General features: G+C 70.7%; 109 protein-coding genes and 3 pseudogenes. 60 read left to right on the top strand and 52 right to left on the bottom strand.

Annotated elements, in window-relative coordinates; translation table 11 throughout:
• Window positions 1–39 precede the first annotated feature (39 nt).
• On the bottom strand, window positions 40–1482 hold the full coding sequence (gene gndA, locus ABZ154_RS12160; RefSeq protein ID WP_356831569.1) for an NADP-dependent phosphogluconate dehydrogenase: 1443 nt from the start codon (window positions 1480–1482) through the stop codon (window positions 40–42).
• A gap of 99 nt (window positions 1483–1581) precedes the next feature.
• Window positions 1582–2136 (bottom strand): DUF5709 domain-containing protein, encoded by a 555-nt coding sequence (locus ABZ154_RS12165; RefSeq protein ID WP_356831571.1) that lies wholly within the window; start codon window positions 2134–2136, stop codon window positions 1582–1584.
• Between the two features lie 285 nt (window positions 2137–2421).
• On the opposite strand from ABZ154_RS12165, the gene ABZ154_RS12170 reads away from it, so the two are divergent.
• The 3 genes from ABZ154_RS12170 (at window position 2422) to ABZ154_RS12180 (ending at window position 6024) form a co-directional block, all read left to right on the top strand.
• Window positions 2422–2562 carry a hypothetical protein gene (locus ABZ154_RS12170; protein ID WP_356831573.1) on the top strand — a complete coding sequence of 47 codons (141 nt, stop codon included), beginning with the start codon at window positions 2422–2424 and terminating at the stop codon, window positions 2560–2562.
• A gap of 321 nt (window positions 2563–2883) precedes the next feature.
• A complete protein-coding gene (locus ABZ154_RS12175; protein ID WP_356831575.1) occupies window positions 2884–4359 on the top strand; it encodes a UDP-N-acetylmuramoyl-L-alanyl-D-glutamate--2,6-diaminopimelate ligase in 1476 nt (491 codons plus the stop codon).
• 147 nt (window positions 4360–4506) lie between these two features.
• The gene (locus tag ABZ154_RS12180; RefSeq protein WP_356831577.1) at window positions 4507–6024 is read left to right on the top strand and encodes a carboxylesterase family protein; all 1518 of its coding nucleotides are present in this window, start codon (window positions 4507–4509) and stop codon (window positions 6022–6024) included.
• A gap of 6 nt (window positions 6025–6030) precedes the next feature.
• Here the strand turns inward: ABZ154_RS12180 and ABZ154_RS12185 are convergent, their stop codons facing one another.
• Window positions 6031–7062 (bottom strand): hypothetical protein, encoded by a 1032-nt coding sequence (locus tag ABZ154_RS12185; RefSeq protein ID WP_356831579.1) that lies wholly within the window; start codon window positions 7060–7062, stop codon window positions 6031–6033.
• Window positions 7063–7374: 312 nt separating this feature from the next.
• Between ABZ154_RS12185 and ABZ154_RS12190 the strand changes: the two genes are divergently transcribed.
• The 3 genes from ABZ154_RS12190 to ABZ154_RS12200 all read left to right on the top strand — a co-directional run bounded on the left by ABZ154_RS12190 (window position 7375) and on the right by ABZ154_RS12200 (window position 11259).
• Entirely contained in the window at window positions 7375–8520 is a 1146-nt protein-coding gene (locus tag ABZ154_RS12190; RefSeq protein WP_356831581.1) for a S1 family peptidase, read from the top strand.
• A gap of 402 nt (window positions 8521–8922) precedes the next feature.
• Window positions 8923–10038: a DUF1996 domain-containing protein gene (locus tag ABZ154_RS12195; protein ID WP_356831583.1), complete on the top strand. Its 1116-nt coding sequence runs from the start codon at window positions 8923–8925 to the stop codon at window positions 10036–10038.
• A gap of 237 nt (window positions 10039–10275) precedes the next feature.
• Window positions 10276–11259, top strand: a complete 984-nt coding sequence (locus ABZ154_RS12200; protein WP_356831585.1) for an alpha/beta hydrolase — start codon at window positions 10276–10278, stop codon at window positions 11257–11259.
• 96 nt (window positions 11260–11355) lie between these two features.
• On the opposite strand, the pseudogene ABZ154_RS12205 reads toward ABZ154_RS12200, so the two are convergent.
• From ABZ154_RS12205 to ABZ154_RS12220, 4 genes and pseudogenes are all read right to left on the bottom strand, one after another.
• Window positions 11356–11784: pseudogene (locus ABZ154_RS12205) on the bottom strand (family 1 glycosylhydrolase); the annotation flags it as partial.
• 20 nt (window positions 11785–11804) lie between these two features.
• Complete coding sequence (locus ABZ154_RS12210) at window positions 11805–12698, bottom strand: carbohydrate ABC transporter permease (protein ID WP_356831587.1); 894 nt, start codon at window positions 12696–12698, stop codon at window positions 11805–11807.
• On the bottom strand, window positions 12691–13701 hold the full coding sequence (locus tag ABZ154_RS12215; protein WP_356831589.1) for a sugar ABC transporter permease: 1011 nt from the start codon (window positions 13699–13701) through the stop codon (window positions 12691–12693). The genes ABZ154_RS12210 and ABZ154_RS12215 overlap by 8 nt, the downstream gene beginning before the upstream one ends.
• 11 nt (window positions 13702–13712) lie before the next feature.
• The gene (locus ABZ154_RS12220) at window positions 13713–15023 is read right to left on the bottom strand and encodes a sugar ABC transporter substrate-binding protein (protein WP_356831591.1); all 1311 of its coding nucleotides are present in this window, start codon (window positions 15021–15023) and stop codon (window positions 13713–13715) included.
• A gap of 140 nt (window positions 15024–15163) precedes the next feature.
• On the opposite strand from ABZ154_RS12220, the gene ABZ154_RS12225 reads away from it, so the two are divergent.
• Window positions 15164–16498, top strand: a complete 1335-nt coding sequence (locus ABZ154_RS12225; RefSeq protein WP_356831593.1) for an ROK family transcriptional regulator — start codon at window positions 15164–15166, stop codon at window positions 16496–16498.
• A gap of 105 nt (window positions 16499–16603) precedes the next feature.
• Here ABZ154_RS12225 and ABZ154_RS12230 read toward each other — a convergent pair whose 3' ends face one another.
• The 3 genes from ABZ154_RS12230 to ABZ154_RS12240 form a co-directional block, all read right to left on the bottom strand.
• On the bottom strand, window positions 16604–16978 hold the full coding sequence (locus ABZ154_RS12230) for a hypothetical protein (protein ID WP_356831595.1): 375 nt from the start codon (window positions 16976–16978) through the stop codon (window positions 16604–16606).
• A complete protein-coding gene (locus ABZ154_RS12235; protein WP_356831597.1) occupies window positions 16927–17460 on the bottom strand; it encodes a hypothetical protein in 534 nt (177 codons plus the stop codon). The genes ABZ154_RS12230 and ABZ154_RS12235 overlap by 52 nt, the downstream gene beginning before the upstream one ends.
• 176 nt (window positions 17461–17636) lie before the next feature.
• The gene (locus tag ABZ154_RS12240; protein ID WP_356831599.1) at window positions 17637–18704 is read right to left on the bottom strand and encodes a LacI family DNA-binding transcriptional regulator; all 1068 of its coding nucleotides are present in this window, start codon (window positions 18702–18704) and stop codon (window positions 17637–17639) included.
• A 228-nt stretch (window positions 18705–18932) separates the two neighbouring features.
• On the opposite strand from ABZ154_RS12240, the gene ABZ154_RS12245 reads away from it, so the two are divergent.
• The gene (locus ABZ154_RS12245) at window positions 18933–20309 is read left to right on the top strand and encodes a transglycosylase family protein (protein ID WP_356831601.1); all 1377 of its coding nucleotides are present in this window, start codon (window positions 18933–18935) and stop codon (window positions 20307–20309) included.
• On the opposite strand, the gene ABZ154_RS12250 is transcribed toward ABZ154_RS12245, so the two are convergent.
• Window positions 20279–21400 carry a DMT family transporter gene (locus tag ABZ154_RS12250; RefSeq protein ID WP_356831603.1) on the bottom strand — a complete coding sequence of 374 codons (1122 nt, stop codon included), beginning with the start codon at window positions 21398–21400 and terminating at the stop codon, window positions 20279–20281. The two genes, ABZ154_RS12245 and ABZ154_RS12250, sit on opposite strands and share 31 nt — an antisense overlap.
• Window positions 21401–21641: 241 nt before the next feature.
• Between ABZ154_RS12250 and ABZ154_RS12255 the strand changes: the two genes are divergently transcribed.
• Window positions 21642–22346, top strand: a complete 705-nt coding sequence (locus tag ABZ154_RS12255; RefSeq protein ID WP_356831605.1) for a (2Fe-2S)-binding protein — start codon at window positions 21642–21644, stop codon at window positions 22344–22346.
• 35 nt (window positions 22347–22381) lie between these two features.
• Here the strand turns inward: ABZ154_RS12255 and ABZ154_RS12260 are convergent, their stop codons facing one another.
• On the bottom strand, window positions 22382–22744 hold the full coding sequence (locus ABZ154_RS12260; RefSeq protein ID WP_356831607.1) for an STAS domain-containing protein: 363 nt from the start codon (window positions 22742–22744) through the stop codon (window positions 22382–22384).
• 221 nt (window positions 22745–22965) lie between these two features.
• Window positions 22966–23481, bottom strand: coding sequence for a MarR family transcriptional regulator (locus tag ABZ154_RS12265; protein ID WP_356831609.1), 516 nt, complete (start codon window positions 23479–23481; stop codon window positions 22966–22968).
• A gap of 86 nt (window positions 23482–23567) precedes the next feature.
• Between ABZ154_RS12265 and ABZ154_RS12270 the strand changes: the two genes are divergently transcribed.
• Window positions 23568–24743, top strand: a complete 1176-nt coding sequence (locus ABZ154_RS12270) for a PP2C family protein-serine/threonine phosphatase (protein WP_356831611.1) — start codon at window positions 23568–23570, stop codon at window positions 24741–24743.
• A gap of 90 nt (window positions 24744–24833) precedes the next feature.
• Here ABZ154_RS12270 and ABZ154_RS12275 read toward each other — a convergent pair whose 3' ends face one another.
• The 5 genes from ABZ154_RS12275 to ABZ154_RS12295 all read right to left on the bottom strand — a co-directional run bounded on the left by ABZ154_RS12275 (window position 24834) and on the right by ABZ154_RS12295 (window position 29831).
• Complete coding sequence (locus ABZ154_RS12275; RefSeq protein WP_356831613.1) at window positions 24834–25289, bottom strand: ATP-binding protein; 456 nt, start codon at window positions 25287–25289, stop codon at window positions 24834–24836.
• 96 nt (window positions 25290–25385) lie between these two features.
• Window positions 25386–25829 carry a response regulator gene (locus ABZ154_RS12280; RefSeq protein ID WP_356831615.1) on the bottom strand — a complete coding sequence of 148 codons (444 nt, stop codon included), beginning with the start codon at window positions 25827–25829 and terminating at the stop codon, window positions 25386–25388.
• Window positions 25826–27478, bottom strand: a complete 1653-nt coding sequence (locus ABZ154_RS12285; RefSeq protein ID WP_356831617.1) for an ATP-binding protein — start codon at window positions 27476–27478, stop codon at window positions 25826–25828. Before ABZ154_RS12285 ends, ABZ154_RS12280 begins: the two co-directional genes overlap by 4 nt.
• Window positions 27475–28707 carry a SpoIIE family protein phosphatase gene (locus ABZ154_RS12290; RefSeq protein ID WP_356831776.1) on the bottom strand — a complete coding sequence of 411 codons (1233 nt, stop codon included), beginning with the start codon at window positions 28705–28707 and terminating at the stop codon, window positions 27475–27477. The genes ABZ154_RS12285 and ABZ154_RS12290 overlap by 4 nt, the downstream gene beginning before the upstream one ends.
• A 227-nt stretch (window positions 28708–28934) precedes the next feature.
• On the bottom strand, window positions 28935–29831 hold the full coding sequence (locus tag ABZ154_RS12295) for an RNA polymerase sigma factor SigF (RefSeq protein WP_356831619.1): 897 nt from the start codon (window positions 29829–29831) through the stop codon (window positions 28935–28937).
• 227 nt (window positions 29832–30058) lie between these two features.
• Between ABZ154_RS12295 and ABZ154_RS12300 the strand changes: the two genes are divergently transcribed.
• Together ABZ154_RS12300 and ABZ154_RS12305 are read left to right on the top strand one after the other, a co-directional pair.
• Window positions 30059–31543 carry an SDR family NAD(P)-dependent oxidoreductase gene (locus tag ABZ154_RS12300; RefSeq protein WP_356831621.1) on the top strand — a complete coding sequence of 495 codons (1485 nt, stop codon included), beginning with the start codon at window positions 30059–30061 and terminating at the stop codon, window positions 31541–31543.
• Between the two features lie 382 nt (window positions 31544–31925).
• Entirely contained in the window at window positions 31926–32102 is a 177-nt protein-coding gene (locus ABZ154_RS12305) for a hypothetical protein (RefSeq protein WP_015612873.1), read from the top strand.
• Window positions 32103–32132: 30 nt separating this feature from the next.
• Here the strand turns inward: ABZ154_RS12305 and ABZ154_RS12310 are convergent, their stop codons facing one another.
• From ABZ154_RS12310 to ABZ154_RS12320, 3 genes are read right to left on the bottom strand one after another with little or no spacing between them, the layout of a single operon-like run.
• Entirely contained in the window at window positions 32133–33587 is a 1455-nt protein-coding gene (locus tag ABZ154_RS12310) for a lipase maturation factor family protein (RefSeq protein WP_356831623.1), read from the bottom strand.
• A 42-nt stretch (window positions 33588–33629) separates the two neighbouring features.
• Complete coding sequence (locus ABZ154_RS12315; protein ID WP_356831625.1) at window positions 33630–34142, bottom strand: DUF1990 domain-containing protein; 513 nt, start codon at window positions 34140–34142, stop codon at window positions 33630–33632.
• Complete coding sequence (locus tag ABZ154_RS12320) at window positions 34139–34990, bottom strand: YndJ family protein (RefSeq protein WP_356831627.1); 852 nt, start codon at window positions 34988–34990, stop codon at window positions 34139–34141. The genes ABZ154_RS12315 and ABZ154_RS12320 overlap by 4 nt, the downstream gene beginning before the upstream one ends.
• A 171-nt stretch (window positions 34991–35161) precedes the next feature.
• Between ABZ154_RS12320 and ABZ154_RS12325 the strand changes: the two genes are divergently transcribed.
• The 4 genes from ABZ154_RS12325 to ABZ154_RS12340 all read left to right on the top strand — a co-directional run bounded on the left by ABZ154_RS12325 (window position 35162) and on the right by ABZ154_RS12340 (window position 40877).
• Window positions 35162–36319 (top strand): DUF6777 domain-containing protein, encoded by a 1158-nt coding sequence (locus ABZ154_RS12325; protein ID WP_356831629.1) that lies wholly within the window; start codon window positions 35162–35164, stop codon window positions 36317–36319.
• A gap of 99 nt (window positions 36320–36418) precedes the next feature.
• Entirely contained in the window at window positions 36419–38485 is a 2067-nt protein-coding gene (locus ABZ154_RS12330) for a SpoIIE family protein phosphatase (protein ID WP_356831631.1), read from the top strand.
• Window positions 38486–38615: 130 nt separating this feature from the next.
• Complete coding sequence (locus ABZ154_RS12335; protein WP_356831633.1) at window positions 38616–39980, top strand: wax ester/triacylglycerol synthase family O-acyltransferase; 1365 nt, start codon at window positions 38616–38618, stop codon at window positions 39978–39980.
• 36 nt (window positions 39981–40016) lie between these two features.
• Complete coding sequence (locus ABZ154_RS12340; RefSeq protein WP_356831635.1) at window positions 40017–40877, top strand: DNA-formamidopyrimidine glycosylase family protein; 861 nt, start codon at window positions 40017–40019, stop codon at window positions 40875–40877.
• A 36-nt stretch (window positions 40878–40913) separates the two neighbouring features.
• On the opposite strand, the gene ABZ154_RS12345 is transcribed toward ABZ154_RS12340, so the two are convergent.
• Window positions 40914–41558: a zf-HC2 domain-containing protein gene (locus ABZ154_RS12345; RefSeq protein ID WP_356831637.1), complete on the bottom strand. Its 645-nt coding sequence runs from the start codon at window positions 41556–41558 to the stop codon at window positions 40914–40916.
• Window positions 41559–41629: 71 nt separating this feature from the next.
• Here ABZ154_RS12345 and ABZ154_RS12350 point away from each other — a divergent pair, with 71 nt between their 5' ends.
• From ABZ154_RS12350 to ABZ154_RS12365, 4 genes are all read left to right on the top strand, one after another.
• A complete protein-coding gene (locus ABZ154_RS12350) occupies window positions 41630–42382 on the top strand; it encodes a LytTR family DNA-binding domain-containing protein (RefSeq protein WP_356831639.1) in 753 nt (250 codons plus the stop codon).
• Window positions 42383–42515: 133 nt separating this feature from the next.
• Window positions 42516–42878 (top strand): hypothetical protein, encoded by a 363-nt coding sequence (locus tag ABZ154_RS12355; protein ID WP_356831641.1) that lies wholly within the window; start codon window positions 42516–42518, stop codon window positions 42876–42878.
• Complete coding sequence (locus tag ABZ154_RS12360) at window positions 42875–44377, top strand: cation acetate symporter (protein WP_356831643.1); 1503 nt, start codon at window positions 42875–42877, stop codon at window positions 44375–44377. The genes ABZ154_RS12355 and ABZ154_RS12360 overlap by 4 nt, the downstream gene beginning before the upstream one ends.
• Window positions 44374–45603, top strand: a complete 1230-nt coding sequence (locus tag ABZ154_RS12365) for a histidine kinase (protein WP_356831645.1) — start codon at window positions 44374–44376, stop codon at window positions 45601–45603. Before ABZ154_RS12360 ends, ABZ154_RS12365 begins: the two co-directional genes overlap by 4 nt.
• A 496-nt stretch (window positions 45604–46099) precedes the next feature.
• Here ABZ154_RS12365 and ABZ154_RS12370 read toward each other — a convergent pair whose 3' ends face one another.
• On the bottom strand, window positions 46100–46621 hold the full coding sequence (locus ABZ154_RS12370) for a hypothetical protein (RefSeq protein ID WP_356831647.1): 522 nt from the start codon (window positions 46619–46621) through the stop codon (window positions 46100–46102).
• Between the two features lie 111 nt (window positions 46622–46732).
• Between ABZ154_RS12370 and ABZ154_RS12375 the strand changes: the two genes are divergently transcribed.
• Window positions 46733–46930 carry a zf-HC2 domain-containing protein gene (locus tag ABZ154_RS12375; protein ID WP_356831649.1) on the top strand — a complete coding sequence of 66 codons (198 nt, stop codon included), beginning with the start codon at window positions 46733–46735 and terminating at the stop codon, window positions 46928–46930.
• Here the strand turns inward: ABZ154_RS12375 and ABZ154_RS12380 are convergent.
• Window positions 46864–47436: a sigma-70 family RNA polymerase sigma factor gene (locus ABZ154_RS12380; RefSeq protein WP_356831651.1), complete on the bottom strand. Its 573-nt coding sequence runs from the start codon at window positions 47434–47436 to the stop codon at window positions 46864–46866. The genes ABZ154_RS12375 and ABZ154_RS12380 overlap by 67 nt on opposite strands.
• Window positions 47437–47705: 269 nt before the next feature.
• Here ABZ154_RS12380 and ABZ154_RS12385 point away from each other — a divergent pair, with 269 nt between their 5' ends.
• On the top strand, window positions 47706–48905 hold the full coding sequence (locus tag ABZ154_RS12385) for a CapA family protein (RefSeq protein WP_356831653.1): 1200 nt from the start codon (window positions 47706–47708) through the stop codon (window positions 48903–48905).
• Window positions 48906–48924: 19 nt separating this feature from the next.
• Here the strand turns inward: ABZ154_RS12385 and ABZ154_RS12390 are convergent, their stop codons facing one another.
• Window positions 48925–49386, bottom strand: coding sequence for a universal stress protein (locus ABZ154_RS12390; RefSeq protein WP_356831655.1), 462 nt, complete (start codon window positions 49384–49386; stop codon window positions 48925–48927).
• Between the two features lie 141 nt (window positions 49387–49527).
• On the opposite strand from ABZ154_RS12390, the gene ABZ154_RS12395 reads away from it, so the two are divergent.
• Window positions 49528–50379 (top strand): polysaccharide deacetylase family protein, encoded by an 852-nt coding sequence (locus ABZ154_RS12395; RefSeq protein WP_356831657.1) that lies wholly within the window; start codon window positions 49528–49530, stop codon window positions 50377–50379.
• A gap of 71 nt (window positions 50380–50450) precedes the next feature.
• Here the strand turns inward: ABZ154_RS12395 and ABZ154_RS12400 are convergent, their stop codons facing one another.
• A complete protein-coding gene (locus ABZ154_RS12400) occupies window positions 50451–51113 on the bottom strand; it encodes a class F sortase (RefSeq protein WP_356831659.1) in 663 nt (220 codons plus the stop codon).
• 350 nt (window positions 51114–51463) lie between these two features.
• Between ABZ154_RS12400 and ABZ154_RS12405 the strand changes: the two genes are divergently transcribed.
• A complete protein-coding gene (locus ABZ154_RS12405; RefSeq protein WP_356831661.1) occupies window positions 51464–51946 on the top strand; it encodes a hypothetical protein in 483 nt (160 codons plus the stop codon).
• A 100-nt stretch (window positions 51947–52046) separates the two neighbouring features.
• Here ABZ154_RS12405 and ABZ154_RS12410 read toward each other — a convergent pair whose 3' ends face one another.
• From ABZ154_RS12410 to ABZ154_RS12420, 3 genes are all read right to left on the bottom strand, one after another.
• Entirely contained in the window at window positions 52047–52610 is a 564-nt protein-coding gene (locus ABZ154_RS12410; RefSeq protein ID WP_356831663.1) for a hypothetical protein, read from the bottom strand.
• Window positions 52611–52796: 186 nt separating this feature from the next.
• Window positions 52797–53561 carry a hypothetical protein gene (locus ABZ154_RS12415; RefSeq protein ID WP_356831665.1) on the bottom strand — a complete coding sequence of 255 codons (765 nt, stop codon included), beginning with the start codon at window positions 53559–53561 and terminating at the stop codon, window positions 52797–52799.
• 13 nt (window positions 53562–53574) lie between these two features.
• On the bottom strand, window positions 53575–53709 hold the full coding sequence (locus ABZ154_RS12420; RefSeq protein ID WP_356831667.1) for a hypothetical protein: 135 nt from the start codon (window positions 53707–53709) through the stop codon (window positions 53575–53577).
• A gap of 41 nt (window positions 53710–53750) precedes the next feature.
• Here ABZ154_RS12420 and ABZ154_RS12425 point away from each other — a divergent pair, with 41 nt between their 5' ends.
• The 4 genes from ABZ154_RS12425 (at window position 53751) to ABZ154_RS12440 (ending at window position 58614) form a co-directional block, all read left to right on the top strand.
• The gene (locus ABZ154_RS12425) at window positions 53751–54002 is read left to right on the top strand and encodes a hypothetical protein (protein ID WP_356831669.1); all 252 of its coding nucleotides are present in this window, start codon (window positions 53751–53753) and stop codon (window positions 54000–54002) included.
• Between the two features lie 425 nt (window positions 54003–54427).
• Window positions 54428–55387, top strand: coding sequence for an SCO0930 family lipoprotein (locus ABZ154_RS12430; RefSeq protein WP_356831671.1), 960 nt, complete (start codon window positions 54428–54430; stop codon window positions 55385–55387).
• Window positions 55388–55624: 237 nt separating this feature from the next.
• Window positions 55625–56443 (top strand): SAM-dependent methyltransferase, encoded by an 819-nt coding sequence (locus ABZ154_RS12435; RefSeq protein ID WP_356831673.1) that lies wholly within the window; start codon window positions 55625–55627, stop codon window positions 56441–56443.
• Entirely contained in the window at window positions 56440–58614 is a 2175-nt protein-coding gene (locus ABZ154_RS12440; RefSeq protein ID WP_356831675.1) for an EAL domain-containing protein, read from the top strand. Before ABZ154_RS12435 ends, ABZ154_RS12440 begins: the two co-directional genes overlap by 4 nt.
• A gap of 21 nt (window positions 58615–58635) precedes the next feature.
• Here the strand turns inward: ABZ154_RS12440 and ABZ154_RS12445 are convergent, their stop codons facing one another.
• The gene (locus ABZ154_RS12445) at window positions 58636–59532 is read right to left on the bottom strand and encodes a LysR substrate-binding domain-containing protein (protein ID WP_356831677.1); all 897 of its coding nucleotides are present in this window, start codon (window positions 59530–59532) and stop codon (window positions 58636–58638) included.
• Window positions 59533–59627: 95 nt separating this feature from the next.
• Between ABZ154_RS12445 and ABZ154_RS12450 the strand changes: the two genes are divergently transcribed.
• From ABZ154_RS12450 to ABZ154_RS12460, 3 genes are read left to right on the top strand one after another with little or no spacing between them, the layout of a single operon-like run.
• Entirely contained in the window at window positions 59628–60332 is a 705-nt protein-coding gene (locus tag ABZ154_RS12450) for a succinate dehydrogenase (RefSeq protein ID WP_356831679.1), read from the top strand.
• 1 nt (window position 60333) lies between these two features.
• The gene (locus tag ABZ154_RS12455) at window positions 60334–62283 is read left to right on the top strand and encodes a fumarate reductase/succinate dehydrogenase flavoprotein subunit (RefSeq protein WP_356831681.1); all 1950 of its coding nucleotides are present in this window, start codon (window positions 60334–60336) and stop codon (window positions 62281–62283) included.
• Window positions 62280–63026, top strand: coding sequence for a succinate dehydrogenase/fumarate reductase iron-sulfur subunit (locus tag ABZ154_RS12460; protein ID WP_128848928.1), 747 nt, complete (start codon window positions 62280–62282; stop codon window positions 63024–63026). Before ABZ154_RS12455 ends, ABZ154_RS12460 begins: the two co-directional genes overlap by 4 nt.
• A 46-nt stretch (window positions 63027–63072) precedes the next feature.
• Here the strand turns inward: ABZ154_RS12460 and uvrA are convergent, their stop codons facing one another.
• Together uvrA and ABZ154_RS12470 are read right to left on the bottom strand one after the other, a co-directional pair.
• A complete protein-coding gene (gene uvrA, locus ABZ154_RS12465; protein WP_356831683.1) occupies window positions 63073–65487 on the bottom strand; it encodes an excinuclease ABC subunit UvrA in 2415 nt (804 codons plus the stop codon).
• Window positions 65488–65569: 82 nt separating this feature from the next.
• On the bottom strand, window positions 65570–66580 hold the full coding sequence (locus ABZ154_RS12470; RefSeq protein ID WP_356831685.1) for an MsnO8 family LLM class oxidoreductase: 1011 nt from the start codon (window positions 66578–66580) through the stop codon (window positions 65570–65572).
• Window positions 66581–66684: 104 nt separating this feature from the next.
• Between ABZ154_RS12470 and ABZ154_RS12475 the strand changes: the two genes are divergently transcribed.
• Complete coding sequence (locus ABZ154_RS12475) at window positions 66685–67173, top strand: hypothetical protein (protein ID WP_356831687.1); 489 nt, start codon at window positions 66685–66687, stop codon at window positions 67171–67173.
• On the opposite strand, the gene ABZ154_RS12480 is transcribed toward ABZ154_RS12475, so the two are convergent.
• On the bottom strand, window positions 67174–67389 hold the full coding sequence (locus ABZ154_RS12480) for a dodecin (RefSeq protein ID WP_018513053.1): 216 nt from the start codon (window positions 67387–67389) through the stop codon (window positions 67174–67176).
• A gap of 202 nt (window positions 67390–67591) precedes the next feature.
• On the opposite strand from ABZ154_RS12480, the gene ABZ154_RS12485 reads away from it, so the two are divergent.
• The 3 genes from ABZ154_RS12485 to ABZ154_RS12495 all read left to right on the top strand — a co-directional run bounded on the left by ABZ154_RS12485 (window position 67592) and on the right by ABZ154_RS12495 (window position 70830).
• A complete protein-coding gene (locus tag ABZ154_RS12485) occupies window positions 67592–68845 on the top strand; it encodes an extracellular solute-binding protein (protein WP_356831689.1) in 1254 nt (417 codons plus the stop codon).
• Between the two features lie 183 nt (window positions 68846–69028).
• The gene (locus tag ABZ154_RS12490; RefSeq protein ID WP_356831691.1) at window positions 69029–69853 is read left to right on the top strand and encodes a GNAT family N-acyltransferase; all 825 of its coding nucleotides are present in this window, start codon (window positions 69029–69031) and stop codon (window positions 69851–69853) included.
• 20 nt (window positions 69854–69873) lie between these two features.
• Window positions 69874–70830, top strand: a complete 957-nt coding sequence (locus ABZ154_RS12495; RefSeq protein ID WP_356831693.1) for a lysophospholipid acyltransferase family protein — start codon at window positions 69874–69876, stop codon at window positions 70828–70830.
• Here ABZ154_RS12495 and egtD read toward each other — a convergent pair.
• From egtD to ABZ154_RS12520, 5 genes are all read right to left on the bottom strand, one after another.
• Window positions 70773–71735 (bottom strand): L-histidine N(alpha)-methyltransferase, encoded by a 963-nt coding sequence (gene egtD / locus ABZ154_RS12500; protein ID WP_356831695.1) that lies wholly within the window; start codon window positions 71733–71735, stop codon window positions 70773–70775. The genes ABZ154_RS12495 and egtD overlap by 58 nt on opposite strands.
• Window positions 71732–72487, bottom strand: coding sequence for an ergothioneine biosynthesis protein EgtC (gene egtC, locus ABZ154_RS12505; protein WP_356831697.1), 756 nt, complete (start codon window positions 72485–72487; stop codon window positions 71732–71734). The genes egtD and egtC overlap by 4 nt, the downstream gene beginning before the upstream one ends.
• Window positions 72487–73851, bottom strand: a complete 1365-nt coding sequence (gene egtB / locus ABZ154_RS12510; RefSeq protein ID WP_356831699.1) for an ergothioneine biosynthesis protein EgtB — start codon at window positions 73849–73851, stop codon at window positions 72487–72489. Before egtB ends, egtC begins: the two co-directional genes overlap by 1 nt.
• Complete coding sequence (gene egtA / locus ABZ154_RS12515) at window positions 73848–75197, bottom strand: ergothioneine biosynthesis glutamate--cysteine ligase EgtA (RefSeq protein ID WP_356831701.1); 1350 nt, start codon at window positions 75195–75197, stop codon at window positions 73848–73850. Before egtA ends, egtB begins: the two co-directional genes overlap by 4 nt.
• A 147-nt stretch (window positions 75198–75344) precedes the next feature.
• Window positions 75345–75785: a type II toxin-antitoxin system PemK/MazF family toxin gene (locus tag ABZ154_RS12520; protein ID WP_356831778.1), complete on the bottom strand. Its 441-nt coding sequence runs from the start codon at window positions 75783–75785 to the stop codon at window positions 75345–75347.
• A gap of 64 nt (window positions 75786–75849) precedes the next feature.
• Between ABZ154_RS12520 and ABZ154_RS12525 the strand changes: the two genes are divergently transcribed.
• Complete coding sequence (locus ABZ154_RS12525) at window positions 75850–76029, top strand: hypothetical protein (RefSeq protein WP_356831703.1); 180 nt, start codon at window positions 75850–75852, stop codon at window positions 76027–76029.
• A gap of 84 nt (window positions 76030–76113) precedes the next feature.
• Here the strand turns inward: ABZ154_RS12525 and ABZ154_RS12530 are convergent, their stop codons facing one another.
• On the bottom strand, window positions 76114–76419 hold the full coding sequence (locus ABZ154_RS12530; RefSeq protein ID WP_356831705.1) for a hypothetical protein: 306 nt from the start codon (window positions 76417–76419) through the stop codon (window positions 76114–76116).
• Window positions 76420–76455: 36 nt separating this feature from the next.
• Window positions 76456–77283 (bottom strand): hypothetical protein, encoded by an 828-nt coding sequence (locus ABZ154_RS12535; protein WP_356831707.1) that lies wholly within the window; start codon window positions 77281–77283, stop codon window positions 76456–76458.
• Window positions 77284–77646: 363 nt separating this feature from the next.
• Here ABZ154_RS12535 and ABZ154_RS12540 point away from each other — a divergent pair, with 363 nt between their 5' ends.
• Window positions 77647–78093 carry an SRPBCC family protein gene (locus ABZ154_RS12540; RefSeq protein WP_356831709.1) on the top strand — a complete coding sequence of 149 codons (447 nt, stop codon included), beginning with the start codon at window positions 77647–77649 and terminating at the stop codon, window positions 78091–78093.
• Between the two features lie 15 nt (window positions 78094–78108).
• Here the strand turns inward: ABZ154_RS12540 and ABZ154_RS12545 are convergent.
• A protein-coding gene (locus tag ABZ154_RS12545; protein WP_356831711.1) for an IS5 family transposase occupies window positions 78109–78917 on the bottom strand; the annotation gives its coding sequence in 2 pieces (ribosomal slippage) (window positions 78109–78597 and window positions 78600–78917; 807 coding nt in all).
• Window positions 78918–79457: 540 nt separating this feature from the next.
• On the opposite strand from ABZ154_RS12545, the gene ABZ154_RS12550 reads away from it, so the two are divergent.
• The 10 genes from ABZ154_RS12550 to ABZ154_RS12595 all read left to right on the top strand — a co-directional run bounded on the left by ABZ154_RS12550 (window position 79458) and on the right by ABZ154_RS12595 (window position 86794).
• On the top strand, window positions 79458–79736 hold the full coding sequence (locus ABZ154_RS12550) for a hypothetical protein (RefSeq protein WP_356831713.1): 279 nt from the start codon (window positions 79458–79460) through the stop codon (window positions 79734–79736).
• Window positions 79736–79963: a hypothetical protein gene (locus ABZ154_RS12555; RefSeq protein ID WP_356831715.1), complete on the top strand. Its 228-nt coding sequence runs from the start codon at window positions 79736–79738 to the stop codon at window positions 79961–79963. The genes ABZ154_RS12550 and ABZ154_RS12555 overlap by 1 nt, the downstream gene beginning before the upstream one ends.
• A complete protein-coding gene (locus ABZ154_RS12560) occupies window positions 79963–80427 on the top strand; it encodes a hypothetical protein (protein ID WP_356831717.1) in 465 nt (154 codons plus the stop codon). The genes ABZ154_RS12555 and ABZ154_RS12560 overlap by 1 nt, the downstream gene beginning before the upstream one ends.
• Before the next feature lie 63 nt (window positions 80428–80490).
• A complete protein-coding gene (locus tag ABZ154_RS12565) occupies window positions 80491–80904 on the top strand; it encodes a hypothetical protein (protein ID WP_356831719.1) in 414 nt (137 codons plus the stop codon).
• Between the two features lie 342 nt (window positions 80905–81246).
• On the top strand, window positions 81247–81459 hold the full coding sequence (locus ABZ154_RS12570; RefSeq protein ID WP_356831721.1) for a hypothetical protein: 213 nt from the start codon (window positions 81247–81249) through the stop codon (window positions 81457–81459).
• Between the two features lie 77 nt (window positions 81460–81536).
• On the top strand, window positions 81537–83669 hold the full coding sequence (locus tag ABZ154_RS12575) for an AAA family ATPase (RefSeq protein WP_356831723.1): 2133 nt from the start codon (window positions 81537–81539) through the stop codon (window positions 83667–83669).
• A gap of 226 nt (window positions 83670–83895) precedes the next feature.
• Window positions 83896–84222, top strand: a complete 327-nt coding sequence (locus ABZ154_RS12580) for a hypothetical protein (RefSeq protein ID WP_356831725.1) — start codon at window positions 83896–83898, stop codon at window positions 84220–84222.
• 46 nt (window positions 84223–84268) lie between these two features.
• Window positions 84269–84700, top strand: coding sequence for a hypothetical protein (locus tag ABZ154_RS12585; RefSeq protein WP_356831727.1), 432 nt, complete (start codon window positions 84269–84271; stop codon window positions 84698–84700).
• A gap of 405 nt (window positions 84701–85105) precedes the next feature.
• The gene (locus tag ABZ154_RS12590) at window positions 85106–85426 is read left to right on the top strand and encodes a hypothetical protein (protein ID WP_356831729.1); all 321 of its coding nucleotides are present in this window, start codon (window positions 85106–85108) and stop codon (window positions 85424–85426) included.
• Window positions 85427–85579: 153 nt separating this feature from the next.
• Window positions 85580–86794 (top strand): tyrosine-type recombinase/integrase, encoded by a 1215-nt coding sequence (locus tag ABZ154_RS12595; RefSeq protein WP_356831731.1) that lies wholly within the window; start codon window positions 85580–85582, stop codon window positions 86792–86794.
• A 105-nt stretch (window positions 86795–86899) separates the two neighbouring features.
• Here the strand turns inward: ABZ154_RS12595 and ABZ154_RS12600 are convergent, their stop codons facing one another.
• Complete coding sequence (locus ABZ154_RS12600; RefSeq protein ID WP_356831733.1) at window positions 86900–87226, bottom strand: hypothetical protein; 327 nt, start codon at window positions 87224–87226, stop codon at window positions 86900–86902.
• 162 nt (window positions 87227–87388) lie between these two features.
• Between ABZ154_RS12600 and ABZ154_RS12605 the strand changes: the two genes are divergently transcribed.
• A complete protein-coding gene (locus ABZ154_RS12605; RefSeq protein ID WP_356831735.1) occupies window positions 87389–87634 on the top strand; it encodes a GntR family transcriptional regulator in 246 nt (81 codons plus the stop codon).
• A gap of 102 nt (window positions 87635–87736) precedes the next feature.
• Here the strand turns inward: ABZ154_RS12605 and ABZ154_RS12610 are convergent.
• A pseudogene (locus tag ABZ154_RS12610) lies at window positions 87737–87934 on the bottom strand (type II toxin-antitoxin system PemK/MazF family toxin); the annotation flags it as partial.
• Window positions 87935–88153: 219 nt separating this feature from the next.
• Window positions 88154–88669, bottom strand: coding sequence for a hypothetical protein (locus tag ABZ154_RS12615; RefSeq protein ID WP_356831780.1), 516 nt, complete (start codon window positions 88667–88669; stop codon window positions 88154–88156).
• A gap of 193 nt (window positions 88670–88862) precedes the next feature.
• Between ABZ154_RS12615 and ABZ154_RS12620 the strand changes: the two genes are divergently transcribed.
• Window positions 88863–89885 (top strand): LacI family DNA-binding transcriptional regulator, encoded by a 1023-nt coding sequence (locus ABZ154_RS12620; protein ID WP_356831737.1) that lies wholly within the window; start codon window positions 88863–88865, stop codon window positions 89883–89885.
• Window positions 89886–89940: 55 nt separating this feature from the next.
• Complete coding sequence (locus tag ABZ154_RS12625; protein WP_356831739.1) at window positions 89941–90207, top strand: hypothetical protein; 267 nt, start codon at window positions 89941–89943, stop codon at window positions 90205–90207.
• 135 nt (window positions 90208–90342) lie between these two features.
• On the opposite strand, the gene trxA is transcribed toward ABZ154_RS12625, so the two are convergent.
• Window positions 90343–90741 (bottom strand): thioredoxin, encoded by a 399-nt coding sequence (gene trxA / locus ABZ154_RS12630; protein ID WP_128851453.1) that lies wholly within the window; start codon window positions 90739–90741, stop codon window positions 90343–90345.
• 117 nt (window positions 90742–90858) lie between these two features.
• Between trxA and ABZ154_RS12635 the strand changes: the two genes are divergently transcribed.
• The 7 genes from ABZ154_RS12635 (at window position 90859) to ABZ154_RS12665 (ending at window position 99494) form a co-directional block, all read left to right on the top strand.
• On the top strand, window positions 90859–92310 hold the full coding sequence (locus tag ABZ154_RS12635) for an NAD(P)/FAD-dependent oxidoreductase (protein ID WP_356831741.1): 1452 nt from the start codon (window positions 90859–90861) through the stop codon (window positions 92308–92310).
• A gap of 254 nt (window positions 92311–92564) precedes the next feature.
• A complete protein-coding gene (locus ABZ154_RS12640; protein ID WP_356831743.1) occupies window positions 92565–92792 on the top strand; it encodes a DUF2243 domain-containing protein in 228 nt (75 codons plus the stop codon).
• Window positions 92793–93373: 581 nt separating this feature from the next.
• A complete protein-coding gene (locus ABZ154_RS12645) occupies window positions 93374–94576 on the top strand; it encodes a ferritin-like domain-containing protein (RefSeq protein WP_356831745.1) in 1203 nt (400 codons plus the stop codon).
• 55 nt (window positions 94577–94631) lie between these two features.
• Window positions 94632–95222 carry a hemerythrin domain-containing protein gene (locus ABZ154_RS12650; RefSeq protein WP_356831747.1) on the top strand — a complete coding sequence of 197 codons (591 nt, stop codon included), beginning with the start codon at window positions 94632–94634 and terminating at the stop codon, window positions 95220–95222.
• Window positions 95223–95473: 251 nt separating this feature from the next.
• Window positions 95474–97132 (top strand): catalase, encoded by a 1659-nt coding sequence (locus ABZ154_RS12655; RefSeq protein ID WP_356831749.1) that lies wholly within the window; start codon window positions 95474–95476, stop codon window positions 97130–97132.
• A gap of 259 nt (window positions 97133–97391) precedes the next feature.
• Window positions 97392–97640, top strand: a complete 249-nt coding sequence (locus ABZ154_RS12660; RefSeq protein ID WP_356831751.1) for a hypothetical protein — start codon at window positions 97392–97394, stop codon at window positions 97638–97640.
• 537 nt (window positions 97641–98177) lie between these two features.
• Window positions 98178–99494: a YncE family protein gene (locus tag ABZ154_RS12665; RefSeq protein ID WP_356831753.1), complete on the top strand. Its 1317-nt coding sequence runs from the start codon at window positions 98178–98180 to the stop codon at window positions 99492–99494.
• Window positions 99495–99703: 209 nt separating this feature from the next.
• Here ABZ154_RS12665 and adhE read toward each other — a convergent pair whose 3' ends face one another.
• The 5 genes and pseudogenes from adhE to ABZ154_RS12690 all read right to left on the bottom strand — a co-directional run.
• Complete coding sequence (gene adhE, locus ABZ154_RS12670) at window positions 99704–102346, bottom strand: bifunctional acetaldehyde-CoA/alcohol dehydrogenase (protein ID WP_356831755.1); 2643 nt, start codon at window positions 102344–102346, stop codon at window positions 99704–99706.
• Window positions 102347–102565: 219 nt separating this feature from the next.
• Window positions 102566–103213: a CBS domain-containing protein gene (locus tag ABZ154_RS12675; protein WP_356831757.1), complete on the bottom strand. Its 648-nt coding sequence runs from the start codon at window positions 103211–103213 to the stop codon at window positions 102566–102568.
• 649 nt (window positions 103214–103862) lie between these two features.
• Window positions 103863–104597 carry a hypothetical protein gene (locus ABZ154_RS12680; protein WP_356831759.1) on the bottom strand — a complete coding sequence of 245 codons (735 nt, stop codon included), beginning with the start codon at window positions 104595–104597 and terminating at the stop codon, window positions 103863–103865.
• Between the two features lie 302 nt (window positions 104598–104899).
• The gene (locus ABZ154_RS12685; RefSeq protein WP_356831784.1) at window positions 104900–105085 is read right to left on the bottom strand and encodes a hypothetical protein; all 186 of its coding nucleotides are present in this window, start codon (window positions 105083–105085) and stop codon (window positions 104900–104902) included.
• Window position 105086: 1 nt separating this feature from the next.
• Window positions 105087–105315, bottom strand: a pseudogene (locus ABZ154_RS12690) (MFS transporter); the annotation flags it as partial.
• Window positions 105316–105672: 357 nt separating this feature from the next.
• Between ABZ154_RS12690 and ABZ154_RS12695 the strand changes: the two are divergent.
• Window positions 105673–106095, top strand: coding sequence for a pyridoxamine 5'-phosphate oxidase family protein (locus ABZ154_RS12695; RefSeq protein ID WP_356831761.1), 423 nt, complete (start codon window positions 105673–105675; stop codon window positions 106093–106095).
• A 48-nt stretch (window positions 106096–106143) separates the two neighbouring features.
• On the opposite strand, the gene ABZ154_RS12700 is transcribed toward ABZ154_RS12695, so the two are convergent.
• Together ABZ154_RS12700 and ABZ154_RS12705 are read right to left on the bottom strand one after the other, a co-directional pair.
• Entirely contained in the window at window positions 106144–107163 is a 1020-nt protein-coding gene (locus ABZ154_RS12700) for a hypothetical protein (protein WP_356831762.1), read from the bottom strand.
• A 176-nt stretch (window positions 107164–107339) separates the two neighbouring features.
• Window positions 107340–108545 carry a globin domain-containing protein gene (locus ABZ154_RS12705; protein WP_356831764.1) on the bottom strand — a complete coding sequence of 402 codons (1206 nt, stop codon included), beginning with the start codon at window positions 108543–108545 and terminating at the stop codon, window positions 107340–107342.
• Between the two features lie 1128 nt (window positions 108546–109673).
• Between ABZ154_RS12705 and pflB the strand changes: the two genes are divergently transcribed.
• Together pflB and pflA are read left to right on the top strand one after the other, a co-directional pair.
• Window positions 109674–111932, top strand: a complete 2259-nt coding sequence (gene pflB, locus ABZ154_RS12710) for a formate C-acetyltransferase (protein WP_356831766.1) — start codon at window positions 109674–109676, stop codon at window positions 111930–111932.
• Window positions 111929–112666, top strand: a complete 738-nt coding sequence (gene pflA / locus ABZ154_RS12715) for a pyruvate formate-lyase-activating protein (protein ID WP_356831768.1) — start codon at window positions 111929–111931, stop codon at window positions 112664–112666. Before pflB ends, pflA begins: the two co-directional genes overlap by 4 nt.
• The last annotated feature ends 17 nt before the right edge of the window (window positions 112667–112683 follow it).

A 112683-nucleotide genomic window follows, 5' to 3' on the forward strand; every position in this document is an offset into this window, starting at 1 on the left:
GCCCCCACCCGTGACGCCCCCACCCCCGGCGCGTACGCCTCAGCCCGCCTCGACCTCGGACCGGTCGCCGCCCCAGAGCGTGTGGAACGACCCCTCCCGGTCCGTACGCCGGTAGGTGTGCGCCCCGAAGAAGTCCCGCTGCCCCTGAGTGAGCGCCGCGGGCAGCCGGTCCGCGCGCATCCCGTCGTAGTAGGACAGCGCGGCGGCGAAACCGGGCGTCGGCACGCCCTGACGCGCCGCCTCCGCCACGACCGCGCGCCAGTCGTCCTGCGCGGCCCCCGTCTCCCGCCCGAACTCCTCGTCGGACAGCAGGCTCACCAGCTCGGGCCGGGAGTCGTAGGCGGCCCGGATACGGTCCAGGAACGCGGCCCGGATGATGCAGCCAGCCCGCCAGATCGCCGCCACGGAGCCGAGGTCGATGTCCCAGTCGTACGCCTCGCTGCCGGCCCGGATCTGGTGGAAGCCCTGCGTGTACGAGACGACCTTCGAGGCGTACAGGGCCTGCTCGACCCGGTCCGCGAACGCCGACGCTCCCGCCCCCTCCAGCGGCTTCGCCACCGGGCCCGGCAGCTCACGCGACGCCTCGCGCAGGTCCGCGTGGCCGGAGAGCGAGCGGGCGAAGACCGCCTCGGCGATCCCTGAGACGGGAACGCCCAGGTCGAGTGCGATCTGCACCGTCCAGCGCCCGGTGCCCTTCTGCTCCGCGCGGTCCTGGACGACGTCGACGAACGGCCTGCCGGTGGCCGCGTCCGTATGGGCGAGGACCTCGGCGGTGATCTCGATGAGGTACGAGTCCAGCCGCCCGGTGTTCCAGCTCCGGAAGGTGTCGGCGATCTGCGCGGGGGAGTACCCGGCGATCCGGCGCAGCAGCTCGTACGCCTCGGCGATCAGCTGCATGTCCGCGTACTCGATGCCGTTGTGCACCATCTTCACGAAGTGCCCGGCCCCGTCGGGGCCGATGTGCGCGGTGCACGGGGTGCCGTCCTTCGCCTTCGCGGCGATCTTCTCCAGCATCGGGCCCAGGGAGGTGTACGACTCGGAGGATCCGCCCGGCATGATGCTCGGGCCGTGCAGGGCGCCCTCCTCCCCGCCGGAGACGCCCGCCCCGACGAAGTGGATCCCCCGTTCCCGCAGCTCCTTCTCCCGGCGGCGGGTGTCCTCGAAGTGGGCGTTGCCGCCGTCGATGATGACGTCGCCGTCCTCCAGCAGAGGCGCGAACTCCTGGATCACCGCGTCCGTGGGGTCCCCGGCCTTCACCATGATCACCAGTCGCCTGGGGCGTTCCAGAGCCGAGACGAACTCCTCGGGGGTGTGAGCGGCGACGAACGTGCCCTCGTCGCCGAACTCCTCCACGAGGGCGTCGGTCCGGGAGGCCGTGCGGTTGTGCACGGCGACGGTGAAGCCGTTGCGGGCGAAGTTCCGGGCCAGGTTGCGGCCCATCACCGCGAGTCCGGTGACGCCGATCTGGGCGGTGCCGCTCATCTGTGTGCTCCTGCGATTCCGGGGGCGTCAGGTCAGGGGAGTACGGGACGGGGGACGGGGGCGTTCACGCGCTCAGTCCTTCGCTCGCCGACGGTCCGGTCAGGGCGAAGGCCGTTTCTCGCGGCCGGCGGGGGAGCCGTCGTCGGCAGTACCGTCGACGAGCGCGCCGTCGGGCAGCGACCCGTCCAGAAGACTCTCGTCGTCCCCGTCCTCGGGGATCACGTGCATCGCGGCTTCCTCGGCCGACGCCGCCGCGCCGTCGATGCCCACATCGCTGGCGGTGAGCGTGGCCGGGACACTGCCGTCCGCCTGCTGGGTCAGCCGCCCGGCACGGGCGACACCGACCTTCCCGTCCCAGGGCTCGCCGTCCCCGCCCGCCAGGTCTCCCACGCCGTCGCCGGTGAAACCGGGCGTCTCGGGGAGTTCCCTGGTCAGCCGGGCCTCGAGAGACTCACCCGTGAGGCTCTCGGCAGCCGTGGTGCCGAGGCCTTCGACCACCCAAGGGCGGTCCGGCGGTGAATAGCCCTCGTCAAGTGGATCGCCGGTGCCGGATGGGTCCAGCAGGGTGTCCTCGGAGCCGAGCTGTTCATCGGGATCGGCAGCCTCCTGCTCCTGAGGCTGGTAGACGTCGTCCCCCCAGTCGGTGTCGCTCATGGCGCATCCTTCCCTCGGGAGAACCACTGTCCCCTGTACGCAATTCCACTCCGGTACCGCTCCGGCCGCAAAGGGAAGATCGGATTCCGGCGGTCCGCCATGATGCGCCGGCCGGGTCCGTACGGAGGTCACGGCCCTGACGTACGGGGGCGGAAGCCGGAACACATGACCTCCGGCAGGAACCTCCGCGCAACCCCGTCCGGAACGGCTCCACGGAGGCCCTGACGTGCCCCCGCCTGCTCCGGGCGGGCCGGGGCACGCCGGGGCGGGCCGTACACTCGGCTCATGGGTCGTAGCGCCGAACTGGGGAAGTGCCCGCACCGGGCCTCCTCCGCGCTGCCCCCGGTCACGGCCCCCGCCGCCGCACCGGCACCCGCCGACGCGGCGCCCGGAACGGGCCGTACCGCGCTGCACGGCCACGGCTAGCGGTCTTCGGCGTCCGCGGGCCCGGGCCGGACGCCCCGGTCCGCCGCCCCTCCCACGAACGACTCAGGCCTCTCCTCGCCGGAGGGAGCCGCCGCTCCCGGCGCACGCCGGTCCTGTGCATCGGCCCGCCGGCTCCCCAGCACCACGGGCACCGGCTCTCCATCACCACGTACGAGTGATCGCATCAACCACGACTGATCACGTCACGCATCACGCATCACGCATCACGCATCACGCATCACGCGGCACACGGCGCACCGCCCGTGCCGCTGCCCGGCGACGGCCGCAGAGACGGGCCGAGCCGCACTCGAAGGGACCATCGTGAAGCTGAGCGACCTACTGGCCGGGCAGGACCACCATGTGCTGCAGGGAAGCCCCGAGCGCACCAGGATCACGGCCGGCACGACGTTCGACGCGGACCGGGTCACGCCCGGCGCCGTCTTCGTCGCGGTACCCGACCACGCGGCCGGGGGCCCGGACGCCGTCGCACCGGCCGTAGCCCGCGGCGCGGCAGCGGTCGTCGTCGACGCCCAAGCACCACCTCTCCCCGCGGCGGCGGGCGACGTATGCGCGATCCGGGTGCCGGACGCCCGCAAGGCCGCGGCCGTCATCGCCTCGCGCTACTTCGGCGAGCCGGGCCGCGCGATGGACCTGATCGCGATCACCGGGACCAACGGCAAGACCTCCGTCTCGTACATGGTCGAGTCGGTGCTGCGGCTCGCCGAGGGCGCCCGGGTCGGGGTGATCGGCACGGCGGGGAGCCGGATCGGCGACGAACCGATCCCGATGCCGCCCTCGGCGCTCTCCACCCCCGAGTCGCCCGACCTCCAGTACCTGCTGAGCCGCATGCGCGACAGCGCGGCCGGCAGCGTCGTCCTGGAGGCCACCTCGATGGGCCTGCTGACCCACCGTCTGGACCGGACCTTCATCGACGTGGGCGTCTTCACCAACCTGTCGCAGGACCACCTCGACGACCACGGCACCATGGAGCACTACCGGGACGCCAAACTCCGCCTCTTCCAGGGGTTGTGCCGGCGCGCGGTCATCAACGCGGACGACCCGGTCGGCGTCGGCATCCGGCAGCTGATGCCCGACGCGGTGACCACGTACGCCCTGGACGGCCCGGCGGACTACCGCGCCACCGACCTGGCCGTGGACGCCTCGGGAACCCGGTTCACCCTGCACCACGACGGCCGGAAGTACCCGGCGGCTATCCCGTCCCCGGGCAGGTTCTCGGTCTCCAACGCCCTGGCCACGGTGGCCGCCTGCCACCTGCTCGGCCACAGCCTGGCCGGACTCGTCGACGCGCTGGAACGCATGCCGCAGATCCCCGGCCGCTTCGAGCGCCTCCACACCCCCGAGGGCACCTCGGTGATCGTGGACTACGCCCACTCGCCGGACTCCCTCAACAAGGTGCTGACCACGATCCGCGGCTTCGCCAAGGCCCGGATCATCACCGTCTTCGGCTGCGGCGGCGACCGCGACACCACCAAGCGCGCCGAGATGGGCACCATCGCCGGCACCCACTCCGATCTGTGCGTCCTCACCTCGGACAATCCCCGGTACGAGGACCCCGAGGTGATCCTCGACGAGATCGCGCCCGGCATCGCGGCGACCGGAACGCCGTTCGAACGGTTCACGGACCGCCGTGCGGCCATCGCCTCCGCCCTCGCCTCGGCGGGGCCGGCCGACATCGTGCTCATCGCGGGCAAGGGCAGCGAGCCCCACCAGATCGTCGGTGACGAGCTGTTGCCCTTCAGCGACATGGCGACGGTGCGCGAACTGATCGGCCAGTAGGCAGTCCGCCGTCCCCGGGAGCCCACCTCGCCCACCTCGCTCACCCGCGAAAAGGTGTTGGCGCGATGGGCAGGCCGGCTGACATCCTGCCAACCGCACGGCCGAACGCCGGGCGGTCGGGCGGAGCAGGGCGGGGGAGCGGCAGCCGTGGACGTATTCACCGCGAAGGCGGGGCAGGTACGGGGGCGGCGCTCCGGGCGGGATCCGGGGATCGTCGCCGTACTCGGACTTCCTTACGCGGCACCGCCGTTCGGCGCGGACCGGTTCCGGGAGCCGCGTCCGGCGCAGGCCTGGGACGGCGTACGGGAGTGCACGGCGTTCGGTCCCGTGGCGCCCCAGTCCGCCGAACTGCCCGGCTCCCCGGCCTGGTCGCCTGGGGACGAGGACATCCTCACGCTGAACATCTGGGCGCCGGCGAACGGGGCCGGTAGCCTGCCCGTGCTCGTCTGGATCCACGGTGGCGCCTACGTCTTCGGCTCCTCCGCCCAGCCCGACTTCGACGGCACCTCCCTCGCCGCCCGGGGGCTCGTCGTCGTCACGCTCAACTACCGCCTGGGCTTCGAGGGGTTCGGCCACGTCCCCGCCGACGGCGAGGGGCCCGCCTGCCCCGACAACCGGGGGCTGCTCGACCAGATCGCCGCACTGGAGTGGGTACAAGGCAACATCGCCGCCTTCGGTGGCTCACCCGGGCGCGTCACCGTGGCCGGACAGTCTTCGGGGGCCACCTCCGTGGCCTGCCTGATGGCGACCGAACGGGCACGCGGGCTGTTCCACCGTGCCATCCTGCACAGCGCCGTCAACGCCTGCGCCACGGTCGAGGGGGCAGCCCGCACCACCGCCGAGGTCGCGGCGGCGGCCGGGGTGCCCGCCACCCGTGCGGGGCTGCTCGCCGCGTCACCGCAGACGCTGGTGAGCGCATCCGACCGGATCGTCGACCGGTACCGGCACGACCCCGGCTCCGGGCAGCGCCACTACGATCCGGCGATCTACGGGCCTGTCGCGGACGACGTTCTCCTGCCGTCCGACCCGCTGGAGTCGCTGGCCGCCGGGGCGGGTGCGGAGGTGGAGCTGCTGGTCTGCCACACGACGGAGGAGTACTGGCTCCTGGACGCGGTGGGCAGTAGCGCCAAGGTCACCACCGAACGGCAACTCGGCGCGTTCGCGAGGGACTTCGGCCTGCCACCGCAGCTCGTCGACGCCTACCGCGACCGTCTGCCGGACGCCGGTCCCGTCCTCGACGCCTATCTCGCCCTGTACGGAGACCTCCTCTTCGCCGAATACAGCAGCCGGCTCGCCGAGGCCCACGCCCGGGCCGGTGGGCGTACCTTCCTCTCCCGCTTCGACCGCAGATGCGGCGGAGACGGCGGGCGGGTCCGGGCCTGGCACTGCGCGGACATCCCCTTCGCCTTCGGGAACCTCCACGAGGAGAGCCTCCACTTCCTGACCGGCGGCCCGCCCGGCCCGGCCGACCACGAGTTGTCGCACCGCATGGCCGGCGCCTGGGCCGCGTTCGCCACCCACGGGGAGCCGGGCTGGGCCCCTCTGAGCGGCGGCGGAGAAGGTGGGGCGGTGCGGGTATGGTGCGCGGCCGGGGAGGAAGCCCGGGAGACCGGCACCTTCCGCGATCGGTGGCGTGCGGCCGGTCTGCCCCTGCTGGCCCCCTGACACGGCCTAGTACGGCGGCAGCCGCAGTGCCCCCGTACCTTCCCGCACGTCGTGCACCACGCGGATCTTCCCCACCGGGTTGCCGCGCTCGTCCGTGGTGACCAGGACCGCGTCGTCGCCGTTGACGCAGCGCCCACGCTCGCCCGGCTCGGGGCAGAAGAGCAGATAGCCGGTCTGCCGGTCGATCCGGCCCGGCTCCAGGCGCCACACCCACTGGTAGGTGCTCATGACCACGTTCGGGTAGGTGGCGCGCAGTTCCTCCCGTACGGCGTCCTGGACCGTCTTCCCGAACGCCTGGCTCTCCTTGGGCGGTCGGACCACGAGGGCGCTGCCCGCTGTGTCCACCTGCCCGTCCGCGATGTCGTAACTGGCCGAGTAGTAGGTGTGCTTGGTGAGCGAGGCGAGCAGGCCGCCGCGGGTCAGACGCATCAGGGTGGGCCAGGAGTCCTTGCCTGGAACGCGCTTGTCGGCGATGGCGGGGGAGACCACGTGCACGTACGAGGCCTTGCCCTTCGCGAGCGGGCTGTCGGCTCCGCTCGCCGTGACCCAGCGCTGGACGCAGCCCCCGATGTCGGCCAGCACCTGCCGCACGGTGGCGTTGGTCAGTTCGGCCACCACGTACGGTGGCGTGCCGGTGGGGCCGAGGGCGATGACCTCGTAGCCGCACGCGTCGAACGCGCCCCGCAGGGTGCGGAACGCGGCCGCGTCCGCCCGTCCGCGCGCCACCGCCTCCGTCAGCACGCCGGCGCACTCCTTGCCGTCGCAGCTGCCCTTGTCCGCATTGATGCGCAGCCGGACCACGGCGTCCCGGTCGTCGGCCACCGCGAAGGTGACCTCGGAGCCTCCCGTACCCGGGAAGAGCGTGCGCGCCCCGATCGCCTTGATCTGCCCGGGGAAGTGTTTGTCGGCCAGCTCCTCCGCCGCCCGGCGGTCCTCCTTGGTGGTGACCACCCCGCAGGCGCCGGCCAGGGCGACCAGCGACCCTGCCAGCACGCAGGTGACGGCGGCTCTCCACTGTCTGCGGCGTGATCCGGCCATCGTCTGCTCCTCGGGGTGGTGCTGCCCTGTGTTCCTGTGACAGTAGGACGGAACTCGGTCGGCCGGTTGAGTACGCCTACTCAAACCCAGTACGGGGGCGCCTTTGCGGCCCGGGCGGGATGCCCGGCGCACCACCGCTCCGGCTGGCCCCTCCGGGCCATCTCGTCATTGGCATGGACCTGACTACTGAACTCCGCTACAGTCCGGGGCGACGCATTCTGAGAGCGCTCTCAGGGACTTGGTCCGGACGCGCTCCCCGGATGCCTCCCGTTCCACCCCCACGAAGCTGGAACAACAGAAAGGGTCACTCCCTTGAGACACGCAACCGTCCTGCGGACCGGTCTGTCCGCGCTCCTGATCCTCGGTGCCTGGACCGCTGCCGGCCCGTCGACCGCCTCCGCCGCCCCCGCCGGCTCCGCGGAGCTCCCCGCCTCCGCGGCCCTGCTCTCCGCCATGCAGCGCGACCTCGGCCTGACCGAGGGCCAGGCCCGTACACGGCTGGCGCAGGAGAGGGCGGCGACGGCCCTGCAACCGCAGGCGCAGCGCGCCGCGGGCTCTGCCTACGGCGGGTCCTGGTTCGACCCGGCGACCGGCGAACTGACCGTGGCGGTCACGGACGCCGGCAAGGCCGGGGCCGTACGGGCCGCCGGCGCGCAGACCCGGGTCGTCGAGCACTCGGCCGCCCAGCTCGACGCCACCATGAAGCGCATCGACGCCCTGAGCGCGCCGGACGGCGTGGCCAGTTGGCGCGTCGACCCCGCGACCAGCCGCGTTGTTGTGAACGTCGTCGGCTCCGCGCATGGTGACAACGATGTCCGCACCTTCGTCGCCAAGGCCCGCAAGGCCGGGCCGGTCACGGTGGAGCGGACGGCGAAGGCCCCGCAGACCTTCGCCGCCGGGACCGTCGGCGGCGACCCGTACTACACCGGCAACGTCCGCTGTTCGATCGGCTTCTCCGTGCACGGCGGCTTCGTCACCGCCGGGCACTGCGGCGGCACCGGGCAGCAGGTCCGCGGCTGGGACAACTCCTACATCGGCAACTTCCAGGGCTCGTCCTTCCCGGGCGACGACTACGCCTGGGTGAACGTCGGCAGCGGCTGGTGGACCGTCCCCGTCGTCCTCGGCTGGGGCACCGTCCCCGACCAGCTGGTCCGCGGCTCGAACGAGGCCCCGATCGGCGCCTCGGTCTGCCGCTCCGGCTCCACCACGCGCTGGCACTGCGGACGGGTCCTCGCCAAGAACGAGACCGTCAACTACAGCCAGGGCGCCGTGCACCAGATGACCAAGACCAGCGTCTGTGCCCAGGGCGGCGACTCCGGTGGCTCGTTCATCAGCGGCGACCAGGCCCAGGGTGTCACCTCGGGAGGCTGGGGCAACTGCTCCAGCGGCGGTGAGACCTGGTACCAGCCGATCAACGAGATCCTCAACCGGTACGGGCTGAGGCTGCACACCGCGTGATCCGGGGGAGCCGGCCGCCCGGCTCCCGTGGGTGAGGTGAACGCGTACGTCAGGTGCCTGAGCGGCCCCGCCCACGGGCGGGGCCGCATCCGTGTGAGGGTGGCCGCCCTTTCGTGCGCCTGCCTCCGCTCCGCTTCCCGGGTGACTCTGTACCCGCCGCCCAATTGGCCCGCTACCCCAACGCCCGTTGCGCAGAGCGCCGTCAGCGAGCTATTGACACCCTCTCAGCATCGACGCAACACTGTCACCGCCTTGGAGAGCGCTCTCCCAGACAGTCTCCGGCCGCTTTCCGGCCCTCGTGGGCGCTCTGGAGCGGCGGCTCTTCCCGGCTGCACCGCCCAGCTCAATCTCCCCCCACCGTGCACTCGATGTGCATGGACGCAGAGCGGCATGGAGGTCCGCATGGCGACAAGACTCAACAGAATGACCCTGGTGTCCGTGCTGATCGTGGCGACCGCCCTGGCCCTGGTGGCCCTGGGGCTGACCGCGATCACGAACGTCGGGGCCACCGCGACCGCCGCCCCCCGGGCCGCCGCCGATCAGCCCGCCGCGGCGTCCCCCGTGATGCGGGGGCACACGATGGCGGCCGCCGAGCCCGTCGCCTTCGGGGACGACCCCGACGGTGACGGCTACATTCCGGCGAATCCGCCGGTCACCGGGGTGGAACCGTCCCAGGAGATACCCCCGCACCGCTACTTCCACGAGTTCCAGGCGAACTGTTCGGTCACCCACACCGCCCCGGACGACCCGATCGTCTACCCAGGTCAGGCCGGCGCGTCGCACGACCACACGTTCATGGGGAACGACACCACGAACGCGGACAGCACCACCGCCTCGCTGGGTGCGGGCGGCACGGCCTGCGTGGCGCCGGGAGACCTCTCGGCGTACTGGATGCCGACCCTCTACAACGGGAACGAGGAGATCCGCCCGATCGGACCGCAGACCATCTACTACAAGGCCGGAGTCACCGACTACCGCACCGTCCGGCCCTTCCCCAAGGGGCTGCGGTTCGTCGTCGGCAGCCCGACCCAGACCGCCGAGCAGTTCCGTGACCACCCCGGCATGGTCGAGGGGTACGAGTGCGGTGAGAGCTACCGCAACTACGACTTCCCGGCGGCCTGCCCCACCAGTCCGGACACTCAGTTGAACCTGCGTATGCAGGCACCCAGTTGCTGGGACGGGAAATACCTGGACACCCCCGACCACAAGGCCCACATGGCCTATCCGGTCGTGATGGGGGCCAACCAGGACGTCTGCCCGGCGAGCCACCCGGTCGCCCTGCCGATGATCGAGTTCAAGATGGCGTGGCCGGTCAACGGAGACATGTCGCAGGTGAGACTGGCCAGTGGGACCGGCCACTCCTTCCACTACGACTTCTTCAACGCCTGGGACGACGCCACGCTGGACGCCCTGGTCGACCACTGTGTCGTCGGCGGTCTCCAGTGCAACGCCCGCGGCTACGACGAGAACAACCCGGGCCGGGGGGCTGCTCTGGACGAGAACTACGAGCTGCCCTGACCGAGTTGATCGCCTGACCGCTTCTTGAGCGCTCTCCACCGTGGGCGCACCCTGCCTACGGTGGAGAGCGCTCTCCCATTCCCATTCCCCTTTCCCTTAGCCCGTTCTTTTGTCCCCTGGCCTTTTCCTGCCGGACGGCGAGACCTGCCGCACCGTTCTCTCGCCGCTGGCGGTGCGGTGGGACAGACCCGGGGGGCCGCGGAAATCCGTCGCCGCCAGGGCCTCCCCCTTTGTACGGTGGACCCTTTCCAGGAGACCGCCGCCTTCCGCCGGACCGATCGGCGTGCCCCGGGGCGGCCGAACGGAGACAGCGATGACCGACAGGACGGCCGTACGGGCCTGCTCAAGGTGGACGGCACCACCCTCCACCACGAGGTGCGCGGCGAGGGGCCGTTGCTGGTGATGATGCCGGGTGGGAGCGCCGACGCGGGGATCTACGACGCGATCGCGACGGATCTGGCTGACCGCTGGACGGTGGCCACTTTCGACCCGCGGGGCTACTCGCGCAGCCCGCTGGACGGCCCGGTGACGGACCAGTCGCCCGCGACGCACGCCGACGACGTTGCTCGGCTGATCGGGCTGCTGTCGCCGGACGGGGCGCCGGCCGCGCTCTTCGGCTCGAGTTCGAGCGCTGTCGTCGCGCTGGACGCGCCGGCCCGTCACCCCGGTCGGCTGAGCCGGGTCGTCGCGCACGAACCGCCCGTGGTGGCGCTGCTGCCCGACCCGGACGCGGGGCGCGCGCTCTTCTCGGCCGTACGGAAGGCCTTCCGGCAGGACGGGGTGGCGGCGGCGACGGCCACGATGGCGGCGCGGCTCGCGCCGGAGGAGACGACCGCCTCCGGCCCGGAACAAGTCGCCGCAGCAGACCAGGCACCCACCCAGGAGCAGGCTTCCACCTCAGAACAGGCCCCCACCCAGGAGCAGGCCCCTACCCCGGAACAGACCGCCACCTTCCGCCGGATGCACGCCAACCTGCCCGTCTTCCTGGAGCACGTGCTCTGCCCCTTCAGTGGTCACGCCCCGGACCTCATGGCCGCCGCCGCCCAGCTGGCCGTCGGCGTCGGCCGGGACTCCCGCGCCCTCCTGCCCGCCGTCGCGGCCGAAGGGCTGGCCCGGCGCGTGGACGCCGGGGTCGCGGAGTTCCCCGGCGGGCACATCGGCCTTGCCGAGGACCCCCGGGTCTTCGGCGCACGCCTGCGGGACGTGCTCCTCGCCACGTGAAAAGGCTCCGGGCCGTGGCGGCGTACCACCACGGCCCGGAGCCCGTGGAAAGGCGGGAGCGCGAGCTCAGGCGAGCAGCCCCGCGTGGCGCCCCGCGTGCTTGCGGGTCTCCCGTACGGTCCAGCCGCCCCGGTCCTGGAGCACCTGCGGCAGGTCCCAGTGGTAGCGCGTGGCGAACGGGGTGGCCCCGGCCTCCAGGGGCCCGTCCACCAGCCGGTCGTAGAAGTCCAGGCCCGCCTTGCTGACGGGCCCGTCGCCGCCCGACACGACGCGCGGCCCGGCGATCGAGCATCGGTAGGCGTCCGCACCGACCTGCTTGAGCAGGCCGATGTCCTCGGGGACCCGGTGGTAGTGGTCGCAGGCCACATCGCCGGTGTCACCGCCGTCGGTCGTGCCGGGGGTGTGCGAGAACGTGCCCCAGAGGGACGGGGAGCGTCCGTCCTCGGTGACGGCCCCCTCGATCTGGTACGCGGCGGTGGCGACGCCCCGGGTGAAGTCGGCCGGGAGGGCGTTGAGGTCTCTCACGTGCTGCCTTTCCGCGGGGGTCACTTGACGGCTCCCGCGGTGAGTCCGGCGACGAGGTAGCGCTGCAGGAGCAGGAACCCGGCGACGATCGGCACGCTCACCACGAGCGAGGCGGCCATGACCTGGTTCCAGTAGACGTCGTTCTGCGTCGCGTACCCCTGGAGGCCGACGGCGAGGGTCCGGGTGGCGTCGTTGGTCATGACGGAGGCGAAGAGGACTTCGCCCCAGGCCGTCATGAACGAGTAGACGGAGACGGCGACGATGCCCGGCACGGCGGCCGGCACGACGACCCGGAAGAGGGCGCCGACCGGGCCGCAGCCGTCCACCAGGGCTGCCTCGTCGAGGTCCTTCGGGATGGAGTCGAAGTACCCGATCAGCATCCAGATGGAGAACGGCAGCGAGAACGTCAGATAGGTGAGTACCAGGCCGCCGCGTGAACCGTAGAGGGCGACGCCGGTGGAGCTGCCGATGTTGACGAAGATGAGGAACAGCGGGAGCAGGAAGAGGATGCCCGGGAACATCTGTGTGGAGAGCACCGTGACGGTGAAGACCCGCTTGCCCCGGAACGTGTAGCGGCTCACCGCGTAGGCGGAGAACACCGCGATCGTCACCGACAGGACCGTCGCCGAGCCCGCCACGATCAGCGAGTTGACGAAGTATCTGGCGAGCGGAACGGTCTCCCAGATGTCGAAGTACGGCTGGATCGTCAGTGTGGAGGGGATCCACTGGAACTTCCCCGACACGTCCTGGAGCGGTTTCAGCGAGCTGCTGACCATCACGTAGACCGGCAGCAGGACGAAGCCTGCCAGCAGCGTGAGGACGATGCGGCGGGTCCACAGGAAGGACCGCGGCGCAGCCATGGGGGAGCGGGTCCGCGACCGGGCGGAGCCGGAGGTCCGCGTGAGGCTAGACATCGGCGCCCTTCCTTCCGCGCGAGGTGAGGATCAGGTAGACGGCCGTCACGACCAGCAGGAAGAGCAGCAGCAGGACGGACATCGCCGAGCCGGTGCCGAAGTTCCAGGTGACGAACGAGGACTGGTAGATGTGGATCGAGACGAGGTCCGCGTTCTCCGGCGCCGATCTCCCGAACAGGACGTACGGCGTGTTGAAGTCGTTGAACGTCCAGAGGAAGAGCACGAGGACCAGCACCTGGTTGACCGGGCGCAGCGAGGGCAGGGTGATCTTGCGGATCTGCTGCCAGACGCCGGCGCCGTCGATCGAAGCGGCCTCGTACAGCTCACGCGGGATGTTCTGAAGGCCCGCCATCAGCATGAGGAAGGCGAACGGCCAGCCCTTCCAGACCGAGACGATGATCAGCGTGTAGATGCTGTTGTCACCGATCAGCCAGAAGGAGGGCTCATCGGTGATCCCGAGCTGGTCGTGCAGCACGTGGTTGATCAGGCCGTTGTCCCGCTGGAACATGAACGCCCAGGTGATGACGGCGGCGTAGACCGGCAGGGCGTACGGCACGAGGAAGATCGCCCGCAAAACGCCCCGGCCCCGGAAGCTCTCCTGGAGCAGGATCGCCGCCGCCGTCCCCAGCAGCCAGGCGAACCCGACCGAGAAGAACGTGAACACGCAGGTCACGAAGAACGAGTGGAGCAGGGCCTCACCGATCGGCGCGTCGAAGTCGACGGCGATCCTGTAGTTGCCGAGACCGGTCCAGGGCGCCGCACCCCAGTTGCTGATGAAGAACTGCGTGAGCTGACGGAAACTCATCACGATCCCGATGATCATCGGGATGATGTGGATGAGGAGTTCCAGCAGGACGGCGGGCAGGAGCAGGAGACAGGGCAGTCCGCCTTGGCGGATCCGGTCGGGGATGCGCGGCAGTCTCCGGCGCGCAACCCCGGTGCCCCGGCTCGTGCCCCCGGCGGCCGACTTGTCGGCCTCGGGGTTGGTGACGGTGGCGGTCATGGATCAGGGCCTCACTGCTGCATCGTCTGCTGGGCCTTTTCGAGGCGTGCCTTGACGGACTCCTCCGTCACCGGGCGTCCGGCGGCGGCGTCCGCCCACAGCTCCTTCACCGCGGTGCCCACGGCGGTCTCGAACTGCGACTCGTCGGGGACCTGGGGGAGCGGGGCGGCGCTGGTGGCGAGGGTGTCGCGCAGGACCTTGAGGTCGGGGGCGCCGAAGGCGGCGTCGGCCTGGGCCGCCTTGACCGGCGGGATCGACCCGTAGGTCTTGTTGAGGTGCTTCTGCTCCTCGTCGCTGGTCATGAACTTCACGAACTTCTTCGCGCCGTCGATGTTCTTGGTGTTCTTGAACACCGCGATGTTGATGCCCGCGACCATGGAGTTGACCTGCTTGCCCGTGCCAGGAGTGCCCGAGGGGACCGGCACCGGGGCCGCGCCCCAGTCCTCCGGCTTCATGCCCTGGGCGGCGAAGGTGGAGGCGGCCGCCTGCCACAGCACCATCGCGGTCCTGCCCTTGGCGAAGTCGGTGAGCGACTGGTTCTGGGCGTACTCCGCGTTGCCCGGCGCGATGATCTTGTCCTTGGCCATGAAGTCGATGTACTGCTTCACGGCGGCGACGGCACCGTCCGAGGTGAAGGTCGCCTTGCCGTCCTTGTCGAAGAAGTCGGCGCCGTGCTGCTGACCCAGGACGAAGGTCTGGTGGATGTTGTTGGAGAGGTTGCCGCCCTCGGCGCCAAGACCCCACTTGTCGCCCTTGGATATCTTCTTCCCCGCCGCGACGAGATCGTCCCAGGTCGCCGGCGGCCCGTCGATGCCCGCCTCGGCGAACATCTTCTTGTTGTAGTAGAGGGCGTACGCCAGCGAGTACAGCGGCACGGCGGCGGGCGGCTCGCCCTCCTTGCCGGCCGAGGCGACCGCCGAGTCGACGAAGCGGTCCCGGCCGCCGATCGCCTCGAAGTTCTTCTCGTCCCACGGCAGGAGCGCGCCGGTCGCCTGGAGCGACGCCGACCAGGTGTTGCCGATGTTCAGCACGTCCGGGCCCTGACCGGACGCGGTGGCGGCGAGGATCCGGTTCAGCAGGTCGGCCCACGGCACGACCTCGAGCTTCACCTTGATCCCGGTCTCCTTCTCGAACTTCTTCAGCTCGGGAGTCAGGATCTCCTTGTCGGCCTCGATGCTGGGACCCTGGTTGGAGGCCCAGTACGTGAGGGTCTTCGGGGACTCGTTGCTCCCCGTGCCGCCCGGCCCGCCGCCGCAGCCGGTGGCGGCGACGGTGATGGCGATCGCGAGGGTGATGGCGCTTGCGGCTCTGAGGTGACGCATGTGAGGTGGCCCCTTTCCGGGGATGGCTGCGTTCGGGAGCCGAACGGCCTCCATGACTTAATTTATGCCGTGATTTAAGAGATGAGGGAAGGTCGCGTCAAGGTCTGGGACCGGGTATGTTCCTGGAGGGAAGGAGCAACATGGCCGAGCGCAACAGAAGAACCGTGCGTGACCTGCGGCGGGGCAACCGGGCAAGGGTATTGCAACGGTTGTATTTCGACGGTCCGCTGAGCCGCCAGGAGCTCGGACCCGCGACCGGGCTGAGCTCGGGATCCATCAGCAACGTCGTTGCGGAACTGGCCGCCGAGGGGCTGCTCCAGGAGGCCGGCATCGTCGAATCCGACGGCGGCCGCCCCCGTACGCTGCTGAAGGTAGCCGCGGACGGCGGGCTGCTGGTCGGCATCGACATCGGGGAGACCCGGGTGCGCGTGGAGCTCTTCGACCTCTCCCTGACCGAACTGGCCCGCACCGAAAGACTGCTGGCCCAACACGGGTACGACGTCGACCGTATCGTCGCCCACGTCCGTACGGGCGTCGCCGACGTCCTGCGCGACGCGGGCGCGGACCCGCACCGGCTGCTCGGCATCGGCGTCGGCGTCCCCGGCATCATCGAGCGCGAAGGGCCGGAAGGCCCCGACGGTCAGCGCACCGCCGTGGTGCACGGCCAGACGATCGGCTGGCAGGCGGTCCCCTTCGAGCAGCTGCTCCGCGAGGCCGTCGACGTGCCGCCCGAGGTGCCCCTCTTCATCGACAACGGCGCCAAGACGCTCGGCCGGGCCGAGATGTGGTTCGGCGGCGGGCGGGGCGCTGGCGCCGCCGCCATCGCGCTCATCGGCTCCGGGGTGGGCGCCTGCGTCGACCACGGCGACATCCTGGCCGAGGACCGCACGAGCCTCGCCCTCGAATGGGGCCACACCACCGTCCAGCTGCGCGGCCGCCGGTGCCGCTGCGGCTCCATCGGCTGCCTGGAGGCGTACGCCGGCGCGGAGGCGCTGCGCGAGCGCTGGCGCGAGGCGGGCGGCCCGCTCCCCGAGGACGCCGACGACGAGACCGCCCTCGCCGCACTCCTCGCCGCCGCCTACCCCCCGCCCGGCGGGCCCGCTCCCGACGCGGTCGCCCTCTCGCTCCTGGACGAGACCGCCGAGTGCCTCGGCGCGGCCCTCGCGGACCTGGTCAACCTCTTCCGGCCCGAACGGATCCTGCTCGGCGGCTGGGCGGGCCTGCTGCTCGGCCCCCATCTGCTCCCCGAGATCCGGCGGTACGCGGGGGAGTACGCCCTGCGCCACGCGGCGGCCCGCACGACCATCGAGATGGGCCGGCTCGGCCCGGACGCGGTCACCGTCGGCGCCGCCACGCTCCCGCTGGCCGACTTCCTGACCCGCGGCGGCAGCCGCCCGGGCCCGGGCGTCACCGGTACGCCGCCCCGTACGGCCGTTCAAGCGGTGCGGGAACGCCACCGCACCCCGACGAGCTGAGCCGGGGGTCATCCCCGCGCCGTGCGTCGGTCCCTCGGCGGCGGGGCGGGAAAGGTCCGGCCGGTCCCTCGAACGGCAGGGCGGGGACGGACCGGCGGCCTCGGCTCAGCGGCGGCCGCCGCTCCCTCCGCCCGTGCCGGTCCCACCGGTCGCGGAGCCGGCGGAGCCCGTGCAGTGGCCGGTGCCCTCTCGCAGGTACCGGTGCTGGTTCGCCAGGTCGACCGCCGGAATCAGCGATGCGTCCCCGGTGGTAATGCCGACGCCGAACCGTGCGTAGAAGGTGAGCAGCCCCGCGTCGGCCCGGTCGACCGCCGCCGCGGTGCGCTCGTAGGCCACGGCGGTCAGGCGGCGGACGTCGATCCGTACGAGCCGGCGGCCGTCGGGCGGGGGCCGCCCGGAGCCTTCGGCCCACCGGTGGAAGATCTTCTTCACCGGGCCGTCCTCCGCCAGGCCGCCGAGGTACTCCTTGACCAGCTGCACGGCCTGGTTGTCGCCCAGGTGGAGGGCGTCGAAGGTGCGGGTGATCGCGAGGGAGGTGAGCTCGGCGAACCGGTCGCCGTACGGGTACGCAGGCCCGAAATCCTCTCCCCGCCGACAACCGGGGCGCGTTCCGCCGACCCCAGCGTGACGACCGTCCCCCCGGCGTTGGACAGCTTGTAGCGGTTCAAGCCGTCCGTGCGGACGGCTGTGGACCGCCAGGGACGGACCACCTCGCCGCCGTCGGCCGCGACGGCGGCGAGGCCCTTGTCGTTACGGCGGAACTCCACCCTCGTGTGCCGCCGGTACCACAGCACCCGGACAGCGAACGACCCCAGCAGCACCAGTGCTCCGAAGACTCCGGCCGCGACGCTCCCGTCCCGGCCGAGGAGCGCGCCCAGCAGGATCGTCAGGAGGCAGACCAGGGCCGAGAACGGGACCAGGGTCAGCAGGAGCAACGCGTACGCGGAGGGCGTCCTGCGCACCGGCCGGTAGGTGCGGCGATGAGCTCCCAGCTCCGGGTGGTCCGCGTCGCCCTCCGCGCCCCTGAGCTCATCCGTTTCCGGAAGGCCGCCGCACAACGTCTCCCGTGTGCAGCCCGGTTGATGGTGCACGGCACGGTAGCACTCCCACACGCGGGTGAGCCGGAGAGGGCCCGGCCTCAGGCCGAATCCCGCACCACCAGCTCCGGTTCGAAGATGACCGAGGTGGCGGGGGAGCCCGGGCGGGCCAGCCGGTCCAACAGGAGACGGGTCATCTGGGCGGACATCTCCTCCACCGGCTGACGGACCGTGGTCAGCGGCGGCCGGCACGCCAGGGCCGCGCTGCTGTCGTCGAAACCGACCACGGCCACGTCGTCGGGCACCCGGCGGCCGTGCTCCCGCAGCACATGGCAGGCCCCCATCGCCATCAGGTCGTTGGCGGCGAAGACCCCGTCAAGATCCGGACGCTCCGCCAGCAGCCGCTCCATCGCCGCCTCACCGCTCTCCTGCGTGAACCGCCCCTCGGCGATGGGGGTGTACGGGTGCCCGTGGCGCGCCATCGTGTCCCGGAAGCCGGCCAGTCGGGCCTGGCCCGCCGGCACGTCCAGCGGGCCGCTGATCGTCGCGATCCGGCGGCAGCCCCGGGCCAGCAGGTGCTCGGCAGCCAGCCGGGCGCCGTCCTGATGGGCGAGGTCGACGTAGCTGATGAGGACGGGCCGGGCGGGGCGCGCGTAGAGCACCGCTGTGAGTCCCGCCTCCGTGAGCAGGCCGGGCAGCGGGTCCTCGGCGTGCGTGGAGACGATGAGCGCCCCGTCCGCGCTGCCCTGCCGCAGATACGTCACCACCTCCTCGCGCGCCCGCGAGGTCTCCGCGAACATCAGCACCGGATGCATCCCGCGCGGGCGCAGGCAGTTGACCACCCCGGTGACCACCCGGCCGAAGAACGGGTCGGCGAACACCTGCGCGGTGAAGGAGCCGTCCTCCCTGGACACCGGGCCCCTCCCCTCCCCGCCCGCCCCCGACACCACCAGCGCCACGGCGTCGGTGCGCCGGGTCACCAGGGAGCGGGCCGCCCGGTTCGGCGCGTAGCCCGTGACGGAGACCGCCTGCCGCACGACCTCCTGGATCCCCGGATCGACGTTGCGCACGCCGTTGATGACCCGGGAGACGGTGGCCCGCGAGACACCGGCCGCCCGCGCCACGTCCTCCAGGGTTGGCGCTCCGGCCGACCGCCGATCATCCGTCATGAGCGCCTTTATAGCACTTGTGGAGAGCGCTCTCCATCGGCGGCGGCGCGCGACTCCCGGCTGTCGGTGAGGGCCGGGTACGGAGGCCCTGCCGAGCGTCCAGGGGCGGAATTCGGCCACACACCCGGCCAAGGTGGCCGACTATCACCATTCCCTTGTGATCAGTCTTCGCGCCGCCCTACGTTTGCGGCTTGCGACGTGTCCCAACGCCAGTGGGGGAGCCCAGTCATGGCCGCAAACGGTCGGCACCGCAGATACCAGCCCAGCCGGATCAACCGTGCCTCGCTCACGGTGACGGCGGGCGGTGCGGGCATAGCGCTCCCGCTCATCACCGCTGCCTCGGCCGGAGCCGCCCCCGGGGAGGTCTGGGAGAAGGTCGCCGCCTGTGAGTCGAGCGGCAACTGGGCGGTCAACACGGGCAACGGCTATTACGGCGGGCTGCAGTTCAGCGGCCCGACCTGGGCGGCCTTCGGCGGTACGCAGTACGCGCCGCGCGCCGACCTCGCCACCCGGGACCAGCAGATCGCCATCGCGGAGAGGGTGCTCGAGGGCCAGGGGCCCGGAGCCTGGCCGGCCTGTTCCGTGAAGGCCGGTCTGACCCGCGGTGGGGACGCTCCCGGCACCACCCCGCAGAGCGCGGGCAGCCGGCCCGCCCAGGCCGCGGCGCCGCAGAGCGCTCCGCCCCGGCAGCCCAGGGTGACGCCCGCTGCGGCGAAGCCGACCCATGTGCCGGGCAAACGGGACGCGTACACCGTCGCGAGCGGCGACTCGCTCTCCGGCATCGCCGACGCCCAGCGGGTCCGCGGCGGCTGGCAGAAGCTCTACGCGGCCAACCGCACGGTCGTCGGGGACAACCCCGACCTGATCTTTCCCGGCCAGCGGCTGAGTCTCGCGCCGCGCGGCGGGGACGGGGCGAGCGCCCAGAAGCCCGCACCGCGGCAGACGGAGAAGCAGCGGACGGCGCCCAGGCCTCCCCAGCGGGAGGCGGCCGAGCCCCGGCCCGAGGAGACGCGGAAGGCCGAGCAGCGGGTGGCCGCGGCGAAGGCCGAACAGCAGAAGGCCGACCTGAAGAAGGCCGAACAGCAGAAGAAGGCCGAGGCGGAGAAGGCGGCGCAGAGGAAGGCGGAGGCCGAGCGCGCGGAGCGCAGGAGAGCCGCGCCCCAGCCGCAGAAGCAGGCGCCTGCCGAACGCGCTGTGAAGCGCTCCGGCATGAGCGCCCCCGTCTCCGCCTCCACCGGAACCGCCTACCGCCAGGCCGGCTCCTGGTCCAGCGGCTATCACACGGGCGTCGACTTCCCCGTACCCACCGGGACGTCGGTGAAGGCGGTGGCTTCCGGCCGGGTCGTCTCCTCCGGCTGGGCGGGGGCTTACGGCTACGAGGTGGTCATCCGCCACGAGGACGGCAAGTACAGCCAGTACGCCCACCTCTCCGCGCTCCATGTGAAGGAGGGGCAGTCGGTCTCCGGAGGGCAGCGGATCGCCCGCTCCGGCTCCACCGGCAACAGCACCGGCCCGCACCTGCACTTCGAGGTGCGCCTCGGCCCCGGCTACGGGTCGGACATCGACCCGCTGGCCTACCTCAGGGCAGGCGGCGTCAGCGTCTGAACCGTCCGCTCCGGCTGCGGGGCGGCGGCGGCCGGCTCACCGCGCCGGTCGTGCCCCGCCCGGCGAGGACCACCGAACTCCACGCGCGGAACCGCATTGCCGGGCCGGAGGGGAAGCGGCGGAACGCAGGTCGACCCGACGGCGACCGGCGCCTCCTCGGGTCGCGCCTTCGCGCCCTGCGCACCGCCGGCGTCTTCCGGCTGCGCGTCCTCCGCCTCCTCCGCGTCCTCCGCGCCTCGGAGCAGGCGCCCTTCCCCGGCTTGCTCCGCGCTCAGCCGCTCCTTCGTCAGCAGGACCAGGCCGCCCGCCGCCAGCGCCCCGCAGGCGAGCGCTAGGACCGTGCCGGCGGCGCCATGGCGGAAGTGCTCGCCGAACAGCGTTATCCCGATCGCGGCGGCCACGACCGGGTTGACCACCGTCACCGTCGCCAGCGGAGCCGCGAGGCCCGCGCCCCGGTAGGCGGCCTGGGAGAGCAACAGGCCCGCCGCCGCGAGCCCGGCGATCACCAGCAGCGTCGGGAGCCCCGAGCGCACCGAGCCGGACGTCCACTCCATGGCCACGGTCTTGGTGAAGACCGAGGCCATACCGAACGCGCCTCCGGCGGCCGTGGCCAGCACCGCGCTCCGCAGCACCGGGCGGCGCAGCGCCCGGGCGAGCAGGGTGAGCGCACCGACCGCCCCGAAGGTCACCGTGGCCAGCGCCAGCTGCTCGGGGCCGCGCAGGGTGTGCGGCTCGGCGCTGCCCGTGAGGGCCAGCAGCCCGACGAGACCGGCCGTCGCCATGAGCGCACCGCGCCAGGCCGTCGCTCCGGCCCTGCGCCCGACGAAGAGGGCCGCCATCGGCAGGGCGAAGACGATCGTCAGCGCACCGAGCGGCTGGACCAGGCTGAGGGGACCGTAGGCGAGGGCGATCACGTGCAGGACGGCGCCGACCCCGTTGAGCAGTACCGCCACCCACCACACCGCGTTCCGCACCAGGGCGTGCGGGGAGTTGTCGCCGCGCGCGGCCACCCGCTCCTGGACGATCGCCCCGGCCGCGTAGGCGACCGCGGAGACCAGTGACAGCAGCACAGACAGCGCGAGGGAACTCATGTACACCACGATGTCCTGTCCGGGGCGCCACGTCGTCGTCCTTGAGACGTCACTTCCACGTACTGCCCCAGTAGTACGGCCGGAGGACCGAGGTCCTCCCCTCGACGGTAGTCCTTCCGGGCCCGGCCGTCAGAAGTCGTGCCCAGGCGGATACGGTGAGCAGCGCGGACGGCACACGCCGTCGCCGGACGCCGGCCTCGCTCCGGCGCCGACCCGGTGATCGGCGAGTGAGGAGCGGGGCATGGACCTGGCGCAGACGGCCTCGGTGGGCGGCTTCTTCGCCCTGCGGACCGAGCCGGTCCCCGGCGGCTCCCACCGGCCGCTGGGGGAGCTGTACGCCGGCGGCACGGCTCCCCTGACGGCGCGGGTCGACAGGGTCGCGGCGCGACTGGGCGCCCCCGAACGCCGGGTCGCCGCCTCCATCGCCCATCTCGGCCTCGCCGCCCGGCTCTGGTCCATCGCGCTGGGCCCGGCCGCGCTCTTCGGGCGCATCCCCGGCCTCGCGGCGGACACCCTGCACTGGGACCCGCTCCACACCTCGCCGGACGATCTGTGGCTCGAGGACCCCGAGGAGCTGCCCGGGACGGCGGACCTGATCCGCGAACAGGTCCAGTACGGGCATCTGGTGCCGCTGGCCGAGGCCGTCCGGCGCGACGGGAGCATCTCCCCGCAGCTGCTGTGGGGCAACGCCGGGTCCGCGCTCGCCGGGGCCGTACGCGAGCTGGTCACCTGGTCGCGCGGGCAGGACCGCCCGGATGTGGCCCAGCGGGCCCGGGCCCTGGCGGCCGAGCTGTTCGACCACCCCGACCTGTGCTCCACCGGTTCCCCGAAAGGCCCGGCGTTCCGGCGGCGCAGCTGCTGTCTGTACTGGCGTTGTCCGGGCGGCGGGCTTTGCGGCGACTGCGTCTTCGACCAAGCGCCGGGTACGCCCGGAGCGGCTCGGTAGACGCGGGGCCGCCCCCGGCCACCGGGCCGGAAGGGTCAGGAGGGCAGGGTCGCGTCTATGGCTTCGTCGACGTTCTGCAGGACGGGGATCGCGCTGTCGAGCCCGATCATCCCGATCAGCCGCTGCACGAACGGGGAGGGCGCGGCGAGCCGCAGCCGGCCGCCGAGCACGGTCTGCCCCTGGAGCAGCACGTTGACCGTGGTGGAGTCGGCGAAGCCCACACCCGAGAGGTCCACGACGACAGGTCCAAAACCCTCTTCGGCCGCTGTCCCGAGTGCCCGGCCGAGCGGCGGGACGCTGTCGATATCGAGGTCACCCGACACGGTGAGGACCAGAGCACCCCGTTCCTGACGGGTGATGATACTGACGGCTCTGTCTTCGCTGGGCGGTGGTTGCACGGAAGGCACCTCGGGCGGTTCGGGCGGACGAAGGAAGCCGGTGTGCCGGACGGGTCGGCATGTTCCGTCCCTGCTCACGGCGGGGTACGAGGGTAACGATAGAAGGAACAGTTGCCATTTGACAACATTCTCCATTGGGTAACAATCTGGTCCGCAACGGTTGAAGGACCAGCCGTCGGCGGTGACGCACCGGGAGAAGCGGAAGCAGGGGCTGGATGAGGCTAGGCGCTGTCGGCGACATCATCGCGGAGCAGGGGGCTCGCCGCACCCGTTTCCGGCGAGAGCCGCTCCGAAGCCGCCACGTGGAAGGCCGCCAGGCCCTCCGCGAGCGCGGCCACGGCGGCCGGTTCCATCCGTTCCAGCACGGCGCCCACCTCGCGGGCGCGCAGGGCCCGGTACTCTTCGAGGAGAGTCCGGCCGCGCAGACTGAGTCGCAGCACCACCTCGCGCCGACTCGTCGGGCTCGGTGCCCGCTGCACGAGCCCCATCGCCTCCATGCGGTCGCACAGCCGGCTGACCGACGGCGCGCGCGAGCCCAACGCCTCGCCCAACGAGCGCAGATTGGTGCCTTCCTGCCTCTCGATCACGAGCAGGGCCCGGAGCTGGGAGGGCGATACCGTCCCCGAAGCGGCCGCCTCCTGGCCACGGCCCCAGAGCACCTCCAGCAGCTCCGAGGCCGCAGAGGCGTCGGCGGACACCTCGGCGCGGGTGCGCGGGCGGCGGGTGGAGTGGGGCATTCATCCACTCTGTCATCCGTCGGCCCCGCTTGTCAGCCCGGACCCAGCCCCTACCACGTCGCAGGACGAAGAATGTACGAGAGACCGTGAACAGAAGACCGGACATCGAGACGGCCGTCAGGGCCGCCGCTCCGCACGCGCTGCTGGCGACGCTGCGCACCATGCTGGCCGACGCCTACGGTGCGTTGGCGGTGGAGCTGCATCTGGCCGACTACGGTCTGAGGGTCCTCAAGTGCCTCGACCCGCCCGACGGCGAGGAGGAACCGCTCTCTCTGCACAACAGTGCGGAGGGCCGGGCCTTCGGCAGCCAGGAGCCCCGCGAACAGCAGGTCCGGCACGGCGACGCGGTCGACCACTACCTCCCGGTGACCGTACGCGGCGAACGCCTCGGCATCCTCACCGTCCGGCTGCCGGCCGCGCGGTCCGCCCCGGACATGGTGGGCGAGCTGACCCACGTGGCCGATCTGCTGGGCCACGAGATCCTGGTCGCCGAACGGGACACCGACATCTACCAGCGCGCCCGGCGCACCACCCGTCTCACGCTCGCCGCCGAGATGCAGTGGCAGCTGCTGCCGGCCCGAGCCTGCACCGCCGCCGAGTTCGCCATCGGCGCCCAGCTGGAGCCGGCGTACTCCATCCACGGCGACAACTTCGACTGGGCGGCGGACGCCGACGAGCTGACCCTCGCCGTGACCAACGGCATGGGCGAGGGCATACAGGCCTCGCTGCTCACCAACCTCGCGGTGAACGCCCTGCGCAACGCCCGCCGGGCCGGCATCGGCATCGCGGACCAGGCGGCCCTCGCCGACCAGGCGCTGTACGACCAGCACCGCGGGGCCTCGCACGTCTCCACGCTGCTGCTCCGCTTCGAGCTGGCGACCGGCCGGGTCGGCGTCGTGGACGCGGGATCGCCGCAGCTGTGGATCCAGCGAGGCCGCACGGTCCGGCGTGTGGAGCTGGAGGCCCAGCTTCCGCTCGGCATGTTCGAGGAGTCGCACTACACGGTCCAGGAGTTCCACGTGGAGCCCGGCGACCGGCTGCTGCTGCTCAGCGACGGCGTCTACGAGGCGGTGTCCCCCGCGGGGGAGACGTACGGCGAACGGGCGCTGGCCCGGGCCATCCAGGCGACGCGGCTGCTGCCGGCGGCCACCGTCCCGCGTGCGATCCTCGGCGAGCTGGCCGAGTACCGCGTCACCGAGACGCTCGACGACGCACTGGTGGTCTGCGTGGACTGGTTCGGCCGCCAGGACGACGACAGCTGAGACCGGATACCGGGGCGGCGGCAGCTGAGACCGCAGCACGACGCCCCCGGGGACGCGCGCCGCGTCCCCGGGGGCGTCGCCGCGTCCGGGTCAGGTCGAGAGCTGGAACTCCGCGCGGATCCGCTTGCCGACCGGCACCCGCTCGGCGGTGAGCCGGTCGCACAGGGCCACGACGATCTCCATGCCGTGCCCGCCCAGCCGGGACGGGTCGGGGCCGTACAGCACGGGCATCGCCGTACTGCTGTCGTACACCGTGACGCTCATGAGCTCCGCGTTCCCCTCCAGCTCCAGGAGGTACGGGCCGTGGCTGTAGCGGTCGGCGTTGGTGACCAGCTCGCTCACGGCCAGCATCAGATCGCTGCGGGTGTGCTCGCCGATCGGCGCCAGGCACTCCACGGCGAGCCGGGTGAGGAAACGGTCCGCCAGGGCACGCGCGAGCGCGATGCAGCCCGGTTCGCCGTCGAAGACCTCGGCGCTCAGCAGTACCTCCGTGGACCGCAGACCCCGGCCGGGGTCTTCCGGTGGTGAGGTGACCTCTGTGTTCATGTGCTCCAGCCAGGCGCCGCAGTGAGTTCGGAGACCCTATTCCGCCATTCGTCTACCCGCGTCGAGGAATCCCACTCCAGGCGGTCCGGACCGATCCTACGCACGACCGGGAAGCCGCACCACGGTCACGAAGAATTCGTCGATCTGGCGTACCGCCGCGATGAACTGATCCAGGTCCACCGGCTTGGTCACGTAGGCGTTGGCGTGCAGCTTGTAGCTGCGCAGGATGTCCTCCTCGGCCGAGGAGGTGGTGAGGACGACCACGGGGATCAGCGACAGCTCGGGGTCGCCCTTGATCTGCTCCAGGACCTGCCGCCCGTCGTACCTGGGCAGGTTCAGGTCGAGGAGCACCAGGTCGGGGCGGGGGGCGTCGGTGTACTCGCCGCGCCGGTACAGGAAGTCCAGCGCCTCCTGGCCGTCGCGCACGACGTGCAGGGTGTTGCGGATCTTGTTGTCCTCGAACGCCTCACGGGTCATGAGCTCGTCGCCGGGATCGTCCTCGACCAGGAGGACCTCGATGGGTTGTGCGGGGCTGTTCACGAAGGGTCTCCCGGCTGACTTGTGGGCAGGGCCGGAGCGAGGAGCTCCGCCGTGGTGTGCTGGGGCGCCTCGGGCGCGGCAGCAGGCAGGGTGAAGTGTATGCGGGTGCCTTCGCCGGGCTCGGCGTCGAGCCAGATCCGGCCACCGTGGAACTCGATGATCTTCCGGCAGAGCGCCAGGCCGATGCCGGTTCCCTCGTACTCGTCACGTGCGTGGAGCCGCTGGAAGATCACGAACACCTTGTCCGCGAACTCGGGCGCGATCCCGATTCCGTTGTCCGAGACGGTCAGGTGCCAGTCCTCGTCCTCGCGTATGCAGTCGACGGTGACCCGGCACTCCACGTCCTCGCGGCGGAACTTGACCGCGTTGCCTACAAGGTTCTGCCAGACCATCGTGAGTGCCGTGGGGTCGCCGAGCAGTTCGGGCAGCTTCTCCGGCCGCTCGACCACCGTCCCGGACTCCTCGGTCGCCACGGTCAGGTTGCCGAGCGCGCGGTCCAGGGCCTGGCCCAGATCGACCGGTTTCCAGCTGTCGTGGACCCGGCCCACCCGCGAGAAGGTCAGCAGATCGTTGATGAGTACCTGCATCCGCTTGGCCCCGTCCACCGCGAAGGCGATGTACTGCTTGCCCCGGTCGTCCAGCTCCTTGCCGTACCGCTTCTCCAGGAGCTGGCAGAAGGAGGCGACCTTGCGCAGCGGCTCCTGGAGGTCGTGCGAGGCGACGTAGGCGAACTGCTCCAGCTCGGAGTTGGAGCGGCGCAGCTCCTCCGTCTGCTCCGCGAGCAGCCTCTCGCGGCTCTGCGCCCCGTCCAGCTCGTCGACCAGCCGCCGGCGCATGTCCTCGACCGCGCTCGCCACGGCCTGGACGTCGGAGGGTCCTTTGATCTCGATCCGCTGGCCGAAGGCTCCCGACCGTACGCGCTCCGAGGCGGCGCGCAGCCGGTTCAGTGGAACGCCCACCATCCGGTGGAGCAGCACGCTGAGCGCCATGACGGTCAGAACGAGGACGGCCACCAGCGCGAAGAGCACCTGGTCGCGGGTGGAGCGGGCGTCGCTCAGCTCCGCCCGTACGGTGTCGCGCGCCTCGTCCAGGTGATTCTGCTGGGCGCCGTAGGCCCGCCGGAGTGCGTCGAAGTCGGTCTTGCTGCTCTGCAGCTGAGCCGCGGCGCCGGTGTCGCTCGGCCCCTGCTCGCGGACCAGCTTGAGCAGCGGCTCGGCCTTGTTCTCGCGCCACTGACGTGCGGCGGTCTCGATGGCGGCGAGATCCTCGACGAACTGCTGCTGCCCGCCGACCAGCTGCCGGGCCCGGGCCAGCCGCTCCCGCTCGGCGGCCTTGCCCGCCTCGTACGGTTCGAGGAACGAGTCGTCGCCCGTCAGGGCGAAGCCTCGGACCCCGGTCTCCTGGTCCAGCAGGGCGTTCTGCAGCTGGAAGGAGACCGACCTGGCGGGCTGTATTCGGTCCACCAGCTCGGTGGACCTGTCGGACATCCGGGCCAGCACCAGCCCGCCGACCACCAGGCAGCCGCAGACGACCACGATGAAGCCGCCGAGGATCAGGTGCACCCAGTTCTGCACCGAGAGCCGTGCGGCCGCGCCGGCGGGTGCCGGGTCCGTACTGGTGCCCGTACGCGCGAGCTGTTCCGTACTCATGAACGTTCCGATCCCCAGCCCAGATGCAGGACGGCCACATCGTCCGCAAGGCCGCCATAGGGGGCGGCTCCCTCGGCGGCTCCGGCCACCAGTGCGTCGACGAAACTGCGGCTTGGCAGATGCCCGTGCGCCCGGGCCATCTCCAGCAGCCCTTCCTCACCGAGGCGGCTGTCCGGTCCGTTGCGCCCCTCGAAGAGTCCGTCGGTGAAGAGTACGAGACCGTCCCCCGGGACCAGCGGCAGGTCGACCCTCGGCCACCGGCCCATCCCGGGGAGCAGCCCGAGTGCCATGCCGCCCTCCGGCTCCACCCAGCGGACATCCTCGCCCCGGCGCAGCAGCAGACCGGGGTGGCCCGCCCGCACGATCTGCACACTCCGCCCGTCGGGAGCGAAGGCCAGGGAGGTCATCGTGGCGAAGACGTGCGAGTCCGAGCGCTCGGCGACCAGGATCTCCTCCAGCAACTCGATCTGCTCCAGGTGGGAGGTCCCGCACAGCACGGCGGTCCGCCACGCCACCCGGAGGCAGACCCCCAGCGCGGCCTCCGCCGCACCATGCCCCGACACATCACCGATCACCGCGTGGACCGCGCCGTCGGCCGTCTGCACGACGTCGTAGAAGTCACCGCTCAGCAAGCCGTGGACGCGCCCCGGCTCGTACCGGGCGCGCGCCTGGAACCGGTCGTCGCGCAGCAGCGGGACGGGCAGCAGCCCGCGCTCCAGCCGGGCGTTCTCCTGGGCGATCAGCTGATTGGACCGCAGCGCCGCCGCGGCCCGTTCCACCTCCTTGCGCTGGAGGGCGTAGCGGATCGCCCGCGACAGCACCTCGGGGTCCAGCCGCCCCTTGACCAGGTAGTCCTGGGCGCCCCCGGCGACCGCGCGCAGCCCCGTGCCCGACTCGTCGAGTCCGGTGAGGACCACGATCGCGGCATCGCTGTCGCACTCCAGGATCTGACGCACGGCGTCCAGGCCGTGGACGTCCGGGAGGTGCAGGTCCAGAAGCACGCACACAGGGGTGGCACAGGTGCGCAGGAAAGCGCGGGCCTCGGCGAGCGTCTTGCGCCAGGTGAGGGCGGAGTCCAGCTCGCTGTCGGTGAGCATCTCCTCGACCAGCAGCGCGTCGCCCGCGTCGTCCTCCACCAGGAGGATGGTGGCGTCGATGTTCCACAGGAGGGCGCTCGGGGAGGAGCCGCCGGTGGCCTCCTGCTGGGCGGGGATGCCGACGGTGCCCACAGGTTTCAGAGACATGCCCACGGGTGACTCGGCCAACTCCTCCACCCCCTCGTACGACCGGCATCAGACCGTCCGGCCGATCGTCGGGAAGCATATGTGATCGGCGGCCCCGGCGAGTGCCGCAGGTCGTCGCCCGGACAGGGAGCGGTCGGGCACCCGGAAGGGTGCCCGACCGGCCGGACGGCGGGTGCCGGGGGAGACCCCGGTCGGTCAGGAAGTGAGCGGGCTCACGCCTCGACGCTCATGCCCTTGCGCAGTTGCTTCACGATCCGGGTCAGCAGCCGCGAGACGTGCATCTGGGAGACACCCAGCTCCGCACCGATCTGCGCCTGCGTCATCTCCGCCCCGAACCGCATCTGCACGATCCGGCGCTCCCGGTCGTCGAGCTGCTCCAGCAGCGGTGCCAGGGTGTGCAGGTTCTCGACGGTCTCCATGGCCGGGTCGCTCTCGCCGAGCACATCGGCGTACGCACGCTGCTCCTGCCCGGAGTCGCTGTCCGCCGAAGGGGTGTCGAGCGAACCCGCGGAGTAGCCGTTGGCAGCCACGAGCCCCTCGATGATCTCCTCCTCGGGCAGGTCCAGGTGGTCGGCGAGCTCCTTGACCGTGGGGTCGCGGTCCAGCTCCGCGGAGAGCTGCTCCTTCGCCTTGGCGAGATCGACCCGCAGCTCCTGGAGGCGGCGCGGTACGTGCACGGACCAGGTGGTGTCCCGGAAGAAGCGCTTGATCTCGCCCACGATGTACGGGACGGCGAAGGTGGCGAACTCGACCTCGCGGGAGAGGTCGAAGCGGTCGATCGCCTTGATCAGCCCGATCGTGCCGACCTGGATGATGTCCTCGGTGTCGTCGCCGCCACGGTTGCGGAACCGGGACGCCGCGAAACGGACCAGTGAGAGGTTCATCTCGATCAGGGTGTTGCGGGCGTACTGGTACTCGTGCGTGCCCTCCTCCAGAACCTGGAGGCGGTCGAAGAAGACCTTCGAGAGGGCTCGCGCGTCCTTGGGGGCGACCTTTCCGGCGTCCTCGACCCAGGGGAGCTCCTCGGCGCCGACGTCGGTCCGTGTGCCGACCAGGTCGTCGCTCAGAGGCGCCGTCGCTCCGGTGGCTCGCACTGACATCGCCGTCATGGTGTCACCCTCCCTGCTGTCCAATGTGTCGGACGGTCGCCTTCCCGGTCATCCGGAAGTCATGCGTCCCTCTTCGGACCAGTTCCGATTCCGGTCCGCAGGGAGCAGCGGGAACCGCCGGCGGACCGACCGAACGGAGCAGCCTCGCGCGCATGGCAAACTTGAGCGGGGTGTTTCGGCCTGCGGTGATCCCTGACCCGCGGGATGAGGATGACAGAGGAACGGCAATGACGGTGACAGAGGACAGCCCGGAGCTCGCTCCCGGAATCGACGAGTTCGGTCCCGGCATCGACCCGGAGCGGCTGGCCGTCTGCCTGAGCGTGCTCGACGAGCTCGACCGTATCGAGGTCGACCACCCGGACGCCATCGCCGTCCGCCGGGCCACCGCCGGGATCTACCGCACCGTGAAGCAGCGGCGTCGCCAGGAGCGCAGGGCCGCGAAGACCGCCCACGACCGGGCCGTCACCGAGGCGACCGCGACCGGTTCGGCCGAGCGCATCGACGACGAGACGCAGGGCGTCCTGCCCTCCTCCTCCGCACAGGCCGAGATCGCGGGCATACTCCAGCGCCCGCGCTCCTGCTACATCTGCAAGACCCGGTACGTCGAGGTGGACGCGTTCTACCACCAGCTCTGCCAGGCCTGCGCCAAGGAGAACCGCTCCCGGCGCGACGCCCGTACCGACCTCACCGGGCGCCGGGCGCTGCTGACCGGCGGCCGGGCGAAGATCGGCATGTACATCGCGCTGCGGCTGCTGCGCGACGGGGCGCACACCACCATCACCACCCGCTTCCCCAACGACGCGATCCGGCGCTTCAAGGCGATGGAGGACAGCGACGAGTGGATCCACCGGCTGAAGATCGTCGGCATCGACCTCCGCGACCCGGCCCAGGTCGTCGCGCTGGCCGACTCCGTCGCCGCCGGGGGCCCGCTCGACATCCTCATCAACAACGCGGCCCAGACGGTACGCCGCTCCCCGGGGGCGTACAGCGAGCTGGTCAACGCCGAGTCCGCTCCGCTGCCCGCGGGCGCGCTGCCCGCCGCCGAGGTCATCGGCACCTTCGGCAGCGGCACGGTCGACCGGGTGGCCGCCCTGCCCGCCGCCCGCAAGGAGAGCCTCAGCGCCCAGGAGGTCACCGGCCTGGCCCTGGTCACCGGCTCGGCCTCGCCGGCCCGGATCGCCGCGGGCACCGCGATCGACGCGGGCGGGCTCGTCCCCGACCTCCATGACACCAACAGCTGGGTCCAGACGGTCGAGGACGTCGAGCCGATCGAGTTGCTGGAGGTCCAGCTCTGCAACTCCACCGCGCCGTTCATCCTGATCAGCCGGCTCCGCCCGGCCATGGCGAGGGCCGCCGCCAAGCACGCGTACGTCGTCAACGTATCCGCGATGGAGGGCGTCTTCAGCCGGGGCTACAAGGGCGCGGGCCACCCGCACACCAACATGGCCAAGGCCGCGCTCAACATGCTCACGCGTACCAGCGCCCAGGAGATGTTCGAGAAGGACGGCATCCTGATGACGGCCGTGGACACCGGCTGGATCACGGACGAGCGGCCGCACCCGGACAAGATGCGACTGGCCGAGGAGGGCTTCCATGCCCCTCTGGACCTCGTCGACGGCGCGGCCAGGGTCTACGACCCGATCGTGCGCGGTGAGGGCGGCGAGGCGCTCTACGGTTGCTTCCTCAAGGACTACGCCCCCGCGAACTGGTAAACCCCGCCCCCTGGCGGTGTGACCCGACCGGCTCAACCGGAACCGCATCTTCCGTGCGGCGGCCGCAGACCCGGCCCAGGAGGGAACCTGGGCCGGGTTTTCGCTGTCCGAAGTGGCCGAAAGTGACCCACTGCACACGTTCTATCGAGCGCGGAGCTGCTCATTTGGTTACTCTGAGGCGAACGGACGCCATCGAGGAGCCCACGAAGGTTCCCCGACCGTCCCGGGACAGGTCTGCAACCCGACCGCCGTCCCGCCCCGACACGGCGCCACCGCGACCGGCATAGCTCAGCCCCCTGCCCCACTCCGGGGCGGCCGATCTCCGGCGTCGCAGCCGGAGCGTCGGCGACGCCCCGGGTGACGCGACACAGAGGAGTGCGCGGTGACGACACCAGAACTGACGATGCGCGAAAAGCGACCCGCCGAACGGTACGGGGAGCGGACCGCACGGCCCGAGAAGCTCCGGAACATCGAGGTGTGGGCCCGGTCCGCACCGATCCGGCTGGCCGGTTACGAGGACGACCTCGCCGAGCCGCACATCCTGCCCGGCATCGACTGACCGCCCGGCAGGCCTGTTCGGCGGGCCGCTTCAGCGCGTCCCACGGCCCGTGTCCCGGTCCTCCTGCTCCGGCGGGAGAGGCCGGGACGCGGGCCGCATGAATTCCCGGACGTAGGTGCGCTGCCACCAGTTGCCGGTGGCCCGCAGCTCCCGCGGGTCGGTGAACCGGTAGTGGAACACCCGGGCGCGCACGTGCGCCGGAGGGGCGTCAGGGAACGGGTTGTGCGCCAGCAGCCGGAGTGTGTCCCGGTCGCCGCTCAGCAGCCGTTCGGTGAACGGGCCGAACCAGGAGCGCGCATAGGCGGGGGAGAGCGCCGCGAACCAGATCATCCAGTCGAGCCGCAGGTGGTACGGGGCGAAGAGGCGCGGCAGCCGCCGCACATCGCCCGGTTTGCCGCGGAATCCGTACTCCCGCCACTCGGCGCCCTCGTCCGCGACCGGATCGGCCGTGCCCTCCACCACGACTTCCAGCCGCATTCTGCTGACGGAGCCGAACGCCCCGTAGGTGTTGACGAGGTGCAGGGGGTCGAAGGAGCGGTTCATCACCTGCCGGCGTGAGAGCAGATTGCGCGCGGGACGGTAGCTGAGGACCAGGATCAGCGCCGTCACCGCGACGACGACCACCTCGTACCAGAGCGGTGGCGCGGCCAGGGCGGGCGGCTGTCCGGCGAACGGGGTCCAGTCGATCACGGAGAGCGCCAGCGCGATGGTCAGCCAGTTCAGCCAGGCGAAGTTGCCCGACAGGACCAGCCAGAGCTGGGTGAGCACCATCAGGGCGGCGGCCGCGCTCGCCACCGGCTGCGGGGTGAACAGCAGGACGGGGACCAGCAGCTGTGTCACATGGTTGGCGGCCACCTCGACCCGGTGGACGGGCCGGGGCAGATGGTGGAAGAACCAGCTGAGCGGCCCCGGCATCGGCTGGGTCTCGTGGTGGAAGTCCAGACAGGTCAGCCGCCGCCAGCACGCGTCGCCGCGCATCTTGATGAGCCCGGCGCCGAACTCCAGCCGGAACAGCAGCCACCGCAGCAGCCAGAGCACCAGCACCGGCGGCGCGGTGTCCCCCGTCCCGAGAAAGATCGCGAGGAAGCCCGTCTCCAGGAGCAGCGACTCCCAGCCGAACCCGTACCAGACCTGCCCGACCTGGACGATCGACAGGTACAGCACCCAGGGCAGCGCCCACAGCAGCATCCCGCCCCAGAGCGGAAGGCGACCGTCAAGACCGGCGATCAGGGCCACCGAGACCGCGCAGCCGCCCCAGGCGACGGCGGCGTAGAAGCGGTCGGAGTAGTGCAGCCGGAACAGCCCCGGCGCCGCCTTCCACGGGGTGCGCCGGAGCAGCTCCGGTACGGGCAGGATGCCGCGCTCGCCGATCAGGGCGCGGAACTGGAGGGCAGCGGTGAGGAAGGCGACCAGGTAGATCACGGCCAGCGTCCGCTGGAAGACCATCCTGCTCAGCCAGTAACCGTCGGCGGAGAACCACTCCATCCCTGCCAGTATCGGCCAGGGCCCGGTCCGCGGCCCCCGCTGTCAGCCCTCGGCGACGAGACGGCGCAGTGTCCGGCCCAGCCGGCGCGCGTACCAGAGCTGTACGGGGGGCACGAGCGGTCCCGCGAGCCGGGCGTACCAGGCAGCGGGGCGGGAGAACGCCATGACCGTGAACCAGACCGTGCCGTCGTCCGCCAGGTCGACCACGAAGCACTCCTCGCCGTTCTCCGGGTGCCCGTCCAGGGTGCCGTAGCCGAACCCGGTACGGCCCTCCTCCCCGTACGCCGTCCAGATCACCTCGCAGGGGGCGACCAGGCGTATCGGTCCCACCCCGAGCGCCACTCTGACGGTGCCACCGGGCTCCGCCCGCCGGGCCGAGGGCTCGACCCTGGCGCCCGTGGCCCGGTGCATCCGCCACTCGGTCACCGCCGCTCCCGCCACGGCGAAGTCGTCCGCGCCCCGGCCGACCCGGGTGCGGTGGTGCAGGTGGTTGTAGCCCTGGGGGAGCGGGCCGAGCCGGGTGGCGCCGACTTCGGGGTAGGTGAGCGTGCTCATGCTGTCCTGCTTTCCGGGTGGAACGAGTGGGACGGGGGAGTGGTACGGATGCGCTGCCAGGCGAGGAGCGAGCAGAGGGCGAAGCCCAGCGCGTTGCCCAGGCCATGGGTGGCGGCCATCCAGGTCAGAGTCGGGTGGGGCAGTCCGGTCGCCTCGCCGACCGCCCAGCTCAGGGCGAGCAGCATGGTGGCCACCAGGACGGCGGCGGAGGTGAGGAGCAGCAGCCGGGTCGTCCCGTCCCGGCCCTCCTCATGCCCCAGACGCCAGGTGAGCAGGCCGACGGTCCACATGCCCGCCGTCAGGACGACGGCCCCGGCCAGTTCGGCCCAGTCGCCGATGAAGTAGCCGACGAGGACGAGCAGCGTGCCCAGCGGCACGCTGAGTGCGGCGAACCGGCCCGCGGGGCTCTCGGTGACCCGGCAGACGAGCCCGGCGACCAGGGCCGCGGCGAAACCGGCGAAGTGGAAGTGCGGCACGGTCAGGGCCAGGATGCCCAGCTCGAAGCCGAACAGCTCGTGCCCCCACCGCTCCGCGACCAGGGCGAGCGCGGCGACGGCCGGCGTGACGAGGGCGGTCAGGAGGGCGACCCCGGCGGGGGAGAGGTCCCTGCGGCGAACCGCCCGGCGCGCCCCGTGCAGGGCGAGAAGGACGGTGCCCACTGCGTAGCAGGAGGCCAACGCGGTGGCGGCAGGGCCACGCGGCAGCCATAGGGCCACCGCGCCGGGCGCCGCGAAGAGGAGCCAGAGCCTGCGGATCCCGTCCAGCTCCCGCAGCCCGGTGAGCCGCAGCCCTGCCGGGACGACCAGGAGCATGCCCAGCATCACGATCGCGTTGACCAGTACGGTCACGACCCCACCCCCGTCTTTGAACGTGTTCAATTCCTGAGTCGAGAGTAGACGCTTTCTTGAACGCGTTCAAGGCGGCTGTTCCCGGCCCGGTGTCCGCTTGCGGGCTGCCGTCCGGTGCGGCACAGATGGTGACGGATCCATCCGTTCGCCATGGACAGGCAGGAGAGCTCTGTGCGCTCACCCAGACGTTTCCGGTGTGCCGCGCTCGCCGCGCTGGCCGCGGGAGCCCTGCTCGCCGTCGCCGGCTGCGACAGTGCCGCCGACCGCACGGCGAAGGGCACCACGGGCACCGCGGAGGCCGAGGACGTCCTCCTCCAGCCGCTCGCCGAGCCGGGCCCCGGGCCCTTCACGAAGTCGACGGCCCGGCAGGCGCCCCCGCCGTCGGCCACCCGTTCGCCGCAGGGGGGTGACGGGTCCGCCACCCGGACGGTCCATCGCGTCTCGGGTGCCGTCCCCGGGCTCTACGGAGGCGTCCGCTCCGAGGCGTCCTGCGACGTCGAGCGGCAGGCCCGCCTGCTCACCGCCGACCAGGACAAGGCGCGGGCCTTCGCGGAGAAGGCGGGCATCGAGGCGGTCCAGATCCCGGGCTATCTGCGCTCGCTCACTCCGGTGATCGTGCTCGCCGACACCCAGGTCACCAACCACGGCTACAGCGCCGGCTCCACCACCGCCTTCCAGGCCGTGCTCCAGGCGGGCACCGCCGTCCTGGTCGACGGCAGGGGGCTGCCGAGGGTCCGCTGTGCCTGCGGTAATCCGCTCGAGAGGCCGGTGATCGCGAAGGGGCAGGTCGCCCACCGGGGTGAGCGCTGGGCCGGATTCGACCCCGCGCGGGTCCTGGCGGTCGACCCCGGCGTGCAGCCGGTCGGCAGCCTGGTCATCGTGAACACCGCCGACAACACCTGGATCGAGCGGACCGTCGGCGACGGCGGGGGACGCGACCGGAGACCGGACGACCCGCCGCCCTTCGAGCCGAGCCAGGACCTGCTCTTCCCGTCCCCGGCCCGCCCCTCCGATCCCGCGCCGACCGAGACCGCCCCGTCGGCCCCGTCCCCCGTCGAACCGGAGGGGACTAAGTGCCCGGAACCGCCGGGCGACCCCGCTGAGCTGCCCCCCGGCTGCCCGCCGCCCATGGAGCCCGACCCCGGCACCGAGCCCCCGGACGACTTCGACGGCATGCCGACCGACGAGCCCTGGGAGATGGAGGAGGGCGAGCCCGGCGTGGTGCCGGAGCCGACCCAGGTCTTCCCCGACGAGTCCGACGAACTCGATGAACTCGACGAGTTCGGCGAGTCGGCCGACTCCGGCGTCCCCGAGCCGTTCGCCGGCTGACCGGCCGAGCCCAGGCCTCCCCAGCCCGTTGCGCCGACCGCTCCGGTCGGCGTAACGGATCACTCGAAGAATCAGACAAATGGTGGCAGAGTGGCCCACATGGATGATCGGGTAGCGGGTGCCCTGTCACCTCCGGACGACTGGCCCGCCCACCCGGACCTCAGCCTCGCCCTGAACCGTATGGGCAGCTTCGACTGGGATCTGGGCACCGGCCTCATGCACATGGACCAGGCCGCCCTCGACGTGTTCGACCTGACCCCCGAGGAGTACGACGACCGCCCGGCCTCCCTGGCCCATCGCGTACCGACCGACGAGGCGCAGCGCCTGGACGGGATGGTCTCGGAGGCGCTCAAGAGCGGTCGTGCCAACTACGGCGCCTACTTCCGCATCCAGCGCCGCGACGGCAGCCTGCGCTGGACCCACACCCAGGGCTTCGTCCACCGGGACGGGACCGGCCGGCCCCGCCGCATCATCGGGATCGTCCGCGACGCAACCCAGGAGCTGGCCGACTCCTCCGCCCGGCAGGACCTGGACCTGGAGCGGCGCCGGCGCACCAGCCTGGTCGAGGGCACCACGGCGGCCCTGGCCCACGCCCGTACGGTCAAGGACGTCATCGCGGTCCTCAAGAACTCCCAGGGCCTCGCCCACCTGGGCGCCACCAGTCTCGTCATGGGCCTGCTGGAGTCCGGCCGCATCCACCTGGTGGCCGACGGCCCCGAAGGCGCCTACGTTCCCGGCACCCGGTTCACCCGGGTGGACGAGCAGTACCCGATGAGTGAGGTCGTCCGCACCCTCGCCCCGCGCTTCATCGAGTCCGCCGAGGACTTCGCCACCTCCTATCCGGTCCTCTGGCCCAACATCAGCCACCTGGGCGTCACCGCGGCCGCCTACATGCCGCTGATCGCGCAGGCCCGCCCGATCGGCGCCCTCGGCCTGCTCTACCGCGACAAGGCGGGCTTCACCCCTGACGAGCGCAACCTCCTCATGGCGCTCGGCACCTCGATCGCCCAGAGCCTCCAGCGGGCGATGCTCTACGAGCAGGAGCACGACCTCGCCGAAGGACTCCAGCAGGCGATGCTGCCGCGCCGGATTCCCGCCGTCCCCGGGGCGCAGGTCGCCGTCCGCTACCGCTCGGCCCGGCTCGGCCGGGACATCGGCGGCGACTGGTACGACCTGATTCCGCTGCCCGGCGGACGGGTCGGCGCCGTCATCGGAGACGTCCAGGGGCACGACACCCACGCCGCCGCCGTCATGGGGCAGCTGCGGATCGTGTTGCGGGCCTACGCCGCCGAGGGTCACAGCCCCGCCACCGTCATGGCGCGCGCCTCCGTCTTCCTCCACGAGCTGGACACCGACCGCTTCGCCACCTGCACCTACGCCGAGGTCGACCTGACCACCGGGGTCGTCCAGGTGGTCCGTGCCGGCCACGTCGACCCGCTGGTGCGCGACGTGGACGGGAGCTGCCGCCGGATGCCGGCCGAGGGCGGGCTGCCGCTGGGCCTCTCCGCGGAGTTCGGGCGGCTGGAGTACCCGGTCGGCACCGCGGAGCTGGACCCGGGCCAGACGATGATCCTGTTCACCGACGGGCTGGTGGAGCTGCCGGGATCCGACCTCGACGAGGGCATGCAGCTGCTGACCACGCTGGTCTCCAACGGCCCCCAGAACCTCCAGAAGCTCGCCGACGAACTGTGCGACGCCGTCGACGTGCGCGGCGGTCAGGACGACGTGGCGCTCCTGCTGCTCCGCCGCCGGGCCGCCCAGGCCCCCCAGCCCGGCGGCAGGCTCCGGCAGCATGTCGCCCAGAACGACCCCGAGGCGCTCAGCTCGGCCCGGCACATGATCCGGGCCGCGGTACGCGCCTGGGGGGCGAAGGAGCGGGCCGACGAGATCGAACTGGCCGCCGACGAGCTGACCACCAACGCGCTGATGCACACCGACGGCGGGGCCGTCGTGACGATCCGGGTGATGGCCGGATCCGAGCGCCGGCTGCGGGTCGACGTGGAGGACCGCTCCAGCGCCCTGCCCCGCCGCCGGGATGCGGGGTCGGAGGGGGTCTCCGGGCGCGGTCTGATGCTCGTCGACCGGCTGGCCGACGTCTGGGGCGTGGAGTCCCGGGGCAGCGGCAAGTGCGTGTGGTGCGAGTTCCTGATCCCCGAGCGGTCGTAATGAGCGGGAAAGCCCGGCGCCGGACGCTGTTATAACAGTAAGTAACATGTCCATGCTTGACCGTAACCGACCGCAAACGATTGACTGCGGGGGTACGGCCGTTCCGCCCCCCGACGACATGAGGCACCTGTTGGGTACCGAACTCCTGGCCCCGCTCGATCTGGCCTTCTGGCACCTCGAATCCGACGCCCACCCCATGCACCTGGGCGCGCTCGCCGTCTTCGCCCCGGTGGCCGGTGTCGCCCCGCCCCACGTCCTGGACCTCCTCCGCTCCCGGGCCGCCGCGATCCCCCGGCTGCGGATGTGCGTACGGGACGTCCTGCTGCCGGTCGGCGGTGCGGCCTGGACGGTCGACAAGGACTTCGACGTGCACCGGCACGTGCGTCGCGTCGCCGTGGACGAGGGCGATTTCATGGCGGGAGCCACCCGGCTGGCCGGAGAGCTGATGGAACAGCCGCTGGGCCGCGGGCTGCCGCCGTGGCAGATGTATCTCATCGGCGGCGCCGACGACGGGCCGTTCGCCGTGCTGGTCAAGCTGCACCACGCCCTGGCCGACGGGATGCGGGCGGTCGCCATCGGCGCCGGGATCTTCGACGAGATCGCCGCCGTCACCACGGCCCGGTCCGCCGCCCGCGGCCGCCCCGCCGTCCCGCCCCGCTCCTGGCTCCCCGACCCCCGCGAGGTGGCCGGCATGGCGCTCGGCCGGATCGGCGAGGTCGGCCGGGCGCTGGGCGTGGGCGCCTCCCTCGTCCGCGCGGGCCGCCTCGACCTGCGCTCCACCGCCTTCACCGCACCCTCCAGCGGCACCCGGCGCCTGGCCACCGCGGACCTGGACGCCACGGCCCTCCAGCGGATCCGGCGGGCCGAGGGCGGCACCGCCAACGACATCCTGCTCGCCGTCGTCGCCGGGGCCCTGCGCCGCTGGATGGCCGAGCGAGGTGAGGTGCCCGCCGGCACCGACCCGCGCGCCCTGGTCCCCGTCTCCCGGCGCAGGCCCGGCGGCACGGTGACCGGGAACCGGCTCTCCGCCTACCTCCTCGACCTGCCCGTCGGCGCGGCCGACCCCCGGGAACGGCTCAGGGCCGTCCGGGCCGCGATGGACCGCAACAAGGCCGCCGGACCGCTCAAGGGCGCCGGTGCCGTCGCCGTGCTCGCCGACCAACTGCACCCGCTGGCCCACCGGTTCGGCGCACCGCTGGCGGCCAACGCCGCCCGGATGCTCTTCGACCTGCTCGTCACCAGCGTCCCGCTCCCGCGCTCCGCGCTCTCGCTCGGCGGATGCCCCCTGAGCGCCCTCTACCCGATGGCACCGCTGGCCCGGGGCCAGTCGCTGGCCGTCGCCCTGTCGACGTACGGCGGCCGCGTGCACGTGGGTCTGGTGGCGGACGGCAAGGCGCTGCCGGACCTGGACCGGCTGGCCGATGCGGTGGGGGAGGAGTTCGAGGAGCTCCGCGAGCTGGTGACCGGCGGGCGGTTGCCGGCGCCGGTGTCCTGACAGGCAGCCGTACGCGGCCTGCGGCAGGCTGGTGCCATGCCCGAGCTGCCCGAAGTCGAAGCCCTGCGGGTCTTCCTCGGCGACCACCTGGTCGGCAAGGAGATCGCCCGCGCCCTCCCGCTGGCGATCAACGTCCTGAAGACGTACGACCCGCCGCTGACCGCGCTCGACGCCACCACCGTCACCTCGGTGGCCCGCCACGGCAAGTTCCTCGACATCGCGGCGGGCGGACTGCACCTCTGCACCCACCTGGCACGGGCGGGCTGGCTCCGCTGGCAGGACTCCTTCCCGGCCGCCCCGCCGCGTCCCGGCAAGGGCCCGCTCGCCCTGCGCCTGGTGACCGTGGACGGCGACGGCTTCGACCTCACCGAGATGGGAACCAAGAAGAGCCTCTCGGTCCACCTCGTCCGCGACCCGATGGACGTCCCCGGCATCGCCCGCCTCGGCCCCGACCCGCTCGCCGAGGCCTTCGACCGGGACACGTTCGCCGGAATCGTCGGCGGGGCGCGCCGCCAGATCAAGGGTGCCCTGCGCGACCAGTCGCTCATCGCGGGCATCGGCAACGCCTACAGCGACGAGATCCTGCACGTCGCGAAGATGTCCCCGTTCAAACGGACCGCCGACCTCGACGAGGACGACATCACCCGCCTGTACACCGCGCTGCGCACCACCCTCGAGGACGCCGTGGCACGCTCCAGCGGGGTGGAGGCGAGAAAGCTCAAGTCCGAGAAGAAGAGCGGAATGCGCGTCCACGGCCGCACGGGGGAGGCCTGTCCGGTCTGCGGCGACACCATCCTGGAGGTCTCCTTCAGCGACTCCTCGCTCCAGTACTGCCCCACCTGCCAGACCGGCGGCAAGCCGCTGGCGGACCGACGGCTCTCGAAGTTCCTCAAGTGAGACCCGGGACGTTCCTGGAGCGAGAGCCGGAGCCGCTCACCGCTCTACCGTCACCAGCCGCCGTCCGTCCGCCGTCCGCACCTCGAAGTGGTCGATGCCCTCCGGCCGCAGCGCCGCCCCGCCGGACACCTCCACCAGGCCGTCCCGCGTGCCCCCGGCCGACCAGCTGCTCACCGTCTCCTCGCTGCCGTCCCGGCCCACCGCGATCAGCGCGCACACCCCGACGACCGGTACCCGGACGACCTCCAGCGCCACCGACGTACCCCACTCGTGCCCCGCCGCCGTCACCACCGCGGCCGCCCCCGACGCCTGGTCCGCCCCCACCCACCGCTGCACCACCGCCCCGCCCGCCGGACCGCCGGAGCCGTCCGGGGAACCTGCCACCGCCAACGGGCCGCCCACCGCCAGCACCACCGCGGCCGCCACCAGAACGAGCCGCCGCCTGCCCGCCCTGCGCCGCCCCACAGCCACCGCCTCGACCAGCCGGTCCGCGAGGCCCCGGGACGGCCGCACCACCGGCCGGGCCGCCGCCAGCCGGGCCGCCACCGGGGCCAGCTCTCGCGCCCGGGCACGGCACTGCGGACACTCCTCCAGATGCTCCTCGAACCGGAAGGCGTCGGCCCTCCCGAGGACGCCCAGGGCGTAGGCTCCCACCCGGATGTGGGGCTCGGTCATCTGCATGTACTGCGGTACGGGAACAAGCCGGGATTCACTCAAGCCATCGGGGCCCGTACGGCCTAAACTCCGGGCTCATGCTGCGCGTACTCGCCGTCGACGACGAACCACCCGCCCTGGAGGAGCTCCTCTACCTCCTGCGCGCCGACCCCCGCATCCGCAGCGCCGAAGGTGCCACCGGGGCGACCGAGGCGCTGCGCCGCATCGGCAACGCGGTGGACGCGGGCCCCGACGACCCGTCCGCGATCGACGTCGTCTTCCTCGACATCCACATGGCGGGGCTCACCGGCCTCGACGTCGCCCAGCTCCTCGCCGGATTCGCCTCGCCCCCGCTCATCGTCTTCGTCACCGCCCACGAGGGCTTCGCCGTGCACGCCTTCGACCTGAAGGCTGTCGACTACGTCCTCAAACCGGTGCGCCGCGAACGCCTCGCCGAGGCCGTACGCCGGGTCGCCGAGCAGGTGGGGGAGCGGTCCGCCCCGGTCAACGACACCGCCACCGACCAGATCCCGGTCGAGCTCGGCGGCGTCATCCGCTTCATCCCGATCGACGAGATCGCGTACGCCGAGGCGCAGGGCGACTACGCCCGGCTGCACACCGCGGCCGGCAGCCACCTCGTCCGCATCCCGCTCACCACCCTGGAGGAGCGCTGGCGCTCGCGCGGCTTCGTCAGGATCCACCGCCGCCATCTCGTGGCGCTGGGCCGGATCGACGAGCTGCGGCTGGACGCGGGGAGCATGAGCGTGCGCATCGGGGAGGCCGAGCTAGCCGTCAGCCGCCGCCACACCCGGGCCCTGCGCGACCTGCTGATGCGCCAGGGCGGTCGCTGACCGGCGTGCTGACAGGCACCACCGACCGGCCCCGCGAGGCGCCGCTGACCCGGCCCCGTCAGACGCGCTGAGCTGGGGCGTCCATCGGCGAAGCCTTCCCAGCACCGCCCCCCGCCGCCTACACTCCGAGCCCATGTCACCGGAGACCGCACCCCGGCGCGAAGTCGTCACGGGAGAACCCCGCCGGGTGCGTCCGCTGCCCCGCTACCGCACCCAGTCGGAGATCGAGGAGCAGACCGCCCTCGGCGGCGCCTACGTCCGCTCGCTCATGCGCGGCCAGCTCCGCGCGGGGCTCACCGTCTTCGCCGTGCTCGCCCTCGTCGCGGGCACCCTGCCGCTCCTGTTCGCCGCCCTGAACAGCGCCGCCCTGGTCTGGGCGGTGCTCGGCTTCGCCACCTACCCGCCGCTCACCCTGGCCGCCTGGTGGTACGTGCGCAGGGCGGAGCGCAACGAGCGCGACTTCGCCCGGCTGGTGGAGGGCCGCCCCGCACCGTGAGCACCCCCGACCACACGGCCTCCTGGGTGGCGGTCGCCCTCGTCGTCCTCGCCACCGTCCTCGTCGGCGGCTTCGGCCTGCGCATCTCACGTACGACCTCCGACTTCTACGTGGCCTCCCGTACCGTGCGCCCCCGGCTCAACGCCGCCGCCATCAGCGGGGAGTACCTCTCCGCCGCCTCCTTCCTCGGTGTCGCCGGGCTGGTCCTGCTGCACGGCCCGGACATGCTCTGGTACCCGGTCGGCTACACCGCCGGATATCTGGTGCTGCTGGTCTTCGTCGCCGCACCGCTGCGCCGCTCGGGGGCCTACACCCTGCCGGACTTCGCCGAGGGGCGGCTCGAATCGCTTCATGTGCGGCGCCTGGTCAGCATCCTCGTGGTCGGTGCGGGGTGGCTCTACCTCGTCCCGCAGCTCCAGGGCGCCGGGCTGACGCTCAAGATCCTCACCGGGGCGCCCGGCTGGCTCGGCGACGTGCTCGTCGCGACCGTGGTGATGGTCGCGGTGGCGGCGGGCGGGATGCGGTCCATCACCTTCGTCCAGGTCTTCCAGTACTGGCTGAAGCTCACCGCGCTCCTGGTCCCCGCCCTCTTCCTCGTCCTCGCCTGGCAGGGCGACGGCCGGCCCCGGGTCAGCTTCGACGACCAGTTCGCCGTCTTCCGCGCCGACCACCCGCTCTACGCGACGTACGGGCTCATCGTGGCGACCTTCCTCGGCACCATGGGCCTGCCGCACGTCGTCGTCCGCTTCTACACCAGCCCCAACGGCCGCGACGCCCGCCGCACCACCGTCGCCGTCCTCGCCCTGGTCGGCCTCTTCTACCTGCTGCCGCCCATCTACGGGGCGCTGGGCCGGCTGTACGCCCCCGAGCTGCGGCACGGGGGAGACGCGGACGCCGCCGTCCTCCTGCTGCCCGCCCGGGTCATCGGCGGGCTCGGCGGCGATCTGCTGGGCGCGCTGATCGCGGGCGGGGCGTTCGCCGCGTTCCTCTCCACCGCGTCCGGGCTGACCATGGCGGTCGCCGGGGTCATCACGCAGGACGTGCTGCCCTCGCGCGGGGTACGCCACTTCCGGCTCGCCACCGTCCTCGCCATCGCGGTCCCGCTCGCAGGTTCGCTGCTGGTCAGCCGGGTGCCGGTGGCCGACGCGGTGGGCATGGCCTTCGCCGTCTCCGCGTCCTCGTTCTGCCCGTTGCTCGTGCTCGGCATCTGGTGGCGCCGCCTCACCCCGCCGGGCGCGATCGCGGGACTCCTCCTCGGCGGCGGCTCCGCCCTTCTCGCCGTCGCCGTCACCGTGAGCGGGGCCGTGACCCCGCCCGGCTGGCCGCACGCGTTGCTCGCATGGCCCGCCGTCTGGTCCGTCCCCGTGGGGTTCCTCGCGATGATCCTCGTCTCGCTCGCGACGCCGGGGCGGATACCGCCGGGCACCAACGCGGCCATGACCCGCTTCCACCTCCCCGAGGCGCTCACCTCGGCGCGCGCCGCCGGGAGGGAACGTTGACGGGGGCCGGGGCCGCCGTCCTCGTCGTCCTGGTGGCGCTGCTGCTCGGTACGGGTTTCCTGCTGGGCCGCCGCACCGCCGCCGGCCCGCTGCGCCCGAGCGACGTCGGCACGCCCGTCGAGCACGCGACCTTCGAGACCCTGCACACCGCCTCCCTCGCGGCGCCCCCGCTGCGCGCCGGCCTCACCGAGGAGAGTGCCCGGCGCTCGGCCCGCCGGCTGCGCTCCCTGCTGGGCACCGACGCCCTCTGTCTCACCGACCGGGAACGTGTCCTTGTCTGGGACGGCGCCGGACACCATCACGGCAAGGACGTGATGGGCCACATCGAGGAACTGCTGGAGGGAGGGCGCGGCACGGCCTTCGACAGCGGCTGCGCCGACCTCGACTGCCCCCTGCGCTGGGCGGTCGCTGTCCCCCTCACCGTCGAGAACCGGGTCCTGGGCGCGCTCGTCGCCTACGCCCCGCGCGAGTCGGCGGTGCTGGCCCGGGCGGCGGGGGAGGTGGCGCGCTGGGTCTGCGTACAGCTGGAGCTGGCCGAGCTGGATCGCTCCCGTACGCAGCTCATCGAAGCCGAGATCAAGGCGCTACGGGCGCAGATATCCCCGCACTTCATCTTCAACTCCCTCGCCGCCATCGCCTCGTTCGTCCGCACCGACCCCGAGCAGGCGCGCGAACTGCTCCTCGAATTCGCCGACTTCACCCGCTACTCCTTCCGGCGGCACGGCGAGTTCACCACCCTGGCCGACGAGCTCCACTCGATCGACCAGTATTTGGCCCTGGTCCGTGCCCGCTTCGGCAAACGGCTCTCCGTCACCCTCCAGGTCGCCCCCGAAGTGCTGCCGGTCGCCCTGCCGTTCCTCTGTCTCCAGCCACTGGTGGAGAACGCCGTCAAGCACGGCCTGGAGGGGGCCGCCACCCGGCCCGGGGCGCGGGCCGGGGAAGCCGCTGGCCCCTTCCGGATCACCATCAGCGCGCTCGACGCCGGATCGGAGGCCGAGGTCGTGATCGAGGACAACGGGGGCGGCATGGACCCCGGAAGGCTGCGGCGGATCCTGCGCGGCGAGGCCACCACCACCTCCACCGGTATCGGCCTGCTCAACGTGGACGAGAGGCTGCGCCAGGTGTACGGGGACGGGTACGGGCTCGTCATCGAGACCGGGGTCGGCGCCGGCATGAAGATCACGCTCCGGCTGCCCAAGTACCGCGCGGGAGTCCACGGGTCATGAGCCCTGCCCGACCCCTGTGACCTGATGCGCAGGGGCGGAAGGGGCCCTGACAGACTGTGGGGCGCATTCGCAGTGACCTTCCCCTCCCCGGTCCGAGGAGCAGCCGCTGCACGCCCAGCACCACCACCCGCCCCACCGTCCCTCCCGCCTCCCCTCCGGCCATCTCAGCCTCTGCCCTGGCCACCCGGGCTACTCGTCGGACGAGTCGTTCACCTCGGCGGTCGTCGACACCGCCCTGACCATGGCCCTGGTGCTGTGGGTGGGCATGCGCCTGCTGCGGGAGCGCCGGGTGTACGTGATGATGCTGGTGGGGGCGTGGGGTGGTAGCGCACGGTCATGTGGAACGTCGGCACCTTGCTGGAGCGGACCTACGGCCTGCTGCCCCTGGCCCCCATGGCACTGTTCGTGGGCGTGACCGCGCTCGCCTCCGCGATCCTGCGCCCCCGATGACGGTGACGCCTCGCGGGTCGCGCTCGCCCACGTCGCCCCGATCGGATCAGCACAGATGCACGGCCAAATGGCCCAGAGGCAGGCCCAGTTGCCAGGCGGGGGTCCACACCTGGACCTCCCCCTCCTCCTCGTGCGGGCTCCCCGTCACCGGCTCCCGGGGCGCGGGCGCGATCGCCTCGAGGTCCGCGGCGAGCAGCTCGGTCTCCTCCAGCCACCGCCAGGCCGCCCGGGCCAGCGCCGCGTCGGGGTCGCCGGGCCCGGCCCGCCGCTCGGACTCCGTGAGCCGCTCGCAGACCCAGCTCCGCCAGGTGGCCCCGTACGCCGTGAGCACCCGCAACTCGTCGACGCGGGCCTCGGACAGCGCGCCGGAGACCGGGATCTCCCCCAGGAGGCCGGAGAGGAATATCGTGAGCGCGAGCGCGTCGCGCCCGGCCCGGAACTCCAGGGTCGTCGGTTCCATCAGGTCGCCGGTGCGTAACAGCTCCTCCGCGACGTACTCGGTGTACAGCCAGGCCATCGGTACCGGCAGCCCGCCCCCACCGGTCCCATCCGTGTCCTCGGGACGCATCCCGTCTCGCCTCTTTCCTTGCTCGGTACCGGGCTTCACGCAGCATTGAACCGGGGGCGGACGCCCCGCGTGGGCAGAAGCGAGGATCGCCCAGGAGATGCGAGGCTGTGAATGAGTGCCGACCCCGGCGACGACCCGCATGTGCGCCTGCTGCTGGGCGCCTACGTCCTGGACGCACTGGAGGCGGAGGAGACCTGCCGGGTCGCCCGCCACCTCCAGCTCTGCGACGGCTGCGCCCGGGACTACGTGGAGGTGGCGGAGGCCGCGGCCATGCTCGCGCTGTTGCGGGCGGAGGACCTCCGTGAGTAGCCGGGCAGATTGCGCGAGAGCAGCCGCAGGGCGTAGTACGAACGGGACTTGACGGTCCCGGCGGGGATGCCCAGCGCCTCGGCGGTCTCGCCGACGCTCAGCCCGCGGAAGTAGAGCTGCACCAGCACCGCACGGTGTTCGGGGCTGAGCGTGCGGACCGCCTCGCGGACGTCCAGGGCGCGGACGGCCGAGTCCGCGGTGTCCTGGTCGGCCGGGGTGCTCTCCAGCACCAGGTCGCTGACCTCGGTGGGGCGCGCCTGGCGGGAGCGCCGGGCGTCGATGGCGAGGCGGCGGCCGACGGTGAAGAGCCAGGGCCGCATCGACTCGTAGGGCGCGTCAAAGGCCTCCGGGTGCTGCCAGGCGCGTACGAGGGTCTCCTGCACCAGGTCCTCGGCCCGCTGCCGGTCCCCGAAGGTCAGGCCCAGCAGGAAGTGGAAGAGGGCGGGGCCGTGGTCCCGCTGCAACTCCGCGATGGCCCGCTCATCGGTCGTCGTCGTGGTCTTCATGAACGTCCTTTCCCGCGGGAGGCCTCCGGACGGCCTCGCTGCCGCCTGGCGTATACGAACGCATTCGGCGGCGCAGGAACAGGCGGTGCACCGAGGCGTGCGACGAGCGGTCGCTCAGTGCGGCGAATGGTGCGGCGAACGGTCAAGGGGCCGTCGGGGTCGGACGGTACGACCAGTTCAGCTAGGTATGCGGCAATGCTCCTTGCTTCAGCGGTATGAAGATATGTGTAGTCGGATGGTCGTAATCATCCGAACATGGAGTCGAGCAGATGACGCAGCGCATCCGACCGGGCACCGTGGCCGCCCTCGCCCTCCTGCTCGCCGCGGCCACCGGCTGCACCGGCCAGCCGCCCCAGGCGCCCGCACCGAGCGCACCCCCCACCGCCGCCGGGGGTGCGGGCGGCCAGAAGGCCGACGTACCGCGCCCCTTCACTCTCCTGGCTTCGGGCGATGTCCTGCCGCACTCCTCCGTCATCGACCGGGCGGCGGCCGACGCGGGCGGGCAGGGCTACGACTTCACCCCGATGTTCAGGGGCGTCGCACCCGTCGTCTCCCGAGCCGACCTGGCCATCTGCCACATGGAGACGGTGTTCGGGAAGGACGGCGGCCCCTACACCGGCTACCCCAGCTTCAAATCACCGCCCGAGGTCGCCACCGCCCTGCGCGCCACCGGCTACGACTCCTGTTCCACCGCTTCCAACCACACCCTGGACGACGGGGCCGAAGGCGTCCGCCGCACCCTGCGAGCCCTGGACGCGGCAGGCGTCCGCCACGCCGGTTCCGCCCGCTCCGCCGCCGAGGCCGCCCGCCCCACGATCCTGCCGACGGGACCGGGGAAGCGGGCGGCGAAGGTCGCCCACCTCGCGTACACCTACGGCACCAACGACATCCCGCTGCCCGCCGGGAAGCCGTGGACGGTCAACGTGACCGACGAGCGGAAGATCGTGGCGGAGGCGAGGAAGGCCCGGCGGGCGGGTGCCGACGTCGTCGTGCTCTCGGTGCACTGGGGCACCGAGTGGCAGGACGAACCGGACGCCAGGCAGCTGGAACTGGCCGAGCGGCTCACCGCCTCCCAGGACCGCGGCCGCCCCGACCTCGACCTGATCGTCGGCACCCACGCCCACGTCCCGCAGGCGTACGAGAAGGTCAACGGCACCTGGGTCGTCTACGGCATGGGTGACCAGATCGCCGGCGCGATGATCAACTACCAGGGCCTCCAGGACCCGCGCGGCAACCAGAGTTCCATGGGCCGTTTCACCTTCGCGCCGCCCGCGCGGCCGGGAGGACGCTGGGCGGTGAAGAAGGCCGAGTTCGTTCCGCAGTGGTACGACACGGACAGCGGGCGCGTCATCGACCTCAACGCCTCCGTCAAGGCCGGGGCCGAGCATCACCGCCAGGTCCGCGACCGCATCCGTGAGGTGGTCCTCGGGCGGGGCGCGGAGAAGGACGGCCTGGTGATGGGGGAGTAGCGCCAAGCGCTCAGGAGGGTTACGGCACCACCGTGACCGGCCAGCGTCCCGCCTTCACCAGGCGGACGGCCACCGAACCGATGAACCGGTGCCCCGCCGATTCCGAAGCCCCCACCACCACGGCGTCGGCGGTGAGTTCGTCGGCCGCCGTCACCAGCCCGTTGTACGGGTCGCCGCGGAAGGTGTGGAACTCCCAGCGCACGTCCCAGGTGTCCTTCAGTCGCTCCGCCGACTCCCGGATCTCGTCGACCAGCTCCTGGGCGACCTCACCCGTGGTGTCGCCGACGGGCACGCCCAGGGCGGCGCCCGAAGGGATCACGGGCTGGACGTAGACGAGGGCCAGCCTGGCGTTCTGCCGCCGGGCGAGACCGGCGGCGTAGGCGGCCGCGCGCATGGACGAGTCGGACCCGTCGAGCCCCGCGACGATCACCTTGGGCCCGTCCGTACCGCGTTCGAACTGATGAGGCTGCTGCTCTGTCACGGCCCCGAGGCTATCGGCTCGTCCGGAAGCCGTCGAGGAGGGTCTGCGGCCCCGGCAGGCCACTGCGTCGAATGGGTACAAATCGGTCAGGCCTCGGTGTCGTCGACCGGGTAGGGGGCCCGGCCGTGCGAGCAGTTGGCCATGAGAAGTGAGCACATCCGCCCCGACCGCCGCACCCTGCTCAAGGTCGCCCTCGGCCTCGGGACCGCCACCACCCTGCATCTGATCGCCGCTGATCCGGCCTCGACGCCCACCCGCCCCGCACGGGTCGCGGGCACCCCGCCCGCCGCGGCCGCCGGGCCGCCCGCCGGTCTGCCGGGCCGGCCGCCCGCGTACCGTCTGCAGCCCATGACCGCCGGCACCCCGCCCCGCTTCCGGCCGGCCCGGCCCCCGGTGCGGACCCGGCCCTTCGAGGAGCTCCCCGACCTCGGGCACTCGATGGTGCTCAGCTTCGACGACGGCCCCGACGCCCGCTACACCCCGGACATCCTGGCCGCCCTGCGCAAGCACAGGGTCCGCGCGATGTTCTTCGTCTGCGGCGAGATGGCCGACGCCAGCCCGGACCTGCTGCGCGAGATGGCGGACGACGGCCATGTCGTGGGCAACCACTCCTGGTCCCACCCGCTGATCCCGGGGCTCTCCCGGGCCGCGATCCGCGACGAGCTCGGCCGCACCAGCGACGTGGTCGAGGCGGTGCTCGGCACCCCGCCGCTCTGGTACCGGGCTCCGTACGGCGCGTGGAACCGCAACTCCTTCGAGATCGGCGCCGATCTGGGCATGGAGCCGATGGCCTGGACCGTCGACACTCTCGACTGGACCACACCGGGGACGGGCGTCATCGTCCGCCGGGTGCTGGACGGGGCGGCGCCCGGTGTGGTCGTCCTTTCGCACGACGCGGGCGGAGATCGGTCCCAGAGCGTCGAGGCCCTGCGGCGCTACCTCCCCCGGCTGCTCGACGAGGGCTACCAGGTCACGGTGCCGCAGAGGGTCTGAGGCGGGTCTGAAGCGGGTCTGAGGCGGACTCCGCCCGGTTCGGCGGGTCGGATGGCCGCAGGGCCGACGGTTCAGCGGGTCTCGACGAGCCGGGCGAAGACCACCACGTTCCCGTCGTAGCCGCCCGCCTTCGAGTAGCCCCCGCCGCAGGTGATCACCCGGAGCTCCGCATGGCCCGTGTCACCGTAGACACGGGCGCCGGGGAAGTCGTTCTTGGAGAAGACCTCGACCCCGTACACCTCGAAGACCCCGACCCGGCCGTCGTAGCGCTCCACCTCGACGCGGTGGCCCTTCTGGAGCGAGCCGAGCCCGTAGAAGACCGCGGGTCCCGACATGTTGTCGACATGGCCGACGATCACGGAGGTGCCGCGCTGGCCGGGGGCGATGCCGTTCTGGTACCAGCCGGCGAGGTTGGGGTCCTCGGCCGGGGGGGCGTCGATCCAGCCGTTGGGGTCCAGGTTGACGTCGATGACCGGAGCGTCCACGTTGATGGACGAGATCTTCACCCGGGAGGCGGGGGCGTACGGCAGCGGCTGCACCGGTTCGCCCTCCACCGGCGGACCCGCGGTGTCGCTGCTCAGGGCCAGCGAGGCTGCGGCCGCGGGCTGCGGCGGCCCCTCCTCCCCGAACTCCGCCCCGTTGCGCAGGAGGGCTAGGCCCGTGAGCATGACCAGGGCGACGGCACCCCACGGCACACGTCTGGTCCGCTCGGCGCCAGCGTAGTCCCGGCCCATGGTGCTCCCTTCGTCGCGACGCTTGGAACGTTAGGGGCGGTGCGGCCGGGCGGCGATCAGGGAGAGGCGAACGGGTGGCGGACGGAAGCAGGGCCTTAGGGGTGATGGCATCCGAGCCCTCAGAGGTGACTGCCCTTCGGAGTAATGAGCAGATAAAAGTTCTGATGGCCTGTGACCTGCGGCTCCGTCAGATGCAGGGGTTCCCGCACGGCGTGTCGCGTCACCGGGGTGGAGCAGTGCCGAAGTGCGAGCAGTGAGAAGGCTGGTGAGTGTTCGTCATGGGAGGCGTTCACGTCGATCCATTCCCGGAGGACAGGACTCCGGGGCGTTTCCCGCTGGAGGTCCACACGATGCGCGCTTCACGCGTTCTCGCGGTCACCGTGACCGCTTTCGCAGCTGTCGGGCTCGCTGCCCCCACGGCCGCCGCCACCAACGGCCCGGTCAACGTCGCCGTCAACCCTCAGGCGGTCCACCAGGGCGGCACGCTGAAGGTCACCGCCCGGGGCTGCGGTCACGGCGGCACGGTCTGGTCGAACGCGTTCCCGACGACCAGCCTCTCGGCGGGGGACGGCACCAACTACGCCCACGCCCGCGTCCGCAACAACACCACCCCGGGTCACTACCACCTCTCCGTGAAGTGCAGTGACAACGACCGGATCGCGACGCACAAGTTCACCGTGCTCGCCGGCCACGGCGCGCAGGGCGGACTCGGCGGCTCGATGGGGCCGAACTCCACGGAGATGCAGGTCGGCGGCGGACTGGTGGCCGCGGCGGCCGTCGGTGGCGCGGTCTTCCTCGTCCGGCGCCGGCGGACGAGCCATGCGGCCTTCTAGGACGTCGGACCTCCCGCCCGGCCCGATACGCCCGTCGCCCCGAGTCCTGCGATCAGGACCCGGGGCGACTGTCGCGTGTTCCACCCCGTACCTCGCGCCGTCAGTGCCGGCGGCCGGCGCCGCGGCGGCGAGCGAAGCAGAGGGTGCCGATGGCGGCCGCGAGCACGAGGGCGGCGCCCGCTGCGACCTCCACGGTGTTCATGGTGCCGGAGCTGCCGCCGAGCCCGCCCCGCACACCGCTCGGCGCGATGGCCGTGGAGCTCACGGTCGGTGCCGTGGTCGGTGCGGTCGTGGGCGTCGGGGCGCTGGTGGGGCCCGTGGTGATCGTCAGGTTGACGTTGCGGGTGGTGCCGGTGGAGCCGCAGGCGAACGTCACCGCGTAGACCGCGCCCCGCCGGGCGTCCGCGTCGACGGTGGCGGTGGCCGTGGTGCTGCCGCTCGGGATGACGGTCGTGTCGAAGATGCCTGAGGTGACGGTCGTCTCGCCGGTGCATCCGCCGCCGCCGAGGGTCACCCGGCCGCCCGGAGCGATCACCGAGGGGGAGATCGTCGGGTTGAACGTGTTGATGGCCCCGTCGGGCGCGGCACGGGCGGCGGACGGAGCCAGCAGGGTGAGGGCGGTGGCGCCCAGGAGTGCGAGGGGTGCGACACGTATCGCGCGCATGGTGGATCCTCCGGGTTCCCCGAGGGGCAGCTGCGGAATGAATTTCCACATAGCAGGAAAATGCACCTCGATGCGCGACACGCTAGGAGGGGTGCGGACCCACCGCTATCGGGGTCGGGCGAATGGGTCATTCTTCGTCCCCCGGCCGGCGCACCGGACGGTTCACCGGCCGGGGGGAACGGGGCGTCAGCGGGTGGCCTCCGGGAACAGGTCGAGGAAGGGCTCGGCGGTGGCCGAGATGCCCCGGCCGAAGGGCGCGTCGAAATCCCAGATCAGGAAGAGCAGGAAAGCGATCAGCGCGCTGAAGAGCCCCGCCAGCAGCAGTTCCCGGAATGTTCTGCGGATCTGCAGGGTGAAGATCAGCCCGACCGTCACCAGCGCCCCGATGATCAGGCCGAACCACACCACCCCGGGCATCGTCGCCCCCGCGTTCTGCCCCCGCGAGCTGCGGGCGTCGTCCGCCGCCGCCACCTGGTCCACAAGCGGCTGGTAGGCCTGTCCCTCCAGTTCCGTCTGGGGTTCGAACTCGGTGACGTCCGCCCGCACCCGGTCCAGCAGCTCCGTGCCGCGTTCGGTGAGGGCGCCCTTTTCCGACATCACCTTCCACTCGGCGTCGAGGACATGGGCGACGTACGCGTCGACGTCCGTACGGATGCGGTCACGGACCTCCGCCGGGTAGACGGAGGACCGGGCCTGCACCTCGTGCAGCGCCTGCGCCTCCAGCCGTACGGACTCCTGGGCGGCGCTGCGGCCCTCCCAGACCCCGGCGATGGCCAGACCCAGCACGATCGCGTAGACCACGCCGATCATCATCGTCATGTACTCGATGACGTCGGGCGTCTCGGTCGGATCGTCGTCATCGGCGATCCGGCGGTTGTTGAGGACCGCGATGGTGAGGACGACCGCACAGGCCGACGCCATGGCAATGCTCAGGACGAGCCATTCGGACATGGGTATCTCCTCGTCAGCGGGACGATCGGGGCCGCAGCACGGCGACGGCGAACACCGCGGGGGCGGTGATCAGCAGGGTCGTGGACACCAGGGACGGCCCGCGCCGCGGCTCCTTGCGGGTCGCTTGGCGGTACGTCGGAAGCGCCACGGGCCGGGGCTCCGGCGGCTTCGGCCGCACGGAGGGGGCCGGTGACGGCTTCGGCGCCGGCCTGGGCGCGGGAGCGGCCTCCGGCACGGGAGCGGCCTCCGGCACGGGCGGTGGCGGAGGTGGCGGGGGTGGTGGCGGCTCCGGTGGCGGCGGTGGGGGAGGTGCCGGCGCAGGGGGCGGTGGTGGAGGTGGTGGCTCAGGCGGCTCCGGTGGGGGTGGCGGGGGTGGCGGAGGAAGGGGTGGCGGTGGTGGCTTCGGGGGCGGCGGGGGTGGTGGCGGCTCCGGGGTGGTGACCGCCACGCATTCTCCGCTGCCCGCCACGGCGACCGCGGTGCTGCCGTCGTCCTGCCCGATGGTGGCCACCGCGCAGGCGTCGGCGGTGGCGGGCTGCGGTACGGCTATCAGCCAGACGAGTGCGGCGGCTGTCGAGAGCCGCCCGATGCGGGATCCGTACACGACCGGGAGCATGATCCACGTCGTACGGCGACACGCGGGAATGCGCCGGGATTCGCCTGATGGGGGGACAATGAGCCGTTCATGTTTGCGCACGGTTGACGGCCCGGCAGGCGCCCCCGTCCGTCGGCCCGATGAACGTTCCGTCGAATTCTTGTCGGCCCGCGTTGAACGCCGGACCCGTGACGCCGCGTACCTAGGGCCATGGACGGCGCGGACTCGCGTCGCCATCGGAGCGATACGACGACGTACTACGGGAGTCGACATGAATACCTGGCGCAACGCCTCGCTCGCGGTCACCGCCGCGGCCCTTTTGACGCTGACGACGGCGTGCGGTCAGGAGCAGGGCACGGCATCGCCCAACGGTCAGTCGGTGGGCAACGCGGCCCCGGCGCAGCAGCCGGCCGAGAGCGGCTACGGCTCGAACGGCGGCGGTTACGGCTCCGGCGCGGACGTCGCGGCCCCGAAGGCGGCGGGTCAACTCGCTGTGCAGGACAGCAAGAAGCTCGGGAAGGTGCTCACCGACAGCGAGGGGTTCACGCTCTACCGCTTCGACAAGGACACCGCCAAGCCGCCGAAGTCGAACTGCGACGGCGACTGCGCGAAGATCTGGCCGGTCGTGCCCGCCGGTGACGTCACCGCCGCCGCCGGAACCGATGCCTCGCTGCTCGGCGAGGTCGTCCGGACCGACGGCTCCAAGCAGCTCACCGTCGACGGCTGGCCGATGTACCGGTACGCGAAGGACACCGCGCCGGGACAGACAGAGGGCCAGGGCGTCGGGGGCACCTGGTTCGCCTCCGCCCCCGACGGGAAGAAGGCGGCGGCCAACGCCGACGGAGCGGCCGCCACCGAACCGGCCGACGCCGCGGGGCTTTCCGTCCGCAAGGACCCGGAACTCGGTGACATCGTGGTGGACAAGCGCGGCATGACGGTTTACCGGTTCACCCAGGACTCCGCGTGGCCGATGAAGACGGCCTGCGCCGGCGACTGCCTCAAGAAGTGGCCGGTAGTCGCCCCCGTGTCCAAAAACTCGGTGGAAGGCGTGACGAAGAAGGGATTCGTCACTTTCGACCGCCCCGACGGGATCAAGCAGCAGACCATCGACTGCTGGCCCATCTACACGTTCGCCGGGGATGAGAAGCCGGGGGACGTCAACGGCCAGGGTGTGGGCGGTACGTGGTTCGCGGTCTCGCCCGACTCCAAGCTCGTCAAGACCACGAAGTAACCGCCCAGTAGCCCCCAAGTGGCCCCGAACCACCGGGAATCGGTGAGTGAGGTGCCGGTCCGTCGCTGCCTGTGCACACGCTGCGACGGACCGGCCGTTGTTGGCACCGGAGTGTGACCAATAACGGATCCCTAATTTCCGTTTCCACTCGCTCTCTTGGCGGTCGATCAGTAGCCTCTGGTCAACACTGACCATGAACATGGCCGGATCGCCGTGGCGAACTTGTTGGAGACATCGATGGAGCGTCCCGCCTGGGCACCGCAAGGCATAGATATCTCGGTGCCGAGCGTGTCCCGCATGTACGACTTCTATCTGGGCGGATCGCACAATTTCGAGGTGGACCGGGAAGCCGCGCGGAAGGCCATGGAGTTCCTTCCGGGCCTTCCCAAGATCATGCAGGCCAATCGGGCCTTCATGCGCCGGGCCGTGCGGTACGCGGTCGACGCGGGGATCGATCAGTTCCTCGACATCGGCTCCGGCATCCCGACCTTCGGCAACGTCCATGAGGTGGCCCAGGCCGCCGACCCGCGGGCCAAGGTGGCGTACGTCGACCACGACCCGGTCGCCGTGGCGCACAGCCAGGCGGTGCTGGAGGGCAACGACCACGCCGTCATCGCCGCCGCCGACCTGCGCCGGCCTACGGAGATCCTGGCCAGCCCGGAGGTCACCGGACTGCTCGACCTGAACCGCCCGGTGGCCCTCCTGCTCGTCGCGGTGCTCCACTTCATCGAGGACGCCGACGACCCGCGCGCGGCGGTCGCCGAACTGCGCGAGGCACTGGCGCCCGGCAGCCTCCTCATCCTGACCCACGCCTCTTACGAGGGCATTCCGCTCTCCAGGGAGGAGGCGGACGGCACGGTCGGCGTCTACCGGAACATCCGCAACCCGCTCATCATGCGGACGCGTGAGGAGATCGGCGCGTTCTTCGAGGGGTACGAGATGGTCGAGCCCGGCCTCGTCTCGATGCCCGAGTGGCGGCCGGACACCCCGCAGGCCCCGGAGCAGGAAGACCCGTACGCCTTCTCGGGCTTCGGCGGGGTCGGGCGAAAGCCGTGAGCATTCCCGCCCAGGCCTCCGGTGAGCAGGACGCGGAACCGGACGGTCCGGAAGGCCGGCTCCGGAGGTTCGCCACGATCTGGAGCCGGGCCATCTTCCCGCTGACGGCCACCTCCCTGACCCGCCCGGAGTTCGAGAAGCACCTGCTGCCGCTGGCCCGCGAGCTCAGCCTCACCCTGCACGCCCACCCGTTCGACGCCTCGCCCGCCGCTCGGATCGGCGCGGCGCTGGTCGACGCGCACTGCACCGACCCGGACGCCCTCAGTTCCACGCTCGGGGTCGTCGACTCCTACCTGGTGCTGTACTGCGGCGGCAACGGACCCGGCGAGCTGTCCACCGAGGACGCCCGCGCCCGGTGCGCCCGCATCCAGCACACCCTCGCCTCCGGCTTCTCCCAGGCCCTGCGCGAGCGGACCCTGGCCGAACAGGAGGCCATCGCCCGCTCGGCCCTCACCGCCCGCTCGCATGCGGAACAGGCCCTCCACGCCACCGAGGCCCGCTTCCGCGCGGTCTTCAAGGACGCCGCCGTCGGCATCGGCATCGCCGACCTCGACGGCAACATCCTGGAGATCAACGACACCCTCACCAGGATGTTCGGCGGCATGGAGCACCACGTCCGCAGTCACAGGGTGAACGAGTGGGTCCACCCCGAGGACTCGCCGCAGGTATGGAAGTACTACAACGAGCTCGTACGGGGGGAGCGCGACCACTACCGGGTCGAGAAGGCGTACTACCGCAACGACGGCACCGTCCTGTGGACCAACCTCACCGTCTCCCTGCTGCGTGACCCCGAAGGCCGTCCCCAGTACCAGCTGGCGCTGATGGAGGACACCACCGAGCGGCGCCTGCTCAACCTGCGGCTGCGCTACGAGGCCACTCATGACGCGCTCACCGGGCTGCCCAACCGGACGCTGTTCTTCGAGCGTCTCGAGAAGGTGCTCTCCGCCAAGGACGGAGCCCGCTTCGGCCTCTGCTACCTGGACCTCGACGGCTTCAAGGCCATCAACGACAGCCTCGGCCACGCGGCCGGCGACCGGCTCCTGGTCGAGGTCGCCGACCGGTTGCAGAGCTGCGCCACGGCACCCGGCGAGATGGTCGCCCGGCTGGGCGGCGACGAGTTCGTTGCCCTGACCACCGGCCCGGGGACCGCCGACGCGGTGGACGAGCTGGCCGGCCGCATCCTCCACGTCCTCGCCACCCCGATCCGGCTGGACGGCCGAGAGCTCACCGTCCGCGGTTCGATCGGCGTCGTCGAGGGCCCGGCCGGGGAGCGCAGCGCCGCCGAGGTGCTGCGCAGCGCGGACATCACCATGTACCGGGCCAAGGCGGCGGGCGGCAACCGCTTCGAACTCGCCGACGCCGAGGCCGACGCGCGCGCCATCACCCGCCACGGGCTGACCACCGCGCTGCCCGCCGCGCTGGACCGGGGCGAGTTCTTCATCGAGTACCAGCCGCTCGTCCACCTGGGCGACGGCACCGTGCACGGTGCCGAGGCGCTCGTACGGTGGTGCCATCCGCAGCACGGGGTGCTCGGCCCCGACCGGTTCATCCCGCTCGCCGAGCACACCGGGCTGATCGTGCCCCTCGGACGCTGGGTGCTGGAGGAGTCCGTCCGTCAGGCCAACTTCTGGCAGGAGCGGCACAGCGACGGCGGCCCGCTGCGGATCAACGTCAACCTCTCGCCGACCCAGCTGCACCACCCCCGGCTGGTCGCCGAGACCGTCGACGTGCTGGAACGCTCCGGCCTCGAACCCGGCGCGCTCTGCCTGGAGGTGACCGAATCCGCCCTGATCGGCGCCGACGACGATCTCCTCAAGCCCCTGCGGCAGCTCGCGGAGATGGGCGTCGACATCGCGCTCGACGACTTCGGCACCGGCTACTCGAACCTGGCGAACCTGCGGCGGCTGCCGGTGAGCGTCCTCAAGCTGGACCGGTCCTTCACCCGGGGCATGCAGCAGCATCCGGCCGACCCGGTCGACCTGAAGATCGTCGAGGGGATCGTGTCGCTGGCCCACAGCCTGGAGCTGGCCGTCACGGTGGAGGGCGTGGAGACGGGAGCGCAGGCCGAGCAGCTGCGCCGACTGGGCTGCGACACCGCCCAGGGCTGGTACTACGCCCGCCCCGGCGCCCCGGACCGCATCCACGCGCTGCTGCTGGCCGACGCGGTCTGAGCGGACCGGCCGCGGTCTCCTTCATCCGGCCTCCGGCCCGTGCTCCAGCAGCATCCGCTGGAGCTCCCGGGCCGCCCGGGGCGGCGCCACATCGCTGCGGTGCGCGAGGGCGATCGTGCGCCGCAGCCCCGGCCGGGCCAGCGGGGTCCTCCGCAGATCGGGGCCGGCCCGGTGCGCGGCCATGCTCGGCACCACCGCGATGCCGAGTCCCGCCCGTACGAAACCGAGCACCGCGTCCATCTCGCCGCCCTCCACCGTGAACGAGGGCTCGAACCCCTCCGCCCGGCAGGCGGCGAGCGTCAGCTCCCGCAGGTTGTAGCCGTGCCGGAACATCACCAGTGGCGCCCCTTCGAGATCGGCGATCTGGACCCGCCCCCCGCGCCCCGGGGCCGGTCCGGCGGCGGACGACACCACGAGCAGGTCCTCGCGCAGCAGCTCCACCGTGGTCAGCGCGGGCGATGCGGCGGGCAGCGGCAGCACCACCAGGGCGAGGTCGAGCGCCCCGCGCGCCAGCTGCCGTACGAGATCGTGCGAGCCACCCTCCTCCAGCAGCAGCCGCACCCCCGGATGCCGGTCGTGGAAGGCGCGCAGCACGTCGGGCAGCAGCCCCGTACAGAGGCTCGGCGTCGCCCCCAGCCGTACTCGGCCGCTCCGCAACTGCACCAGCTCCTGCACCTCGTGGCGCGCGGTCTCCGCGTCCGCGAGGATTCGCCGGGCCAGCGGCAGCAGCGCCTCGCCCGCGTCGGTCAGGGTGATGTTGCCCCGCGCCCGGCTGAACAGCTCGGCACCCAGCTCGCTCTCCAGCGCCCGGATCTGCTGGGAGAGCGAGGGCTGCGAGACATGCACGGCCTCGGCGGCCCGGGTGAAGTGCCGGGTCTCGGCGACGGCCACGAAGTAGGTGAGCTGTTGGAGGTGCATACACCGAGGCTACCGTCGCCCGATAGGCGCAGCCTATGAAGATCAGCCACTCCATGTCTTGGACTGATCAGCTCGGGACCCCTACCGTCAGGTCCATGGCATTGGCAACGCGGACGGACCGACGGCCGTCGATGACGCGTACGCTCTGGGACTCGACCGTCGGCAAGAAGACCATCATGGCCGTCACCGGTCTGATCATGCTCGGGTACCTCGTCGCCCACATGGCGGGGAACCTGAAGATCTTCTTCGGACCCGGTGAGTTCGACGGCTACGCCCACTGGCTGCGGACCATGGGTGAACCGATCCTGCACTACGAGTGGGCGCTGTGGACCGTCCGCGTGGGGCTGGTCGCCGCCGTCGTGCTGCACGGCATCTCCGCGTACCAGCTGAGCCGCCGCGACATCAGAGCACGCCCGGACAAGTACGTACACAAGCGGCCCCGCGCGAGCTACGCCACCCGGACCATGCGCTGGGGCGGCATCATCCTCGCGCTGTTCATCGTCTGGCACATCCTCGACCTGACCACCGGCACCGTCCACACGAGCTTCGAGGCCGGGCACCCGTACCGGAACGTCGTCGACACCTTCTCCACCTGGTACGGCAACGTCATCTACATCGTCGCCGTGCTCGCCATGGGCCTGCACGTCCAGCACGGCTTCTGGAGCGCCGCGCAGACGCTCGGCGTCGGCAACGCGACCCGCGACCGCGTCCTGAAGACCCTCGCAAACGTCCTCGCAGCGGTGCTGACGCTGGGCTTCATCTCCGTACCCGTCGCCGTCATGACCGGAGTGGTGAGCTGACATGCCCGACTACACGCACTACACGACGGGCGAGCCCGTCGTCGACACCAAGGCCCCCGAGGGTCCGGTCGCCGAGCGCTGGGACACCCGCCGCTTCCAAGCCAGACTCGTGAACCCGGCCAACCGGCGCAAACACACGGTCATCGTCGTCGGCACCGGACTGGCCGGCGGATCGGCCGGAGCCACCCTTGCCGAACAGGGTTACCGCGTCGTCCAGTTCTGCTTCCAGGACTCACCCCGGCGCGCCCACTCGGTAGCGGCCCAGGGCGGCATCAACGCGGCGAAGAACTACCGCAACGACGGCGACTCCATCCACCGGCTCTTCTACGACACCGTCAAGGGCGGCGACTTCCGGGCCCGGGAGTCCAACGTCCACCGGCTGGCGCAGATCTCGGTCGAGATCATCGACCAGTGCGTCGCCCAGGGCGTCCCCTTCGCCCGCGAGTACGGCGGCCTCCTCGACAACCGCTCCTTCGGCGGCGTCCAGGTCTCCCGTACGTTCTACGCGCGCGGCCAGACGGGGCAGCAGCTCCTCCTCGGCGCCTACCAGGCGCTCTCCCGCCAGATCGCCACGGGCGGTGTCGAACTCCACGCCCGTACCGAGATGCTGGACCTGATCGTGGTCGACGGGAAAGCGCGCGGCATCGTCGCCCGCGACCTCGTCACCGGGAAGATCGACACCTACTTCGCCGACGCCGTCGTCCTGGCCACCGGCGGCTACGGCAACGTCTTCCACCTGTCGACCAACGCCATGAACTCCAACGCCACCGCGATCTGGCGGGCCCACCGGCGCGGCGCCTACATGGCCAACCCCTGCTTCACCCAGATCCACCCCACCTGCATCCCGCGCACCGGCGACCACCAGTCCAAGCTCACCCTGATGAGCGAGTCGCTCCGCAACGACGGCCGGATCTGGGTCCCCAAGGCGCAGGGCGACACCCGCCCGGCCGACCAGATCCCCGAGGACGAGCGCGACTACTACCTGGAGCGCATCTACCCGGCCTTCGGCAACCTCGTGCCCCGCGACATCGCCTCCCGCGCCGCCAAGAACGTCTGCGACGAGGGGCGGGGCGTCGGTCCCGGCGGGCAGGGGGTCTACCTGGACTTCACCGAAGCCATCGGGCGTATGGGCCGCAGGGCCGTCGAGGCGAAGTACGGCAACCTCTTCGACATGTACCAGCGGATCACCGACGAGGACCCGTACACGGTCCCGATGCGGATCTACCCCGCCGTGCACTACACCATGGGCGGCCTCTGGGTCGACTACGACCTCCAGACCACAATCCCCGGCCTCTTCGCCATCGGTGAGGCGAACTTCTCCGACCACGGGGCCAACCGGCTCGGCGCCTCCGCGCTGATGCAGGGCCTCGCCGACGGCTACTTCGTCCTGCCCTCCACGATCAACGACTACCTCGCCCGCAACCCGCACACCGAGAAGGTCGACGCCGGACACCCCGCGGTCGCCGAGGTCGTCGCGGAGACCGAGGACCGCGTCAACCTGCTGCTCTCCGTCGACGGCGACCGCACCCCCGACTCCTTCCACCGCGAGATCGGTGAACTCATGTGGGAGCACTGCGGAATGGCCCGCACGGAGGACGGACTGCGCAAGGCGCTCGCCAAGATCCCGGAGATCCGGGAGGATTTCTGGCGCCGCATCAAGGTGCCGGGCACCGGCGAACAGTTCAACCAGTCGCTGGAGAAGGCGAATCGCATCGTCGATTACCTGGAACTCGCCGAACTCATGTGCCTGGACGCCCTGCACCGCGCCGAGTCCTGCGGCGGCCACTTCCGCGCCGAGTCCCAGACACCCGAGGGCGAGGCCGAGCGGCGCGACGAGGAGTTCTCGTACGCCGCCGCCTGGGAGTTCACCACGACCGGCGGTGCCCCCGTCCTGCACAAGGAAGACCTCGTCTTCGAGTACGTCCACCCCACTCAGCGGAGCTACGCATGAAGCTCACCCTGCGCGTCTGGCGCCAGCAGAATGCCGAGACGCCCGGCGCCATGGCCACCTATGAAGTCGACGGCATTTCGCAGGACATGTCCTTCCTGGAGATGCTCGACACCCTCAACGAGGAGCTCATCCTCGCCGGGGACGAGCCCGTCGCCTTCGACCACGACTGCCGTGAGGGCATCTGCGGCGCGTGCAGCCTCGTCATCAACGGCGACGCCCACGGCCCGGAGCGCACCACCACGTGCCAGCTCCACATGCGGTCCTTCGCCGACGGCGACACGATCGACATCGAGCCGTGGCGGGCCTCGGCCTTCCCGGTCGTCAAGGATCTGGTCGTGGACCGCTCCTCGTTCGACCGGATCATCCAGTCCGGCGGCTACATCTCGGCCCCCACCGGCACCGCCCCCGACGCCCACGCGACCCCGGTGCCCAAGCCGGACGCCGAGCTGGCCTTCGAGAACGCCGAATGCATCGGCTGCGGCGCCTGCGTCGCGGCCTGCCCCAACGGCTCGGCGATGCTGTTCACGGCGGCCAAGGTCAACCACCTCAACGTCCTGCCGCAGGGCGCCCCGGAGCGCGAGACCCGGGTGCTGGACATGGTGGCCCAGATGGACGAGGAGGGGTTCGGCGGCTGCACCCTGGCCGGCGAGTGCGCGACCGCCTGCCCGAAGGGCATCCCGCTGCCCTCGATCGCGGCGATGAACAAGGAGTGGCTGCGCGCGACGCGTAAGGTCCGCCGCTGACAGGGGAGTTGATCCCGTACGGTGTCGAGTTCAGGGCCGTACGGGATCACCCCCCCAGTGCCTCCGCCAGATACGGGGCCGTACGGCTCTCCGCGGCCCGCGCCACCTCCTGAGGCGAACCGGTCGCCACGATCCGCCCGCCCCGGTCGCCACCGCCCGGCCCCATGTCGATGACATGGTCCGCACCCGCCACCACGGCCATGTCGTGCTCCACGACCACCACCGTGTCGTGCGCGTCCACCAGACCGTGCAACTGCCGCATCAGCACCTCGACATCGGCCGGATGCAGACCCGTCGTCGGCTCGTCCAGCAGATACAGGGTGTGCCCGCGCCGGGTGCGCTGGAGCTCCGAGGCGAGCTTGATCCGCTGGGCCTCACCGCCGGACAGCTCGGTGGCGGGCTGCCCGAGCCGCAGATAGCCGAGCCCCACGTCGAGCAGGGTGGTCAGCGCGCGCTCGGCGGCCGGGGTCCCGGCGAAGAAGTCCGCCGCCGACTCCACGGTCAGGTCGAGAACTTGGGCGATCGTCAGCCCGCGCAGAGTGACGTCCAGAGTCTGCGGGTTGTAGCGCGCGCCGTGACAGTCCGGGCAGGGTGAGTACGTGCTGGGCAGGAAGAGCAGCTCCACCGAGACGAACCCCTCGCCCTGGCACGTCTCGCACCGCCCGCCGCCCACGTTGAACGAGAACCGTCCCGCCGCGTAGCCCCGCTCCCGCGCCGTCCTCGTCCGCGCGAACAGCTTCCGTACGGTGTCGAAGAGCCCGGTGTACGTGGCCAGGTTGGACCGGGGCGTCCGCCCGATCGGCTTCTGGTCGACCTGGACGAGCCGGTCCACCGCCTCCAGGCCGCTCGCCGCAGCGCAGAACTGCTTGCCCGCCCCGGCCTCCCCACCCGCCTCCCGGTCCGCGAGCACCCCGGCGAGCACCTGCCCCACCAGGGTCGACTTGCCCGACCCGGACACGCCGGTCACCGCCGTGAACACCCCGAGCGGGAACGCCGCGTCGACGCCGCGCACATTGTGCCGCTCCACCCCGGAGAGCCGGATCCACCCGGAAGGGGCGCGCGGCTCCCGTACCGGCGAGGGGCCCTGGTCGAACAGGAACCGCCGCGTCGCCGACTCCGGTACCTCGGCGAGCCCCGCCGGCGGCCCGCTGTGCAGCACCCGCCCACCGTGCTCCCCGGCCAGCGGGCCCACGTCCACCAGCCAGTCCGCCCGCCGCACCACATCCATCTGGTGCTCCACCACGAAGACCGAGTTCCCGGCCTCCTTGAGCCGGCCGAGCACCCCGAGCAGGGACTCCGTATCGGCGGGGTGCAGCCCGGCCGACGGCTCGTCCAGGACGTAGACCACCCCGAAGAGCCCCGCACGCAGCTGGGTCGCCAGCCGCAGCCGCTGCAACTCGCCCGAGGAGAGCGTCGGCGCTGTCCGGTCCAGGCTCAGATACCCGAGCCCCAGCTCGGTCACCGTCCCGGTCCGGGCCAGCAGATCGGCGGTCAGCACCCGGGCCGTCTCCTCACCGCCGGCCCCGGCGCCCGCGAGCACCTCGGCCAGGGCGGAGAGCGGCAGCGCGGCCAGCTCCGCGATCGTCCGCCCGGCAAAGGTCACCGCCATCGCCTCCGGCCGCAGCCTGCTCCCACCGCAGACCGGGCACGGCACACCGGTCAGGAAGCGCTCGGCCTTCGCCCGCAGGGTGCGGCTCTTGGTGTCGGCGAAGGTGTGCAGCACATAGCGCCGCGCACTCATGTACGTGCCCTGGTACGGGCGTTGGATCCGGCCCGCATCCCGCACCGGATGCACCGTCACCACCGGCTGCTCGTCGGTGAACAGGATCCACTCCCGGTCCTTCGCCTCCAGCTCACGCCACGGCCGGTCGACGTCGTACCCCAGGGTGTCCAGCACATCCCGCAGGTTCTTCCCCTGCCAGGCCCCCGGCCACGCGGCGATCGCCCCCTCCCTGATCGAGAGTGAGGGGTCGGGGACGAGCAGTTCCTCATCCGTCCGGTGGATCCGCCCGAGCCCGTGGCACTCGGGGCAGGCCCCGGCCGCAGTGTTGGGGGAGAAGGCGTCGGAGTCGAGCCGCTCGGCGCCGGCCGGGTAGTCCCCGGCCCGGGAGAACAGCATGCGCAGCGAGTTGGAGAGCGTGGTCACCGTCCCCACCGACGACCGGGCCCCGGGCGCCGAGCGGCGCTGCTCCAGGGAGACCGCGGGCGGCAGCCCGGTGATCTCTCCGACGGCGGGTGCGCCCACCTGCTGGATGAGGCGGCGCGCGTAGGGGGCGACCGACTCGAAGTAGCGGCGCTGAGCCTCGGCGTAGATGGTCCCGAACGCCAGCGAGGACTTGCCGGACCCGGAGACCCCGGTGAAGACCGTGAGGGTGTCGCGCGGGATGTCGACGTTCACGTCCTGGAGGTTGTGCTCGCGCGCACCGCGCACCCGGACGTACGGGCCGTGGGGGGAGGGCATGGGGCTCGGCTCCGTACGTGAGGGGGACAAACGGTTCGATTCTAGGCGCGGGTGGCGGTGCGGGCCGGTCGGGGCGGCCCGCTCAACGCCCCTGCTGTGCGATCCCCGCCAGCCGCCGCAGCGACTCCACCAGCGCCTCGCGGTCGTACGTACTGGTCGTGACGAGCACCTCGTCCGCCCCGGTCTCCTTGATCGCCGTCTCCAGCTGCTCCGTCACCTGCTCCTCGGTGCCGTGGATGTGCCGGTCGAGCCCGCGCTCGTACAGCGCACGCTCCTTGGTCGTCATCGTGCGGGCCTCGATGTCCTCGGCGGGCGCCAGCGGGGGGAAGCTGCCGTGGGTGCGCGCGTACGCCATGGCCCAGGCCTCCGGGATCAGCAGGCGCCGGGCGGCCTCCTGGGTGGCGGCGACGGCGACCGTGCCCGAGACGATCACCTCGGGGCGCTCGGCGCGGGCGGAGGGGCGGAAGTCCCTGCGGTACACCTCGATGGCGCGGAGCACCTTCTCCCGGCCGCGCAGGTCGCCGATGACCAGGGGAAGGCCGGTGGCGGCTGCGACCGCGGCGCCCTCGCCGATGGCCAGGACGTACGCGGGGATGTCCAGGCCCTCCGCGGGGCGGGCGTGCACCTGGGGATGGGCTTGCTGCGTGCCGTCGATCCAGCCGAGCAGTTCGGTGAGGCGTCCGGGGAAGTCCTCCGCGTCCTCCTTGCCGTGGCCGAGCGCCCGGCGGACGCCGTCGGTGAACCCCACGGAACGGCCGAGCCCCATGTCGATCCGGCCGGGGAAGAGCGAGGCGAGCACCCCGAACTGCTCGGCCACGACGAACGGCTGGTGGTTGGGGAGCATCACTCCGCCGGTGCCGACCCGGATGGCGGAGGTCGCGGCGGCGACGGCCGCGGCGAGCACGGTCGGCGCCGACCCCGCGACGCCCGGCACGCTGTGGTGCTCGGATACCCAGAAGCGGTGATAGCCGAGGGACTCCACCTCTCGCGCCAGGGTCACGGTGTCGCGCAGCGCCTGGGGACCGTCGTGCCCCTCACGGGTGCGGGAACGGTCGAGGAACGAGAAGCGGGTCGAGGCGATCACAGTGCTCACAGCCTCTTCAACGCCGCCGCCCGGTGAGGATTCCCGCGGCTGGATGAGGAGTCGGCCCCGGGCGTGCGGGCGCGGTGGGTGCCGGAGCTTCCTAAGCTGGCCGGGTGAACCATGACGCCCGGCCACTGGCCGTTTTCGACCTCGACGGCACGCTCGCCGACACGGCCCACCGGCAGCACTTCCTGGAGGGCCCGAAGCGTGACTGGCCCGCCTTCTTCGCCGCCGCCCCGGACGATCCGCCGTTGGCCGAAGGGGTGGCCCTCGTGCTCGCGAGCGCCGCGGAGTGCGAGGTCGTCTATCTGACCGGGCGGCCCGAGCGCTGCCGCCGGGCCACCGTGGACTGGCTGAGCCGCCAGGGGCTGCCCGACGGGCAGCTGTTCATGCGGCGCAACGACGACCGGCGCCCGGCCCGCCGGACGAAGCTGGACATCCTCCGGCGGCTGAGCCGGTCGCGTGAGGTGCGCATGCTCGTCGACGACGACGAGCTGGTCTGCGATGCGGCCGAAGTGGCCGGATTCCCTGTGGTCCGGGCCCGCTGGTTCGACCCGTCACGGGCGCTGAAGGATGCCCAGGAACGCGACGGGCGTACCTGATCAGGCGTTTTCGTCGAGCCGGAAGCCCACCTTCAGGCCGACTTGGTAGTGCGCGATTCGGCCATCCTCGATATGACCGCGAACTTGGTTAATCTCGAACCAGTCGAGATTGTGCAACGTTTCCGCGGCTCTTGCGACGCCGTTCCGGATCGCCGCGTCGATACCCTCCTCGGAGGTTCCTACGATTTCGGTGACCCGATAGGTGTGGTTGGACATGTTTTGTCTCCTCTCTGCTGACCACCGTGCCTCAATCCCGGGTGTCGCGCGAGGGGGCGAGTGGGGCGAATCGGGACGAGCGCACGCCTTGACCTACTGATTGGTCCATACCAAAATTCAGCCAACCGCCCGTGCGAGCGCCGCCCGCAATCCCCCACACCGGGTCCTGATTTCGTCGTGCCGTTTCGCAGAAGGTGACTACGTGAAGAACCGCATACTCGTCGGAGCCGTCGCGCTCGTTTCGTCCGCCACGCTCAGCGGATGTGGCTACTTCTCCGGTTCGGGTGGCGGAGACCGCACGGTGACCGTCTGGCTGATGAAGGACAGCGTCTCGCAGGGATTCCTGGAGAAGTTCACCGGCGCGTACGAGAAGGAGAATCCCTCCGTCAAGCTGGATTTCAAGATCCAGGAGTGGGGCGGTATCGGCCCCAAGGTCCTGGACGCCCTGGAGAGCGACGACGCCCCCGATGTGATCGAGGTCGGAAACACCCAGGTCGCGCAGTACGCGGAGAGCGGCGGCCTGCGTGACCTCACCCTCGAATCGATGCGCGACCTGGGCAGCGAGGACTGGCTGCCCGGCCTCGCCCAGCCCGGCCAGATCAGCGGTGTGCAGTACGGCATCCCCTGGTACGCGGCCAACCGCGTGGTGATCTACAACAAGGACATCTTCAAGGCCGCCGGGGTGGACGGCCTCCCCAAGTCGCGCGCCGAGTGGATCGAGGACACCGAGAAGCTCAACACCCAAGGCAAGCAGGGCATTTATCTGGCCGGTCAGAACTGGTACGTGCTGGCCGGATTCATCTGGGACGAGGGCGGCGAAATCGCCGAGGGCGGCGGCGGTGACTGGCGGGGCACGCTGGACACCCCCCAGGCGCTCGCCGGAATGAACTTCTACAAGGAACTCCAGGCGCTCGGCGACGGGCCCATGGACTCCGACGAGGAGAAGCCGCCGCAGAACGACGTATTCGCCAAGGGAGACGTCGCCCAGATCATCTCGCTTCCCGGAAGTGCCGCGCTCATCGAGCAGAAGAATCCCGAACTCAAGGGAAAGCTCGGCTACTTCCCCATTCCGGGCAAGACCGCCAAGGCCCCCGGCTCCGTCTTCACCGGCGGCTCGGACCTCATCGTCCCGAAGAAGGCCGACCAGCGCAGCGCCGGTATCGCCGTCGTCAAGGCGCTGGCGAGCGAGAAGTGGCAGACCGAACTCGCCCGCACCATGAGCTACGTCCCCAACAAGCCCAAGCTCGCCCATGTCGTCGAGGGCGAGGAGGGCACCGCCGCGATGGCCGAAGGGGCGAGCCAGGGCCGCGCCACGCCCAACTCCTCGCAGTGGGCCAAGGTCGAGGCGGAGAACCCGATCAAGCCCTACATGACGGCGGTGCTCACGGGCGCCGACCCCGCCCTGGAGGCGAAGAAGGCATCGGAGCGCATCACGGCCATGCTCGCCGGCAGCTGATCCTGCAGGCGGTTCGCTGGTTCGCCGGGACGGCGCCCCTGGGGATTCAGCCGTCGCACATCCGCGCGCTTTACAGCGGTCACGTCGAATCCAGCCGGTGACGGAAGAAGTAAGGGGCCGGGCCTTCGCACCCCCGTGAAGGCCAGGCAGGCACCCCTAGCCGATCCGTCCCCGGAGACTGCCATGACCGTGCTGCCCACCGCCCCGCCCGCCCCGTTCCCCACCCGGCCCGCCCCACCGGCGCCGGTACCCGCCGCTCCCCGTTCCCCCGAGCCGGCCTACCGGGTCTCCCTCGCCACCGGCCAGGAGGACGTACGCGCCGCCCAGCGCCTACGCCACCAGGTGTTCGCCGGTGAGCTGGGAGCCAGGCTGGAGGGGCCCGAACCCGGCATCGACAGCGACGCGTTCGACGCGTACTGCGACCACCTGCTCGTCCGCGAGACCGCCACGGACGAGGTCGTCGCCACCTATCGCCTGCTGCCGCCCGACCGCGCCCGGATAGCCGGACGGCTCTACGCGGAGGGCGAGTTCGACCTCACCCGCCTCGCGTCCATCCGCCACGACCTCGTCGAGGTCGGCCGCTCCTGCGTCCACCCCGCCCACCGCGACGGCGCCGTCATCGCCCTCGTCTGGGCCGGGCTCGCCCGCTACATGGAGCGCTCGGGCCACACCTGGCTGGCCGGCTGCTGCTCCCTGCCACTGGCCGACGGCGGCACGCTCGCCGCCCGCAGCTGGAACACCGTACGCACCGCGCACCTGGCGCCCGAGGAGTACTGGGTCTCCCCGCACCGCCTCTGGGACGCCTCCGCGCACCCCGACGGCCGCCCCGGCTCCCGGGCGGACCTGCCGCCCCTGCTCCGCGGCTATCTGCGGCTCGGTGCGTGGGTCTGCGGAGCCCCGGCGTACGACCCCGAGTTCAACGTCGCGGACCTGTACGTCCTGCTGTCGCTGCGCCGCACCGACCCGCGCTACCTGCGCCACTTCCTCTCGCTCGTCCCGCAGGCGTGAGCGGCTCCGGCACGGAAGGCGTGAGCGCCCCTCGCACCGCAGCCACGAGCGCGTGGCTGCCCGTCGCCCCCTGCACCCCGCAGGCCTGCGCCCGGCACACCGGGGCGGTCCGGGCCCCGCTCCCCGCCGTCCTGCGGCTGGTGGCCGGCTGCGCGTGGACGCTGCTGGGCGTGGCGTGCGTCCTGCCGGTCCGACTCCTCGGGGCGGCCCCACGCGACCGGCTGGTACGGCGCTGGGCCCGGGGCGTACCGCGTGCCTTCGGCGTACGGGTGACGGCCCGGGCGGGTCCGTACGCCCAGGGCGTCGGCGGCGAGCTCGTCGTCGCCAACCACGTCTCCTGGCTGGACATCCCCCTCGTCGCCTCCGTGCTGCCCGGCCGGATGCTCGCCAAGAGCGAGGTCGGGCGCTGGCCGCTGCTCGGACGGCTCGCCGGACTCGGGGGCACGCTCTTCATCGACCGCGACCGGCTGCGCGCGCTGCCGGGGGCCGTGGACACCGTCGCCGGAGCCCTCCGTTCGGGCTCCCGTGTGGTGGCGTTCCCCGAAGGCAGCACCTGGTGCGGCCGGGGGAGCGGCGGGGTGTTCCGGCCGGCCGTGTTCCAGGCGGCGATCGACGCGGAGGTCCCCGTACGACCGGTCCGCATCACCTACCGCGCCCCGGGAGCCGTGGCGTTCGTCGGGGACGATCCGCTCGCCGCCTCCCTGTGGCGCGTGGTGCGGGCGGCAGGGCTCACCGCCGCGGTCGACGTCCTCGACCCGATCCCGGCAGGCGGCCACGCGGGAACTCCCGCGAGTGGTGAGCCCGGCCGCCGTGCACTGGCCCGCACGGCCGGAGCCGCCGTCGCCGATACGGACCGGACGACGACGGCTCCCCGGGCAGGGGTGGCCACTTGGCCGATGGTCCCCCGGCCGACGGAGGCTCAGACCGCCGTGGCCAGCGACAGGGCGAACCGCCCCGCCGCATCCGTCCACCACTGAGCGAGCTGGAGCCCGGCCGCGGCCAGCTCTTCGCGCACATCCTCCTGGCGGAACTTCGCCGACACCTCCGTACGCAGCTCCTCACCGGCCTCGAACGGCACCACCAGGTCCAGCTTCCGGATCTTCACACTCAGCGCCCGGCGGGCGCGCAGCCGCATCTCGATCCAGCGCCGCTCCGGGTTCCACACCGCCACATGCTCGAAGTCGTCGAGAGGAAAGTCCGCGCCCAGCTCCCGGTTGACGACGTTCAGCACGTTCTTGTTGAAGGCGGCCGTCACGCCCGCCGCGTCGTCGTACGCCGCGACCAGCGTCCCCTCGTCCTTCACCAGGTCCGTGCCGAGCAGCAGCGCGTCGCCGGGGGACAGGAGCGAGCGCACCGAGTGCAGGAAGGTGGCCCGCTCCTCGGGGAGCAGATTGCCGATGGTCCCGCCGAGGAAGGCGACGAGCCGGGGCCCGGGCGTGCCGGGCAGCGCGAGACCGCCGGTGAAGTCCGCGATCAGTGCGTGCACGGAGAGTCCGGGGTGCTCGGCGAGCAGCGACTCGGCCGCCCCGGTCAGCGCGCTCTCGCTCACGTCCACCGGTACGTAACTCTCCAGCCCGGTCAGGGCGTCCAGCAGGTGACGGGTCTTCTCCGAGGAGCCCGAACCCAGCTCGATCACGGTCCGGGCGCCCGAGACCGCGGCGATCTCCTCGGATCGCTCCTCCAGGATCTCCCGCTCGGCGCGGGTCGGGTAGTACTCGGGCAGGCGGGTGATGTCCTCGAACAGCTCGCTGCCGCGCGCGTCGTAGAACCACTTGGGCGGCAGCGTCTTGGGGTGCCGGGTCAGCCCGCTCAGGACATCGGCGCGCAGCGCCGCGTCCGTCGCGTCCTCCGGCAGGGTGCGGGTCAGCAGGAATGGGCTCACGCGGCGGGCTCCTTGAGCGGTGTGGAGGTGACGTCTGCGGAGGTCGCGACCAGCAGGGTGTGGTCGGGGACCTCGCGCCAGCGGGGATCGTCGTCGTACGGCTCCGAGGCCACGACGGTCGAGCGGCCCGGGGCGTGGAGGTACCAGAGGGTGTCGCCCCAGGCGGTGGCCACGATGGCGGTGCCGTCCGTGACCAGCAGGTTGAGCCGGGACCCGGGTGCCGCTTCCGCGACCTCCCGGACGGTCTCCGCGACCGCCGTCGGCAGGTCGTCCCCGGCGGCGACGCGGTGCAGGACCAGCGCCCAGACCAGCGCGGAGTCGTTGCGGGCGGCCAGCGCCAGCAGTTCCTCGGCGGGCAGCGTGGCGGCCGGCCCCGCCAGGGAGGCCGGCCAGCCCGGCACGGCGCCGTTGTGGCTGAAGAGGAGCCGCCCGGCGGCGTACGGCGCGGCCGCGGCCTCCCCGTCCGCGCCCGCCTCGGTGGCGTCCCGTACGGCGCCGAGCAGCGCGGTGGTCCGCACCACCCGGGCCAGGTCGGTGAAGGTCTGGTCGTGCCAGATGGGCCCCTGGCGCCGGTAGCGGCCGGGCACCGGGTCGCCGTCCGCGTACCAGCCGACGCCGAAGCCGTCCGCGTTGACCGTCCCGTACCGCTGACGGCGCGGTGCCCAGGACTGGCGCAGCAAGGAGTGTGGCGGCTCGGACAGTACGGTCCCGAGGGCCACCGGGTCGCCCACATAGGCGATGTGGCGGCACATCAGGCATTCCTCGCGGTGCGGAACCCGGAGAAGATCTGCCGCCGCACCGGCAGGTCCCAGTTGCGGAACGTGCCCCGGCAGGCGATCTGGTCCACGGCGAACGAGCCGCCGCGCAGCACCTTGTGGCCCGGGCCGAAGAACACGTCCGAGTACTCCCGGTAGGGGAACGCCACGAAGCCCGGGTAGGGAAGGAAGTCGCTGGAGGTCCACTCCCACACATCGCCGATCAGCTGGCCCGCGCCGGACGGCGCCCGGCCCGCCGGATACGCACCGGCCCGCGCCGGACGCAGATGGCGCTGGCCCAGGTTGGCCTGCTCGGGGGTCGGGTCGGTGTCGCCCCAGGGGTAGCGCAGCGAACGCCCGGTGGCGGGATCGTGCCGGGCGGCCTTCTCCCACTCGCTCTCGGTGGGCAGCCGTCTCCCCGCCCAGCGTGCGTACGCGTCCGCCTCGTACCAGCTGACGTGGAGCACCGGCTCGTCGTCCGGCACCGGCTCGGTGACCCCGAACCGGCGGCGCAGCCACTGCCCGGCGTCCCGGTGCCAGAACAGAGGTGCGGTGAGGCCGTGTTCGCGGACCATGTCCCAGCCCTCGGGCGCCCACCAGCGGGGGTCGGCGTACCCGCCGTCCTCGATGAAGCGCCGGTACGCGCCGCAGGTGACGGGGGCGGTGTCCAGGTGGTAGGCGGCTACCTCCCGCCGGTGCGCGGGCCGTTCGTTGTCCAGGGCCCACGGCTCGGCCGAGGTGCCCATGGTGAACGGGCCCGCCGGAATGAGGACTTCGGCGGGCAGCGCGTCGGCGCCGGTGGGCGCGGGCGGCGCGGGCGCGGTCAGTGCGACCGGGCCCGTGCGCAGCTGATGGGTGATCAGCATCGTCTCGTCATGCTGCTGTTCGTGCTGGGCGATCATCCCGAAGGCGAACCCGGCCCGCTCCAGCGGCCGCCCCCCTTCGTGCAGCGGTGTGCCCTCCAGGACGTCCAGGACCCGGACCCGCACGTCGGAGGCGTACGTCCGCGCCTCGGCGGGCGCCAGCAACGGCAGCGAGGGCCGGGCGGAGCGGGGGTGCTCGAAGGCGTCGTACAGCCCGTCTATCTCAGGGCGCAGCGCCTCACGCCCGCCCACGGCGCGGAGCAGCCACTGCTCCTCCTGGTTGCCGATATGGGCCAGGTCCCAGACGAGCGGGGACATCAAGGGAGAGTGCTGGGCGGTGAGTTCACCGTCGTCAACGCTGTCGGTGAGGGCGGCGGTGCGCGCGCGGGCGGTCAGGAGTGCGTCGAGGGCGCGTCGGCGGAGCACCTCGGGGTCGTGGCTGCCGGAGCCCGGCGGGAAGCCGTCGGCGGCGGCGGAAGGGGCACGGTCGTCGGTCACGCTGAGGTCACCCTTCCGGTGTGCGGCTCGGTGCCCGGCTCATGCGCAGGGTCTGTGGGCCGGCTCGGATCGGTGAGAGCGCCCGGTTCGAGCAGATCGTCGGCGGGACACCGGCCCCGGGCCACATACCGGTCGTTGAAGGCCGCCACGGTGTCCCGTACCGCCTTGTCGGCGCCCATCCGGTCGAGCGCGGTCAGCGCCGTGTCGAAGCAGACGGTGGCCGCCGCCCGCAGCTCCGGGTCGGCCAGGCCCTCACGGGCGGCCGTCGTCCAGAGAGGGTTGCGCGGCGCGGGGGCGGACCCCGCCGACTCGGCCAGGGGCTTCACGGTGCGGTACACGGTCTCGGCGGCCTCCGGGTCGTCGAACAGGGCGGTGGCGACGGCGAGCGGCACCAGCCACCCGTCCGCGCCGCACTGCGCGTCGATCATGCGCAGCTCGAGGTGCCCGCGCGGCCGGACCGGCGGGAACAGGGTGGTGAGGTGGTAGTCGAGATCGGCCCGCACGGGCGGCCGGGGCGCGCCGGTGCGGATCCACTCACGGAAGGTGAGATCCTCGGGCACGTCCCAGGGGCCCCCGTCGCGGCGGACGCACATCACCGGTGTGTCCAGGACGTGCCCGGCCCACGCCTCGCGCGGCGGGAGCCCGCCGGCCGGCGCCAGCGTCCGTACCGGGTCGAGATCGGCCCACAGAGCCTGCCGGGTGGACTTCCAGCCGGTCCGGCGGCCCTGCCGGAACGGCGAATTGGCGAAAGCGGCCACCAGGACGGCACCGAGCAGATGGGTGAGCAGCCAGCGCCGCCCGTAGCCGAGCGGCCCCGGTTCCTCCTCGCCCGCGTCCAGGCAGACCTGCACGGAGGCGGAGGTGCACATCATCGCCCGCCCGGAGGGGCCCGCCCGGTCGAGGGCCGCTTCCATCGCGTCGTACCGCGGCTCGCGCAACCTGCGGTGCGGCGTCTGCCACGGATCCACGCCGAGCCCGACCGGGGCGAGCCCGTCCCGGCCGAGCGAGGCGCGGACGGCGGCCAGATCGGCCGCGGTCGTCCCGATGCACTCCATCAGGGAGCCGGCCGGCTGGGAGCTGAGCTCGAGCTGCCCGCCCGGCTCGAACGTCAGTGCGGCACTCAGGGGTAGTTCGCGGAGGGCCGCGACGGCGCTGTCCAGCCGTTCCTGCGCGACCGGGACGGCGGGATTCTCCTGGTCATGGATGAGCCATTCGAGTTCCACCCCCACGATGCGAGGGGGACCTGTCTTGAAGCATATGCCGCGCAGCAAATCCTGTGCCGCACCCTCGTCGAGGGTGGCGGAGTCCGGGTGTGGCCCGGGGCCGCCAGGTGTGTCCGAGGACATGAGGCGCCTCCTTCTCGGTTGCGTACCTACCACCCAAACCCGTACCCCGGGATCGCACAAGAGTGCCCCCGAGCCACCGCGAACCGGTTGCCGAAGGCCCTTCCCACGACCAGCATGCGCCGTACGTGGCTCACCGGCGAGCGCCGGTCAGCTCCAGCCGTACCGCTCCCGCAGCCGGCTCACGACGGAATCGAACCGGTCCCGGTCCAGGGCGCACGCCTCGCGCCGCATCCCGTCCTCGTGGACCCGCAGCACCCGGTCCAGATCGACCCAGGACTGCCGGCCGGAGCTGTCCCAGGGGCCGGCCCCCAGCCCCACCCACTCGTGGTCCATGTCGTGCTGCTTGCTGGAGAGCTGGACGGCGAGCAGCGTGCCCGCGTCCTCCCGGGCGACGAGGAGAACCGGCCGGTCCTTGCCGCGCCCGTCGTCCTCCTCGAACGCGGGGCGGGTTTCTCGCCCAGAACCGGCCCGGACGGACGGCCGCCGTTCCTCAGGGAGTTGTCCCAGGTCAGAGGGCCCCTCTGGACTCGTTACCCGAGATCCCGGCCCCGGAACCCATCCCGGCCTGCGCCGCGAGCCCGCCGGGATTCCGCCGGGTTGCTTCTGAGCGCTGGCGTAGCGTAACGAGATTCAGTCCAGCGAGGAGGCAGCCATGGCGACAGTGAAGCTAGGACCCGGAGCCTGGAGGGACTACGAGCCCACCGAGTTCTCCGAAGACGAGAGCCTGACCAACCAGAACGACGACCCCGCGCCCGGCGAGATCAGGGAGGAGCGCCCTCCGGCCGCGCTCCGAGACGCCCTGACCGGCAGGAACGGACGGGGCCTGAGCTAAACGCCCACGTAACGACAGAACGCCCCCTCCCGGGCCCCGGTGCCCAAGGCGGGGGCGTTCTCACGCCCTGCGAACGCCTACGCCCTAGAAGTCGTCCTCCATCGGCTGATCGTCGTTGAAGGGGTTGTTGTCGTACGGAGTGTTGGGCTCTGTCTCCACAACCAGCGAGGTGTACTGCTCCTTCGTGATGGGCTCACCGCACTCCTTGGGTTGGAAGAAGTGGATCTCCGAGAGCTCATCGCCCGCCGGGTCGTTGCGCACCGCCAAGATGGCCTCGCGACACGACTTCAACTGCGCGTCTGTGGCTTCGTCTTCCTGGACCAGAAAGACCCCTCCGATCCCCACCGTTACAGCGATCACGACGAAGATCCACAGAAGGTGCTTCTTCACACGTATGACTCCTTGCGAGGGTGGAGCTCGTCAGACCTAGGCGGCGAGGTGCTTGAGGAAGTCAGTCACGAACTTGTGGACTTCCTCCGGTGTGGTCGTATCGCGCACATCGATGCGGTCGATGTACTTGACGCCTGCGTTACGCAGCAGCCGTTCCCGGCTGGCATCGTCAGACCTGCGCCCCTTGTGGTGGGGGCCATCGATCTCAATCACCCCGGCGCGGCCTCGATAGGTGATCAGCAGGTCAGGCTCGTACGTGTGGTTGAGCACGCGCATCCCAGCTAGAGCCAGGATGCCGAAGGTGTCGTTGTCCGGAAGCCCGGCCTGCTGCTGCTTGAGCACGGTGTAGACCCGGTGCTCCCACTTGTTGGAGAAGTGGAGTCCGTCCTCCATTGGGTGGTTGGGCTCCAGCTTGACCTTGCGAGCTTGGTTGGACTGCTTTCCGCCCTTCAACTGCTGAGCAAGTTGCTCCCGCCAGTCCTCACCTACTCGTGGCACAACATCTCGCATCCTGATGCCACGTACATCCCGATGGTCCTTCTCCAGAACCACCTTGAGGACCGAAAGAATCTCGTTCTGCCGTTCGTCCGTGAACTGCGGCATCACGAAGGGTTCGACTTCCAGGACCGCAGTGTGGTAGGTGCGCGCCCACGAAGCATCGTCCATCAGCTCCGTGTGGTTTTCGTAGTCGATCGACACCACGTCCAGCATGAGAGCGGCCGACTCGGTGTGCCCACGTTGGTGGAGGACAACTGCGGACTGCCCAAGTACCCGTTCGCCGCTGAGCCGTTCCCGCTCTTCGTAGGAAAGATCAATCGACTCGTCATCCAAGAGCTCGTCGAGCGAGCGTGCCAGGTCACCCATGCACACATGGTCGCATCCAGCACTGACAACTGGTCGTGCTTCAGGGAAAGATGAGCGCCTCCCTGTCCTTGCATGGCTCCGTGCGCTGGCGGAGCCGATCGGCGACACCCTGCTCTTGCTTCCCCTGGGTGCAAGCGCTGGCGTACTCTCCTGTCGACGCCGGGGATCTCCGACTCGGCGGCTCCCTGAGGGAGCGGACGGTGGGTGCCCCGCGCGACACAGGTCCTCTGGGTTGGGTTGAGCCCGCCCAGGAACGGGTGCCTTCCAGTTGCCACTGGTCGCGCGCTCCTCCTGGAGCTGCGGCCACCGCCCCGTTAGAGCTCGTAACACGATCATGGTGAGACGCGGTCTACCCTTGTTGGGGTGTCGTCCCTCGCTGTTACTGCCTCTTCGCACTCATCGGCGTCTGCCTCCATCGTCTACGCGGCGCTCCTGCATGCAGAATCCTGGCCGTTGTGGTCCGCCTACGCCGACGTCGAGTGGGATGTGCCTGCTGGAGTCGACCGACCGGCACGCGTGGATGACCTGCGCACCATCCGTTCCCGCATTGGACGGGTGTGCTGCCGCGAGCGCGTCGTTGAGATGGTTCCCGACCAGCGGTTCAGCTACGAACAGGCCGCAGGGCTGTTCACATCTCATCGAGGGTCCGTGGACCTGACCCGAGCCCCCCATGGCGGCACCGACATCACCTGGTCAGCGACCTACCGGCACACCCTCCCTCTCTTGGACACGCTCAGGAGACGGCGTCTGCAGGTGTGGGTCCACGATCTCGCGTCATACGCCAACTCAATCGTGAGCCGTAACTCCTAGAGCTGCAGCACAAGTTCACGACTCGATCTTCTTGAGGCGCCTCCAGCAGATGAGGCTGCAGCCCAATGAGACCAAGGCGTCGTGGAGTTCGAGGCGTCGTTCCCATCGGACAGCGAGACGTTTGAACTGGTGGAGCAGGGCGAAAGTCTGCTCGACAACGTAGCGGAGCTTGCCCAGGCCCTTGATGTTCGGGGCGCCCTTGAGGGAGATGACCGGCAGGATCCTGCGGCGCTGCAGTTCCCGGCGTACGGCCTTCGAGTCGTACGCCTTGTCGCCCAGGACGGACTCGGGGCGCCGTCGCGGTCGGCCGGGCCGGCCAGCGACGGGCGGGATGCCGTCGACCAGATTGAGGGTCTGCGTGATGTCGTTGACGTTCGCCGCGGTGGTGATGACTTTGAGCGGGGTGCCGCGTCCGTCGCAGATCAGGTGGTGTTTGCTGCCCGTCTTCCGCCGGTCGACCGGCGACGGACCGGTATCAGCGCCCCCCTTTTCGCACGGATGTGGGAACCATCCACGCAGGCCCGCGACCAGTCGAGTTCGCCGACCGCGTTCAGCTCTGCGAGCAGGACCTGGTGCAGCCGGTCGAAGACCCCTGCCTCCTGCCACCGGCCCAGACGCCGCCAGCACGTCTGCCCCGAGCCGAACCCCAGCTCCAGCGGCAGGAGTTGCCACGCTATGTCGTTGTAGAGAACGAACAGGATGCCCTGGAGACAGAGCCGGTCCGGCACCGGTCTCGGCCCCGGCGACCGCTCCGGCCAAGGCGGCAGGAGCAGCTCAATCAGCGCCCACAAGTCGTCGTCCACGATCCACGGCCGAGTACTCACACCATCACGAACGGCCGAATCCTCACACCGGTCACGGCTAACCAGCACGCTTCACCAAGATCGTGTTACGAGCTCTTAGAGGGTCCATGTGTACTTCACCTCTCTCGTGCCCGGCTGAGTCTCGCGTCCGGGCCCCCGCCCTCGCTCGTGCGACGCCACGCCCTTGTGACGCCTATAACTCACGCGTACCTGAGCCGTGCGGCGGCGGGCTACCCGCGCGAATGCAGTCCAGGAATGCCACCCAGTTGCATTGCTATGCCCGTGCGTTGAATTTCCGAGCGAGTATTTCCCCGTACAGCAACGCCACGCGGAAGGGAATCTTGCAATGCCCCGAGGGCTGCCAAGGCTCGGCTACACCGAAGAGTTCCGTGGGCGACTGCGACCCGAGGTTGCAGAACAGGTGCGATACCTCGCACGGAGTACGGGTGTCAGCGAGGCGTACATAGTCCGCGAAGCCCTGGACGCCTACTTGTCCAGTCTCGGGCTGCTGAACACCCCGCACGAGAACACGGTGACCACACAGACAAGGAGGAATGCCGAGTGACTGCATATCGGGGCCACTTCATCGACCCCAACAAGGCGGCGTTGCAGCGCCACATGGCGACGGTCTCCCAGCTCCGGCAGGAACAGGAAGCGACGGCCAAGCAACGGGCACGCGCCCGGCTCTCACCGCAGGACCGGGCTCGCCTGGAGAAGGCAGACCACGAACAGGAGCTGCGGGCCTACGAGGAGACCGAGCGCAAGAACGCAGAGTTCCGCACCAGAAGCCGTGCGTGGCAGCAGAGCCCGGACAACTCCGCCCCGAAGGAAGAGGACTAATGGACTACCCCCGCAGCGCAGGCAATCAGGCCGCGCACAAGAAGCTCGACACGTCGATGGAGCGAGCCAACAAGAGGGCCGATGCGCTCCGCAGGCTTCTCGCTCAGGCAGAGACGCAGATCGCCGAGCGGTACCAGGCCGACCAGAAGACGGCTGCCGCTCTGGCCTCCATCAAGAAGCAGCCCGGCGCAATCAACGACCTGCTCTCCATGGTGAAGGGACGCTAATGACCATCAAGACAAGTTCCCCGGCTCGCACGGCTGCCGACGCTCTGGCAGTTCTGGAGGAAGCTCTCGACACCACGCCCAACCTGTCCGACCGCGACAAGCGCAACGCCAGGCGCAACGTGGAGACGCCCATCCGCGAACACGTCCGGGAGCACGAGAAGGCTCTCGTCACCCAGGCCGAGGCGTTCGTCGTGAAGGCGGCGGGGGTGGCGGACGACATGGCCTCCATCGAGCAGGAGATCGACGGCATCCTCCGCGAGCTGCGCGATAACCCGGCCGCGTCCGCAGTGGAGGCGTACGAGCGCTTCTCTCTGCTTCAGGCGGAGGCCGGCAAGCGGTTCGCCATCGCGTCTACCTTCATCGACGCCTACGCGGGCCACGTGGAAGTCCTGACGGACCCCGTCGCCCATCTGTCCTACGTGCAGCAGAAGTTCCCGCCGCTGCTCCGCTCCTACGGCATCTGAGCTCCACACGCACGAACGGGCCCGATGAGGAGTCGGGCCCGTTCTCGGCAGAGAGGTACAGACATGCGAGACGAAGCCTACGTCCGAGACCCCGGCATCCGATTGCCCATGCTGGAGGCGGCCACCGTCGTGGTTCGGCTCCGCAGCCCATCCACGAGCAACCGGCTGCGGAGCTCGGCTCTGTTCGACCCGGCGATGGCCCTTCGGGATTACCTGGAGCGGCGATGCCTGCACAGCGGAGCGGACGGCCTCTGTGGCAACGAGGCGGCGCGGTACCTCCAGCGCTGGGTCCTGCCGACCAGCGACCCGCGCCGGACTGAGGTGGACGCGGTGGTCGGCTGGGGGCTGCTCTGGGACATCGCCAGACGGCCCGGCTATGGGGTGCAGATGTCGGTGGGATACGGCGCTCCGTGGCCGTCCGTCCGAGACCCGCACGCCCCCTGGCCCGAGAAGCCCTCGTGCCGGGTCTCCGCCTGAGCCGTCGCTCACGAGCAGCCCCGCCCGGTCCCCGCGTCCGTCCGGCGGGGCTGCTCACGTCTACGGGGCTCCTGCCGATTCGGCCTCGAACGCAAGAGAGGCCCCGAACGCTGCGACGAATTCGGGGCCTCTCCATTCACTCCCCGTTCGACCAAGGCTGGGGAGCAAGAGAAGCCTACCGGCTTGCATCTGTCTCCGAGGTTTCTCAACTTTCTTGAACTTTCTTCAAGAAAAAAGATAAAAAACTCGTTTCCCCGTTTGAGGCCCGGCCGAGGTTTACTTATGCCATCGGGAACGGCATAACCGGTGCTGATCCCGAAAGTCCAGAAAGGGAATTGACGAATGGCTCTCGCAACGAAGGAACTCCAGGCACGGATGTCCAAGGCGCGTTCCGACAAGGGAGTTGGCTCACGGTGGGGCGATCCGGAACGAGCCGAAGCGGCTGTTGCCGAGATGGCCGCAATCCGAATCGAGAACGCCATCGTGAACGACCGGGACAGCCTCACCCCGGAAGCCCGCGCCCATCTCGTTCGGATGCTTCAGACCGAAAAGTGAAGAGGGCCCGGTGTCAGCCAACCCCGGACCCTCTTCGGTACATGAGAGCGCCCCAACGCTCACAGAAAGGAAAACACATGGATAAGGCTACCGCGTCCGACGCCTCCCCCGTCGGCACCATGGTGGGGGACGCAGACAAGTTCTGGTCTCGGATGTTCCAGGGAAACGATGTCGTCGCCATCGGGCTGGCGTCTTCCGGCGAATGGAGGCAAGAGCAATACTTCGCCGCTGGGGTGCTGGGCGACGAGATACAGGAGGCGGCCCAGTCCAACGACGTCTACTTCACGCCTGTTCCGCAGGCGGATGAGGACGACGAGGATCTGAACCCGAACCGCATCGTTCGAGCCCAGTCCATTGCACAGCCGGGCCGCGCCATCTACGCCGACTGTGACCACGGGCTCACCGACGAGCAGCGCGAGCGGGCGCTGAATCTCGGGGCCACCTTGGTGCGGTCGGGCAGCATCACCCCGGACGGGCGGCCGAAGTACCACGTCTATGTGTGGCTGGAGGAAGCCACCGACCCTCGCATCATCCGCTTCCTGAATATCCAGTTGATGGGCCGTCTGAATGGCGACACCAAGTTCGACACGGCCGCAGTTCTCCGCGTGCCGGGCACGCTCAACCGCAAGACGGACCCGCCCCGCCCCGTCACCATCGAGCACCTGGGCGATATGGAGGGATGGAATCCGCGCGATCTTGCCATCGAACTCGGGACAGAGCTACCGAGCGATGCCGAACTGGACGAATTCTCTCGTGGGGAGGCGGCGTCTCGGGAGAAGGTTGCCGAATTTCTCGCCAGCGCCACACAGTCCAGCGTTACGGGCGCAGCCAAAGGCTTCGTGTCCAAATTCCGCAGCCTGGTAGCGGACGGCCTTTCTCGCCATGGTGCAATGCGCGACGTGCTCTGCTGGGCCATGCGTGAGGCTCAGGAGGGACGCTGTTCCGCCGAAGAGGCCACACAAGCGATACAGGACGTGTTCACCGCCTCCGTTGCTGGCGAGCGCAGCCGGAACGCCGGCAGCGAGTTTCGAGCCGCGCTCGCGTGGGCCGTTGGACAGCTCCCCGACGACAAGGAGGCGACCGCCAAAAGCCGTTTCGATCGGGATGTCGAAGATGCCCTGCATCGCGAGAAGGTCCGGACCGCCGTCAAGGTGCGCCTCGCGTCTGAAGGCTGGGAGCCGCCGCCGACATTCGGAACGATGGCTGAAGAGCTGTTGATTGAGGACGGCCCTATTCAGTGGACGGTTGAGGGGCTACACGTTACGGGCTTCAACACTCTGGTCGTGGCGAAGTACAAGACCGGTAAGACCACTCTCGCCCTGAACCTGATGCGAGCGTTCGCCGACTCCACTCCCTTTTTGGGTGAGTACAAAACGAGCATCCCCGAGGGTGGGCAAGTGGCCTGGTGGAACTTCGAGCTCGACAGCCGCACAGCTCGCCGATGGGTTCGGCGAATGGACGTGCAGAACCCCGAGCGCCTTGTGCACCTGGGGCTCCGGGGATACGCCATGCCGATAACGTCCCCCGTAGCTGCCGATTGGGCGGTGAATTGGCTTAAGCAGCACAACATCAAGATATGGATTGTTGACCCTTGGGGTGCCGCGTTTGATGGAGTAGAGAACGATAACAACGATGTCCGAGAATGGACGAAGGCCCTCGACATCATCAAGCGCCGCGCTGGTGTTGAGGATGTCTTCCTTGTCGCCCATACCGGCCGAGGTGAAGCCGAAGAAGGGCAAGAGCACGTTCGGGGTGCCACTCGCCTTGATGGCTGGCGCGATGTGCAGTGGATGTACACCAAAGATCCTGAGGCCCCTGAGCTGCGATGGATGTACGCGCACGGTCGAGATGTGGACGTACCGACTTTCTCTGTGGAGTTCGACGCTGAGAAGGGGATCCTTTCGCGATCCGCGAATGAGGGCAAGGTCGATAGTCGATCCAAGTGGGATCGAATGATGGCCAAGCATGCGGAGCGAATGGCGGCAGCGGCGGGTGACTGGTTCCGCAAAACGGGGGAGGGAATACAGACGGCAGAAATCAAGGCAGTCCTTGGACCTCTGGCGAATGACAAGAAGGGCACGGCACTCAGCTACGCCATCTCCAACGGATATGTAATCCAGAAGCCCGGCAAAGGCAACTCAAAGCTCCACTTTCCGGGTCCCGGATATGACGGAGAGAAGATCAAGATCCACACCGAAGATCAGGGTTGAAATTCTGATCTGCCCTGATCTGCCTGTACCTGCCCCAAGATCGCAGGCAGATTGAGCGGGTGATGTGCCCCGTCCTCTTAGGGGCACACACACTCTCACTGCCTTACCCCGGCTCACCTGGGGATTCTTGAACTGCCGAGCCGAGGGTGTCAACCGAAGAGCCGGGGCAGTTCAAGCGGACCGTCTGCCCCTGCTCGGTCCGTTCATCAACAAGGAGTCTGTGAAGATGCCGAAGATCAAGTTCAATCCACAGAGCGATCTACTTCAGAAGCGGCTGCGGCAGGAGGTGTTCCGTCCCGAGCTCAGCGGGATATGCCCGATGTGCAGTAAGTACATATCCAAGAATCACAGCAGGGCCGTCCGGCTTCCGTGCAAGTTGGTTCCCTACGGTAACGGTCGAATCAGTTACGACGACGGGGAGCACTACAACTCGAACGGTCGGCCGATCAGTATGCACGCTCGCGGCATCGTGCACGAGCGATGCGGGCAGCGGTATCTACGTGAATTGCGTGGAGAGATCAAGGATGCTCCGAATCGGGATGGCGTGCGCTAGGTCTCTGCATATTCGCGGTTGTTGCAGTGGACGGAAAGGAATGAACATGACGAGCGAACCGATGGAACACGAGACTGATGGAATCCGCGAGGGGCGTTGTTCAGCACGACGCACCAACAGCCAGCCTTGCGGGAACTGGCCCATGCGCGGCGGGACCGTCTGCCGCAAGCACGGTGGAGGCGCACCGCAGGTCCGGAACAAGGCTGCGCAGCGGATTGCAGAGGCGGCGGACCCTGCGGCGGCGAAGTTGGTCGAGATGCTTCACGACAAGGCTGTCCCCGCTGCGGTCCGCCTTGGCGTCATCAAGGACCTGTTGGACCGGGCCGGGTTGAAGGCGCGGGACACGGTTCTGTTGGAGACCAAGAAGTGGGAGGCGGTCGTCGAGGACGTCGTCTTCGAGGCGGACTTCCCCGAGGAGGAAGACGTGGACGACTCCGAGCACGAGCGCGCTGTAGACCGAGAGGGGATGTTCGAGTGAGCGCCAACCCGAACCCGCATCCCTACGCCATGCAGGCGGCGATGGTCATCCTGGACCTCGCTCACTCCCCGGAGGCGTGGCGGGTGTTCTGGGATGCAGTGGGGATAGCCCTGTCCGATGTGAATCCAGGGCTCGTCACCGTCGAAGAGGCTGCCGTCTGGGAAGCGTGGGCCGCCCTCGCCCCGCCCGGCCTCCCAGACGGGCCTACGCCTGAGCCAGGGGCTGCGAACGAGCCCGAGGGGTAGCCGGGCCCCACCCGGTCGCCGTTCTCTCGCCGTGCGGGCTCTCCCGGCCTGGTGCCCGATCTGCCGGTTCTGTCGGATTTCGCCAATCTTGCCCGAAACCATGGAGGTTGGCGTTAACTTCGTCTCGAACTCCAGTTCGACACCAACCAGGGAGAGCCCGATGGCCACCAACAAGAAGCCCCTTGCAGACCGCGCCAAGTCCGAGCCCACGGAGCTGCACAAGGCGTTCGCTGCCTGGCTCAAGGAGGAGACCGGCGTGGATGTGGACCTGAAGACGGTTCAGCTCGCCTGCTCCATGCGCATGGACTTCCAGAAGAGCGAGACGAACCAGAAGGATCTCCAGGCCCGCAAGGATGCCGCGCTGAAGAAGGCTGAGGCCGCGAAGGTCGCCAAGCGGGCGAAGTTGGAGGCGCAGTTGAAGAAGCTCCAGGCCGAGCTGGAGACGGACTCCGCCGGCAGCAAGGGTGCAGCCAAGAAGTAACGGGCGGAGGCCGGGATCTAGCCATCCCGGCCTCCTGCACTGCTCATCCCCAACCAGCCACAGCCAGGGCACGGCGTGAAGCCTATCGCTCGCAGCCCTGGCCGCCCTTGTCCTCTCATCGGAGGGCAGGGCTCCATGCATTGAGAGAGGGCCATGGCGCACATCCGACAGGTGCCGCGAGCAAACGGCGGCGTCGCTCATGAGGTGCAGTGGCGAGACCACGGCCGAAAACGGCAGAAGACCTTCAAGGACGACCGGAAGGCGGAACGATTCGCCAATCGGATCGAGGACGAACTAGCGGCGGGCAAGAACACGGCCCTGCACGTGGAGCGGCGCACCGTGGGGGAGGTGTTCGAGGCGTGCATGGTCGCCAGTGAAGGCCGCCTCAAGCCGCGCACCCTCGGCGGGTACCGGACCAACTACGACCGCCATGTGTCCAAGGTGTTCGGCCAGCGCCGCATCACGAGCATCCGCCCGCACGACGTAGAGAAGTGGGTAGGCGTTCTGTCCAAGACCCTCAAGCCGGGTACCGTCCGGAACATCTTCAACCTGCTGTCCAAGCTGTGTAAGTACGCGCTTCGCCACGAGTGGATCGCAACTAACCCGTGCTTCGGTGTCGAACTCCCCACGGACACTGCGGGTGCGGACGGGGTTGTGGAGCCGCGCGTCTTCCTGGCTCCTGCTCAAGTTGAGCTGCTGGCGCAGGAGCTGGCGAAGAAGACGCCGCACTATGGACTCATCGTCCGCATGGCTGCCTACACCGGGCTGCGAGCTGGCGAGCTGGCTGCCCTGCGCATCCGGGATGTGAACGTGTTCCGGCAGACCGTCGAGGTTCGTCGGGCCATGCATCGCCGCAAGGGGCAGGGGTTCGTCTACACGACCCCCAAGTCCAAGAAGTCGGCGCGGGACGTTCCGCTCACCCCAACGCTCGTTGGGGAGCTGAGCGCATGGCTGGCCGCTCACCCAGACAAGGCCAATCCGGACGCGCCTCTGTGGCCCGGCTCCCGCAACACGGGCAAGGGTGGAGCGGTGGACTGGTCGCGCCAGTTCGACATCGGGACCATGTGCAAGAACCACTTCCGCCCGGCGAGGAAGCGCACGGAAGGCATCCCTGACAAGCTCCGATGGCACGACCTGCGCCACACCTACGCGTCCATCATGGCGGCGGCTCGGGTGGACGTGCGGCTCGTGTCTCAGTGGATGGGGCATTCGTCCATCTCGGTCACGGAAGCTGTGTACACCCACCTGTTCGTCACTGACTACACATCCGTCATGGCTCAGGTAGGGGCGTTCGTCGCCGGTCCCGGGCAGGCCCTCGGTCAGGCGTCGGCCGTGTCGCCGATCTTCGGGGGCGCGGCGGTGAGATGACGCGTGGGGAGGGCCCGGGGCCCACTCGCCCAGCCCCGGGCCCTTACGGTCTGATACGGCGATGGCAGCCCCTCAGCTCCAACCAAGCTGAGGGGCTGCATCCGTTTATGCCTTCGGGCTCACCGGGCCCTGTGCGTCGTTCCGATAGCAACTCCTGTGCACGCGGATGAGCGTGCGGGCTGTGGTGCAGGCCTCGGTGGGCTGGTCGGTCTCCATGCAGATCCGGCAGACACCCACGTGGTCCATGAGTAGCTGGAACGCCTCTGCGGTCGTCAGGTAGGTCGGCGCGCAGTCGGCGCAGGCGTACAGCGACCAGCCGGGACCGGACCCCTGCTCAATGGACCGGATGAGGACGGGTTGGTCCGTGATGACCTCACAGGTCGCGCACATTCGCACCGGCTGACGGGGTGTGGAGTGGATAGGCTCTGACATGTCGAGCTCCTTCGGTGAGCTGGGCCATGCCCCCGGACCGGTTGCGTCGGTTGCGGGGGTTTTGAGTGGTGCGGGATGCCTGCTGGGGAGTGTAGTGCCCTATAGACATGTGTAGGGCACTATAAGTGTCCTTGCAGGTCAGAGGGTGCTTACAGTGCGGCCATGAGCGAGAACGAGATCCGCAACCTTGACAGGCGGGGGCCTGCACTCTTGTACATGGCGCTCGCGGACGACATCGCGCGGCGGATCTCGGCTGGAGAGCTCCGGAGCGGGGACAGAATCCCCGGCGAGCTGGACATGACGGAGGCCTACGGTGTGGCTCGCATGACTGTCGCACGGGCGGTGCGTGAGCTGAGGGAACGCGGCCTGGTGCACACCGTTCGGGGCAAGGGCACGTTCGTCGTGTAAAGCCACTCTGGACGCCTCATTTCGGTGGGGTCGGCCGGGATCCCGCCGGGATGTTCCCCGTTCTCCGGCCCGAATCAGCCTTCTACGTGGTCATACGCAAAGCCGACGCTCGTTCTCCTCGAACGGCACCCAGGTCCAGACGATCTCGCCCGGATCGGGGTCGCCGTCGCGGTCGGGGGCGTACGAGGTGCGGACCGGCCCCGCCTCGTACGGATCGGCCTGAACGGTGGAAGCCGGACCGGTGCTGCCGGGCTGGACGGGCGGGCTGTCGGTGCGCTGTGCGCTGTGGTGGAACGTCATCGCAACACCGTAGGACCTGCACGGCCCCGCCCCGGGAGCGGGTCCGCGGAACGGAGGGTCGGGTTCGTCGGCGGTACGCACGCGCCGCGGATCCCTGAAGCCCAGCTCGGCCCCGGACTCACGGAAGGGGACCTTCGCGGTGTGTCCCTCGAACGGCTGGCGCGGCCGCTCGGGGTACGGGTCGAAGCACGAGTCGATGCGCACCCCGGTCCGGTCCGCTTATGACGAAGGGTCGGTCAGGTCGATGGTGAGTACGTCTTCGTCGCGCGCGGGATGCTCGATGGTGATCGAGCCTGCGGCGCCGACATAGGCTTCGGTGCCTCCGGTGATCGCGAAGGAGTGGGACCACTGCCGGGCGTTGACCGGTGGCTCGGTCACCGCAGGAAGCGGCCGCTGGAAGGCGGTGGCAGCCGTGATCATGCCGTTGTCCAGGCTCAGGACCAGAGTCGCGATGACGAACGATCCGTCCAACCCCACGGTGACGGGCAGGCAGTGCGCGTTCTCGGTGCCCACGCCGCGGCCCTGCGCGTCCGACAGGTCGTACCGCACGAAGTAGGGGACGCCAGCCGTGAGTACGTCCGGAATGTTCGAACCCGTGCGCCTCCCCGTCAAGACGATCTGGCCAGCGGCCTTGCGCGCCGCGTGGGCGGCCCCGCCCGCCCCTACGACCAGCCCGCCGACGATGGTCGCCGCCGAGGTCAGCTGCAGAATGCTCCTGCGATCCATGTCAGTCATCGCCTGCCTCACGCCTTTGTCCGTCGTGTACTTGGGCGCGTGTGCGCCGCACACGTAACCGGCCTTCGGAGAGGAACGGATCGCCTGGCGCCCACAATTCGCCGGAATGGCGGAGCGTGGCCGCGGCGAGGCGCCCCCGGGGCGCCCCCGGGGCGCGGCCCGGCCCGGGGGATCTGGAAGACTGCCGCACGCCATGAGCCAGTTACCCAAGCAGCCCACCGAAGTCTCCGTACCGACCAGCGCCGACGTCGCGCGCCTCGCCGGAGTCTCCCGGGCCACCGTGTCGTACGTACTGAACAACAACGCCACCGTCCGGATCAGCGAACCCACCCGGCACCGGGTCAGGGAGGCGGCCACGCAACTCGGTTACGTCCCGCACGCGGCCGCCCGCAGCCTGCGCGCCGGACACAGCCGCCTGGTCCTGCTGCCCTCCGGCCATATACCGGCGGGCCCGCTCCATCAGCGCTTCTTCCAGGAGCTCCAGGCCGGACTGCGCCGACTGGACTACACCGTCGTCCAGTACGGCAGCTCCGGTCTGGCCGACGACGAGGCGGTCCGGGCCTGGGCCGAACTGCGGCCCGTCGCCGTCGTCGTACCGCCGGGCATCACGCTCACCCCGCACGGCACGGACGTCCTCACCCGCTCCGGCGCCAAGGCGGTGATCACCCTGGGCCCGGAGCCGGTGGTGGGCGCGCACGGGCTGGTCATGGACCAGCGCCAGGTCGGAGCCAGCGCGGTCGGACACCTGCTGGCGCGCGGCCGTCGCCGCATCGGGGTGGTGATGCCCCGGGAGGCGGGTCTCACCCCGTTCTCCGAACCCCGCCTCGCCGGGGCCCGGCAGACGGCGGAACCGGCCGGAGCACATGTCCGCCCCCTCCCGCTGCACTACGAGGAGCAGTCCGCGGCGGAGCTGGCGGACCGCTGGCCGGAGCTGGGACTGGACGCGGTGTTCGCGTACAACGACGAGTACGCCATGCTGCTGATGCGGGCCCTCCAGGACGCGGGCGTCGCGATACCCGGCGACACGGCGGTCGTCGGAGCGGACGACCTGCTGCTCGGCAGACTGCTGCGGCCCCGCCTCTCCACCGTCCGGATGGAGCTCGCCATGCCGGACCCGCTGGCCGAGACGATCGACCGCCTCGTCCACCACCCGGGCACCGCACCCGTCCACCACGACCTGCTGCGCACCAGCGCCGTGCACCGCGAGTCCAGCTGACCGCCCCCGGCGCGACGACATGCGCGCGGTACGGTCGATGTCTAGCGTCGGGGCCATGAGTCATCCGCAGAGTTACGAGCTCCTCCTGATCCCCGACCACAGCAGGACGCGGACCGGAGCCACAGGACGGGCGATCCGCTCGGCGGTGGTGGCCGCCACCGGCGAGACGGGGGCGTCGGGCTACCCCCGGTACACCGGCCAGGGCATGGAGGCGGACATCGACCCGGAGACCCGCACGGTGGAGGCGGTGCTGGTCGACGGCGAGGAACTGGACCCGGGCATGTCGGTGCAGGTCGCCCAGGGGGACCGCCGTACGCCCTGAACGGACCGCGGGCGAACGCGGATGAAGAGTCCGGGCATGGCTGAAGGCCCCGACCGCACAACACCGCTTCCACGCTTCCACGTCAACGGTGCCGGATCAGGACCTCTCGGCCCGCGCCGTGCGCCGGTACGGCGGTTACTGGGGCTCCGGCTGTCCCTGCCCGGCCTCCGCCGCCCGCTTCTGCTCCTCGACGGACTTGTGGACCTCGTCCATGTCGAGGTTCCGGGCCTGGCCGATGACGTCCTCCAGAGCCGCCTCGGGCAGGGCGCCGGGCTGCGAGAAGACCGCGACGTTGTCCCGGACGATCATCAGCGTCGGGATGGACCGGATCTCGAAAGCGGCCGCCAGCTCCTGCTGCGCCTCCGTGTCGACCTTCGCGAAGACCAGGTCGGGGTGGCGCTCGGACGCCGAGTCGTAGACCGGCGCGAACTGTCGGCAGGGGCCGCACCAGGAAGCCCAGAAGTCGATCAGCACGAAGCCGTTGTCACTGACGACCTGATCGAAGTTTTCCTTGGTGAGCTCTACGGTGCTCATACGTGAGATACCTCTTCCTGTGCCCGTTCGGACCTGTCCCGGCACAACGGTGACGGCACTTGCGCTATTCCGCCTGCCCATGTGGCCGGTACGCACACTCCCGACGACACTGTTTCCATGACTGATGCAGCGACTGAGACGGCGGACGTCTCCGAGTACGACGTGGTGGTCATCGGCGCAGGTCCGGTGGGGGAGAACGTAGCCGACCGGGCCCGCGCGGCGGGGCTCAGCACGGCCGTGGTGGAGTCCGAGCTGATCGGCGGCGAATGCTCGTACTGGGCCTGCATGCCGAGCAAGGCCCTGCTGCGCCCCGTGGTCGCCCGCGCCGACGCCCGCCGCGTCCCGGGCCTGAGTGGTGCCGTAGAGGGCCCCCTCGACGTACAGGCTGTCCTCGCCCACCGCGACGACGAGACGAGTCACTGGAAGGACGACGGACAGGTCGCCTGGCTGGAGAGCGTCGGAGCGGACATCCACCGCGGTACCGGACGCCTCACCGGCCCTCGCGCGGTCACCGTCACCGGGCCCGGCGGCGCCGAGCACCGGCTCACCGCCCGGCACGCCGTCGCTGTGTGCACCGGCACCAGGGCGGTCGTCCCCGACCTCCCCGGCATCGCCGGGGCCCGCCCCTGGACCAGCCGCGAGGCCACCAGCGCCAAGGAGGTGCCCGGCCGGCTCGTGGTCGTCGGCGGGGGAGTGGTCGGCGTGGAGATGGCCACCGTATGGCAGGCGCTGGGCGCCGAGGTCACGCTGCTGATCCGCGGCAAAGGCCTGCTCCCGAAGATGGAGCCCTTCGCGGGCGAGCTGGTGGCCGAGGCGCTGGAGGAGGCCGGGGCCACCATACGTACCGGCGTCTCCGTCACCGCCGTCGAGCGCCCCGCACCGGACGGCCCGGTCACGGTCGTCCTGGACGACGGCAGCCGCACCGAGGCCGACGAGATCCTCTTCGCCACGGGCCGGGCACCGCGCACGGACGACCTGGGCCTGGAGACGGTCGGCCTGAAGCCCGGCTCCTGGCTCACGGTGGACGACAGCTGCCGCGTCGAGGGCACCGACTGGCTGTACGCGGTCGGGGACGTCAATCACCGCGCCCTCCTCACCCACCAGGGCAAGTACCAGGCCCGTATCGCGGGCGCCGTGATCGCCGCCCGCGCCCAGAAGGTCCCGCCCCTGGAGACCGGCGCTTGGGGCGCCCACGCAGCCACCGCCGATCACGCGGCCGTCCCCCAGGTCGTCTTCACCGACCCCGAGGCCGCATCCGTCGGCCTCACCCTCGCCGAGGCCGAACGAGCGGGCCACCGCGTCCGCGCCGTCGACTACGACCTCGCCTCGGTCGCTGGCTCAGGCCTGTACGCCGACGGCTACAAGGGCCGCGCCCGGATGATCGTCGACCTGGACCGCGACATCCTGCTCGGCGTGACGTTCGTCGGCCCCGGCATCGGCGAACTCCTGCACTCCGCGACGGTCGCGGTGGCGGGCGAGGTCCCCATCGACCGGCTGTGGCACGCGGTTCCCGCGTACCCGACGATCAGCGAGGTGTGGCTGCGGCTGCTGGAGACTTTCAGGGGGTAGGAAACGCCGTCAAGCACACACACCGGGAAACGCCACAGCGAGTGCGGTGACCTGCCGCGATGAGCAGTTGATGGTCACGCTCACCTGTACGAATGACCTTTCCGCTATTTCACGTTCGTGCCGCTTGATGGGCCCCGGAAGTTCCAGGAGATTCCCAGGGGAAGCCCATTGCTGGCGGGCGCCTTTCGGCTCTGTGCGGCAATACTGGTTCGTCGAACGGCCTCGTTTCGGGCGGGGGCGGTGGACTACCGCGCTTGGGCACCGCCGTACGGCTGGGCAGCCGTCTTCCTGGGGCTCGGCGCTTTCCCATCTTCGACGGGATCGCCGCCCACAAGCTGCTGCGCCTGCACCAGATCCGCTACTGCTTCGACATCACCCTGTACGCCTGGGCATGGAGCATCGGCGGCCTGACGCTTCTTCTGGTCAGCCTCGTGCTGGGTGTCCGCGCTCGCCGGTCCGGCCGGGCCGCATCGGCATCGTGATCCTCGCGCACGTCGCGGGCCCCGGCCTGTTCGAGCAGGCGCCGGCGACTTCCCCGTCGGCGACTGCTGTCGTCTACTGGTCGGCCGCAGGCCGTCTGTGGTGATGGGGGGACACCTGGCCCTGGTGGCGCGGAGTGTCCGCCACCGTCGGAAGTGCGGGTGTGGCGTGGGCTGAGGTGGGCACACAGCCGGGCGCGCCGTTCACCACCCACATGGTCGGCCACCTGATCCTGGGCATGGCGGCCTCCCTGAACAGGGACCGCAGGACAACGGATCGCTGATTGCGCTTGGCATCGACTTACCACCCGGCCCCGTCACCCGGATGGGCGTCCAGAGTGCAGTTGTCTGCATCTCGTTCCTTTGAGTCAAGAACCCACACCTTCCCGGCAGGAAATGGATAGCGCCTCACGAAAAGGAGTCGCAGGCGAAAGGAGTCGCAGGCGGGGGGCTCATCTCCTTCAGCCTGGTCTGGCCGGTACCCCCGGGCCGAGGCGATGACAAAGCGGCGCGGTTCCCTGGTTTGAGGGCGTGGCGCGGGGATACTCGGTCAGCTCTCCCTTTGTCTCCCAAGGAGGCGTCGCATGGCTTTCAATCCGCTGGAGCAGCGTGGTATCCCGCTGGACCGTCAGATGAGGAACTGGCGTGAGCTGAACGTGAAGCCGATCGACCCCGATCACTGTGACCCTTACACCCGGTGCCGCATCATCACGATGAACGGCATCGAGGTCGAGGCGATCATGTTCAGCCACCAGATGGCCCGGCACTGTCCGGACCTCGGTGTCAAGCAGCAGCTCGCCCGGACGCGCTACATCGAGGCGCAGCAGCAGAAGGCGGTGAACTGGCTGCTTCCGGGGGTTTCCTCGGTGCTGGAGACGACGATCGCCTATGAGCAGGTGGCGGTGGACCTCACCGCGTGGGTGGCCCGGATGGAGCCGGATCCGTATCTGCGGCAGGCGTACCAGTTCGGTGTGCTGGAGGACTTCGACCATCTGTACCGGTACGCCAACCTGTACGAGATGATCGAGCACCGCAAGGCCGAGAAGATCGTGGACGGTCTGACCGAGGTGATGCCGGGGCGCCCCACTCCGCTGCATCACCGCGACCCGGTCGACAATGTGCGCGAGCCGTACGACAGGAACACCGTCCATCCGCTGTCCCGGCTGCACGCACTGACGATCATGTCGGCGGAGCAGCAGACGATGAACTTCTACATGAACACCGGGCCCACCTACATGGAGCCGATCGCCCGGCAGCTGTACCAGGAGATCGGGCTCATCGAGGAGGAGCACGTCACGCACTACGAGTCGCTCGTCGACCCGGGTGAGTCCTGGTGGGAGCAGCTCGTCCATCACGAGTACAACGAGTGCTACCTGTACCACTCCTTCATGGAGCAGGAGAGCGACCCGGCGGTCAAGGCGATCTGGGAGCTGCACCTGAACATGGAGCTGGAGCACCTGCACATCGCGGCCGATCTGATGCGCCGGCACGACGGCCGTGAGGCGGCGGAGGTCTGCGCGCCGTCGCTGCCCAACGTGCTCACGTTCGAGCCGAACAAGGGCTACCTGCGCGAGCTGATCGCGGACCAGCTGGACCTGACCACGCTGGGCACCGGATACGTCCGGGAGGCCCATGAGCGGTTCGAGGCGATGCAGGAAGCCATCCACGGCGGTGAACCGGCCCCGAGCGACCAGGTGCTGGCCCAGCACGACGCCATGATCGGCGGGGACTACCGGCTGGAGACCGAGGGCGAACACCCGGTCCCCGAGCTCCGGTCGGCCAAGTGACCACAACCACCACCCCGCCCGGTCGCCCGGCCGACAACGACCGAGGAGAACCCGCATGACCGCACAGACTGAACGGTCCGACGCCCCGCCGGCCGACGAGGAGGACGTGGTGGCGCTGCTCATGCGCCAGCACGGAGACATCCGCAACCTCTTCGACGAGGTCGAGCACAGCAGTGGCGACGCACGCAGGGACGCCTTCCGGCGACTGGTGCGTCTCCTGGCCGTTCACGAGACGGCCGAGGAGGAAGTGGTCCATCCCTTCGCCCGCCGCAGCTTCCCCGGCGGCGAACAGGTGGTGGAGGACCGCCTCCAGGAGGAGAAGGCGGCGAAGGAGGCCCTCGCCGACCTCGACACCATCGACACCGACGATCCCACCTTCATGCCCCGGCTCATGAAGCTGCGCCGGGACGTCCAGCACCACGCACGCGCCGAGGAGCGCTACGAGTTCACCCACATCCGGCGCAGTACCGACAGCGCCCGGCTCGCCTCCATGGCGCGGGGCGTCAAGGCCGCCGAGGCCATGGCCCCCACCCGTCCCCATCCAGGCGTGGAATCCGCCGGCGCCAACATGGCCCTGGGGCCCGTCGCCGCACTCATGGACCGAACAAAGGACGCCGTACGCAAAGCCATGGGCAAGGACGGCTGACCACCTCGAAGACCTGACTCCCGGATGACGACGACCGTGAGAGGCGCGAGGAGAAGAAGCAGCTGAGGGCGGCCGTGGCGGACCGCTTCGGGCACACAGCCGGTGGCCTGGACCGTGCGGCAGACGCACGGTCAGCCTCGGCCCCGATAGACCCGCCGCAGAGGCAGAGCGCTGACCACCGCGTCCAGCGGTGCGGCGGCGATGGCCGCCGGCCGGACAGAGCAGAAACAGCGGAGAAGGAGTAGTTGACTGTGACAGACGTAGCGAACGCCGGGTCGGCCGCGGACGATGACCGGCCGGAACTCACGAACCGGCAGGGCCATGCAGTTTTCGACAACCAGAACCAACGCACCGTGGGGGCCCGCGGCCCGGCCACCCTGGAGAACTACCAGTTCCTGGAGAAGATCAGCCACTTCGACCGGGAACGCATCCCTGAGCGTGTGGTGCACGCGCGGGGCGTGACGACCTATGGCCACTTCGAGGCGTACGGGAAGTGGGGCGAGGAGCCTGTTTCCCGCTACACCCGGGCCAAGCTGTTCCAGGAGGCGGGCAAGCGCACTGACGTTGCGGTCCGCTTCTCCACGGTGATCGGTGGCCGTGACTCCTCGGAGGCGGCGCGCGACCCCCGGGGTTTCGCCGTCAAGTTCTACACCGAAGACGGCAACTGGGATCTCGTGGGCAACAATCTCGGTGTGTTCTTCATCCGGGACGCGATCAAGTTCCCTGACGTCATCCATGCCCTCAAGCCAGACCCGGTCTCCCACGAGCAGAAGCCGGGGCGCATCTTCGACTTCATCTCGCAGACGCCGGAAAGCATGCACATGCTCGTGAATCTGTTCAGTCCACGGGGCATTCCCGCCGACTACCGCCACATGCAGGGCTTCGGCGTCAACACGTACAAGTGGGTGAACAACGAAGGCGAGTCGGTGCTGGTCAAGTACCACTGGCTGCCCAAGCAGGGCGTCCGCAGCATGACGGCCGAGGACGCGGCGAACGTACAGGCGGATGAGCTGGGGCATGCCACGAAGGACCTCTACAGCGCCATCCGGCGAGGGGAGTACCCCGAGTGGGAACTGGTCGTGCAGATGATGTCCGACGACGACCATCCCGAGCTGGACTTCGATCCGCTCGATGACACGAAGACCTGGCCCGAGGAGGACTTCCCGCCGAAGGCAGTGGGCCGGATGGTCCTCAACCGGGTGCCGGACAACTACTTCGCGGAGAACGAGCAGGTGTCCTTCGGCACCGGTGTACTGGTCGACGGACTGGACTTCTCCGACGACAAGATGCTGGTCGGACGGACCTTCTCCTACAGCGACACCCAGCGCTACCGGGTGGGCCCGAATTACCTGCAGCTTCCCGTCAACCGGGCGAAGAACGCCCACGTGGCCACCAACCAGCGCGACGGGCTGATGGCGTACGACAACGGCCACCACGGTGAGAACCCCGAGGTGAACTACGAGCCGTCGATCACCGGCGGGCTACGCGAGGCGCAGTACCCGACGCACGACGAGCAGGGGCCGGAGATCCGCGGCCGCCTCACCCGCAAACGCCTTCCCCGGACCAACGACTACCTGCAGGCCGGCCAGCGTTACCTCCTCATGGAGGACTGGGAGCGGGACGATCTGGTGACGAACTTCATCAGCATGCTCTCCGCATGCGACCGCGCGGTGCAGGAAAGGATGGTCTGGCACTTCCTCCTCGTCGAGAACGATCTCGGCCGCCGGGTCGGCGACGGGCTGGGCATTACCCCGCAGGATGTAAAGGGACTGCGGCCTCTGGCAAGCCAGGATCTGTCGGACGACGACCGTGAGCGTCTTGCCCGGCTGGGCGAGAACCCGCCGCGTGACGTCGAGGGTCTCACGATGACGCACTGCGTTCCCAACGAGCGTCACGTCGTCGTTCGCTGAACGTGCGAGTGGGAACACAGTCGCCTGCCCCGGGATCACTTCGACCGACGCACCGCGGATGTTGAGCCGCGGTGGGACGCGGGCCCGCCCCGGATCCCGGCGTCGGATCGGCCATGGCGACCACGGCCCTGGGGCCCGTCGCAGCATTGACGCACCGCATCAGGGGCGCCGTCCGCACAGCTATGGGCGAGGACAGCTCGGGCCCCGCCGCAACGGCGGCCCGTGAGCGGACAACCGGGAACAGGGAAGGGAACACGGGATGATCAACGAGGCTCTCGTACGCGAGCTGCTGGAGGCGGCGGACGACGACTCCGCTCTGGTCCTTCTGGAGGGCCGCGCTCAGGTGGCCGACCGCTCCGCCCTTGATGGTGACGACCTCCGCGGCGCGGCGGTGGTGCTGACACGGGCGGAGCTCGTTGACCGGCTGGGCACCAGGTACCCCGCCCCGCAGGACCTGACTCTGGTGGCGACGTCGTTGGACGACGCGGTGGGCAAGCTCGGCGGCTGACGCGCCCCGCCCCGGGGCGGCCGTCCCACGTCCGCCCCGGGGCGGCCGTCCCACGTCCGCCCCGGGTGTGGATCGCTGAGAACGGGCTACTCGGGACGTCCACCCGAGGGCGTCGCACGAGAGGGGCACCACGATGACGGCCTGTGGGCCGGCCAGGCCGCGATGCTCTTCGGCGGCACCTGTGGGGCGCGGGACTACCTCACTTCGCTCACGGACGACTTCCGGGCACGGGGCGGTCAGGGAGCTGGATGAGGTCGACGAGGACGAGAGCGGCTGACCGCCGTCGTCACGGCGAAGGGCACTGACTTCGCCGGGGAGGCCGATGCCTCTCGCCCGTCGGGCGGGCCCGGATGCCCGCAACAAGGCGGCTCGGACGGGGCTGCCGGTGGCCGGTCGCCGGGAAGGCTCGTACGCATCCATGGAGGAATCTCGATCGGACTCTGTTCATGAGTCCCTCTCCTGGCTACGTTACCTCCAGTAACAGACGCGGGCCTGTGACTGACGGCGCGCCGCCCACCCCTGCCTCTGGAGTTCGCCATGACGCGTTCCCCTGCTCCTCGTCCTCGCCGTCGGCACCCCTTCGGTGCGGCCGCCCTTGTCGCCGTCGGGCTGACCTTAGGCGTGCTGCCCGCCATCCCGGGCTCGGCCGGCGCGAGCGAGATCCCGAAGCAAGCACGGGAACAGACCCGGGCCACCTCCGCGGACGGGCTCAAGGAGGTGTTCTTCGTCGGCAACAACTGGGAGGGCACCGCCGACGTCATCAACTCCCGTGGCGACTACGCCAAGATCGGCCGCATCGACATGATCCCCGACAAGAAGGAGCGCCTGTGGGAGATCTACCTCAACCCCGTCAAGCTCGCGTACTTCCTCGGCATCCGGATCGGCCCGGGTGAGGGTCACGACCAGTACGTCGACGACATGTACACCACGAAGGACGGCAGGTCCGTGATCGCCTCCCGGCCCAGTTTCGCCGATGTGGTCTCCATGGACGTGGAGAGCGGCAAGATCAACTGGCGTTTCCCGGTGTCCGGTTTCCGCTCCGACCACATGGCGGTCTCCCCCGACGGAACCCAGGTCGCCGTCTCCGCCTCCACCTCCAACACCGTGCACGTCCTGGACATGGCGACGGGCAAGGAGGCGGGCAGGTTCAAGGCGGGTGACAAGCCGCACGAGAACGTCTACACCGACGGCGGAAAGCACCTCTGGAACATGGCCATCGGCGAGGTCAACACCGACTTGGACGCGCCGTGGCAGGACTTCACCAAGGGCGACCGGCGCATCACCGTCGCCGACGCGAGGACCTTCCAGGTCAAGAAGGTCATCGACATGCGCGAGCGGCTCGACGCCTTCGGCCGCAAGGACCTGTCCGACGCGCTGCGCCCCGTCGCCTTCACGCCCGACGAGTCGAAGATGTACTTCCAGGTCTCCTTCTTCAACGGCTTCGTCGAGTACGACGTGCACACGGACAAGATCACCCGGGTGAAGACGCTGCCGAAGAACCCGGACACCAGTGACGATCGCACCACCTACGTCAATGACTCCCGCCATCACGGCATGTCCATGAGTCCCCAGGGCGACAAGCTCTGCATCGCCGGCACCATGGACGACTACGTCACCGTCGTGAACCGCGAGTCCCTTCACGAGGGCCCGCTGGTCACCGCCTCCAAGCCCTACTGGGCCACCGTCAGCGGAGACGGCAAGCACTGCGTGGTGTCCGAGAGCGGCACCGACCAGGTGACGGTGATCGACTTCGCCACCGGCGAGAAGGTCACCTCCGTCCCCGTCGGCGACCACCCGCAGCGGGTCCGCCTCGGCCACGTCCCCACAGGCTGGACGGGCCCCGCCACGGGCTGAGACGCTCCGGGACCCGAGCCTCGCGACGCTTCGCCCCGAAGGCGCCGCACCACATCCGACGGTACGGGCGGGAGCAGTTCCTCCGCCTCCAGCCCTGGTCGCGAGGCACGACGGACGGTGATCGCCCTCCGGGCGGTCCTCTGCGGTCCTCTGCCAGGGCTGTCAGGGAAAACCCCGTCAGCGGCTTCCGCGCGGAGGCCGCCCCGTGCTCAGCCGTAGTAGGCCGTGCGCATCAGCTCCCGCATGTCGTCCAGCATCGGCATGCGGGGGTTGGCCGGTGCGCACTGGTCCTCGTAGGCGTTGACGGCCTGCTGCGGCAGCGCGTCCAGGAAGGTCCGTTCGTCGACTCCCAGCGCCTTGAACGTCGGCTCGATGCCGACGGCGTCGCGCAGGTGCTCGACGGCCGCGGCGAGGGACTCCACGCCCTCGGCCGGGGTCGTTGCGGGCAGCCCCAGGGCGCGGGCGATGTCCTGAAAGCGTTCGGGAGCGCGGTAGTCCTCGTACTTGGGCCAGCCGGTCAGCTTCGTCGGGATGGTGCCGTTGTAGCGGATGACGTGGGGGAGCAGTACGGCGTTGGTGCGCCCGTGCGCGATGTGGAAGGTCGCGCCGAGAGTGTGGGACATGGCGTGGACGATGCCGAGGAAGGCGTTTCCGAAGGCCATGCCGGCGATGGTGCCGGCGTTGTGCATCTTCTCCCGGGCTTCCGGTGCGCCCTCGCGGTCGGTGACCGCTGCCTCCAGGTGGTCGAAGACCAGACGGATGGCGTGCAGCGCGAGGCCGTCGGTGAAGTCGTTGGCGTAGACGGACGCGTACGCCTCGACAGCGTGCGTGAGGGCGTCGAAGCCGCTGTCGGCTGCGAGGGCAGGGGGCAGGACCGTGGTGAGCAGGGGGTCGATGATGGCCACGCTGGGCGTGAGCGCGTAGTCGGCCAGGGGGTACTTCTTGCCGGTGGCGGGGTCGGAGATGACGGCGAAGGGGGTGACCTCTGCGCCGGTGCCGGAGGTGGTGGGCACGCAGACCAGACGGGCCAGCTTGCCCAGGGCGGGGAAGCGGAAGGCGCGCTTGCGGATGTCGGAGAACTTCTGCCGCATGTCCGCGAAGTCGATGCCGGGCTGCTCGTACAGCAGCCACATGACCTTGGCGGCGTCCATGGGGGAACCGCCGCCGAGCGCGATGATCGTGTCGGGGCGGAAGTCCCGCATGAGAGCGGCGCCGTGCTGGACCGAATCGATGCTGGGTTCGGGCTGGACGTTGTCGATGATCTGGAGGGTGACCGGTTCCCGGCGTTGTTGCAGGACGCGGCTGATCCGGTCGACGAAGCCGAGGCGGGTCATGGTGGCGTCGGTGACGATGGTGACGCGGTGGACGTCGGGCATGGAGGTCAGGTAGCGGATGGCCTGCGGCTCGAAGTAGATCTTCGGCGGGACCTTGAACCACTGGAGGTTGTTGCGGCGGGCGGAGACCCGCTTGACGTTCAGCAGTTGGGCGGCGGAGACGTTGTTGGAGACCGAGGTGCTGCCCCAGGAGCCGCAGCCCAAGGTGAGTGACGGCAGCAAGCCGTTGTAGATGCCGCCGATCGCACCCTGGGAGGACGGGGAGTTGACGATGATCCGTGCGGTCTTCATCCGCATGCCGTACGCCTCGGCCACAGCCGCGTCCTCGGTGTGGATGACGGCGCTGTGGCCCTGGCCGTGGAAGGCGACCATGTCGGCGGCAAGGCCGAAGCCATGACGCTCGTCCTCGGCGCGCAGCACGGCGAGGACCGGGCAGAGCTTCTCGCGGGTCAACGGCTCGTCGGGACCTACGCGTTCGGCCTCGACGAGGATGACCGAAGTGTTCTCCGGCACCGAGAACCCGGCCCGCTCGGCTATCCACGCGGGGCTCTGTCCGACGGCGGCGGCGTTGACCTTGGGCTCGCAGCCGGCCCCCGAACCGCCGGTGGCGGGGAACAGGAAGGTCTCCAGCTTCGCCTTCTCCTGCGGGGTGGCCAGATGGGCGTGCAGGGTGCGGAACTCGGCGAGTGCCGCGTCGTAGACCGCCGTGTCCAGGATGACGGCCTGTTCGGAGGCGCAGATCATGCCGTTGTCAAAGGACTTGGACAGCACCAGGTCGTTGACGGCCCTGCGCAGCTTGGCGCTGCGGTGGACGTAGGCGGGGACGTTTCCGGCGCCGACGCCGAGTGCGGGCTTGCCGGCCGAGTAGGCGGCCTTGACCATGGCGTTGCCGCCGGTGGCGAGGATCAGGGAGACTCCGGGGTGCCGCATCAGCGTGTTGGTCGCCTCGACGGACGGGGCCTCGATCCACTGCACGCAGTGCTCCGGGGCACCGGCGGCGATGGCCGCGTCCCGCACGACGCGGGCCGCTTCGGCGCTGCAGCGCTGGGCGGAGGGGTGGAACGCGAAGATCACCGGATTACGGGTCTTCAGCGCCATCAGCGCCTTGAAGATCGTGGTCGAGGTCGGGTTGGTGACGGGGGTGACCGCGGCCACCACGCCCACCGGTTCGGCGATCTCGACCATGTTCTCGATGTCGTCCCGGCCGATGACCCCGACGGTCTTCATGTGGGCCATGCTGTGCGTGACGTGCTCACAGGCGAACATGTTCTTGGCCGCCTTGTCCTCGAAGACCCCGCGTCCCGTCTCCTCGACCGCCAGACGGGCCAAAGCGGTGTGCTGGTCCAGGGCGGCGACCGACGCCTTCCTGACGATGTGGTCGACCTGTTCCTGGGTGAGGGCGTCGTAGCCGGCGAGTGCTTTGAGGCCGTCCGTGACCAGACGGTCCACGGCGACCGCGGTGTCGGACGGGGCGCCGGTGCTGACGCGGGCCTCGGTCCGCACGTCCTGTCGGGTCATGGTGATGTGCCTCCGTTGTCAGGGGCCGCCGTGGTGCGCGGCGGTGCCGGCCAGGAGCGGTGCGACGGTGAACCGTCCCGCTCTGTGACCTCACTGTCCTCTGGTGCCGTCTGGCGCAGGAGGACCCGGAGGGCCTTCGCCGACGCCGTCCGGCCCGGCTCGGTAGGGACCGTCGGCCCAGGCCGCCCGAGCCGCCGGTCGAGGCTGCTCGCCGGGCTCTCATGAACTCCCGGTGCGAGCGGGTCCGGCCGGTGCGGCACAGTCGTCGATGCGGAAGCCCAGACCGTTCACCACGCCGACCACACCTTCGAGGCGCCAGGCGGCGTAGACGATCTCCGGTACCCGGGAACGCAGTTCCACCCGGCCCTCGAGAGTGACGACACCGTCGCGAACGGAGACGAGGACCGTGTCGGACGGCAGTCCCTCCGCTCCGCCGGCGATCTCCTCGGTCACCTCTCGGCGGATGTCCTCGTCCGCACGCAGGAAGACCCGGAGGAGGTCGCGGCGGGTGGCGATGCCGATCAGGCGGTCGGCCTCGTCCACCACGGGCAGCCGCTCGACACCGCGGCGCTCCATGAGCCGGGCGGCGTCCGGTACCGACTGCTCCGGGTGCACGGTGACGGCCGGGCTGGACATCACCTCCTGCGCGGTCACGGCCAAGGGCGGAGCGGAGCCTTCCCGATACGCCTGTGCGCCTACCAGGTCGCTTCCGGACAGCACACCGAGGACCTTGTCGTCGGCGTCGACGACCGGCAGTCCGCTGATCCGGTGGTGGTCGAGCAGACGCACGACCTCCTTGAACGGTGTCGTCGGGCCGGCCTGCACGACGTCCCGTGTCATCACCTCACCGACAGTGCGAGGGGGCATGATGGATCCTCCTTCACGAGCATGGGCGAAGAGGGCCGGAGCCGATGGCCGGCTCCGGTGCCCCGCCAGACCTGGCAGGCGCCGGGTGACGCCCACTTCTGCGAGCCGTTCCGCCACGGGGGAACGCGCGACCGCCCGACAGGCGCCACCGTGGTGAGTCCGTTCGTACCGTCCTGGAGCGCTCGCATGGTGGCGGAGGTCTCACGGGCACCGAGGTGCCGGGCGACCCGGTGCTCCGCTGCCTGTGACCGTGCCGCCACGCCTCAAGACTGCCGCGCTCCGCAGTCACGGACCAGGGGCGGCCGGTCCTGATGGGGAGGGGCGACCCGGCCCTGGCCACAGGGCCGAGGAGCCCCGTGCCCGGCTGCTGTGTCCGCTCCGCTCGGCCCCCTCCGGGGCGGCCCGGTCGGCCCTCCCGGACGTGCCTGCGGCGCCCGGAACGGCGAGCCGGAGATGTGGTTCAGTCCGGTCGTGGGGGAGAAGTGTGCCGCGTCGGGGCCTCGCCCGGAGGTGGCACCGGCAAGGAGGCGCTCGGCGACGATCTCGCCGAGCGCCTGGAGCTGCGTGGTGCCCACTACGGCGAAGCGCCGAACTCAGCGCCCGGACCGGAGCCCGCTTCCGGGAGCACCAGGACGGCTGAAGGAGGAGCTCAGTCCGCGCCTGCCGTCGCCGTCAGCTTTTCGAGTTGTGCGGTGATCACTTCCTCCGGGGCGTCGCCCGCGCTCCTGTGCGCGACCAGGCTCTGCCAGCCGAAGACGGCCACATTCGAACCGCTGCGCACCACCCGGTACCAGTGCGCCGTTCCCGACAACTCCCTTCTGTAGGCGAAGGCATCGTCGGCCGGGCCCGGATCGGGGTCGGGGAGAGCGGTGACGGTCGGGTTGAGGCCCATGTCGTCCTCGTAGCCGGTACAGCTCTCCGCCGCGTCGCGAACGCGGGTGAGGAGCACTTCGGCGTCGGCAGCCTTGCCGTAGGCGTACAGCGTGATGTCGGTGGCCTTCGTGTCCGTCTTCGGGCGGACGGATCGGGCCGCCGCCGCGGTCGGCGCGGGTTCGGGCGAACGCAGCCGGATGTCCTCCATGGGCTGGCAGGCGGCCGGGTCGGCCGGCTTCCCCTTGGTGCCGAGGACGGTGCCCTGCTTGAAGACGGTGAAGGTGTATCCGGGCAGGTCCGCTTCGGCGACCGCCACGCTCTCGAGGCCGGCTGCGTCGAACTGGCCGCCACCCGTCTTCCCCGCCGACGTGCCCTTCGCCGGGTCCTCGGTCACGGCATCGCTTCCGCCGCCTCCGGCCCCGTCGTCGCCGCCTCCGCAGCCGGCCAGCAGGGCCACCGTCGCCAGCGTCACCACGACGACCGGAACCCGCCGCAGTCCGTGCACCTTCATTCCCGCTCCCTTGATAGTGGCGCCCGGGTGCGTCGGCACCGGGGCGCATCTCGAAGCACGGTGACAGAGCGCGACAGTTTCGGCGTCAGCCAAAATACGTACAGCCGCTACGCGCATCAGCCGGTCGGGGGCGGCCGCGCGACTCGGCGAGTGCCGCGACGCGGCTCGCCCTGGCCCGGATGACGGCCCGTTCGGAGGCGCAGGCCGGGCCGATGGCGCATGGCGGGCCCCTGCCGGTCGGACGACGATCTGTCCCACGGTCCCTACCTGGCGCCGGTCCGGGCCGCCGGTCCGCAGGCGGTTCAGCCGGCCGTGCGGGGCTCGCGCTGCCTGCTGGCGCGGGACTTCCGCTCACCGTCCGCGGACGAGGCATCGACGGCGGTAAGGGTGAAGGCCAGCGTCCCGGCGGACACGGTCGCGAGCAGGACAAGGCCGATCGCGTACGACTCGAACAGCCCGAACAGCGACCCCGTCACCAGCGGTGGCACGGAACATGACCCGTCCGCCGAACCGGTCGGTCAGTGCGCCGACCGGGATCCGGCCGGCCCAGAGAACCGACGACGACCGGCATCGCCACCAGCAGCGACTGCTCGAACGACGACAGGTCGAGACCGTCCCTGAACCGAGGGCCGAGCGGGCTGAGCAGTGCCCAGGCCCAGAAGGTGACCGCGAAACCGGCGGTGGCCAGGGCCGGCATCAGCCAGGCCCGGCCGGGCATCGGCGCACCCGACGCCGTCCTGTCGCTGTCCGCCGTCGAAACCTCGGCCATGCTGTCCGCCTCTTCCCATCTGTATGTTTCCGCGACATGGATGATCCGCAGGTCTTACGCCTGCGGATCGGCGACTGCTCAGCCACTGTCGTCCTCGGGGCGCCGGGGCGGCATGGGCCAGGGGGCCCTGCCGCGAGGCTGACGGTCCTCCATCGAATCCGGCCGGTCCACTTCGAAAGGGCGCGGCGCCCCGGTTTGCTCACACGACTCGGTCGGAACTGCGGCTGCGGCCGTCTGCTGCCAGGACCCGCAGATAGGGCCGACCGGCCCTACCCGGCGTCATACCGCGGCGCGGAGGATGGTGGGATGCTCGAGAACGACGCCATCCGCATTCTCGACCGGCTGGAATGCCTTCGTCTGCTCGTCGAAGTGCCGCTCGGCCGGGTCGTGTACACCCGGCAGGCGCTGCCCGCGGTCCTCCCGGTCAACTTCGCCGTGGACGAGGACGACTCCGTTGTGCTGTACACCTCGGCGGACTCCGACCTCGTGCACGCCATCGACGGTGCCGTGGTCGCTTTCGAGGCGGACGAGTTCAGCGCGGCGACCCGGTCGGGCTGGAGCGTGGTCGTCACCGGTCGGGCCGGCGTGGTGGCCGAGCCCGCCGAGCACGAACGGCTCTCGCGGTCCGGCCCGCATTCCTGGATGCCCGTACGTGACGGGGTGTTCGTGCGTATCGAGTCCGAGCTGGTCACGGGCCGCGAGATCACGGGCACACGCACCACGGGATGAGCGGGCGTTTCCGCGTGCGTCTCCGGTCGGCAGTACCGCCGGACACGGTCAGGCGGACGGGGCGGTCCCTTCACCGGAAACCGCCGCCCCGGGCGTTGGGGACGATGCGGCGCACGCGGCCGCGCGCGGGGTGCGACCGTCCTCGGGGCCGTACCCGAACCGGATCAGCAGCTGCGGGCACCGCTGCTGCGAACCACTCACCGCCGCCCGCAGATCCAGCCACTCCATCGCCTGGTGCAGTATCGAGGTGCGTACCCCGTACGAGGTCGCCGTGAGCAGCACGTGCTGCAGCGCCTGGCCCGCCCGCAGCCAGTCCTCCCGCCGGTCCCGCGCGGTCCACAACGGTGCCACCTGTGCATGGCGTTCGAAGTGCAGGGCAGGAAGATGCGGTACGGGCAGCTGACCGGTGAAGTCCCGCATCGGTATCCGGCCGGACGCGTCCAGGGCTCCCACCGCGGTGACGGGGGTGCCGTACCCGGAGTCGGGTCCCGGGGCGGTGAGCCAGCCGTGCGCCTCCGCCGTGCGGCCGGGGTGGGAAGCGTTGCGGACCTCGCCCGCCTGGGTCAACCGCAGCAGACGCCTGGTCCCCACGATGTCGGGGACCTCGAGGCGGGCGCCCCGCGTGCGCGCCGCAGCGATCATCTCCGTCACGATCGCCTCAGGCACGGGGCGGCCGGTGAACGGCATCCGGCTGCTGTGACGCCGTTCGACGGCCTCGTACAGCGACCGCAAGGACGGGGGCCCGTCCTCGCCGGCCCCGGCGAGGTGCACGACGGCCAGCAGCTCGGGATCGTCCTCGGCGGGCAGCAGCCGGACGACGGGCACCCAGCCCAGGTGCGCCGCGGCCACCCGGAGATTGAAGACGGCCGCGCCCACAGAGAGATGGCGGGCACGCAGGTCGGGATCGGTCACCGGAAGCCGCCGTCCGGCGGCGGCACGGACTTCGACCGACCCGTTGTCCGCGTCCAGGCCGAACCGCCAGGGCTGCGTGTTGTGGATCGAGGGCGCGGCCACCGCCGCGGCCAGCAGGGTCTGGACGGCTGCGGCATCGATTTCCCGGGTCCTCATGGCGACTCTCCTTCACAAGCTCTCGCCTGTCACCCACCCCGCCCTGCGGCACCATGCCCGCTCACGGGAGGGCTGGGCGGCCCCTCCCCGCCCTCCACGTGGCACCGCCCCGAGGGCGGCCCGCACCGCCTTCGCCGCAGAGGTCGCCCGGCCCCGCGCCCCCGTGTCGTCCGCGCTCAGGCTTCGGCGTGGGCCAGCCACAGGTCGGGGCCGAAGACCTCGTAGCGGATGTGGCGCGCCGGAACCCCCGAGTCGAGCAGTTGTGCCCTGACGGCCCGCATGAAGGGCAGTGAGCCGCAGAGGTAGACATCAGTGCCGGCGGACAGCTTCAGTTCCCCGAGGTCCATCAGACCGGAGTGGGCTCCGGGCTCGGCGGCAGCGTTCTGCTCGTACCAGAACTCCGCCCGGGCAGCGGGCAGGCGCCCCACCAGGCGGTGGGTGTCCGAGAGCAGGGCGTGGTCCGCCGGCGAACGATCGGCGTGCAGCACCGTGACCGTGCGGGTGGCTCCGGTCGCCGCGAGGTGTTCGAGCATGCCGACCATCGGGGTGCAGCCGATGCCGGCCGAGACCAGCAGCAGAGGGCTGTCGGCCTTGTCGAGGACCACATCGCCGAACGGAGCGGACAGAGCGAGCTGGTCGCCGGCCCCGACGGTGCGGTGCAACTGGTTGGACACCTCGCCCTCGGGCGCGTCGGACAGGCTCGCCACCCGCTTGACGGTGACCCGGCGCAGCTGGTCGCCGGGGGCGCCCGACAGGCTGTACTGGCGTACCTGGTGTATGCCGTCGGGCATCCGCACCCTGACGCTGACGTACTGGCCGGCGCGGGCGGGCGGCACGGGATCCTCGTCGGCCGGGCGCAGCAGGAAGGACACCACATCGGGGGTCTCCTCACGCCGTTCCACCACCGTCCACTTCCGCCACGGGTGACGGGGGTCGACCTGCGCCTGCTGGTAGAGACGGGCCTCCTGGGCGATCAGGGCGCCCGCCATGAGCCAGTACACCTCGTCCCAGGCGGCGGCCACCTGCGGCGTGACCGCTTCGCCGAGCACCTCCGCGATGGCACGGAAGAGGTACTTGTGGACGATCGTGTACTGGTCCTCGGTCACACCGAGCGCCGCATGCTTGTGGGCGATCCGGGAGAGCAGTGCGTCCGGCCTGGTCCCGGGATCGGCGAGCAGTGCCTGCGCGAAGGCGGCGATGGAACCGGCAAGAGCGCGGCGCTGACCACCGGTGGCCTGGTTGCCGCGGTTGAACAGCCCGTCCAGCAGGTCGGGCTGCTCGGCGAACATGGTGCCGTAGAACCGGGCCGTGATCTCGTCCAGAGCTCCGCCGACGGCGGGCAGGGTGGCGCGGACGACGGCGGCCGAATCGGGCGAAAGCATGGGTCTCCTCGACAGGACGGCGTGCAGGGGAACTGTGCTCACCATCCTGGCGGTCCGGGTACCGGGCCAGATGGGCCGATCGGCCTTCTCCACGGGGCCGACCGGCTCGGGTGCATCCCGCCATCCGGCAAACGGACCCGCCGACCGGGTCGCGCGAGCGCGAAGGCCCTACCGCCCCTTGTCCGGAACGGCCGTGCGTACGTGCCGGCTCGCCGTTGCGGCCCGCCGACGCCCGGTGCGGGGGAGACTCCCCACGCGGCGAGGCCGGCTCACGAGACGCGCAGAACATCCTTCACCGGGCAGCGGGGGTGGCCGGGCCTCTCGGGCCGGAAGCGCAGAGCGGCGGACTCGCGCGCGGCGGCGACAGGCAGAACTCGGACCGATACCGGGTTTCCTCCACCAGGTACCCGGTGGAGGAAGCGGTGGACGGCACATCACCGCGATGGCCGTTCCGCACCCCGCAGGACCACCTCGGCGTCCACCTCACGAGAACACGCCGGCGGCGGGCGGTGCGGGGTCCTTCTTCGAGTGGAGCTTCGGAGGGCGCGGCTCGTGGCCGCGGCCGGCACTTCGCGCGGCTCACCGGGGAGCCGGAGGCCGACCGCCGGCGGCCCGGGGCCGCTGCCGGAGCGGCCCGCCTGCGGTAGACGAGATACGGCCGGACGAGATAGCCGACCGTGGCGGTGGGACGACCGAACCGCAGATGCCGGCGATCGTCTCCCTCGTGATCTCCCTCGGCGTCGTCCCGCCCGCCACCGCCCTGCCCACCACGCGACCGGCGGCCCGCGACGGAAGGACGAGAAGTGTGCGGCGGGCTCGCGCCCAAGCCCTGCTGGACGCGGCCACGGGGGAGTCGCTCCGACAGTCGCCGTGGCGGCCCGCAGAGTGGAGCGCAGACCTGGCACCCCCTCCCGGCTCCTGCCACCAGGTGCCGCAGGGCCCTTGGACTTCGGAGCGAACACCGCCGACCGGCTCGCCGCACCGCGCCCGGTAACTGTCCGGGGGAGGCCGAAGGTCCCGCCGACCGGGGCCGCCCGGGCCCGCCCGGTGCCCTGTCCGGCACTGCCCGCAGCCGGCCCCCACGACGAGCATCGGCAGTGACGAGACCGTCCGACGAGAGGACCTGTGATGACCGCGACGGTGACAGCCGACCCCCGGACCGCCGACGCCTGGCGACAGTTCACCGGGAGCGGGTGGCGTGAGCGCATCGACGTGCGGGACTTCATCCAGGCCAACTACACGCCCTACGAAGGCGACGCCGCCTTCCTGACCGGTGCGACGGACCGCACACGGGCGGTATGGGAGAAGGTCAGCGCGCTGTTCCCGGAGGAACGGCGCAGGGGCGTCCTCGACGTGGACACCGCCACCCCCTCCACCATCACCTCGCACGCCCCCGGCTGGATCGACCGCGACCGTGAGCTGATCGTCGGCCTGCAGACCGACGCCCCGCTGAAGCGGGCGATCATGCCCAACGGCGGCCTGCGCATGGTGGAGAACGGGCTGAAGGCGTACGGCTACGAGCCGGACCCGTTCGTGACGAGGGTGTTCGACACCTACCGTAAGACCCACAACGCCGGCGTCTTCGACGCCTACACCCCGGCGATGCGCGCCGCCCGCAGGGTCGGCATCATCACCGGCCTGCCGGACGCCTACGGCCGTGGCCGGATCATCGGGGACTACCGGCGCGTCGCCCTCTACGGCACCGACCGGCTCGTCGAGGCCAAGGACGCCGACCGCGCCCGCCTCGACGCCGTGCCGTCCACCGCGGACGTCATCCGCGACCGGGAGGAACTCGCCGAACAGATCCGGGCGCTGGGCGAGCTGACGGCGATGGCGGCCACGTACGGCTGTGACGTCAGCCGTCCCGCGGCCACCGCGCACGAGGCCGTGCAGTGGCTCTACCTCGGCTACCTGGCCGCCGTGAAGGAGCAGAACGGCGCGGCGATGTCGCTCGGCCGGACCTCCACCTTCCTGGACGTCTACCTCCAGCGCGATCTGGACGGCGGACTCCTCGACGAGACGCGCGCCCAGGAGCTGATCGACGACTTCGTCATCAAGCTGCGCATCGTCCGCTTCCTGCGCACCCCCGAGTACGACGCGCTGTTCTCCGGCGACCCGACCTGGGTGACGGAGTCCATCGGCGGCATCGGTGCCGACGGCCGCACGCTGGTCACCCGCACCTCCTTCCGTTTCCTGCAGACCCTGTACAACCTCGGTCCCGCCCCGGAACCGAACCTGACCGTGCTGTGGTCGTCGCGGCTTCCGGACGGCTTCAAGGAGTTCTGCGCACAGGTGTCCATCGACACCAGCGCCGTCCAGTACGAGTCGGACGACCTGATGCGGGCACGCACCGGCGACGACACCGCGATCGCCTGCTGCGTCTCCGCCATGGCGGTGGGCAGGCAGATGCAGTTCTTCGGAGCCCGCGTCAACCTCGCCAAGGCGCTGCTCTACGCCGTCAACGGCGGCCAGGACGAGATGACCGGCGACCGGATCATCCCTGAGATGGCGCCGCTGACCGGTGAGTACCTCGACTACGACGAGCTGTCGGCGGCGTACGACCGCGTCCTGGACTGGCTCGCGCGGACGTACGTCGACGCGCTCAACGTCATCCACTACATGCACGACAAGTACGCCTACGAGCGCATCGAGATGGCGCTGCACGACTACCCCGTCCACCGCTTCATGGCCTGCGGCATCGCCGGTCTGTCCGTCGCCGTGGACAGTCTGTCCGCCGTCAAGCACGCCCGTGTCAGGGTCTTCCGCGACCGGACGGGGCTGGCTGTGGACTTCCGGACCGAGGGGGAGTTCCCGGTGTACGGAAACAACGACGACCGTGCCGACAGCATCGCCGTCGACCTGGTGGAGTCGTTCATGGCGAAGGTGCGCGAGCACCCCGCCTACCGCGACGCGGAGCACACCCAGTCCGTGCTGACCATCACCTCCAACGTCGTGTACGGCAAGCACACCGGCAACACCCCCGACGGCCGGCGCGCCGGACAGCCCTTCGCTCCCGGCGCCAACCCGATGAACGGCCGCGACAAGCACGGAGTGGCCGCCTCCGCCCTCTCGGTGGCCAAGCTGCCCTACGACGCCGCACGGGACGGCATCTCCCTGACCACCACGATCACCCCGGAAGGGCTGGGGCACGTCCCCGGGGAACGCGCCGGTCACCTGGTCGGCATCCTCGACGCCTACGTGTCCGCGGGCGGCTTCCACATGAACGTGAACGTGCTGAGCCGGGCCGTGCTGGAGGACGCCGTGGAGCACCCGGAGAACTATCCCGAGCTGACCATCAGGGTCTCCGGCTACGCGGTGAACTTCGTCCGCCTGACCCGCGAGCAGCAGCTCGACGTGATCAGCCGCACCTTCCACGGCGCACTGTGAGCACCGTGACGACAGGCCGGATCCACTCCTGGGACCTGTCCACCGGCGTGGACGGTCCCGGGACCCGGTTCGTGCTCTTCGTGAGCGGCTGCCCGCTGCGCTGCCTGTACTGCGCCAATCCCGACACCTGGCACATGCGCGACGGACGGGAGGCCACCGTCGACGAGGTGATGGCTGAGATCGGCACGTACCAGGGCTTCATCACCACGGCGGGGGGCGGGGTCACCGTCACCGGTGGTGAACCTCTGCTCCAGTCGGCCTTCACCGCGGCGGTCCTGCGCCGCTGCAAGCAGGCCGGTCTGCACACGGCCCTCGACACCTCGGGCCTCCTGGGGGTCCGGGCCTCGGACGAGCTCCTCGCCGACACCGATCTGGTGCTCCTCGACATCAAGTCCTTCGACATCACCACCTACAGGAAGCTGACCGGCGGCGCACTCGCTCCCACCCTCAGCTTCGTGACCCGTCTGGAGAGCCTGGGCAAGCGCGTGTGGATCAGGTACGTCCTGGTGCCCGGCTGGACCGACGACGGGATCGCCGTCGACGGACTCGCCGCGTTCCTCTCGGGCCTGGGCTGCGTGGAGCGGGTCGACGTCCTGCCGTTCCACAAGCTCGGCGCCGCCAAGTACGACGCACTGGGCATCCCCTTCCCTCTGCGTGACACGCCGATTCCCGGCCCGGCGCTGGTGGACCGGGTAAGGGGTCAGTTCCGCGAGTATGGTCTCGTGGCCCATTGACGCGGGCGAAAGTGGGG

It is taken from the genome of Streptomyces sp. NPDC006261 (assembly GCF_040613515.1).
Classification (GTDB): domain Bacteria; phylum Actinomycetota; class Actinomycetes; order Streptomycetales; family Streptomycetaceae; genus Streptomyces.

Bases quoted from the DNA above. Each gene is read 5' to 3' on its own strand.
- gndA (WP_356831569.1), bottom strand. From the start codon at position 1,482: ATGAGCGGCACCGCCCAGATCGGCGTCACCGGACTCGCGGTGATGGGC.
- ABZ154_RS12165 (WP_356831571.1), bottom strand. From the start codon at position 2,136: ATGAGCGACACCGACTGGGGGGACGACGTCTACCAGCCTCAGGAGCAG.
- ABZ154_RS12170 (WP_356831573.1), top strand. From the start codon at position 2,422: ATGGGTCGTAGCGCCGAACTGGGGAAGTGCCCGCACCGGGCCTCCTCC.
- ABZ154_RS12185 (WP_356831579.1), bottom strand. From the start codon at position 7,062: ATGGCCGGATCACGCCGCAGACAGTGGAGAGCCGCCGTCACCTGCGTG.
- ABZ154_RS12195 (WP_356831583.1), top strand. From the start codon at position 8,923: ATGGCGACAAGACTCAACAGAATGACCCTGGTGTCCGTGCTGATCGTG.
- ABZ154_RS12210 (WP_356831587.1), bottom strand. From the start codon at position 12,698: ATGTCTAGCCTCACGCGGACCTCCGGCTCCGCCCGGTCGCGGACCCGC.
- ABZ154_RS12215 (WP_356831589.1), bottom strand. From the start codon at position 13,701: ATGACCGCCACCGTCACCAACCCCGAGGCCGACAAGTCGGCCGCCGGG.
- ABZ154_RS12220 (WP_356831591.1), bottom strand. From the start codon at position 15,023: ATGCGTCACCTCAGAGCCGCAAGCGCCATCACCCTCGCGATCGCCATC.
- ABZ154_RS12225 (WP_356831593.1), top strand. From the start codon at position 15,164: ATGGCCGAGCGCAACAGAAGAACCGTGCGTGACCTGCGGCGGGGCAAC.
- ABZ154_RS12240 (WP_356831599.1), bottom strand. From the start codon at position 18,704: ATGACGGATGATCGGCGGTCGGCCGGAGCGCCAACCCTGGAGGACGTG.
- ABZ154_RS12245 (WP_356831601.1), top strand. From the start codon at position 18,933: ATGGCCGCAAACGGTCGGCACCGCAGATACCAGCCCAGCCGGATCAAC.
- ABZ154_RS12250 (WP_356831603.1), bottom strand. From the start codon at position 21,400: ATGAGTTCCCTCGCGCTGTCTGTGCTGCTGTCACTGGTCTCCGCGGTC.
- ABZ154_RS12255 (WP_356831605.1), top strand. From the start codon at position 21,642: ATGGACCTGGCGCAGACGGCCTCGGTGGGCGGCTTCTTCGCCCTGCGG.
- ABZ154_RS12265 (WP_356831609.1), bottom strand. From the start codon at position 23,481: ATGCCCCACTCCACCCGCCGCCCGCGCACCCGCGCCGAGGTGTCCGCC.
- ABZ154_RS12275 (WP_356831613.1), bottom strand. From the start codon at position 25,289: ATGAACACAGAGGTCACCTCACCACCGGAAGACCCCGGCCGGGGTCTG.
- ABZ154_RS12285 (WP_356831617.1), bottom strand. From the start codon at position 27,478: ATGAGTACGGAACAGCTCGCGCGTACGGGCACCAGTACGGACCCGGCA.
- ABZ154_RS12295 (WP_356831619.1), bottom strand. From the start codon at position 29,831: ATGACGGCGATGTCAGTGCGAGCCACCGGAGCGACGGCGCCTCTGAGC.
- ABZ154_RS12300 (WP_356831621.1), top strand. From the start codon at position 30,059: ATGACGGTGACAGAGGACAGCCCGGAGCTCGCTCCCGGAATCGACGAG.
- ABZ154_RS12310 (WP_356831623.1), bottom strand. From the start codon at position 33,587: ATGGAGTGGTTCTCCGCCGACGGTTACTGGCTGAGCAGGATGGTCTTC.
- ABZ154_RS12315 (WP_356831625.1), bottom strand. From the start codon at position 34,142: ATGAGCACGCTCACCTACCCCGAAGTCGGCGCCACCCGGCTCGGCCCG.
- ABZ154_RS12330 (WP_356831631.1), top strand. From the start codon at position 36,419: ATGGATGATCGGGTAGCGGGTGCCCTGTCACCTCCGGACGACTGGCCC.
- ABZ154_RS12340 (WP_356831635.1), top strand. From the start codon at position 40,017: ATGCCCGAGCTGCCCGAAGTCGAAGCCCTGCGGGTCTTCCTCGGCGAC.
- ABZ154_RS12345 (WP_356831637.1), bottom strand. From the start codon at position 41,558: ATGCAGATGACCGAGCCCCACATCCGGGTGGGAGCCTACGCCCTGGGC.
- ABZ154_RS12350 (WP_356831639.1), top strand. From the start codon at position 41,630: ATGCTGCGCGTACTCGCCGTCGACGACGAACCACCCGCCCTGGAGGAG.
- ABZ154_RS12355 (WP_356831641.1), top strand. From the start codon at position 42,516: ATGTCACCGGAGACCGCACCCCGGCGCGAAGTCGTCACGGGAGAACCC.
- ABZ154_RS12370 (WP_356831647.1), bottom strand. From the start codon at position 46,621: ATGCGTCCCGAGGACACGGATGGGACCGGTGGGGGCGGGCTGCCGGTA.
- ABZ154_RS12375 (WP_356831649.1), top strand. From the start codon at position 46,733: ATGAGTGCCGACCCCGGCGACGACCCGCATGTGCGCCTGCTGCTGGGC.
- ABZ154_RS12380 (WP_356831651.1), bottom strand. From the start codon at position 47,436: ATGAAGACCACGACGACGACCGATGAGCGGGCCATCGCGGAGTTGCAG.
- ABZ154_RS12385 (WP_356831653.1), top strand. From the start codon at position 47,706: ATGACGCAGCGCATCCGACCGGGCACCGTGGCCGCCCTCGCCCTCCTG.
- ABZ154_RS12395 (WP_356831657.1), top strand. From the start codon at position 49,528: ATGAGAAGTGAGCACATCCGCCCCGACCGCCGCACCCTGCTCAAGGTC.
- ABZ154_RS12400 (WP_356831659.1), bottom strand. From the start codon at position 51,113: ATGGGCCGGGACTACGCTGGCGCCGAGCGGACCAGACGTGTGCCGTGG.
- ABZ154_RS12405 (WP_356831661.1), top strand. From the start codon at position 51,464: ATGCGCGCTTCACGCGTTCTCGCGGTCACCGTGACCGCTTTCGCAGCT.
- ABZ154_RS12410 (WP_356831663.1), bottom strand. From the start codon at position 52,610: ATGCGCGCGATACGTGTCGCACCCCTCGCACTCCTGGGCGCCACCGCC.
- ABZ154_RS12415 (WP_356831665.1), bottom strand. From the start codon at position 53,561: ATGTCCGAATGGCTCGTCCTGAGCATTGCCATGGCGTCGGCCTGTGCG.
- ABZ154_RS12430 (WP_356831671.1), top strand. From the start codon at position 54,428: ATGAATACCTGGCGCAACGCCTCGCTCGCGGTCACCGCCGCGGCCCTT.
- ABZ154_RS12435 (WP_356831673.1), top strand. From the start codon at position 55,625: ATGGAGCGTCCCGCCTGGGCACCGCAAGGCATAGATATCTCGGTGCCG.
- ABZ154_RS12445 (WP_356831677.1), bottom strand. From the start codon at position 59,532: ATGCACCTCCAACAGCTCACCTACTTCGTGGCCGTCGCCGAGACCCGG.
- ABZ154_RS12450 (WP_356831679.1), top strand. From the start codon at position 59,628: ATGGCATTGGCAACGCGGACGGACCGACGGCCGTCGATGACGCGTACG.
- ABZ154_RS12455 (WP_356831681.1), top strand. From the start codon at position 60,334: ATGCCCGACTACACGCACTACACGACGGGCGAGCCCGTCGTCGACACC.
- ABZ154_RS12460 (WP_128848928.1), top strand. From the start codon at position 62,280: ATGAAGCTCACCCTGCGCGTCTGGCGCCAGCAGAATGCCGAGACGCCC.
- uvrA (WP_356831683.1), bottom strand. From the start codon at position 65,487: ATGCCCTCCCCCCACGGCCCGTACGTCCGGGTGCGCGGTGCGCGCGAG.
- ABZ154_RS12480 (WP_018513053.1), bottom strand. From the start codon at position 67,389: ATGTCCAACCACACCTATCGGGTCACCGAAATCGTAGGAACCTCCGAG.
- ABZ154_RS12490 (WP_356831691.1), top strand. From the start codon at position 69,029: ATGACCGTGCTGCCCACCGCCCCGCCCGCCCCGTTCCCCACCCGGCCC.
- egtC (WP_356831697.1), bottom strand. From the start codon at position 72,487: ATGTGCCGCCACATCGCCTATGTGGGCGACCCGGTGGCCCTCGGGACC.
- egtA (WP_356831701.1), bottom strand. From the start codon at position 75,197: ATGTCCTCGGACACACCTGGCGGCCCCGGGCCACACCCGGACTCCGCC.
- ABZ154_RS12525 (WP_356831703.1), top strand. From the start codon at position 75,850: ATGGCGACAGTGAAGCTAGGACCCGGAGCCTGGAGGGACTACGAGCCC.
- ABZ154_RS12535 (WP_356831707.1), bottom strand. From the start codon at position 77,283: ATGGGTGACCTGGCACGCTCGCTCGACGAGCTCTTGGATGACGAGTCG.
- ABZ154_RS12555 (WP_356831715.1), top strand. From the start codon at position 79,736: ATGGACTACCCCCGCAGCGCAGGCAATCAGGCCGCGCACAAGAAGCTC.
- ABZ154_RS12560 (WP_356831717.1), top strand. From the start codon at position 79,963: ATGACCATCAAGACAAGTTCCCCGGCTCGCACGGCTGCCGACGCTCTG.
- ABZ154_RS12565 (WP_356831719.1), top strand. From the start codon at position 80,491: ATGCGAGACGAAGCCTACGTCCGAGACCCCGGCATCCGATTGCCCATG.
- ABZ154_RS12570 (WP_356831721.1), top strand. From the start codon at position 81,247: ATGGCTCTCGCAACGAAGGAACTCCAGGCACGGATGTCCAAGGCGCGT.
- ABZ154_RS12575 (WP_356831723.1), top strand. From the start codon at position 81,537: ATGGATAAGGCTACCGCGTCCGACGCCTCCCCCGTCGGCACCATGGTG.
- ABZ154_RS12580 (WP_356831725.1), top strand. From the start codon at position 83,896: ATGCCGAAGATCAAGTTCAATCCACAGAGCGATCTACTTCAGAAGCGG.
- ABZ154_RS12585 (WP_356831727.1), top strand. From the start codon at position 84,269: ATGACGAGCGAACCGATGGAACACGAGACTGATGGAATCCGCGAGGGG.
- ABZ154_RS12590 (WP_356831729.1), top strand. From the start codon at position 85,106: ATGGCCACCAACAAGAAGCCCCTTGCAGACCGCGCCAAGTCCGAGCCC.
- ABZ154_RS12595 (WP_356831731.1), top strand. From the start codon at position 85,580: ATGGCGCACATCCGACAGGTGCCGCGAGCAAACGGCGGCGTCGCTCAT.
- ABZ154_RS12600 (WP_356831733.1), bottom strand. From the start codon at position 87,226: ATGTCAGAGCCTATCCACTCCACACCCCGTCAGCCGGTGCGAATGTGC.
- ABZ154_RS12605 (WP_356831735.1), top strand. From the start codon at position 87,389: ATGAGCGAGAACGAGATCCGCAACCTTGACAGGCGGGGGCCTGCACTC.
- ABZ154_RS12615 (WP_356831780.1), bottom strand. From the start codon at position 88,669: ATGACTGACATGGATCGCAGGAGCATTCTGCAGCTGACCTCGGCGGCG.
- ABZ154_RS12620 (WP_356831737.1), top strand. From the start codon at position 88,863: ATGAGCCAGTTACCCAAGCAGCCCACCGAAGTCTCCGTACCGACCAGC.
- ABZ154_RS12625 (WP_356831739.1), top strand. From the start codon at position 89,941: ATGAGTCATCCGCAGAGTTACGAGCTCCTCCTGATCCCCGACCACAGC.
- trxA (WP_128851453.1), bottom strand. From the start codon at position 90,741: ATGAGCACCGTAGAGCTCACCAAGGAAAACTTCGATCAGGTCGTCAGT.
- ABZ154_RS12635 (WP_356831741.1), top strand. From the start codon at position 90,859: ATGACTGATGCAGCGACTGAGACGGCGGACGTCTCCGAGTACGACGTG.
- ABZ154_RS12645 (WP_356831745.1), top strand. From the start codon at position 93,374: ATGGCTTTCAATCCGCTGGAGCAGCGTGGTATCCCGCTGGACCGTCAG.
- ABZ154_RS12650 (WP_356831747.1), top strand. From the start codon at position 94,632: ATGACCGCACAGACTGAACGGTCCGACGCCCCGCCGGCCGACGAGGAG.
- ABZ154_RS12660 (WP_356831751.1), top strand. From the start codon at position 97,392: ATGATCAACGAGGCTCTCGTACGCGAGCTGCTGGAGGCGGCGGACGAC.
- ABZ154_RS12665 (WP_356831753.1), top strand. From the start codon at position 98,178: ATGACGCGTTCCCCTGCTCCTCGTCCTCGCCGTCGGCACCCCTTCGGT.
- adhE (WP_356831755.1), bottom strand. From the start codon at position 102,346: ATGACCCGACAGGACGTGCGGACCGAGGCCCGCGTCAGCACCGGCGCC.
- ABZ154_RS12675 (WP_356831757.1), bottom strand. From the start codon at position 103,213: ATGCCCCCTCGCACTGTCGGTGAGGTGATGACACGGGACGTCGTGCAG.
- ABZ154_RS12680 (WP_356831759.1), bottom strand. From the start codon at position 104,597: ATGAAGGTGCACGGACTGCGGCGGGTTCCGGTCGTCGTGGTGACGCTG.
- ABZ154_RS12695 (WP_356831761.1), top strand. From the start codon at position 105,673: ATGCTCGAGAACGACGCCATCCGCATTCTCGACCGGCTGGAATGCCTT.
- ABZ154_RS12700 (WP_356831762.1), bottom strand. From the start codon at position 107,163: ATGAGGACCCGGGAAATCGATGCCGCAGCCGTCCAGACCCTGCTGGCC.
- ABZ154_RS12705 (WP_356831764.1), bottom strand. From the start codon at position 108,545: ATGCTTTCGCCCGATTCGGCCGCCGTCGTCCGCGCCACCCTGCCCGCC.
- pflB (WP_356831766.1), top strand. From the start codon at position 109,674: ATGACCGCGACGGTGACAGCCGACCCCCGGACCGCCGACGCCTGGCGA.